Here is a 115,343-nt window from a genome sequence, read left to right as displayed (position 1 = left end):
CCACCTCCCCGTTCCACCCACCCTCGTTCCCCCGAAGGGACAGCCGATGTGCGGCATCATCGCGGCCCGCGTGTCTGACGACGCGACCCCCTACCTGCTCGACGGACTCGAACGACTCGAGTACCGCGGGTACGACTCCGCCGGCATCGCCGTCCGGACGGCCGCCGGCCGCACCGAGACGATCCGCTCGGTCTCCCGCGTCGGCGACCTGCGCACCCTCGTCGCTGCATGCTCCGGTGACGCGCTCACCGGCGTCGGCATCGGCCACACCCGCTGGGCCACGCACGGTGCCGTGCGCGAGGCGAACGCGCACCCGCACGCCGACTGCACCGGCCGGATCTCGATCGTGCACAACGGCATCATCGAGAACGCGGACCGGCTGCGGCAGACGCTCGAGGCGCAGGGCCACCGCTTCCGGTCCGACGTCGACTCCGAGGTCATCGCGCACCTGGTCGAGCGGGCCCTGGCGGTCGACCCGGACCTGATGCTCGCAATGCAGATCGCGACGGCGCAGCTCGAGGGCTCCTGGGCGATCGTGGTCCTGGACGCCCGGGACGGCCGCATGGTCGTGGCGGCGGACCGTTCGCCGCTCGTCGTCGCCCGCTCCGGCCGTGGTGACTTCGTGGCGAGCGACATCGGCGCGATCGCCGAGTGGTGTGAGACGTTCGTGGCGCTGCGCGACGGCGACGTCGTCGAGCTCGGTGAGGCCTGGACGTGGTCGTCCGACGGCATCACGGTGCCCGTGCCGTTCCCCACGCCGTCCCCGTTCGCCGCCGCTGCGCTCGACCTCGGCGACCACACCGACCACATGGCGAAGGAGATCGACGAGCAGGCCGACGTCGTCGCCACGATCCTGGACCGGGTGGCCCGGCGCACCGCCGACGGCAGCATGTGGGTGGGTCTCGGCCTGGCTGGCTTCCACCGGCTGGCGATCGTCGCCTGCGGCACGTCGTTGAACGCCGGTCAGGTGATCGCGACCGCACTGCGCGGGATCGGCGGGGTGCCGACCGACATCGTCGTCGCGAGCGAGGCCGAACAGGCCGTGCTCGGTCCGGGCACCCTGGTCGTCGCGATCAGCCAGTCCGGTGAGACCGCGGACGTGCTCCGCGCCCTGGACCGGTTCGAGGACCGCCACCCGGTGCTCGCACTGACGAACAACATGCACTCCTCGCTCGCCCGACGGGCCGACGCCGTGCTCGACTGCCACGCCGGCCCGGAGATCGGGGTCGCCGCCACGAAGACGTTCACGGCGCAGGTCGTCGTCGGCGTCGCGGCGATGATCTCCGCGATGGTGGCCTCCGGCCGCATCGAACCGTCACGCGCGCAGGTGCTCGTCGACGAGCTGCTCGACCTGCCGGCCCGGATCGAGCACGCTGCGCGGGTGTCCGCCGAACGGATGCCGCTGCTGGTGTCGAGCGTCAAGGAGGCGACGGGCTTCCTGTTCCTCGGCCGCGGCGCCGGGTTGCCGTACGCCGCCGAGGGCGCCCTGAAGCTCAAGGAGCTCAGCTACCGTTGGGCCGAGGCGTACCCCGCCGGCGAACTCAAGCACGGGCCGCTCGCGCTGGTGGACGACGGCACCCCGGTGGTCGTCATCGACCACGGCGAGCCGAAGATCCAGTCGGCGATCGCCGAGGTCCGGGCCCGCGGTGGCTTCGTCATCACGATCGGCGGCGAGACCGCGGACATCCCCGCGCTCGGCCGCCGTGGCACCGGCGACCTGGCCTGGGGCGCGATGACCGCGCCCTGGGGGCCGCTCGAGGCCGTCGTGCCGCTGCAGATGCTCGCGCGGGAACTGGCCCTGCAGCTCGGGTGCGACGTCGACAAACCCCGGAACCTCGCGAAGTCGGTGACGGTCGAATAGCCGGGCGCCGACGCGTGAACCGTCTGACGGTGTTCCTCGCCGTCCTCACCGCCCTGGCGATCACCGGCACCGTGGTCCTGGTCACGGTGGTGCTGACGACGCCCGTGCTCCCCTGACGCCGGTCCCGCAGGGTCTTCCTGGGCGGGGCTGCGATGCTGGTCACTTGACCACCGCAGCCCCGCCCCTCGTCTTCGTCGCGCTCCTCGTCGGCGCCGTCCTGCCGTTCGTGCCGTTCGTCGGCCGGGTGGCCCGCATCGCCGCGACCATCGCGCACGAGGTCGGGCACGCGATCGTCGTCGTGCCGTTCGGCGGGCGGATCCAGCGGATCGAGCTGCACCCGGACGGGTCCGGCGAGGCCTGGGTCCAGCTCAGCCGGGTGCCCGGCGGCATCCGGTGGCTCGTCCGGATCCTGAACCTGTACGCCGGGTACAGCGCACCCCTCTGGGCGGGGGTGCTCCTGGTGACCGGGGTGCTGCACGGCTCCCGCTGGCTGCCCGTGGTGGTGCTCGCGGTCATCGGGCTCGTCGCGCTGGCGTTCGTCCGGAACTGGTTCGGCCTGCTCGTCGTGCTCGGCTTCGACGCGCTCGCCCTCTGGGTGGCCGTGCGCCCGTCCGAGACGACCGTCCTGGTGGTCGCCGCCGTCGGGGCCTTCTTCGTCGTCGACGGCCTGCGCTCGGTGGTGCAGGTCGGGCGCTGGCTGGTCACCGGCGCCAGGGTGCAGACCGACTTCCACATCGCCGCGGCCGAGATGCGGGTGCCGGCGTCCCTGTGGTTCGTGCTGTTCGTCGCCGTGAACGCCGTCGCGGTGTGGCTGGCGCGCGAGCCGCTGCTCCAGGTCTGGGACACCGTCGTCACCGGGGTCCGCGCGCTCGTCTGAGGCTGCGCTCGCGTAACCGGGGGCCGCAATCGCCTGTCCGCGCCGAGGGGCTGCGAGGCTACCGCCAGACAACCCCCGGAGGTGTCCCATGGCGACCGACGACCACGGCTTCGCGACCGAGCAGGTACACGGCGGCTTCGTGCCCGACGCCGGGCACGGCGCCCGGGTCCCCGCGATCCACATGTCCTCCGGGTTCCTGTTCGACGACTTCGACCAGGCCCGCGACCGCTTCGCCGACACCGACGACGGCTACACCTACACGCGCCTCGGCAACCCCACGAACGCCGACGTCGAGCGTCGCGTGGCGCTGCTCGAACGCGGTGTCCAGGCGATCCTGGTCGGCAGCGGTCAGGCGGCGGCGACCGTGGCGTTCCTCGGCCTGCTGCAGGCCGGCGACCACGTCGTCAGCGCCCGGAGCATCTACGAGGGCACCCGCGGCCTGCTGCTGCAGAACCTCGGCCGACTCGGCATCGAGGTCGACTTCGTCACCGACGCCCGCGACCTCGACGCCTGGGCCGGCGCGGTCCGACCGAACACGAAGGCGTTCTTCGCCGAGACGATCCCGAACCCGAAGAACGACGTCCTCGACATCACCGGCGTCGCCGAGACCGCGCACCGCGCCGGCGTCCCGCTGATCGTCGACAACACCCTCGCCACGCCGTACCTGGTGCGCCCGGTCGAGCACGGTGCGGACATCGTCGTGCACTCGGCGTCGAAGTTCCTGTCCGGCCACGGAGCCGGACTCGGCGGTGTGGTCGTGGACGGCGGCCGGTTCGACTGGACCGTCGCCCCCGAGCGCTGGACCCACCTGACCACTCCCGAGCGGTCCCTCGGCGGCGAGAGCTACGTCGAGCGGTACGGCAACCGGGCGTTCGCCGTGTTCGCCCGCGACGTCGTCGCCGCACGCATCGGCCCGGCGCCGTCCCCGTTCAACGCGTTCCTGCTCCGCCAGGGCATCGAGACGCTGTCGCTGCGGGTGGAACGCCACTGCGCGAACGCGCTGGCCGTCGCGTCCTGGCTGGACCAGCAGCCGGAGGTGACGAGCGTCGATCACGCTGGCCTGGCCTCCAGTCCGTTCCACGACCTCGCCCAGCGCTACCTGCCCCGCGGGGCCGGCTCCGTCTTCGCCTTCACGCTCGCCGGTGGCGAAGCCGCCGCGCGGGCGTTCATCGACGCCGTGCAGCTGTTCAGCCGGATGACCCACCTGGGCGACGTGCGCTCGCTGATCCTGCACCCGGCCACCACCACGCACGCCGGCCGCACGGCGGAAGAGCGAGCCGAGCAGGGCATCAGCGACGGCCTGATCCGCCTGTCGGTCGGCATCGAGGACGTCGCGGACCTGCTCCGCGACCTGGGACGCGGGTTCGCCGCGGTGCGGTCCGCAGACGCCGCCGCCGGCCTGGAGGCACGTGGAGCGTCGGACGCGCAACGCACGGCCGCCGGTGGGTCGGCACTCGACCGGCAGGAGCGCTGAATGGCCGAGCTGCAGCACTTCGGGTACTTCTTCTCGCGCGGCTTCGGCCCGCAGGCGTGGGGACGGTCCGACTGGGACTGGGGCCACGACTGGACGAAGCCGGAGCTGTACCAGCAGTCCGTCCGGACGCTCGAGCAGGCCGGCATGGACCTGGTCATCGCCGAGGACGCCGTCTCGCTCGGCTCCCCCGCGACCCTCGACCTGCGCATCCGGCAGGCGTACGGCGGCCCGAAGCACGACCCGCTGCTGCTCGCCCCGTACCTGTTCGCCGCCACCTCGCACATCGGCATCGCACCGACCGTCAACGCCGGCATCACTCCGCCGTACCTGGCGGCACGGCAGTTCGCGACCCTGGCGCACCTGTCCTCGGACCGCCTGGGCATCAACGTCGTCACCGACGTCGGCAGCGCACGCCACGCCGGCCTGCCGCCGCTGCCGCACGACCAGGCGTACGACCGCGCCGAGGAGTGGATCACCCTGCTCCGCCGGCTCTGGCACTCGTGGGGCGACGCGTACGTCGGCGCACCCGACTCGTGGCACTTCGCGGACGGGGACGCCCTCGACGCGTTCCACCACGAGGGCGCCCACTTCACCGCCGACGGTCCGCTCAACGCCCTGCCGCTGGCGTCGGACCCCGTGGTCGTCTCCCCCGGTGGCTCGGGCCGCGGGCTCGCGTTCGCCGGCACCCACTCGGACGTCCAACTCGCCCTCGCGCCGCTGTCCGCCGCCGCCGTGACGGACTACCGCGCCCGGGTGATCGCGGCAGCCGAGGCCGCAGGGAGGTCCACCGCGGACCTGCGGATCCTGTTCGTGCTCAAGCCCGTGATCGTGTCCTCGCCGGAGGAGGCCGACCGCATCGTCGCGGCGTCCGAACACCCCACCGACGAGGCCCTGCGTACGGCGGCGATCGCCTGGTCGAGCGACTCCGAGACCGACCTGCTCGCGCTCGACCTGGACGCCCCGGTGCCCGACGGCACCTTCGGCGAGCACGTCTCGGCCGGCACGATCCGCGGGCTGCTCGGGGACACCCCGGACGCGCCGCTGCGGGAGCTGCTCACCCGCAAGGCACGGCAGGGGCGGATCGCATCGGGCTCGGGGTCCGGATCGCGGTCCGGGTTCGTCGGGACCGCGGACGAGTTCGCGGACTTCATCGAGGAACTCGGCAGCGACGCCGACAACGACGGGATCATCTTCTCGGGTGACCTGCACCCGGTGCAGATCCACCGGATGTTCGGCGACCTGGTGCCCGTGCTGCGGCGCCGCGGGCTGCTGCGACGGGAGTACGGCGCCGGAGGGATCCGGGGAAACCTGTTCGACTTCTAGCGGGAGCGGCTGCGAGCTACTTCTTCTTCTTGGACTTCTTCTTGTCGTCGTCCTTCTTCTTGGACTTCTTCTTGTCGTCGTCCTTCTTCTTGGACTTCTTCTTGTCGTCGTCCTTCTTCTTGGACTTCTTCTTGTCGTCGTCCTTCTTCTTGGACTTCTCCTTCTTCCCGTCGCCGTCCTGCTTCGACGTCGCCTTGCTCGCACCCGCCGGCAGCGGCAGGACGGCCGACACAGCCTCCGGCTCCGCCTGCGCGGCGTCGGCGTCAGCGTCAGCGTCAGCGTCAGCGTCAGCGGACGCAGGCTCGTTCTCGGGCGACTCCACCCCGTCGATCGGCTCGACGACCACGGCCGACCCGGTGTCCAGCTCGACGTCGACCGCGTGCTCCTCGAGCACCGGCGCCAGGGCGTCGGCGACCCGTTCGACCGTCAGCACCGCGTCCGCCTCGGCGAGCCGGAGCAGGGCCTGCGCGGCCCGCACCCGGGTGGTCGCCTTGCGCGCGAGGACGTCCGACCGCGCCCCCTCGAGGAACGTGCGCAGCTCGCGTTCCACGGCGGAGCGTCCGCGCGGGGCAGCGCGGTCGAGCCGATCGAGTTCCCCGGCGACCCCGGAGACGTCGTCGGCGACGTGCTCGTGGCGGACCGACTCGACGAGCGCGGCGATGGCGGACGCGGCACGTTCGACCCCGGCCGAACGCTGGTCGAGCACGACGAGCATCTCGACCACCGAGCCGTACGTGACGGTCTCGAGCCGCACCGGTTCGGCACCGCGACCGCGCACGACCAGGCGGGCGTCGGGGTTCGGCAGCCAGGCCGCGAGGGCCGCGACCGTGGCGACGGAGCCCACGATCCGCTCGTACTCGCTGAGCACCACTCGTTCCTGCTCCCGCAGACGGACACGGATCGCGATCTCCTGCACCACGTGCTGACCTCTCGTTCGGGTTCGACGCGAGCGTGTTCTGCGCGCCTGCTCCGGAGCGTAGTCCTCGGACGTGGCGGAACAGCGAACGCCCCGGCACTGTCCAGGGACGGTGCCGGGGCGTTCAGGTGGCGCAGCGTGACAGCGGTTCGTCGTTCGGCGAATGGTGGAGATGGGGGGAATCGAACCCCCGTCCATCGCTGCAATTCGACGTCTTCTACGGGCGTATCCGGATAGTTCGTTCTGCTCGGCCCCGTCCTTTGCTACCGGCTTCTAGGACGACGGGCCCAGTCTCAGTGCAAGTCCCGCACGGCCCTGAGGCGCAACCGTGCAGCAAGTCCTCTGGATGACGCCGGTATCAGGTTAGAAGACGATCACCTGGCCGACGGACTTCATGTGCTGGGCTGCTTACGCAGCGAGAGCGAAGTCAGTGCGCTTGGAATTGGCACTTGTTGTTTTCCACGGATCGTTAACGAGATAACCGTGGGTCCTCGGCCCGCTTCCCGTCGGCACACAGGCAATGTCGAAACCGATCATCCCCATGCGGGCCGGACGTGCGAGCCGCTGTCACGCTGTTGAGTTGCCAATGCCCCTGTCGGAGCAGTCCCTCAGTCTAGCCGAGGAGATACGTCGGCGCTACTCGCTGACGCGGTTCCGGGTGCGCATGGCCCGCTCGGCCTCACGCTTGTCGGTCTTCTCGCGCAGCGCCTGGCGCTTGTCGAACTCGCGCTTGCCCTTCGCGACGGCGATCTCGATCTTGGCCCGACCGTCGTGGAAGTAGATCTGCAGCGGCACGAGGGTGTAGCCGCCCTGGGCCGTCTTGTGCGAGATCTTCACGATCTGCTGCTTGTGCAGGAGCAGCTTGCGCTTCCGCCGGGGCGAGTGGTTGTTCCACGTGCCCTCGGTGTACTCCGGGATGTGCACGGCGTCGATCCACGCTTCGCCACCGTCGATGTAGGCGTACCCGTCCACCAGGGACGCCCGCCCCATGCGCAGGGACTTCACCTCGGTGCCGGACAGGACCATGCCCGCTTCGTACGTGTCCTCGATGAGGTAGTCGTGCCGGGCGCGACGGTTCGTCGCGACGATCTTCTCCCCGCGTTCCTTCGCCATGACGACTCCTCTCGATGGTGACCGGTGCAGTGTGCTGCGTGGGTCTTCCCGCGCAGCCCTACAGACTACTCAACACGAAGCGGGCGGCGCACCTTCCCGGCGCGCCGCCCGTTCGCGGATGCTGTGCTGGGTCAGACCTTCAGGTACCGGCGGATGGCGATCGACGCCGACGCCGCGGCGAGGAGCACGCCGATCACGATCACCGCCGGGACCACGATGGCCGCGTCCCCCATGCCGATGAACGCCGTGCCGGTGAAGCGCTCCGCCAGGAAGTTCCGGACGAAGAACCAGACCACGGCGGTGATCGCGCCACCGGCCAGGACGGCTCCGATGGCGGCGGCGATCACCCCCTCGAGCACGAACGGTGTCTGGATGAACCGGTTCGACGCGCCGACGAGCCGCATGATGCCGAGCTCTCGCCGTCGGCTGAACGCCGACAGGCGGATCGTCGTCGCGATGAGCAGCACCGCCGCCACGAGCATGAGCGCCGCGATGCCGATCGCCGTGTACGACGAGGCGTTGAGCAGGTTGAAGATCGGCTGCAGGTACCCGCGTTGGTCGACGACGCTCTGCACACCGGCGACCTTCGACAGGCTCTCCACCAGGACATCGGCCTGCGAAGGGTTCTTCAGGTTCACCCAGAAGGTCTCGTTCAGGTACTCCGGCTTGACGAACTCCGTCGCGGCCGAGTCCTTGAACTGCTCCTTGAACCGGGTGAAGGCCTGGTCCTGGTTCTCGTAGTAGGTCTTCTCGATGTACGGCTTGAGCGTCGACGAGTCGAGCTGCGCCTGGACCTGCTCACGCTGGTCCGCGGTGGCCTTCGCGCCGGTGCAGTTGCCCGTGGTGTCGGTGTCGGTGCACAGGTAGACGGCGACCTGCGCCCGGTCGTACCAGTACCCCTTCATCTGGTTGATCTGCATCTGGAGCAGGATCGCCGTGCCGACGAAGGTCAGGGAGATGAAGGTCACGAGGACGACGGAGACGACCATCGACGCATTGCGTCGCAGGCCCGAGCCGACCTCGGACATGACGAGCCCGAGCCTCATCGGATGAGCCCCGGGATCGTCTGGATGCCGGTGGTGTTGGACACGGTGCCTCGCTGGATCGGGACGGCCTGGGTCTGGTAGCCGCCGGACTGCTCGTCGCGCAGGACGGTGCCGTTCGAGAGCTCGATGACCCGACGCTGCATCTGGTTCACGATGCTGGCGTCGTGCGTCGCCATCAGCACGGTGGTGCCTCCCTGGTTGATGCGTTCGAGGAGCGCCATGATGCCGGCGGACGTGGTGGGGTCCAGGTTCCCGGTGGGCTCGTCGGCCAGCAGGATCGCCGGCTTGTTCACGACGGCGCGGGCGATGGCCACGCGCTGCTGCTCACCACCGGAGAGTTCGTGCGGCATGCGGGTGGCCTTGCCGGCGAGCCCGACGAGCTTCAGCACGTCGGTCACGGCCTCGCTGATGAAGCCCTTGCTCTTGCCGATGACCTGCAGCGAGAACGCCACGTTGTCGAACACGTTCTTGTTCGGCAGCAGACGGAAGTCCTGGAAGACCACACCGAGGTTGCGGCGGAAGTACGGGACCTTCCGCGATGCCAGGGACCCGAGGCGCTGCCCGAGCACGTGGATCTGCCCACTGGTGGGCTTCTCCTCCTTGAGCACGAGGCGCAGGAAGCTGGACTTGCCGGAACCGGACGCGCCCACGAGGAACACGAACTCGCCCTTGAGGATCTCGAGGGTGAGGTTGTCGAGCGCCGGACTCGGGTTGCCCGAGTAGACCTTGGTGACCTGGTCGAATTTGATCATGACCGGATCAGGGTAGGTCGCCCCGCTTGGAAAGCAAGCGAGGCGCGCGGCTCACGAACCCCTACTCGGCGGCGGATTGCTTGCGCCAGCGGATGCCCGCGTTGATGAAGCCGTCCAGATCACCGTCGAAAACGGCTGAGGGGTTGTTCACCTCGTGCTCCGTCCGGAGGTCCTTGACCATCTGGTACGGCGCCAGCACGTAGGAGCGGATCTGGTCGCCCCAGCTCGCCGTGATGTTGCCGGCGAGTTCCTTCTTCTTCGCGTTCTCCTCTTCCTTCTTCAGGAGGAGCAGGCGCGACTGCAGCACGCGCATGGCGGCAGCACGGTTCTGGATCTGCGACTTCTCGTTCTGCATCGAGACGACGGTGCCGGTCGGGATGTGCGTCAGGCGCACCGCGGAGTCGGTCGTGTTGACGGACTGCCCACCGGGGCCCGACGAGCGGAACACGTCGACGCGGATGTCGTTCTCGGGGATGTCGATGACGGCGGTCTCCGGCATGAGCGGGATGACCTCGACCGCGGCGAAGGACGTCTGGCGCTTGCCTGCGGCACCGAACGGCGACATCCGCACCAGGCGGTGGGTGCCGGCCTCGACCGACAGCGTGCCGAACGCGTGCGGGGCGTCGATCTCGAACGTCGCGGACTTGATGCCCGCTTCTTCGGCGTACGAGGTGTCCATCACGGTGGTCTTGAAGTTGTGCTGCTCGGCGTACCGCAGGTACATGCGGAGGAGCATCTCGGCGAAGTCCGCCGCGTCGACACCGCCCGCGCCGGCACGGATCGTGATGACCGCGGGCCGGTCGTCGTACTCGCCGTCCAGGAGCGTCTGCACCTCGAAGTCGCCGATCATCTTCTGGATCGCCTTGAGCTCGGCGAGGGCTTCGTCGGCGGACTCCTGGTCGTCGCCCTCGTTCGCCATCTCGACCAGCACCTCGAGGTCGTCGATGCGCTGCTCGGTGTCGGTGATCTTCTTCAGCTCCGACTGGCGGTGCGAGAGCGCGCTCGTCACCTGCTGCGCGTGGTCGACGTCGTCCCAGAGGTCCTGGGCCCCGGCCTGCTCGCTGAGGTCGGCGATCTCACGCTGCAGGCGGTCGACGTCGACCACCGAGCGGATGTTGCCGAAGGTCTCGCGAAGGGCGGAGAGCTGCTCGGTGAAGTCCAGTTCGACCATGGTCATCGATCCTACCGGCGCGAGTCCGACTCGGCCGACCGGGAGGCCCGGTGTCGGTCCGTCCCGCCGGTCGCGGTCTTCCTCCACGCGCCCTGCACCCCCGCCCCGGCCCCGCAGCACCGGGTGACCGGCGCTTGGTCATCCGGGCCTCCGGTGCGACCTGGCGATGGCGTACCGTCGCAGCCGCACGCCCCCGCGGCGCTCGGTCGACAGCAGGACGGCGTCGTAGTGCTCCAACACCCCGATGGAGCCGTCGTTGTCATCGCGGCAGACGGCGATCACCGGGTCGATCCCGACGCGCGATGCGTGCGCGAGCACCTGGCCCAGCGCCCACGTCGCCACGCCTCGGCCCCTCGCCGACGGGCGGATCCCGTACCCGACGTGGCCGAACCGCTGCACGCCGTCCGCGTCTCCCGGAGCCCGGAGTGCGATCCCGCCCAGGACGCGGCCGTCCTCGACGATCCACCAGAGCGCTCCGGGTCTGGCGTGCAGTCGTCCGACCCAGGTGCGGAACCCGTCCTCGTCGCCGACGTCGTCGTGGGCGGTGATCCCGAAACCGTCCTCGTGCACGCCCGGCCCCCACTCGGCATGCGCTTCGGCCCACGCCTCGTACAACGCCGTCTGCGGTCTCACCAACTCGAGCATGTCCAAGTATCACAACGAAGCGGGTCGGTGGCGATCCCCTCGTGCGGGTCCGACGGCAGTCGCTTCCGGAGTCGCCCACGCGACCCGAGCCGACTGCGGCCCGTAGACCCGAGAGACCCTCGACGTCAGGACCAGAACCATGACCAGCCCCGCAACCGACCCAGCCGGAGCCGATCGATGGGCAGCCGCCGCCCGGCTCGCCGACGGCCAGAGCGACGACGGGTTCCACCGTCGCCGGACGCGCGTGTTCGTGTGGGTGGGGGCACTCGTCCTGGTCTCGTGGGCGGTCGGGGTGGTCCTGGCGCTGGTGCTGGTGCCGGCCACCGGGAGCAACCACGCGAGTGGCGGCGGTGGCGTGCAGCTGCTCCTCCAGCTCCTGCTGTTGCTGCTCGGGCTGGTCGTCGGCATCGTCGGTTTCGTGTGGGCGTACCGCTCCGGTCACTACGTCACTCGCTGGCGATCGGTGAGCAGCCCGCTCTCGCGCGCTGAGCAGCGGTCGGTGCGGCGTCAGATCGCCGGCAAGGAGCCGGTCGACGACGAGCACGCGGACATCGTCACCGCGGTCGCCGTGCAGAACCGTCGAGCCACGCTCGGCATCCTGCCGATCTTCGGGGCCCTGATGCTGTTCGCCGCGTCGACAGCGGTGAGCACGGACAGCGTGGCCATAAAGCTGCTCGAGCTCGTCGCGTCGCTCGCGTTCGTGGTCGGGCTCGTGCAACTCGCCTTCCAGTACCGGCGTGCCGGTCGCTTTCTCTCGGAGCGGCCGCTCAGCTGACGCCGCCCGCAACGCTCGGCCGTCGGCGGCGTCGGCGCCTCAGGGCCAGCAGGAGAATGACCAACGACGCGGCTCCCCCGAGGAAGACCCCCGCTCCGACCCACGTCGTGACGAACGTGCCGTGCCCGAAGAGCGCGTTGATGAGCATGCCGAGCCCCACTGCCACAGCCGTGAGCAAGCCCGCGCAGGTCGGTTCGAGCCACGGAGGCGACAGGAGCGACCGTCGGTCGACCGGCAGGCCGCGGTCCAGTCGAGCGCGCGCAGCTTTCTCGCGGTCCTGGATCGCGATCCCGATCGTCGGTCCCCAGAACGCCACCGTCGCCTGGCTGCCGTCGGGATCGACCAGGATCAGGATCGCCATCGTCGCCACCGCGCCGCTGAGGTACCACCAGGGGAAGACCCGACGGATCGGGACGGCCCAGCGGCTGTCCGGCCGGGTGCCGTTCCGAGGGTGGCGCTCACCGCTGTTGGTGGCCATGGTCAGCGCTCCCGGCGCAGCCCTCGGATGAGCAGAGCGGTGCACACCAGCATCGTGCCGGAGAGGAGCACCGCGGCCCCGAGGACGGCAGTCGGTGTGCTTCCTGCGGACACGAGCAGCACGATCCCGATGAGCGCGAACGGAGCACCGACGAGCAGGCCCACCAGGTCGGCGCTGCCCTCTGGTCTCGGAGTCGTCACGAGATCAAGCTACTGGCGCGCACGTGCGAGCTTCGCTTCGAACGCCGCAGCGATCTCGTCGTTCCACTCGGTCGAGCGGTACAAGTTGTCGTCCCGCGGCGGTCTGACGCGCGCTGGACGGCGGACGTCCCCTGCGTCGTGTACGTCGTCCTGCCCCAGCACCACGAGCAGCAGTATGCCCTGGAAGGGGACCGGCGTCAGCGCCGCAGCCGAGATCGCCGGTGTCCCACCCAGGCACTCGCCAGGACGACGACCGCGCAGACGAGGGTGACGAACCCGAAGGGCCGGGATCCCGCCTGGGCGAACAGCGCGACCGAGACCCCGAAGAACACGATGCCGAGCAGGGCGAAGACGACCCACACGGCGGACGAGCGAAGCATGCCCGGAGTCAACCACTACCGCCCGAGCAGCGGCTCCCTCGACGCCATCCCCGCGGCACCGGCCCGTGCGACGGCATCCGGCAGCGCCGCCAGGAACGCGTCGACGTCGGCATCGGTGGTCGTGTGGCCGAGCGTGATCCGGAGCGCACCACGGGCGTCCTGCTCCGACAGCCCCATCGCGAGCAGCACGTGCGACGCCTCGGGCACACCGGCCTGGCACGCCGATCCGGTCGAGACCGCGACCCCGGCGGCGTCGAGCAGGAACAGGAGCGAGTCGCCCTCGCACCCGGGGAACGTGAAGTGCGCGTTGCCCGGCAGCCGGTCGACGGGGTCCCCCATCAGCACCGCTGACGGCACGGCTGCACGGACCCCGGCGATCAGCCGGTCCCGCAGGGCGACGAGCGACGGGTGCGGCATCGGCTCGGCGACGACCGCGCTGGCCGCCACGCCGAAGGCCGCAGCCGCCGGGGCGTCCTGCGTGCCGCTCCGCACCTGCCGCTGCTGCCCACCACCGTGGATGAGGGGCTCGACGGTGGCCTTCCGTCCGAGCACGAGCGCACCGATCCCGACGGGCCCACCGACCTTGTGCGCGGAGACGCTGAGCGCGTCGAGGCCGGACCCGGCGAACGACACCGGCACCTGCCCGTAGGCGGCGACCGCGTCGCTGTGCACGGGCACGCCGGAGGCGTGCGCGAGCTCGACGATCCGTGACACGGGCTGGATGGTGCCCACCTCGTTGTTCGCCCACAGGAACGTGACCAGGGCGACGTCTGAGGCGTCGGCGAGCCGCGCCTCCAGTCCGGCGAGGTCGACGCGACCCTGCGCGTCCAACGGGACCACGTCGATGACGGCGCCCTCGTGCGTCTCCAGCCAGGTCAAGGTGTCGACGGTGGCGTGGTGCTCGCCACCCGGGACGACGATGCGGGGCCGCCGGCGGTCGCGCTGGCGAGCCCAGAACAGGCCCTTCACGGCGAGGTTGATGCTCTCGGTGCCGCCGGAGGTGAACACGACCTCCACCGGGTCGGCGTCGAGCGAGCGGGCGACGGCGGCGCGGCCGTCCTCGAGCAGCATCTTGGCGCGCTGACCGGCGCTGTGGATGGACGACGGGTTGCCGACGGTGCCCAGGGCATCGGTGAAGGCGGCGAGCGCCTCCGGCAGGATCGGCGTCGTCGCGGCGTGGTCGAGGTAGACCGACAAATGCACCCCCTGGATCGAGCAGTGTCCAGGATACGCGCCGGTCCTCGTACCCTTGTCGCGTGCACGAGACAGCGATCGACCTCACACCGGGGTTCTCCCTGGGCGGGACCGTCCCCCGGTTCACCCTGCGGTCCGCGACGGCGACGGGCGTCGTCCTGGTCGTGGCGAGCGCGGGAAGCGCCGACGGCGCGGACGGTGCCGACCGCACCGACGGCGGGCCGACCCGGCACCCGCTCGAGCGGGTGCCGGACACGGACGTGTGGACCGGCGAGGTCCCTGGGATCATGCCCGGCGACCGCTACCACCTGCTCGTCGACGGGCCGGTCGGGCCGCGACACGAGTTCGACCCGACGCGTCCGCTGCTCGACCCGTACGCGCGGGGCATCCTGCCGACCGGCGACGAAGAAGCGGCCGGTCCCCGCTGGACCAGCGTGGTCGTCGACGACGCCTTCGACTGGGGCGGCGTCGTGAAGCCGCAGGTCCCGCTCGACCGCGCTGTCGTGTACGAGGCGAACGTCCGCACCCTGACGGCAGCGAACCCGCACCTGCCGCAGCACCTGCGCGGCACGTACGCCGGGGTCGCCCACGAGACCACGATCGCGCACCTGCACCGCATCGGCGTCACCACGCTCGAGCTGCTGCCCGTGCAGGCGTTCGACACCGAGCGGTGGCTCCGCGACGCCGGTCGTCAGAACGCCTGGGGCTACAACACGCTCGGTTTCTTCGCCCCGCACGCCGCGCACGCCTCGGCGCCTGCGCAGCAGGAGGGCGCCGACGCCGTCCTGCGCGAGTTCAAGGGCATGGTCCGGCTGCTGCACGAGGCCGGCATCCAGGTCGTCCTGGACGTCGTCTACAACCACACCGCGGAAGAGGGCCTGGGTGGTCCGACGACGAGCCTGCGTGGCATCGACGGTGCGAACCGCTACCGCTGGGCGCAGACCGACCCGCCCCGCCGGGACACGTACTACGACACCACCGGGTGCGGGAACACGCTCGACACCTCGGTCGAGGCGACGGCGGACCTCGTCGTCGACAGCCTGGTGTACTGGGCGCGCGAGGTGCAGGTCGACGGGTTCCGCTTCGACCTGATGGCCGCCCTCGCCCGCGACGGCGAGCACCGTTTCGACCCGTCGCACCCACTGCTCGAGCGCATCCGGAACCACCCCGACCTGCAGGACACCCTGATGATCGCCGAGCCGTGGGACGTCGGCCCGGACGGCTGGAAGACCGGGGCGTTCGGCGCGGCCGGCCAGCGCACGAGCGAGTGGAACGACGGGTTCCGCAACACGGTCCGCCAGTTCTGGCTCACCGACATCGCCGAGGAGCGCCGCACCGGCCTGCCGCAGACCGGGATCGGCGCGCTCGCCGGAGCCCTGACCGGCTCGCGTCACGTCTTCGGCGCCGACCGCGGCCCGCTGGCGAGCGTCAACTTCGTCACCGCGCACGACGGCTTCACCCTGCTCGACCTGGTTTCGTACGACGGCAAGCACAACGAGGCCAACGGCGAGGACAACCGTGACGGCTCGAACGACAACCGCTCGTTCAACCACGGCATCGAGGGTGACACCGCCGACCGCGGGGTCCGCGCCGCGCGTGGTCGGTCGATGCGCAACCTGGTGGCGACCCTGATGCTGTCCGCCGGGGTGCCGATGCTCACCGCCGGTGACGAGCGGAGCCGCACGCAGCACGGCAACAACAACGCCTACGTGGTGTCCGACGACCTGACCCCGGTGGACTGGTCCGACGACGAGGACGCCGAGGCGATGACCGAGGCCGTCGCCGCGCTGGCCCGGTTCCGGCAGGCGCACCCGTCGCTCCGACCCACCCGCTTCGGCGTCGAGGGGCAGGAGACCCCGGGGGCCTCGCGGATGTCCTGGTACGGACCCGACGGGCACCCGATGACGATCGAGGGCTGGGACCAGCCGGTGCACCGCGCCCTGCAGTACTTCGTCGAGTCGACGCCCGAACACGAGCCCTTCGACCGCGTCCTGGTGGTGGTGCACGGCAGCGGCCGCACCCGCGACCTGACCCTGCCGGTGCGCGAGGACGTCCTCGGGTACCGGCTGGCCTGGTCGAGCGAGAAGCACCGCGACCACGAGCGCCTCCGACCTGCCGGGCAGGTCTTCACCGCCTACGGCCCCGGCATCCACCTGTTCGAGGTGGCGTAGCGCCGAGCAGTCGGGTGCGGCCCGGCGTCGCGACCGGCCGCGGGACGCCAGGCCCGTGGCGGCTCCGCCACGGGCCCGGCGTCCGGTCCTCCACAGGCTCCACGGCGCGCCCGGCCCGCCACAGCGGGCCGATTCCGGGGAACGCGGAGCCGCCCGCCGGGTAGCGTCGCTTCCGTGGCCACCGCAGACCGACCCCGCCGCCCGAAGATCGGGCGCATCCCGATCACCGAGCTCGCCCCGAGGACGCCGAACGGCTTCCCCGGCAAGGCATTCGACGGCGAGGTGATCACGTTCGGTGCAACCGTCTTCCGAGAAGGACACGGCATCATCGGCGCAGACCTCGTCCTCGAACGCCCAGACGGTGGAACCCGCACCGTCCCCATGACCCTCGGTGCCCCCGGCACCGACCGCTACGAAGCCACGGTGCAGGTCGACCACGTCGGCGTCTGGACCTGGCACGTCGAGTCGTACTCCGACGACTGGGCGAGCTGGCTGCACGGCGCACGCCTGAAGATCGCGGCCGGCGTCGACACTGAGGCGACCCTGCTCGACGGCGCCGTGCTGCTCGACCGGCTGGCCGAGGAGACCGACTCCCCCGCCGCCACCCGTGCCGCCGCGCGCGTCCGTGACACCGACCTCGACCCGGCCGAACGCCTGGCCGCCGTCGACGACCCGCGCATCGTCGCCGAGGTCGAGGAAGCACCGCTCACCTCGCTCCGCACGCACTCCGCCACCCAGCTGCTCGACGTCGAACGCACCCGCGCCGGCGTCGGTGCCTGGTACGAGTTCTTCCCCCGCTCCGAAGGCGCGAAGAAGAACCCCGACGGCTCCTGGAAGAGCGGCGACTTCCGCACCGCGGCCCGCCGTCTGCCCGCCGTCGCCCGGATGGGCTTCGACGTCATCTACCTGCCGCCGATCCACCCCATCGGCACCACCGCCCGCAAGGGGCCGAACAACACCCTCACGCCCGGGCCGAACGACCCCGGCAGTCCCTGGGCGATCGGCTCTCCCGAGGGCGGGCACGACGCGATCCACCCCGACCTCGGCACCGAGGACGACTTCCGCGGCTTCGTCGAGACGGCGAAGAACACCGGCATGGAAGTGGCGCTCGACTTCGCACTGCAGTGCTCCCCCGACCACCCCTGGGTCACCCAGCACCCGGAGTGGTTCACACAGCGTGCCGACGGCTCCATCGCGACCGCCGAGAACCCGCCGAAGCGCTACCAGGACATCTACCCGATCCAGTTCGACACCGACCCCGAGGGCCTGGTCACCGAGGTCGAGCGCGTGCTGCGCCACTGGATCGACTTCGGCATCCGGATCTTCCGCGTCGACAACCCGCACACCAAGCCGCTCTGGTTCTGGGAGCGGGTCATCCGTGAGATCCGCGACGAGCACCCCGACACCGTGTTCCTCGCCGAGGCGTTCACCCGCCCGGCGATGATGCGCGCGCTCGCCGAAGCCGGGTTCCAGCAGTCGTACTCGTACTTCACCTGGCGCAACACCAAGGACGAGATCGAGGACTACTTCACGGAGCTCTCCCACGAGACGAGCGACTACCTGCGCCCGAACCTCTTCGTGAACACCCCCGACATCCTCACCGAGTACCTGCAGTTCGGCGGCCGTGCCGGCTACAAGGTGCGCGCGGCGCTCGCCGCCACCGGTGCACCGACGTGGGGCATGTACGCCGGCTACGAGCTCTTCGAGGACGTCGCCCGACCGGGCTCCGAAGAGAACATCGACAACGAGAAGTACGAGTACAAGCCGCGTGACTTCGCCCTGGCCGAGGCCGAAGGTGCGTCGCTCGCGCCGTACGTCACGATGCTCAACCGCTTCCGGCAGGCGCACCCCGCACTCCGACAGCTGCGGAACCTGCACGTGCACGCCGCCGAGGACCCGGCGATCGTCGTCTACTCGAAGCACCTGTCGGGCGAGTACATCCGGTCAGGACGCCCCGACACCGTGATCGTGGTCGCCAACGTCGACCCGCACTCCGCCCGTGAGACCACCGTGCACCTGGACCTCGCCGCACTCGGTCTGCCGACCGAGGGCCTGTTCGACGTCCGTGACGTCGTGACCGGTCAGCGCTGGACCTGGGGCGCGTCGAACTACGTCCGCCTGGATGCGTTCCAGGAGCCCGTGCACCTGCTCGTCGTGGAAGGACCCCACCGATGACCAACGACCCGACCGACCCCACGAAGCGCGGACCGGCCGTCCCGCCGGTGCCGCCTCCGCCGCCGGCCGTGCCGCGGTACGAACCGAAGGTGTCCGCGCCCGACGAGGACCTGCCCGGCGCCCCGCCGGCGCAGCGCGAGGCGCCCGACCGCGGGGTGGCGGAGTCCGCCACGCTCGCCGGGCACCCCGCCGATCCGACGCACCCGCGGCAGCCGTCCGTCGCAGCCGCCTCGGCGTCCGACACCCCGACGGCCCCGACCGGGGGCGCCGCGCCCGTCGTCCGGCCGGCCTCCGTCGAGGCTCCGGTCGCCCCCACCGCTGCTGCCTCGGCTCCGGCCGCCGCCGGTACGTCCACGGATCCGCGTCCGGCTCCGATCGAGGACTGGCTGCGTCTGCAGGTGGCCGAGGGCCGCTGGTCCCAGCCGCACGACGTGCTCGGCCCGCACCCGGTCGACGGCGGCACCAGCGTCCGCGTCGTCCGGCACCTGGCCCGTGCGGTACGGATCGTCCGCCCCGACGGCGACGACATCGAGCTCACGCACGAGGGTGACGGGCTCTGGGCCGGCGCCACCGCCGGCCCGCTCGGTCGCTACCGCGTCGAGTCGGAGTACGACTACGACGAGTCCACGGACGAGGACGACGCCACGTGGACCACCGACGACGCGTACCGGTTCGCCCCGACGCTCGGCGAGCTCGACCTGCACCTGTTCGGCGAGGGCCGTGACGAGCAGCTCTGGCACCACCTCGGCGCACACGCCCGCACCGTCGACGGGGTCGACGGCGTCGCGTTCGCCGTCTGGGCACCTCGGGCGACCGCCGTCCGCGTGATCGGCGACTTCGAGGGCTGGGAAGGCCGCACCACCGCGATGCGCCGTCTGAGCGACCTCGGCGTCTGGGAGCTGTTCTGGCCCGGCGCCGTCGTCGGCCAGCGCTACAAGTTCCAGATCCTCACCGACTCCGGGTGGGTGGAACGCGCCGACCCGTTCGCCCGCGAAGCCGAGATCGCCCCGGCGACGGCTTCGGTCGTCACCGAGTCCACGTACACGTGGTCCGAGGGCGACGCCGCCTGGATGGAGCGCCGCGCCCAGACCACCACGCACGACGCTCCGATGAGCGTCTACGAGGTGCACCTCGGCTCCTGGCGCCCCGGCCTGTCGTACCGCGAGGTCGCCGACCAGCTCATCGGCCACATGGAGTACACCGGCTTCACCCACGTGGAGTTCCTGCCGCTCGCCGAGCACCCGTTCGGCGGCTCGTGGGGCTACCAGGTCACCGGGTACTACGCACCGACCGCGCGCTTCGGTTCGCCGGACGACCTGCGCTACCTGATCGACCGTCTGCACTCCGCGGGCATCGGCGTGATCATGGACTGGGTCCCCGGACACTTCCCGAAGGACGAGTGGGCCCTCGGGCGCTTCGACGGCTACGCGCTGTTCGAGCACCCGGACCCCCGCCGCGGCGAGCAGCTCGACTGGGGCACCTACGTGTTCGACTTCGGACAGCCGCAGGTGCGCAACTTCCTGGTCGCGAACGCGCTGTACTGGTTCGAGGAGTTCCACATCGACGGCCTGCGGGTCGACGCGGTGGCCTCGATGCTGTACCTCGACTACTCCCGCACCGACTGGCTGCCGAACATCCACGGCGGCCGCGAGAACCTCGACGCGATCTCGTTCCTGCAGGAGACGAACGCGACGGCGTACAAGCGCTACCCCGGCATCGTGATGATCGCGGAGGAGAGCACCTCGTGGCCGGGCGTGACGCAGCCGACGAGCGCCGGCGGGCTCGGCTTCGGGCAGAAGTGGAACATGGGCTGGATGCACGACTCGCTCGAGTACGTGCAGCGCGACCCCGCGTACCGCAGCTACCACCACGACGAGATCACGTTCTCGTTCGTCTACGCCTTCAGCGAGCAGTTCACCCTGCCGATCAGCCACGACGAGGTCGTGCACGGCAAGGGTTCCCTGTACGGCAAGATGCCCGGCGACGAGTGGCAGAAGCTCGCCAACGTGCGCGCCTACCTGGCGTTCATGTGGGCGCACCCCGGCAAGCAGCTGCTCTTCATGGGCCAGGAGTTCGCGCAGCCCTCCGAGTGGTCCGAGGCGAAGGGCCTCGACTGGTGGCTCCTCGACCAGCCCGGCCACCGCGGTGTGCAGGACCTCGTCGCGGAGCTCAACCGCGTGTACAAGGACTCCCCGGCGCTCTGGACGCACGACTCGACGGCCGACGGCTTCGAGTGGCTCGAGGGCGGCGACGCACCGCACTCGACCCTCGGGTTCCTGCGGAAGGACGGCGACGACCGGGTCGCGGTGTTCGTGAACTTCTCCGGCGTGCCGGTGGAGCGCCGCTTCGGGCTGCCGACCGCTGGCGAGTGGCACGAGGTGCTCAACACCGACGCGGGCGAGTACGGCGGCTCCGGGGTCGGCAACCTCGGCGTCGTCACGGCGGAGGACACCCCGTGGGCGGGCCGCCCGGCCTCAGCGCACCTCGTGGTCCCGCCGCTCGGCGCCGTCTGGCTGAAGCTGGCCCAGTAGCCCGGCCAGCGTCCGCGACGCGACCGACCGACGGACGGGAGGCCCGGTGCCAGCTGGCACCGGGCCTCCCGTCTGTCCGTTGCCGCGTCCGCCGCGATGCGCGAGACGCCGTCGTGTCCTCGAGATGCCCCGGACACACCGAGACGCCGCCGGATCCGGCGGCGTCTCGGTGTGACGACGGCGTCTTCTCCGCCGCGAGGACCCTACGGGTCTAGTACAGGGCGTTCGCCAGGCGACGACGCGCCGCGACGACGCGCGGGTCCTCGCTACCGATGAGCTCGAAGTACTCGACGAGCCGGACACGCAGGGCCTCGCGGTCATCGCCGAACACCGTCGGCACGAGGTCGAGCAGACGCCCGAAGGCGTCGTCGACGTGCCCGCCCGAGATGTCGAGGTCGGCGACCGCCAGCTGCGCCTGGACGTCCTGCGGGCCGGCGGCCGCTGCCGCACGGATCTCGTCGGCCGTCCGGCCGTTGAGCCGATCGAGCAGCGACACCTGTGCGAGGCCGGCGACGGCCATCTGGTCGTGCGGGTCCTGCAGGATCGCGGTCTTGTACTCCTCGATCGCGGTGGCGAAGTCGCCCCGCTCGATCGCGTCGTACGCGGCCTGGTGGTGCGGCGGGAGCGGCTCCGGCTCCGGCTCGCCCTGCTCGGCGTCGGTGGGGGCCGCTCCGCCGTCGACGGTGACGCGACCGGTCACGCCGTTCTGCTCGGCCGCCTGGAGCACCTGCTCGTAGACGTCGCGGACCTGCGCCTCGGGCAGTGCCCCGACGAAGAGCCCGAGCGGGCGTCCGCCGATCACGGCGGCCACGGTCGGGATCGACTGCGCCTGGAACGCCTGCACGAGCTGCGGGTTCGTGTCGGCATCCACCTTGGCGAGCACCACGCGGCCGTCGTACTCCGCGGTGAGCTGCTCGAGGATCGGCGAGAGCTGCTTGCACGGCCCACACCACTCGGCCCAGATGTCCACGATGACCGGGACGATGGTCGACAGCTGCAGGACGTCCTGGAACGTCGCATCGGTGACGTCGATCACGAGCGACGGCACCGTCAGGTCGGCGCCGTTCGCGGTGTCGGCTTCGGTACCGGGCACGGCACCGCCAGTGGAACCCGCCGGGGCCGGAGCACCGGACGGCTGGGGCGGCCGCTGTGCGCGGTCGACGAGGGACGACAGGTCCACGGCTCCGCGGAGCCCGGACGGGGTCGGGGGGATGTTGCTCATTGCACCTCACTCGCTGCGGTCAGGCCCTGTGTGAACCCGAGCAGGACCACTTTGCCATCCGAGGCGACCGGCGGCACGTAGAAGAGCAGCTGGACGCTGTAGGTCGCGCTGATGCCCTTCTTGCTCGTGTCCACGCCGGACAGTGCCTTGACGGCACCCTCGGTGTTCACCTCGGCGCCCGAGGCGGTCGGGGTCACCTTCTCGACCTCGTCCAGGTCGGCGGAGACCAGGGCACCGGCGTCGTCGGTCGCGATGGCGACGGCGGAGTCGGCCGGGACCTCGGACGAGTACTCGATCTTCGCCGTGTCCGGCAGGGCCTTGGCCTTCTTGTCCTTGTACGCCTTGCCGATGGTGGTGCGGAGCGCATCACCCTCGCTCGCGAACAGGTCGGCGTACTCGCTGGCGGTGTCCTTCGACAGGATGTCGCCGTACGCGGTCGCGACCTGGTCGGGCTGGATCGTCAGGAGCTTCGACTCCGGCGCGAGCAGTGCGGCACCGATCGTCGTCGGCGCGAGGCTCGGGATCTTCGCGTCGGCCTCGAGCGAGACGTCGTACGCCACCTTGTACGGATCGCGAGCGGTGTCCTGCACCAGGGTCAGGGCCTGCGGGGCCGACTTGGCGTCGCAGTCCTCGGCGACGATCGTGAAGACCGTGCGCGGCCAGCTGTCGGTCTGCTGCGGCAGCGCGACGCACACCTGCGCGGCCGAGATCGCCGGCGGCGCCTTGACGTCCGTGTCCTTCGCGCGGATCGCGTAGTTCGCCTCGCGCAGCTCGAGCGCGGCGCCCGTGAAACGGGTCCCGGCGAGCCTGCTGTCGCGGGTCTCGTCGGCCTGCTTCGCCACGGCGGCGGTGCGCTGCACGACGCGGGTGATCTGCTGCTTGGTCGCAGCCGTCGGCTCGGTCGTCTCCGCAGCCCCCGTGGCAGTGGCCGTCGGGGTCGGCGTGGCGAGCGACGGGTCGCCGCCCTGCGGCCAGTAGTCCGAGGAACAGCCGGCCAGGGTCAGGGCACCGACGAGCAGCACCGGCACGCCGACGAAGGCGCGCGTGCCGCGGCGACCAGGACGCGGCACCTGCGCACCGGCTGCGGCAGCACGGCGCGAGGCGCGCACCCGCGGCGGCCGGCTGCCCCCACTACGGCGACGGGGACCGCGGCCGCGGCGCTGGTGCAGGAACGCGAGGACGAGCAGCACGAGGCCTCCGACGACGAACACGCCACCGGCCACGAGCAGCGGACCGACCGCCGGGGTCGCGGTGTCCTGCGGCCAGGTGACGGACACGTCGCTCGGGGCCGCGGCCTTGCCGTCGCTGACGACCAGCACCGAGACGTCCTGCGGCAGACGCACGGTGAACTGCCCGGCGCCGTCGTACTCCTGGTACCAGAGGTCGCTGCCCCCGGGCGAGGGGACGCTGGTCTCGCTGCCCGTGGTCGACCCGACGAGCGAACCCTTCTCGGCGTCGAAGCGGAGCGTGGTGTGCTCGGCGTCACCGATCCAGGCGTCGACGTCGGCGGTCTTGCCGTAGGCCGCGAAGACCTTGCCGGAGCCGGACACGTTGATGCGCTGGTAGCCGGGGTTGGCGTTGAGGGTCGTCCCCGGGATCACCGTCACCGGGGCGGAACTGGTCGTCGAGCTCTCGGCCACGAGCGAGGACGGCGGCGCGAACACGGTCCGCTGTCCCACCGCCAGCGCCACGAGCAGCAGACCGATGACGAAACTGACGATCGCCAGGACGAATCGCACGAACTCTCTCCCTACCGCGCCGGGGTGGGGATGTCGGCGCGCGAATCAGCGACTCAGGATAGCGAGCAACGCTGGACAGTGCATCAATCCGCGCTGTCGCCGGACTCAGACGCCCCGCTCCGGCCCCCACTACAATCGGCAGCGGGCCGAACCTGGCCCGCTGCCGACCCCAGGAGCGACACGTGGCGAACGACGAGGCCGAGTTCGGAACCGAGCTGCGCGGGTACCGCCGCGACGAGGTGGAACGCGCACTGAACGACCTGCGCCGCGAGCTCATCAAGTCGAACAACGACCGCGCCGACGCCGCGAAGGAGATCCGTCTCCTGCAGGCCCGGGTCTCCGAGCTGCAGGGCGAGCTCGACGAAGCCGGCACCCCCACGTACAGCGGACTCGGCACCCGCCTCGAGTCCACCCTGCGCGTGGCCGAGGAGCAGTCGACCCGGCTCATCAGCCAGGCGGACATCGACGCCCAGCGGCTCCGTGCCTCGAGCCGCACCGAAGCCGAGCGCACCGTCCGCGAAGCACAGGAAGAAGCGCGCGACACCCTCGAGGACGCCCGTACCCGCGCCACCAACGAGCTCACCCGCGCCCGCGCCGAGGCAGCCGACACCGTCGAGCGCGCCCGCGCCGAGGCCGGCCTGCTCACGCAGGACGCCCGGAACGAAGCGGCCGCGATCCGCGGTGCCGCCGTGACCGAGGCCGCCGAGGTCCGCTCCATCGCCATCCGCGAGACGAACGCCCTGCGCGCCCAGGTCGAGCACGAGGTCGCAGAACTGCGCGAGATCGCCCAGCGGGAGTCCGCCGAGGCCCGCACCGCCGCCGCCGAGCTCGACCGCGAGACCGAGCACCGCCGGACGGTCTTCGAAGCCGACCACACCCGCCGTACCGAGGACCTCGACCGTGAGGAGACGACCCGGCGCGAGGCCCTCGAGCGCGAGGTCACCGAGGGTCGTGCCGCCTGGCACCGTGAGCGTGACGAGGAGCAGCAGGCACACGCGCTGGCACTCGAGACCGGTCGCGCCGAACTCGAGTCCGAGGTCACCCGCCGTCGCGCCGAACTCGACAGCGAGGTCGCCGACCGCCGCCGCGAGCTCGACGAGGAACTCGCCGCCGCCCGCGCCCAGTGGGACCGCGAACTCGCCGCCGCCCGCACCGCACTGGAGCAGGAGGTCGAAGCGGCCCGCGCGCAGCTCCGCGTCGACGAGGAACAGACGCGCGTCGAGAACGCGCGCCTGGTGCAGGAGACCGCCGACCGGATCGCCCGTGAGCTCGAGGAGCACGACGCCCGGATCGCGCAGGAGCGCGCGGAGGCCGTTGCGGCAGCCGAGCGCGCGCTCCGTGAGCACGAGAACGCCATCGCCGCCCGACGCGAGCGCGAGCACGCCGAGGTCGACACCGAGATCGCCGACCGCCGCACCGCCGAGCTCGGGGTGCTCGAGGCCGAGCGCACCGCCCTGCGGCAGGAGATCGACACCGCCCGCGCCGCCCTGGTGAAGGAGCGCGACGAGGTCCGCGCCGAGATCGCCCGGGAGCGCGACGAAGCCCGCACGACGCTCGAGTCGGAGCTCGCTTCCCGACGTGACGACGCCGAGCAGGACTACCTGCGGAAGCACCACGAGACGGTGACCGAGACGCAGAAGTACCTGGACGAGGCGAACCTGCAGCTCGCCGAGGCCACGCGTCGCGCGACCGAGGCCCGGGAGCGCGCCGAGCGCCTGCAGCAGGAGGCCGACGACCTCGAGCGCACGAGCACGGCCGAGGCCCAGGAGCACGCGCGCACCATCGTCGCCGACGCGCAGGACCGCGTGCACCGGATGGTCGCCGACGCCGAGGAGCGCACCGCCGGCGTCATCGCCGAGGCCGAGGACCGCCTGGCGGCGATCCGGACCGAACGCGAAGCCGTCGCGGGGTACCTCGAGAACCTCCGCGGCGTCCTCACGAACGCCACGGGCCTGCTCGGCACGGCGCCGGCCGCAGCGTCGGATGCGGACGCTGACGACGACGTGGACGCGACCGAACGCTGACGGTCCACTGCCCGGAGGCGCGACCCGCGCCTCCAGGCAGTCCCACCTGGTGCAGGTGGCGGGCCGCAGGGCGCCTTCCGGGCGTCGTCAGACGGGCCAGCGGGTCGGCAGCGGCGCGCTGCCCGGCACGACGAGGTCGGCGATCGCGTCGAGGACGATCCGCACGTACCGCTCCCCCACCCACAGGTGCTTCGCGCCCGCGACCGCCACGACCCGGACGTTCGGGGCGAGCGCGAACCGTGCCGCCGCGGCCTCGGGCTGCAGGAAGTCGTCGTGCTCCGGGACGAGCGCCACGACCGGGACCCCGACGGCAGCCCAGCGGACGAGTTCCTCGTCCGAGGTGCGGTGCAGCGGCGGGGACAGCAGGACGACCCCGGCGACCGTGCCTGCCTCGACGTGTTCGAGCGCGTGCTTGAGGATCACCTCGGTGCCGAACGACCAGCCGACCAGCCACGGGGTCGGCAGGCCGCGGTCGATGACCTCGGCGACGGCGGCTCGCAGGTCGAAGCCCTCGGACACACCCTCGCCGAAGACGCCCTCGGAGGTGCCGCGCGGCGACGTGACGGACCGGAAGTTGAACCGCAGCACCGCGATGTCGGCGAGGGCGGGCAACCGTGCGGCAGCCTTCTTGAGCACGTGCGAGTCCATGAACCCGTGCGCGGTCGGCAGGGGATGGAGCGTGACGATGGTTCCGCGAGCCGAGGTGTCGGCAGGCTCGGCGAGCTCACCGACGAGCGTCAGGTGGTCGTCCGTGACGAGCTCGACCTCGGTGCGACGGGCCGGCAACTCGGTGGCGGATCGGATCTCGGTGTCGTGCTCGATCATGCGATGCTCCAGCAGTGGTTGTGCCAGTGCCGGCGCGACGCCAGGTCGGCGGCGTCACCGAGCACGCCGTCCGCGCGCCAGACGACCACGTGGGCGGTGCCGGGCAGGACCGTTCCGCCGCACCCCGGGCAGATGTACTCCTTCTGCGCCGACGCGGCCGAGATCGGCTGCACCTGGTACTCGCGACCGTGACGGACCTCGGTGCGCTTCCACGAGCTCATCAGCCGGTCGAGGGTGGTCTCCTCGTCAGGCTCGACGTCGCGACCACGGGGACGCCGCGGTCGGTTGCTGCGCGGCACCCGAGCAGCCGATCAGTACCAGTTGTTGGCCTGGCTGTGACCCCAGGCACCACAGGGGGTGCCGTAGACGCCGGCGATGTAGTTGAGACCCCAGGTGATCTGCGTCGCCGGGTTGGTCTGCCAGTCGGCGCCGGCCGTGGCCATCTTGCTGCCGGGGAGGGCCTGCGGGATGCCGTACGCACCGCTCGGGTTGTAGGCGTTCACCCGCCAGCCGGACTCCTTGTTCCACAGCGAGACCAGGCAGTTGTACTGGTCGGTCCCCCAGCCACGAGCCGTGACCTGCTGCAGGGCGATCGCCTGCGCGCTGCCCGGGTCGGGCGTCGCGGCGGTGGCGGCGAGCGTGTTGGCGGCCGAGACCGGCTGGGTCTCGGTGGCCGCGGTGTCGTCGGTGGTCTCGGCGTCGGCCTCGTCCTCTTCGACGACGGGCTTGACGACCTTCGGGGCCGGGACGGTGACGTCGTAGCCGTCACGGTCGGCGGCGGCCACGGCGTAGGTGCCGTGCGCGGTGTACTGCTGCGGTGCCGGCGGCGTCTTCACGAGCACCGGGGTGTCGACGGCGGCCTGTGCGACGTCGGCCTGCAGCGGGTTGAACAGCGAGCCGCCGACGAACAGGAACACGCCGACGAAGGACATCATCGGGGCGGTCGCGCGCTTGCGGGCCACGGCGTTCACCGACGATGCGGCGGGCTTGACGAGCTTCGGCGTCGCACGGCGCTGCACCGTCGCGGTGCGCTGCTTCGCGGGACGCTGGTCGGCGTCGACGAGGGCATCGTGGGCGAAGGACGCCACACGCTCGTCGGAGACGCGGTTCGCCGCCACCGACTTCGGCGTGGCGACCGGACCCGTCGTCGCGGGCGCTGCCTGCGGGGTCACCCCGAACGCCGACGTCTCCGTCGTGCGGGTTCGCTGCATTGCCGCGCGGCGCTCACCGGAAGCCTGGAGGCTGAGGTGCTCGCGGGTATCGCGGTCGGAGCTTGAGTCTGCCGTGTGCCTGCCCATGAGTAGGACCAGGGTAACGGAACGATCACGGAAAGCGAAGCACCTGGGGACAGCGCGTCGTCACCGGACAGCGAGCATCACTTCGACGACGGCGTCGAGCAGCGCGTCGACCTGCGCCTCGCGGTACCCGCCGTGCTTCGGGCGGAAGACGATCGAACGGACCTCGGTGAGGCTGAGCGGCTTGCCCTCGCGGAAGTACCCGGCGAGCCGGGCGGCGAACGCGTCGACGTCCTTCGGGTGGTAGCCGGTGCCGAGCACGCTGACCCGGCTGAACCGCTGACCGTCCGGCCGCTCGAGCCGCGCCACGACGTCGGATGCCTTCGTCCGTGCTTCTGCGTACCAGGCCTTCTTGCCGACCTCGCTCATCTCCCGCTCACGCTCACGGGCCGCGAAGGCGTCCTCGAGCCGCTCGAGCGCAGCGTCGACGTGCGACGTGGAGTACCCGCCCTTGCGCATCGAGAAGGCCGTGGCGCGGATCTTCGCGGCCTCGATGCCGGGGGCGCTGTCGTCGGCGGAGTACGCGCGCCGGGCGTCCTCGAGGAAACGCTCGACTTCGTCGACGTCGTAACCGAGAGCGGAACGGGCTGCGGTCGGGAAGGTGGTGGCCACGGCGTCATTCTGCCAGTCCGGACCCGTGGCACAACCTGGACGCGCTGAGTGCGGCGTTCAGCCGACCCGACCGCGGTCAGTGGTTGACGATGAGGTACAGCACGTAGGCGACCGCGGCGGACGGCAGGATGCTGTCGATGCGGTCGAGCAGGCCGCCGTGTCCGGGCAGGAACGACGAGATGTCCTTGATGCCGAGGTCGCGCTTGATCATCGACTCGGTCAGGTCACCCAGCGTGGCCGAACCGGAGATGAGCACACCGAGCAGGACACCCGTCCACCAGGGCAGCCCGAGCATGAACAGGGCCACCAGGATGCCGACGACGATGCTCGCCGCCACGGACCCGGCGAAACCCTCCCACGTCTTCTTGGGGCTGATGCGAGGTGCCATCGGGTGCTTGCCGAGGTTCAGCCCGGTGGCGTACGCGCCGGTGTCGACCGCGACGACGACGAGGATGAAACCGATCACCCAGAGGTTGCCGTCGAGCTGAGCGGAGAGCAGCACGACGCAGGCGCCGAGCAGCGAGATGTAGGCCTGGACGAACAACCCGTTGGTGAGGTCACGGGCGACGTTGCCGGCCGGGGGCTTCTGCCGCGCGACGGCGACCTCGACCAGTCGCCAGACGCTGATCAGGACGATGCCGCCGAGCAGGGTGAACAGCGCCGCCACCTGCCCGAGCAGGAACGCCGCCGGAACGATCGCGACCGCGACCGCGACGCTCGGGATCCGCGGGACGTCGCGACCGGCGAACCGCATCGCGCTCGTCAACTCGTAGACGCCGACGCCCAGCAGGAACGCCGCGACCACCATGAAGGACGGCGGCCAGAGGAGCAGCGTGCCGAGCATCACGACCGCGAACGCGAGCGCGATCCCGATCGCCGCCGGCAGATTGCGCCCGGTCCGCGCGGTCAGCGCTTCGTTGCGCGCGCCGAATTCGGCCTTGCGCTGGCGGAGCTGCGCCTCGAAGTCGGAGCGCGCCGCTCGTGCACGCGCATCGAAGTCCTGACGGAGCCCCTTCTTCACGGGCCCGCTCGACGCGGGCCCGTGCTCTGCTGTGGGGCGGTCATCGCCCTGGTCGGAGCGACGCATCAGACCTCGAGGAGTTCGGCTTCCTTCTTCTTCAGCGCGTCGTCGATCTGGTCGACGTGCTTCTTCGTCAGGGCCTCGAGGTCCTTGTCGCCACGCGAGATCTCGTCGTCGGAGATCTCACCCTTGAGCGCGTCGAGGTCGTCCTTGGCCTTGCGGCGGATGTTGCGGATGACGACCTTGTGGTCCTCGCCCTTGCCGCGGACGAGCTTGACGAACTCCTTGCGGCGGTCCTGCGTGAGCTCCGGGATCGTCACGCGGACGATCTCGCCGTCGTTCGACGGGCTGGCGCCGAGGTTCGGGAACGTCGCGATGGAGCGTTCGATCTCCTTGAGCGCCGACTTGTCGTACGGCGTGACGATGAGCGTGCGGGCCTCGGGCGTCTGCAGGGACGCGAGCTGCGCGAGCGGCGTCGGCGTGCCGTAGTAGTCGACCGGGATCTTCTGGAAGAGCGCGGCGTTGATCCGGCCGGTACGGACGGTCGAGAAGTCGTCCTTGGCGACCTCCACGGCCTTCGCCATCTTCTCGGTGGCTTCGGTCAGGACATCACTGATCACGGTGTTACTCCTTCGGTACTGGCGTCGAGTCTAGTCAGCGCGGGGGTCAGTTGCTGACGACGGTGCCGATGCGCTCGCCACGGATCGCGGCCTGGACGTTGCCCTCGCCCTCCATGCCGAAGACGTGCATCGGCATGCCGTTGTCCATGCAGAGCGAGAACGCGGTGGCATCGACGACCTTGAGGCCCTTCAGCAGCGCGTCCTGGTAGGTCACGTGGTGCAGCTTCTCGGCCGTCGCGTCCTTCTTCGGGTCGGCGGTGTACACGCCGTCGACGCCGTTCTTGGCGACGAGGACCTCGTCCGCCTTGATCTCGAGCGCACGCTGCGCCGCGACCGTGTCGGTCGAGAAGTACGGCAGCCCGGCACCGGCGCCGAAGATGACAACCCGGCCCTTCTCGAGGTGCCGCTCGGCGCGCCGCGGGATGTACGGCTCGGCGACCTGGGTCATCGCGATGGCGGACTGCACGCGCGTTGCAGCTCCCGCCTGCTCGAGGAAGTCCTGCAGCGCGAGTGCGTTCATCACCGTGCCGAGCATGCCCATGTAGTCGGCGCGGCCGCGGTCCATGCCGCGCTGCGAGAGCTCGGCACCCCGGAAGAAGTTGCCCCCGCCGACGACGATCGCGATCTCGACCTCGCGCGCGGCGACGGCGATCTCCTTGGCGATGGTGCCGATCACGTCGGGGTTCACCCCGAGGGAGCCGGCGCCGAACGCCTCTCCCGACAGCTTCAGCAGAACGCGGCGTCGTCCGGTCTTCTCGTCGGTCATCTGGTCCGCACCCTTCGTCGTGGTCTCGTGGAAATGTACTCGCGGATGTGTCGCGCGCGTGCCGTGCCCGTGCGCGCGAAAAACGGGGCCAGGAACCTGGTTGGTTCCTGACCCCGTCACGGGTTCGTTACGCGCCGACCTTGACGCGGGCGAAGCCCTGGATCGTGATGCCGGCGTTCTCGGCGGCCTTCGCGACGGAGATCTTGTTGTCCTTCGCGTAGTCCTGGTCGAGGAGCGACACCTGCTTGATGTAGGCGTTCACCCGGCCCTCGACGATCTTCGGGAGCGCAGCCTCGGGCTTGCCCTCTTCGCGCGTGATCGCCTCGACGGTCGCACGCTCCTTCTCGATGGCCTCGGCCGGGACCTCGTCGCGGGTCAGGTACGTCGGGTTCGCGAACGCGACGTGCTGCGCGATCGAACGTGCCTCGGCGGCGTTGTCACCCTCGTACGCGATGACGACGGCGATCTGCGGCGGCAGGTCCTGGCTGGTCTTGTGCAGGTAGATCTCGAAGGCCGAACCCTCGACACGGCGGACCGTGCGGACCTCGAGCTTCTCGCCCAGCGCGGCAGCGGCCTCGTTGACGACCTCGAGGACGGTCTTGCCGTCCAGCGGCGCGGCGTTGGCGGCAGCGACGTCGGCGGCACCGGCAGCGGCGACCGCGCCCAGCACCTTGTCTGCGAGGGTGGTGAACTTCTCGTTCTTCGCGACGAAGTCGGTCTCGCTCGCGAGCTCGACGACCGTGGCGGCGCCGTTCTCGGAGGTCGCGACGACGACGCCTTCGGAGGTGGCACGGTCGTCGCGCTTGGCGACGGCCTTGGCACCCTTGATGCGGAGCAGCTCGACGGCCTTGTCGTAGTCGCCGTCGGCCTCGACGAGCGCGTTCTTCGCGTCCATCATGCCGGCGCCGAGGTCCTCGCGGAGCTTCTTCACGTCAGCAGCGGTGAAGTTTGCCATTGACTGGAGTCCTTTCTGGACTGTACGTGTGTGGAGAGTGGAGTGCAGTCGGGGCGCCGGACCCGGTGGGTCCGGCGCCCCGGCGACTCACTCGGCGGGGGTGGTCTCCGCGGCTGCCTCGGCCTCGGCCGTCGGCTCCGCGTTCTTCGCCTCGTCGGCGATCGGCTCGCCGATCTCCTTCGCGGCGACCTGCGCGTCAGCGTCGTTCTCCTCGACGGGGGCGGCGGGCGCCTCGGTCGTGGCGGCGGTCTCGCCACCGAGGAGCTCCTGCTCCCACTCGGCGAGGGGCTCGCTGGCCTCGTCCTCGTCGCCACCGTTGTGGCGGGTCTTCAGGCCCTCGGCCGCGGCGTCGGCGACGATGCGGGTCAGGAGACCGACGGAGCGGATCGCGTCGTCGTTGCCCGGGATCGGGTACGTGATCTCGTCGGGGTCGCAGTTGGTGTCGAGGATGCCGATGATCGGGATACCGAGCTTCTGCGCCTCGTCGACGGCGAGGTGCTCCTTCTTGGTGTCGACGATCCAGAGCGCGCTCGGGGTCCGCGTGAGGTTGCGGATACCACCGAGGGTCTTGTGGAGCTTGTCCAGCTCGCGCTTCTTGATGAGGAGCTCCTTCTTGGTGAAGCCCTTCGTCGTGTCGTCGAAGTCGATCTCCTCGAGCTCCTTCATGCGCGCGAGGCGCTTGGAGACCGTCTGGAAGTTCGTGAGCAGACCGCCGAGCCAACGCTGGTTGACGTACGGCTGGCCGACGCGGGTCGCCTGCTCGGCGATGGAGCCCTGGGCCTGCTTCTTGGTGCCCACGAAGAGGATCGTGCCACCGTGCGCGACCGTCTCCTTGACGAAGTCGTACGCGCGGTCGATGAAGGCCAGCGACTGCTGCAGGTCGATGATGTGGATGCCCGAGCGCTCGGCGAGGATGAAGCGCTTCACCTTCGGGTTCCACCGACGGGTCTGGTGTCCGAAGTGGACGCCGCTGTCGAGCAGCTGGCGGATGGTGACGACGGCCATGTGCCGTCCTCCTTCTGTGTTCTCGGCGCGCAGCCGTGCTCTCGCACGTCCCTGCGGACCTGTTGCGGTTGTGTCGATCACGACCGTCGGTCGTGGTCCCTGGTGTCCTGGCACGCGACCGCCCGCTCGTGGGAGCGGGACCGGTGGTCGGGTACCGAGCCGGTGAGGGCCTGGTGGACACGCGAAGTCAGCGCGCATCAGCACGCTGCTGGATAGATGCTAACAGAAGGGAGGCCCGGATCACGCGCGCCTCGCGGCTGACGTGATCCGGGCCTCCCTTCCGGCGATCCGTGCGGAACTGACGCGGTGCGCGACCGGCCGATCAGGCCTTGGCGTCCACCGTTTCGCCGTCGGCGGAGATGCCCATCTCCTCGAGCGAGCGGCCCTTGGTCTCCGGGATCTTGGCGATGACGAAGAACAGCGACAGCAGTGCGAACAGCGCGTAGATGCCGTAGGTGACCGTCAGGTTGAAGCCCGAGAGCACCGGGAACGAGATCGTCACGATGAAGTTCGCGATCCAGTTGGCGGCCGAGCCGATGCCCAGCGCCGTGGCCCGGATGCGGTTCGGGAACATCTCGCCGAGCAGCACCCACATGAGCGGGCCCCACGTGGCGCCGAAGGACACCACGAAGAGGTTCGCGAAGATCAGCGCGATGACGCCCCACGAGCCGGGGAGGCTCGGGCTGCCGTCGACGATCGTCGCCTGCGAGAACGCGATGGCGACCATGGTCAGCGAGACGAACATGCCCGCCGAACCGGCGACGAGCAGCGGCTTACGACCGACCTTGTCGACCAGGAAGATCGCCACGAAGGTGACGGCGACGTTGACCACCGAGGTGATCGTGGAGATGAGGAACGAGTCCTCCTCCTTGAAGCCGACGGCCTGCCAGAGCGTCGTCGAGTAGTAGAAGATCACGTTGATGCCGACGAACTGCTGCAGCACGGCGAGGATGATGCCCACCCAGACGATCGGCTGGAGCCCGAAGCGGTTGCCCCGGATGGAGCCCTTCTTCTCGTTCGCTTCCTTCTTGATGCCGTCCTGGATCTCCTCCAGGCTCGTGTTCACGGTGTCGCGCGGGACGATCTTGCCCATCACCACGCGCGCGTCGTCAGCACGACCCTTGGTGAGGAGGTAGCGCGGGGACTCCGGCAGCGTGATCGCCAGGACGCCGTAGACGACCGAGGGGATCACCCCGACCAGGAACATCCAGCGCCAGGCCGCCAGGCCCCAGACCTCGGCCGAGGCGCTGCCCGCGGTGACGGCGAAGAGCTGGTCGGACAGGAGCGCGGCGAAGATACCGAGCGTGATCGCCAGCTGCTGGAACGAGGCCAGCCGCCCGCGGATCGCCTTCGGGGACACCTCGGAGATGTACGCCGGTGCGATGACCGAGGCAGTACCGATGCCGAGACCGCCGACCAGACGCCAGATCACGAGGTCCCACGTCGCGAACGCGAACGCCGACCCGATCGACGAGACGAAGAACAGCACGGCGGCCCAGAACATGATCCGGGTGCGGCCGTAGCGGTCGGCGAGGCGGCCTGCGAAGTAGGCGCCGAACGCGCAGCCGATCAGGGCCGAGGCGACCGCGAACCCGCTCGCCGCGTCGGAGAGGTCGAACTCGCCCTTGATCGCGTCGACGGCGCCGTTGATGACGGACGAGTCGAAGCCGAACAGGAAGCCACCGACCGCCGCCGCGATGGCGAACAGGGTGACCTTCCCCTTGAACGCACGGTCTTCGCCGTGCCCGGTGGTCGTGGTGGACACGATGCTCCTGGGTTCTGCCGCCGTGCCGGTGTGCAGCACGGTGCCCCGGCGGTCGGCTGGTTCGCCGTCCGAGCGGCGTTGCGTGTTCCGGAGCGGCCCCGACTGTACTCCTCGCTCGGGATCTGGTCATAACCGGGGCGTGATCGACACGACTCGCTCCCGTGCGGAGGCGGATCGACGGTGTCGTTGTCGTACGACGTCGGTTCCGTCGCGCCCGTCGCGCCCGTCGCGCCCGTCGCTGCATGGTTCCTCCCCAGGGCCTGGAGGCGGGACTCACCCTCCACGGATCACCTCGGCTCCGCCCCGGGGCCGGTTCCACGGCCGAGGCTGGGAACATGCGATCGACTGCACGTTCCGTCTTGCTGTCCGTGGTGTGCGCGGCGGTGCTGAGCGGGACGGCGGTGCTCGGTGCATCGCCGTCGACGGGCGCCGGGGCGTTGGCGGGTGCTGCGACCGACTCGGGCCGGGTCGAGGCCCGCTGGGTCTGGCCCACCGGATCGCGGGTCGTCGAGCGCGCGTGGGAACCAGCGTCCTCGGACTACGCCGCCGGCCACCGGGGCCTCGACGTCCCGGCCGTCCTCGGGAGCACCGCCTCGGCGGTGGACGACGGCACCGTGGCGTTCGCCGGCGCGGTGGGCGGCCGCTCCGTCGTGACCATCGACCACGGCGACGGGCTGGTCAGCACGCTCGACTCGGTGACGCCCCTGGTCGCCGCGGGAGACGACGTCGTGCGGGGTGCGGCGGTCGGACGCGTCTCGGTCGGACACTGTCCGGCGTCGGCGCCGTGCCTGCACCTCGGTGCTCGCGTCGACGGTCGCTACGTCGACCCGATGGCGTACCTGCCACCGGCCGAGTGGCCGGTGCTGCTGCCCGAGTCGGCCTGGCCCGGGTGAGCGGAACCGACCGGGACGCACGTCGGCGCAGCGTCAGGCGCGCGGGTGCGCTGTCCGGTAGACCTCGCGCAGCCGGGCCGACGACACGTGCGTGTAGATCTGCGTCGTCCCGAGGCTGGCGTGACCGAGGAGTTCCTGCACCGCACGCAGGTCCGCTCCCCCGTCGAGCAGGTGCGTCGCCGCGGTGTGCCGGAAGGTGTGCGGGCCACTCGGGCCCTCGCCCGGCAGGTCACCGAGCAGCCGCGCCACCACGCGGTAGGCACTTCGGACGCCGAGTCGGGTGCCTCGGTCGCCGAGGAACAGCGCCGTGCCGGCCGGTCCCTCCGCCCGTGCCGCGAGGGCGGGCCGTCCGCGCTCGAGCCACGCCTCGAGTGCGTCCCGCGCCGGCACCCCGAACGGCACCACGCGTTCCTTGCCGCCCTTGCCGAGCACCCGCACGGTCAAGCGTCCGCGATCGACGTCGGTCACGTTCGTCCCGACGAGTTCGCTGACCCGGATGGCCGCCGCGTACAGGAGCTCGACGAGGGCCAGGTCCCGCAGCGCCGTCGGGTCCTCCGTCGCCGCACGGGCACCGAGTCCGTCGAGCAGGGCGCGCACCTGGTCGGCCGACACCACGCGAGGCAGGTGCGACCCACCCTTCGGCGCGCGGAGCCGGACCCCGGCGTCGGTCGTCGTCACCCCGGTCTCGCTCGCCCAACGCGTGAACGCCCGCACGGACGAAGACCGCCGGGCGATGGTCGACCGGGCGAGCCCGCGGTGATCGGCGTCCCACAGCCAGTCACGCAGGAGCTCGAGCTCGACGTCGGCGACGCGGTCGATGCCGCGACCGTCCGCGAACGCGACGAGCTGCTCGAGGTCGTTGGCGTACGCGCGGAGGGTCTGCTCGCTGAGGCCACGCGCGTGCCGGGCGTGCCCGAGGAAGGCGTCCACCGCCACCACGAGTCGACTGTCCGTCCGCGCAACCACGACGCCAGCGTACGGCGACCGGACGTCATGCCCGACCCCACCCGCCGCCGCTGGCGACGACGAGTCCCTGCAGCTGTGCGAGCGCGAGCGCGTCGGCGACGTCGGCCGTCGACATCCCGGCCCGGCGGGCGATCTCGGCCTCGGGCAGGGCGCGACGGCCGAGCGCGTCGAGCACCCGGAGCACCTCGGGATCCTGCCTGCCGGACAGGAGCGGTTCGTCGCGCACCGCTCCCCCGCTCGTCCCGGTCGCGGGCCTCACCGCCGCGACCGGATCCCCGGGGTGCACGACGATCTGTGCCCGCCCCTGTGCGATGAGTCGATGGCACCCGACCGACGCCGAGGACGCGAACGCTCCCGGCACCGCGAACACGGGCCGGCCGAGCTGTGCGGCGTGGTGGGCGGTGTTGAGGGCCCCGGACCGGGCGCCTGCTTCGACCACGACCGTGACGTCGGCCAGCGCGGCGATCAGTCGGTTCCGGGCGAGGAAGCGCCACCGCGTCGGTCGCGTCCCCGGTGCCGACTCGGCGAGCAACGCCCCTTGCCGGGCCACGTTGTGGAGCAACTGCGCGTTCCCCACCGGGTAGAGCTGGTCGATGCCACCGGCCAGGACCGCGATCGTGGGCGTCCCGGCGGCGACTGCGACACGGTGCGCCACCGCGTCGATGCCGTAGGCACCCCCGCTCACGATGCGGCACCCGGCGTCCGCCGCCGTCGACGTGATCTCCGCCGCGGCCTCGGCCCCGGCCACCGTGTTCGCCCGGGACCCCACGACGCCGAGCGCCGGCCTCCCGTCGCCGAGGCACACGCCCGAGCTGCGCGTCCAGAGGACCACCGGGGCGTGCGGACCGAGGTCGTCCATCGCCGACGGCCACCCGTCGCTCGCGGGGACCAGCAGACCGGCTCCGACCGCTCCCGCCGCCGCCAGCACGTCGCCCACCTCGACGGCGGCCAGCCGGGGCCGCCAGCGTTCCACCGCGGTCTGCAGCACACCGAGCAGCACCGCGGGGTCCTCGGCGCCCGGTACCTCGGCGTCGACGCAACATCCCAGCAGCGGATCGAAGTCCTTGTCAGCGGCGAGCAGCACCGCACCGAGCGCGCGCTCCGGTCCGAGTCCGGCGAGGAGCTCTCCGGCGACGGAGTCCCCCGGCTCGACGATGGCCGACCACGCGACGCGGGCCGCGGCCTGCACCGGGTCGACCGCCGCACCGCTCGGCCCGAGCAGGCGCGCCACCGTGTCGAGGAGCTCGGTGCCCGCCGCGATCACAGGGCGCTCCGCAGCGCGAGGGCTCCGCGGACGTGCGCACCCGTGGGCCGCTCCACCGCGTCGAGGTCGGCCAGCGTCCACGCCAGTCGCATCACGCGGTCCCAGCCGCGCATCGTCAGGGTGCCGAGGTCGAGTGCGCGGTCGAGGTCTGCCGTCGACCCGGGTTCGATGCGCCCCTCGGCCCGGAGCCACGTCCCGGTGACCTCGGCGTTGCGGGACCATCCCGTCCCGTGCAGTCGCTCCGCCATCCGGGCGCGGGCTGCCGCGACCGCGGCACGCGCGACCGCCGTCGTCGGGGTGCTGCCGTCCGCGTCCCGCATCCGACCCGTCGTCACCCGGGGCACCAGCACCCGGATGTCCATCCGGTCGAGCAGTGGCCCCGACATCCGGCCGAGGTACCGGCGGACGGTGCTCGGCGAGCACTCGCACGGCTGCCCGTGCGCACCACCGGCGTTGCCGCACGGGCAGGGGTTCGCCGCCAGGACGACCTGGCAGCGTGCGGGGAACTCGGCCGCGCCCGCCGCACGGTGGATCGTGATCCGACCGGACTCGAGCGGCTGCCGGAGCGCGTCGAGCACGGCCCGCGGGAACTCCGGCGCCTCGTCGAGGAACAGGATGCCCCCGGTGGCGCGCGACACGGCGCCGGGGCGCAGGACCCCCGAGCCGCCGCCGATGAGCGAGACCGCCGACGCGGAGTGGTGCGGGGCTTCCCACGGCGGCTTCGTGCTCCACGAGGCGGGACCCAGCCCGGCGACGGACCGGACCGCGGCGACCTCGAGCGCGGTCTCGTCGTCGAGGTCGGGCAGCAGCCCGGGCAGCCGCTCGGCGAGCATGGTCTTGCCCGCGCCCGGTGGCCCGAGCAGCAGTGCGTGGTGTCCCCCGGCCGCCGCGGCGATGAGTGCTCGGACGCCGACCGGGTTCCCCACGACGTCCGACAGTTCGGCCACGGGACGCGGCACCGACGTGACCGGGACCGGCAGCACCGGATCGACCTCGACCGCCGGCAGGAGCGCCCCGGCGTCGATCGCCGCCGCCCGTAACGAGTCCACGCCCCGGATCCGCACCCCGCCGACCACGCGGGCCTCGGTCAGGTTGCCGACGGGCAGCACGACGCGGTCCGCACCGGCGTCGCGCGCGGCGACCAGCATCGGGATCACCCCGGGGACCGGACGCACCCGCCCGTCGAGGCCGAGCTCGCCGATGTAGACGATGCGCTCCGAGACGTCCGGCGCGAGACCGGCACCCGCGAGCACGGCCATCGCGATGGCGAGGTCGAACCCCGAACCGCGCTTCGGGATCGCCGCCGGGGTCAGGTTCACGGTGATCCGACGTGCGGGCAGCGGGCACCCCGCGTTCGCCGCCGCGGATCGCACGCGTTCCCGTGCCTCACCCAGCGAGGTGTCGGGCAGACCGATGATGCTGAACGCCGGGAGCTGACTGGTCAGGTGCGCTTCGACCTCGATGCGACGACCGGTGACCCCGAGGAGCGCGACCGCGGCAGCGCGCCCGATGCCGGTCACAACACACCCGCCAGATGCTCGACGACGGTGCGGGGACCGTCGACGTGGACCGCGACGACGTCCACCCGGACCGCGCGCGCCGAGACCTCGGGATGCGCGTCGAACCACTCGGGCACGAGTCGCCGCATCCGGGTGAGCTTCGCGGCGGTGATCGCCTCGAACGGGTGGCCGGTCGCGGCCCCGGAACGGGTCTTCACCTCGATGAACGCGAGCGTGCAGGAATCCCACGCGACGATGTCGATCTCGCCGCGGGCACATCGCCAGTTCCGCTCGAGCACGCGGAATCCCCGCGCTTCGAGCCAGACCACCGCTCGTTCTTCACCGAATCGTCCGAGTCGACCATTCCGGAGCGACCGCCCCGGTGGACGTTGCACGTCTTGTTCCATGTCGTTGCCTCCACGACAACGATCTCCGGAACGAACACCCCGATCGGCGGAGTCGGAGAGTCTGTGGAATCAGCGCCCGCGAATTGCCCCTGTGGAGGAAAGAAGAAGGACCCGGGCGATCGAGATCACCCGGGTCCTGCTGCGACGAGCGTCAGTGCGCTGCTGCGTAGGCTTCCTGCACCTGCGTCGAGATGCGGCCGCGGGACGAGACTTCGTACCCGTTCTCCTTGGCCCACTCGCGGATCTTGCCGAGCTCTTCCGAGTTGCCGCGCTTCGGCGCGGACTTCGGGGCGGAACCGCCGCCGGTTCGGCGACCGGACACCTTGCGCGCTGCGGCGATGTAGTCGGAGATCGCCTCGCGGAACTTGTCGACGTTGTCGTTCGACAGGTCGATCTCGTACGACGAGCCGTCGAACGCGAATTCGACCGTCCGACCTTCACCGGTGGTGATAGGGGAATCGTCGAGGTCGTCGACGAGCTGGACGGTGACCTTCTGTGCCATGGGGTGCTCCTGTTCGTGGGGCGGTTGAATCCCCATCAGAATAGCGCGAACAATTCACCGCCGGTTCGGATCAGCGGCGATTCACCGAGAAAGAAGCAGGGGAAAGCAAATTGACGATCACTCGTCGAGTGCGAGTTCCTTCGGCAGTTCGAGTTCCCGCGTCGTGAGTTCCTCGACATTCACGTCCTTGAACGTGAGTACCCGGACACCCTTGACGAACCGGTCGGAACGGTAGACGTCCCAGACCCAGACGTCGTTCATCGTCAGTTCGAAGTAGAAGTCGTGCTCCGTGTCACGGCGCACGAGTTCGACCTCGTTCGCCAGGTAGAAACGGCGCTCCGTCTCGACCACGTAACGGAACTGCGACACCACGTCTCGGTACTCGCGGTACAGGGCCAGCTCGACCTCGCGGTCGTAGTCGTCGAATTCGTCCTCATCCATTGCGCCCACAGTCTACGGCGACGGAGGGCCGAGCGGACGACGGGCTCAACCCGCGACGGCGTCGAGTTCGTCGAACCCGTCCAGTGCGACGCTCGAGGCCTGGTGCAGCCAGGACTTCCGGTGCAGTGCGTGCGCACCGATCGTCCGGATCGCGTCGTAGTGCGCCGTCGACCCGTAGCCCTTGTTCGACACCCACCCGTAGTGCGGAGCCTCGTCGTGCGCCGAGATCATGAGCGCGTCACGAGCGACCTTCGCCACCACCGACGCAGCAGCCACCGAGGCACAGTCGCGGTCGGCCTTGACCCGGACGACGACCTCGAGCGGATCGGCGGCCGGACGGAGCGCCTCGGGCAGGGCGCGGCTCAACCAGTCGAACGAGCCGTCGAGCACCACCACCGCGCCGTCGAGCGACACCCCGTCGGCGACCAGGGAGCCGAGCGCCTGCGCACCGGCCGCGCCGAGGGCCGGGACGATGCCCTGCTGGTCGACGAACTCCGCCGATGCCATGCCGACCGCCGTGCGTGCCCAGCGCTGCACGACGGGCACGAGGTCGGTCCGGCGCGCTTCGGAGAGCAGCTTGGAATCGGCGAGTCCCTGGGGCACACGACCGATGTCGAGCGTCACCGCGGCCACACCGACGCCGACCGGACCGGCGATGGCGCCACGGCCGACCTCGTCCATGCCGATGACCGTCACGCGGCCCTCGGCGAGCAGACGCTTCTCGACCCGGAGCGACGGACGGACGGCGGTCACTCGTCGCGCTCCTCCACGCCGGCGAACACCTCGGGGTGGTCGTCGAGCCACGTCCAGCGGCTCGCCGGCCAGGAGATGACGAACGCGCGGCCCGTGACGTCGGACATCGGGACGAAGCCCTTCGACGGGGTGTCGCCGTTGTACCGGGAGTCCTTCGAGTCGTTCCGGTTGTCGCCCATCACCCAGATGGTGCCCTTTGGTACGGTGACCGAGAAGTCGGTGGCCGAGGCCGGGGCGCCGGCGGGGAGCTTCAGGTACGGCTCCTTGATCGGCACACCGTTGACCGACATCTGTCCGAGGTCGTTGCAGCAGGACACCTTGTCGCCCGGCAGCCCGATGACGCGCTTGATCAGGTGGTCGTCGCTGTCACCGGTGCCGAGCCCGACCTGCGTGAGGAGCCAGTCGATGGCCTTGGCGGGCTGGGTGTCCGGCGTGACGCTCGGCACCTCGGACCCGGTGAGCCAGCCGCCCGGGTCCTTGAAGACGACGACGTCCCCCCGCTTCAGGGCCACGGCGCCGGGGACGAGCTCGTTGACGATCACCCGGTCGTTGATCTGCAGCGTGTTCTCCATCGACGCCGACGGGATGTAGAACGACCGGATCAGGAACGTCTTGACCAGGAACGACACGAGCAGTGCCGCGATGAAGATGATGACGAGGTCGCGGAGGAATGTGAGGACTCCGTTCCGTTGCTTCTCAGCACGTGGCCTGCGCCCGGAATCCTCTGTCGTGTCCGTCATTTCCGCTCTCGTTCGAACCACTGACTCCCCGCAATGGGAAGAGCCCCCCGTCGATGCACAACCGTACATGGACGAGGGGCTCGCAGCGCCGTCCGGCTCGCGGACGTTCACTGTGAAGGCGATCAGGCGTCGCGCTTCTCCTTGATCTTGCGGCGGGCCGCCTTGCCGCGGAGCTCGCGCAGGTAGTAGAGCTTCGCACGACGGACGTCACCCTTCGTGACGATCTCGATGTGGTCGATGATCGGCGAGTGCACGGGGAACCAGCGCTCGACGCCGACCTGGAAGCTCACCTTGCGGACCTTGAAGGTCTCGCCGATGCCGTGGCCCTGACGGCCGATGACGACTCCCTGGAAGACCTGGATACGCGAGCGCGTGCCTTCGATGATGTTGACGTGCACCTTGATGGTGTCGCCGGGGCGGAAGTCCGGGACGTCGGTACGCAGCGATGCTGCGTCGACGTTGTCGAGGAGCTGGCTCATGGTGGGTTTCACTCTCTGCGGACGCGCACGGGTCGCCGCGGATCGAAGGTTCGGAAAGTGGTGGTGCGTGCCCGGTGTCGGCGACTCCCCCGTGGCAGAGTCCAGCCAGGGCACAGCGTTCAATACTGCCACAGAGAGCGCGGGAGACAAAACGACGAGGATGGACCCATGATCGAACTCCGCACCCCCGCCGAGCTGGACGGACTGCGCGTCGCCGGCCGGTTCGTGGCCGACGTCCTCGACGAGCTGCTCGAGACCGTCGACGTCGGCGTCAACCTGCTCGACCTCGACCGCGTCGCGGCCAGGATGATCGCCGAACGCGGGGCGGAGAGCTGCTACGTCGACTACCACCCGTCGTTCGGCATGTCGCCGTTCGGCAAGAACCTCTGCACCTCGGTGAACGACGCCGCCCTGCACGGGCTGCCGCACGACCACACCCTGCAGGACGGCGACCTGGTGAGCCTGGACTTCGCCGCGAGCGTCGGCGGCTGGGTCGCGGACTCCGCCGTGAGCGTCCAGGTCGGCACGCCGCGCGACGAGGACCAGGCCCTGATCGCCACGGTCGAGCGAGCGCTGGCCGCCGGCATCGCCCAGGCGGCTCCCGGCAACAGGCTCGGCGACGTCTCGCACGCCATCGGTCACGTCGCGCACGAGGCCGGTCACGACGTGAACCTGCAGTTCGGCGGGCACGGCGTCGGTCGCACGATGCACGGGGATCCGCACGTGCCGAACGACGGCCGTCCGGGTCGCGGCCTGAAGCTCCGACCGGGGCTGGTCGTCGCGATCGAGCCGTGGCTCATGCAGACGACCGACGAGCTCTACCAGGACGATGACGGCTGGACCCTGCGCAGCGTCGACGGCTCACGTGCCGCGCACGTCGAACACACGGTCGCGGTCACCGAGGCCGGCCCCGAGGTCCTGACCCTGCGTCGCGCTCAGCGCGCCGACCCGACCGTCTGACGGACGGGAGGCACGGTGCGGGCCCGCCCCGTGCCTCCAGGCAGACCCGGCGGGGCCGGGTTTCGTGCTCAGCGACAGTTCACGCGGAACGAACCGCGAGGAGTGTCGCTCAGCCCGAAACGCGTTCAGCAGGCAGACGCGCCAGCCGATCACGCAGGCGGCAGCAGGTCCGGACGGACGCGCCGCGTCCGCTCCAGCTGCTGCTCGTGCCGCCAGGCACCGACGCGGGCGTGGTGCCCGCTGAGCAGGACGTCGGGGACGTCCAGGCCGCGCCACGACGCGGGCTTGGTGTACGAGGGGTACTCGAGCAGGCCGTCCTCGTGGGACTCCTCGACCAGCGACTCGGGGTTGCCGACGACCCCGGGGACGAGTCGACCGACGGCCTCGATCATCGCCATCGCGGCGACCTCGCCGCCGTTCAGCACGTAGTCCCCGAGCGAGAGCTCCACGACGGTGGCGTGCGTCGACGCCCACTCGAAGACGCGGGCGTCGATGCCCTCGTACCGCCCGCAGGCGAACACGAGGTGCTCCGACGTCGACGCGAGCGACCGCGCGATGGACTGCGTGAAGGGCGTGCCGGCCGGCGTCGGGACCACCAGGGTCGACGAGCCGTCGGGCCGGAAGAGCGCCTCGAGCGCCTGCGCCCACGGCTCCGGCTTCATCACCATGCCGGCACCACCGCCGTACGGGGTGTCGTCGACGGTGCGGTGCCGGTCGGTGGTCCACGACCGCAGGTCGTGCACGTGCAGGTCGAGCAGACCGCCGGAGCGGGCCTTGCCCAGCAGGGACACGTCGAGCACGGAGAAGAACTCCGGGAAGATCGTGACGATGTCGATCCGCACGGGGACTAGTCCGTGACCGTCTCGGGGCGCGAGGTGTCCTCGGGGTCCTCGAACAGCCCCTGCGGCGGCGTGACCGTGACGGTGCCGGCCGCGATGTCGACCGCCGGCACGATGGCCGAGACGAACGGCACGAGGACCTCGCCGCGGGACGGCGTGTCGATCGCGAGCAGGTCCTGGGCGGGCATGTGGTCCACACGGGCGACCGTGCCGACCTCGACGCCGTCACGCAGGACCTTGAGCCCGACGAGCTGGTGGTCGTACCAGGCGTCGTCCTCACCGGTCTCGGCGTCGGCGTCCTGCTCGACCCAGAGGATGATGCGCGCCAGGGACTCGGCCGCGGTGCGGTCGTCGATCCCGGCGAAGAACGCGACGGGGTGACCGTTGTACCAGCGCAGTTCGTCCAGCTCGAGGGTCTTGCCCGACCACGGTGAGTCGTCGGGGACCTGGAGCGTGAACGTGGCGCCCGGGGTGAACCGACGATCCGGGTCGTCCGTGTAGAGCTCGAGCTTGATGCCGCCCTTGAGCCCGTGCGCCTTCGTGATTCGACCCACCCGGAGCTGGGTCGTCTCCCTAGGAATCGGTGTCCACCACGTCGACCCGCACGCGCTTGCCGTCGGCCAGGGCCGTGACGAGGGTGCGGAGCGCCTTGGCGGTGCGCCCGGCGCGACCGATCACGCGGCCGAGGTCCTCGGGGTGCACGCGCACCTCGAGGACCTCGCCGCGTGGGGAGGTGGAGCTGGCGACGCGCACGTCGTCAGGGTGATCGACGATCCCCTTGACGAGGTGCGTCAGCGCGGATTCGAGCAAGGACTACGCCTCGGTCGTCTCGTCGGCGGTCTCGGCGTCGTCGGCCTTGGCGGCGGGAGCCGTCTTCTCCGACTTCGGCTTGAGCACGGCCTTCTTCGAGGAGTCGACCTGGAAGGCCGGCTTCGGCTCGGCGACCTTGACCTTGGACTCGGTGTCCTTCTCGCCCTTGAACTTGGCCCAGTCGCCGGTCAGCTTGAGGAGGGCCGCGACCTGCTCGGTCGGCTGCGCGCCGACGCCGAGCCAGTAGAGCGCACGCTCGGACTCGATCTTGATGACCGAGGGCTCCTCGGTCGGGTGGTACTGACCGATCTCCTCGAGGACACGACCATCGCGCTTGGTGCGCGAGTCGGCGACGACGATGCGGTAGTAGGGCGCACGGATCTTACCGAGACGCTTCAGACGGATCTTGACAGCCACAATTGCTCCTGTTTGCTTTCGTTGTGGTTGAACTGGAACCGCGGGCGTGGGGGCACACACGGCGAAAGCTCGAGAGAGATCGCTCACAGCTGGATAGAGGGTCGAGCTGCGGCGATTCGACCGTTCATTCTTGCAGATTCCCGGCCGTGATGCGAGCCGACTCGCTACGGCGCGAGGCGCCGCACCGCTTCGAGGGCCTCGGACGTCGCCCGGACCGCGTCCACGCTCCGTGCGTCCCGCGCGCCGCCGACGACGGCGTACGGCACGCCGGCGGCCTGGAGGCCCGTGGCGAGTCCGTCAGGCGCGTCGCCCTCGGCGTCGGTCGCGCGCTCCTGCCCGGCGCAGACCACGACGGTGTCCGCCGGTACGCCGACCTCGTCCCCGTGCTCGTCGCGGATCCAGAGCACCCCGGGTTCGATGCGCAGGTACTCCTGCACGCCGCCGACCATCCGAACCCCGGCGTCCCGCAGCCGACCGATCGCGACCCAGCGCGAGGTGATGCCGATCCCCTGGCCGAACTTGCCCGAACGCCGGAGCACCGTCACCTGCGACCCCGGCCTCGTGGTGCGCTGTGCCGCGGGGAGCCGCTGCGGCACGTCGCCGACGAGCTCCTCGGACACGTCGAGGTCCCAGCGGGCCGCGAACTCGGCGGCCCGGACGACCTCGTCGGGCGACTCGGTCAGGAACGCCGCGGTGTCCACGCCGATGCCGCCGCCACCGATGATCGCGACGGTGCCCTCGCCGACCCCCTCGCGGAGTGCCTGCTCGTAGGACAGCACGTGCGGCAGGTCGCTGCCGGGGACGTCGATGCTCCGCGGGACCACCCCGGCCGCGAGCACGACGGCGTCGCTGTCGACGAGGTCCCGAGCCGTGGCCGGGCGTCCGAGGTGGATCGTGGCGCCCCGCTCGGCGAGCTCGGCACGGGCGGACCGCACCGTGGCGGCGTAGTCCTCCTTCCCCGGGACGAGTGCGGCGAGGCCGAACTGGCCGCCGAGGCGGTCGGACGCCTCCCAGACGGTGACGTCGTGGCCCCGGCGAGCGGCGTCCACCGCGGCGGCGAGCCCTGCCGGTCCGCCACCGACGACGTCGACGCGCTTCGGGTCCGCGGTCGGCCGTGCGGGGAAGGCCACTTCGCGGGCCGCCCGCGGGTTCACGAGGCACGACACCGGTGCGCCGATGATCGAACGGTCGAGGCATGCCTGGTTGCAGCCGATGCAGGTGTTCACCAGTGCGAACCCGCCCGCGAGCGAGCGCGACACGATTGCGGGATCGGCGAGGAACGGCCGGGCGAGGGCGACGGCGTCGATCAGGCCGTCGCTGAGCACGGCCTCGCCGTCGCGCAGGTCCGTCATCCGGTTCGAGGCGATCACACGGACGTCCGGGTACGCGGACGAGCGCACCACCGCGGCGATCCGTGCCGCGTACGCCAGCCAGGCCCCGTGCGGCACCGAGGCCTGCACGGTCGGGGTGCGGGACTCGTGCCAGCCGATGCCGACCGAGATGCCGTCGAGCCCGAGCGGCAGCAGGTCGTGCACGAGCGCGTCGACCTCGTCATCGGTCGACGAGCCGGGCATCAGGTCCGCGCCGGACAGCCGGATCGTCACGGCGAGCTCGGGCACCGCGGCGCGCACGGCCCGGACGACCTCGATCGCGAAGCGCCGACGCCGTTCCGCATCGCCGCCCCACTCGTCGTCGCGCAGGTTCGTCAGCGGCGACTGGAACTGGTTGATCAGGTACCCCTCGGACGCCATGATCTCGACGCCGTCGAACCCGATCGCGCGGGCGGTGCGGGCAGCGGCGGCGAAGTCCTCGATGGTCCGCTCGACCTCGGCCGACGTCAGCTCGGTCGGAACCACGCCGCGGGCGGCCGCCCACGGCAGGGCCGAGGGTGCCACGACGCGCTGCGGGTCGCCGTGCCGGTCGACCATGCCCGACGCGAGCGCGTACCGCCCGGCGTGGAACAGCTGCGCCAGGATAGTCCCGCCCTCGTCGTGCACGGCGTCGGCCGCCACCCGGAACCGCTCGTCGGCTCCCCCGACGCCGAACACCGCGAAGTCCGGACCGCCGCGCGCCTCGTCGTTCACCGCGATGCCGCCGGTGATGATGCACGCCGCCCCGCCTGCCGCCCGTTCGCGGTAGAAGGCGGCCATGCCGGCTCCGCCGTCGTCGTGCACCTCGAGCCCGGTGTGCATCGACCCCATCACCACCCGGTTCGCCAGGTGCAGGGGGCCGAGGGTCCATGGTGACGCGACGGTCCGGAGGGACTCCGGCACGACGGGGGCGGAAGCGACGCTGCTCATGCGCCTATTCTGCGGTGTCCGCGCCCGGAGCGTCGGCCGGCAGCACCGCGTCGCGGAGGGGCGACGTGGTGTCCGACCAGTACGGCGGGGCGATGACCGTCAGACCGCCGTCCACCGAGAGCACCTGCCCGGTGATGTACCCGGCCTTGTCCGACAGCAGGAAGTCGACGGCGTCGGCCATGTCGTCGGCCGTCCCGGGGCGCTGCAGCGGGAGCTTCTCGAGCACGGTGTCCATCGGCGCCTGGCCGGGGACCTTCGTGTAGAAGTACTCGAGCGAGTCGGTGTCGATGAGGCCGCCGTTCACCGCGTTGACGGTGATCTGGCGCGGACCGAACTCCACCGCCATGTACTTCATGTACGCCTCGCTCATGGCCTTGGCGGCACCGAGTGCGGCGTAGGTCGGGAACGCCCGGAGCGATCCGTACGACGTCACGACGACGATGCGGCCGCCGCGGTCCATGAGTTCAGCGGCGCGCTGGGCCCCGAGCACGAACGAGCGGGCGTTCGTGGCGTAGCTGCGGTCGAGGTGGTGCAGCTTGAGGTCGGCGACGGGCTTGAACGCGCTGGCGGCGGCGTTCGCCACGAACATGTCGAGGCGTCCGTAGGTGTCGCGCACCAGGTCGAACAGGGCGTCGATCGACTCCGGCTGCTCGATGTCGACCTGCGCCGTGATGCCGTCGCCGCCGGCCGCCTTGACGTCGGCCAGGGACTCCTCGGCCAGGTCGGCGTTGCCCTTGTACGTCACGACGACGGTGACGCCGCGCTGGCCCAGCTTCTGGGCGAGCAGGCGGCCGATGCCGCGCGAGGCACCCGTGATGAGTGCGATGGGAGCGTTGGTGGAGTCGGTCACTGCAGTCCTTTGCTGACGGTGGTGGGTGACGGACGGGAGGCGCGGGGCGGGCCCGCACCGCGCCTCCCGTCCGGTACTGGGTTGCGGTCTAGAACCCGGCCTGGCCGGTCACGACGGCGCGGCCGACGATCAGTTTCTGGATCTCGTTGGTGCCCTCTTCGAAGCGCTGCGCGCGTGCGTCGCGGTAGACACGCTCGATGGCGTTGCGCTTCCAGTAGCCCTGACCGCCGTGCACCTGCAGGGCCTTGTCGGTGACGCGGGCGAGCATGTCGACGGCGATCATCTTCGACGCGCTGGAGAGGGTGCCGGCGTCGGGACGGTCCTCCTCGTACGCGCGCGCGGCCTCGAGCACCAGGGCGCGTGCCGCGGCGATGTCGGCGTAGTTCTCGGCCAGGTAGAACTGGATCGCCTGGCGGCTGGAGAGGCGCTTGCCGAACGTCTCGCGCTTGTTCGCGTACTCGACGGCGAGCTCGTTCGCCCGCTCGGCGAGACCGACGGCGCTCATCGCGACGGACACCCGGCTCGGCAGCAGGAAGCCGCCGAGCGCGACCTCGAGGCCCTGGCCTTCGGCGCCCAGGCGGGCACTGGCGGGGATCGGGGTCTCGGTGAACCGCAGGATCGCGTGGTCGGTGCCACGGATGCCCATGGTGTCCGAGTCGTCGATCACCTCGGCACCCGGCAGCCCGCTGTTCGGCATCAGGAACGCGACCGTGCCGTCCTGGCCGGTGGTGCCCTCCAGCCGAGCGGCGATGAGCCAGTGGTCGGCCTTGACCCCGAAGGTGATGAGGTGCTTCTCGCCGTTCATCACGTAGGTGTCGCCCTCGCGTCGGACCGTCGTGCGGATGTCCGCTCCGGTGCCCGCGGTGGCCTCGGTCAGGGTGAACGCGACGAGCGTGTCACCGGCGACGGAAGGCTTGACGACCTGCTCGATCTGCTCCGGCGTCGCGTAGGGGGCCATCGCGCGCCAGGTGCCGTTGATGACGTGCACGAGCATGCGGATGGAAGCGTGCGAGCGGGAGATGACCTCCATGATCTCGAGGTACCGCGAGAAGGGGATCGCCCGTCCGCCGAGCTCCGTCGGGGCGGCGAGGCTGAGCCACCCGTTCTCCTTGAGCTCCTGGAACAGCTCCGGGGCGACCCGGCCGGTGCGCTCGATCTCGTCCGCCCACTCCTCGCCGGGGCCGCGGACCCACTCGGTGACCTCGGCCTTGAGCTGCTGGAAGGCGGCTTCGTCGAAGCCCGTGCTCGTCTGCTCGACGGTCGTCATCGTGTCTCGTTCTCCTTCGTCGCGACGAGCGCGGCCGCCTGCTCGCGCAGGATGTTCTTCTGGACCTTGCCGACCGCGTTGCGCGGCAGCTCGGTGGTGTACTCGAGTCGTTCCGGCCAGTAGTACTTGCTCACGCCGGCCGTGTCGAGGTACTGCTGCATCCCGGCGAAGTCGAGCGGCTCGTCCGCGCGGGCGTTCACGACCCAGGCGCAGGCACGCTCACCGAGCCGCTCGTCCGGCATCGCCACGATCGCGACGTCCGTGACCAGCGGGTGCTGGTACAGCAGGTTCTCGATCTCGACGACGGGGATCTTCTCGCCGCCGCGGTTGATGACGTCCTTCACGCGTCCGGTGATCGACAGGAAGCCCTTCTCGTCGACCTTCGCCAGGTCGCCGGTGCGGTACCAGCCGTCCGCGGTGAACACGTCGTCGGTCAGGTCCGGGCGGTCGAGGTAGCCCGCGAACATCGTCGGCGAGTGCAGCTCGAAGTTGCCCTCGGTACCGGCGGGCAGCTCGATCCCCGCGTCGTCGACGATGCGGATCGCGATGCCCGGCAGCGCCTGGCCGTCGTGGCCGTACGCGTCGGCGGGATCGTCGCTCGGGCTGGACAGGGCCCCGAGACACGTCTCGCTCGTGCCGAAGGCGCCGAGGATCGCACTGCCGAGCACCGTGCTCGCTCGCTGGGCCAGTGCACGGGGCACCGCGGCGCCCGTCGGCACGAAGATCCGGAGCGACTCGGGCTGCGGAGCACCGGCCTCGACCAGGTCGACGAGGTCGGTCAGGAACGGCGTCGCGCACTGCGCGAAGGACGCCCGGGCGACGCCGAACGCCTGCTCGAGTGCGACCCGGCCGTCCCACACCGGCTGGATGACCTGCGGCGCACCGAGCCGGAACGCCAGCAGCATGCCGTACAGGAACCCGGTCTGGTGGGCGAGCGGGGACGGGATGTAGATGCGGTCGGCGCTGGTCAGACCGGACTGCGCCACGTGCATGGCGGTCGCGAGCCCGAGCGTGCGGTGCGGGTGCTGCACGCCCTTCGGCTCCCCCGTGGTGCCGGAGGTGAAGAGCAGCTGGCAGACGTCGTCCGGCCCGGGAGCGTGCGACGCGATCTCGTCGACGTCGACGTGCACGGCAGCGAGGGCGTTCTCGAAGTAGCGCCAGTGCCAGTCGCTCGCCACGACCCGCTCCAGGGCGTCGGCGGGCAGCGGCGGCTGGTTCGTCGGGGTGTCCCCCTGCCCGCGGGCCTCGGCGCGGAGCACGATGACGTGCTCGAGCGCCAGGCGGCGGTCCTGCGCGGCGGCCTCGTCGATCACGTCGAGGAGTTCGAGCGCGGGACGGCGCTTCCGGAACACGTTCGGCAGGAACACCACGCGGGCCTTCGAACGAGCCAGCGTCATCGTGGTCTCGCGGGGACCGAACACCGGCATGATCGGGGTCGCGACGGCACCGATCTGGATCGCACCGAGGGTGATCGACACGAACTCACGCCAGTTCGGCAACTGCATGGCGACGGATTCACCGGTGCGCACGCCGAGTTCGAGCAACAGGGCGGAGACCCGGTCGGCCTCGTCCTGCAGCTCCTTCCACGTGGTGTTCGCGGGGGTCGCACCGCCGACCTCGATCACGGCCAGGCCGTCGGGGTCGGTCTGCGACAGCGCGCGGACCCGCTCGCTCAGGACGAGCGGGTCGGCGTCGACGCCGGCGAGCTCGGGCACGGCGACGGCGGGCCGCGGGGCGGTGGGCTGCGCGGCGGCAGGCTGCGCGGTGCCCTGGGCAACCGGCTGGCCGACCGGCTGGCCGCCCAGTCGGTCGGCGGGCTCCGGCACGGCCGACGTCTCGACGTCCGCGGTGGCCGTGCCGACCGGAGGCGTGCCCAGGTGCGTGCGGACCCCGTCGGCCTCGGCAGCGTCGATCCGGTCGTCGTGCGCCACCTGGGCTGCGAGCCGGTCGCCGACGGACATGTCGAGCCCGACGGAGTTCATCGCCTCGAGGAACGTCGGGTAGGAGATCCGGTAGGCACGCGGGTAGGTCAGGCCGGACACCCCGTCGGCACCCGACGCCGCGACCGCGAGGGACATCAGCACGCGGTGGTCGTTGAACGAGGACATCGGCGCACCGTGCAACCCGGCCGCGCCGACGCCGGTGACCCGCAGCTCGTCCGCGCCCTGCTCGGCGCGGCCGCCCATCCGGTTCAGCTGGAGCATCGCCGCGACCCGGTCGGATTCCTTCAGCCGGATGTGGGCCACGTTCCACAGTCGGCTGGTCCCCTCGGCGAAGGTGGCCATCGTCGACAGCACGGGCAGCAGGTCCGGGATCGGACGGCAGTCGACGTCGAGCGGCCGGAGCGGGGACCCGTCGTGCTCGATCCGGACGAAGCCGGTCTCCTCGTCGATCCGCATCGGGACACCCATCGCGGTCGCGAGGTCCAGGAACTCGCTCTCCGGGTGGTCCGTCTCGGCCGTCGTCGTGGCCGTCATGCCGCGCAGCAGCACGTTCGACTGGCGGGTGACGGCCGCCGCGATGCCGAACGCTGCGGAGCCGATGTCGGGCGGGATCACGTAGTCGTGCGGGGTGGCCTGCTGGCCCGCCGGGATCCGGTACTCGAGCCAGTCGTCGGAGACCTCCACCGTCAGGCCGAACTGCCGCATCATCCGCACGGTGAGCTCGACGTAGGGCTGCTCGTTGAGCCGCCCGCCGGTGATGTGGATCCGGGTCTCGTGCTCGGCGAACGGTGCCACCAGCAGCAGCCCGGACACCCACTGCGACAGGGTGCCGGCGATCGTCACGTCGCCGCCACGCGGACGCCTCGGCTGCACCGTGACGGGCGGGCAGTCGTTCGTCGCCTCGAGTTCCACCCCCATCTGCGTCAGCGAGGTGAGCAGCGCCTTGATCGGGCGGCGCTGGAAGTACTTCATGCCGGACAGGGTCATCGGGCGGTCGGCCAGCGAGGCGAGCCCGGTCATGAAGTAGAGCGTGGTGCCCGAGGAACCCATGTTGAGCAGTCCGTCGGCACCCCGTGACCCGTGGTCCACGACGTCGGTCGCCTGGTACCGGCCGCCCAGTCCGGTCACGTGGTACGCGTTCCCACGACGCTTGACGTCGACGCCGAGCGCGCGGAGCGTGCCCACGGTCCACTCCACCTGTCGCGTCGCGCTGACCCCGGAGACGACACTCGTCCCCTTCGCGAGCGACGCGAGCACCAGCGCGCGGTGCGCGTGGTACTTCGAGACCGGGATGTCGAGTTCTCCGACGAGCGGGGCGTTCGTCCCGCGCACCACCAACTGCATGCGTACCTCTTCCCTCTAGGAACATTTCAACGGTACGCCCGGAGTGGAACTAGTTGCAGGACGATCCGCACGATCGGGACACCGCTTCGTTGTGCGTGTCCGACAAGGACCCGGGCAGGATGGACGGCATGGACATCCGCTTCACCGAGTCCCGCCCGTCGACCATCGGCGTCGAGTGGGAACTCCCCCTGGTCGACCGGGCGACCGGCGACCTCGCGCCCCGTGCCCCCGCCGTCATCGCCGCCGTGCACGAGCGGCTCGGTGACCACGACCGCGTCACCGAGGAGCTGCTGACCAACACGGTCGAGGTCGTCTCGAGCGTCCACGACCGCGTGGGGGCTGCGACGAGCGAGCTGTCCGGCATCATCGGCGAGGTCATCGACGCCGCCGAACCGCTCGACGCCCAGGTGATGTGCTCGGGAACGCACCCGTTCGCGGTGTGGGACCAGCAGGAGATCACCCCGGACAGCGAGCACTACACGACCCTGATCGACCGCACCCGCTGGTGGGGACGCCAGATGCTCATCTGGGGCGTGCACGTGCACGTCGGCATCGAGGACCGCGACAAGGCGGTCCCGATCATGAACGCGATGCTCGCCTACGTCCCGCACCTGCAGGCGTTCACCGCGTCGAGCCCGTTCTGGGGTGGCACCGACACCGGGTACGCCTCGAACCGCGCCCTCATGTTCCAGCAGCTCCCGACCGGCGGACTCCCGCCGCAGCTCGGCGCCTGGGCGAACTTCGAAGAGGTCGTCGGCGACCTCACGCACACCGGCGTCATCGACGGCGTGAAGGACCTGCGCTGGGACATCCGACCGTCACCGGGCTGGGGCACCCTCGAGAACCGGGTGTCCGACGGCATCTCGACCCTGCACGAGGTCGGCGCCGTCACCGCGCTCGTGCAGTGCCTGGTCACCGCCTGCTCGGACCGGCTCGACGCCGGTGAGACCCTGCCCACCATGCAGCCGTGGTTCATCCGCGAGAACAAGTGGCGCGCGGCCCGCTACGGCATGGAGGCCGAGATCATCACGAACGTCGCCGGCGACGAGCGGCTCGTGACCGACGAGGTGCACGACCTGGTGCAGCGGCTCGACCCGATCGCCGAACGGCTCGGCTGCCTCGACGAGCTCCACCACCTCGACACGATGATCGAGCGCGGCGCCTCGTACCAGCGGCAGCTGCGGGTCGCGCAGGAGAACGGCGGCGACCTGCGCGCCGTGGTCCGCCACCTGGTCACCGAGTTCCGCGACGCGCTCTAGCCGCGACCGGCCCGGATCGGGCGTACCCGGCCGAATCGGGCGTACCCGGCCGAATCGGGCGTACCGGGTCGAATCGGGCGTACCTCGTCGTTTCTTTCGACCAGGTACGCCCGATTTCACTTTCCATCGCGCGTGCGATGGGAAGGAACGTCGCGACGCGACCGGACGACGGACGGGAGGCCCGGTGCCAGCTGGCACCGGGCCTCCCGTCCTGGGGGCACCGGCAGTCCACGGCGAACGCTACAGTTCCCCTGTGGCGGGGGAGGCAGCACAGCGCGGACCGGCGACGGTGATCCGTGCCGGCGCGCTCGTCGACGCCGGCCGGCCGGAACAGGCACTCGCCGAGGTCACGGCGGCGGAACACGACGAAGGCGAATCGATCGCCGGACAGCGCGTGCGTGCCCTGGCGCTGCTCGCGCTCGACCAGCCGGACGCGGCGTGCGACGCTGCTCGACGAGCGGTCGCTCTCGCGCCGGGTGACAGCACCTCCCTCCGTGTGCTGTCGACCGCCCTGCTCCGCTCTGGGGACCGGATCGGAGCCGTCGAGGCCGCCCGCCGTTCGGTCGCCGCCGACCCGGACTCGTGGCAGGCGCACGCTGCGCGAGTCGATGCCCTCTGGCTCGGCGAGCAGAACCGCCTGGAGGCGATGCGGGCGAGCTTCGAGGCCGTCCGCTTGGCTCCCACCGAACCGTTCGTGCACCGCCAGCACGGCGACCTCCTGCTCGCCGTCGGCCGGCAACGGGAAGCGCAGGACGCGTACCGCCGGGGGCTCGCGCTCGCTCCGGAGGACCGAGGGGCACGGCACAACCTGGCGGTGTCACGGCTCCGGCGTGGCCACGAGAGCGAGTCCGCGCTGGTCTTCGCGGGCATCCTGTCGACGAACCCGACGGACGCCACAGCACTGCGGAACCTCATGGTCGGCGTCGTCAACCCACTCGGCCGGATCGGGGTGGCCCTCGGCGGCGCCGCAGTGTTCACCGGCTTCGAGTTCCTGGCGACGATCGACAGCGGGGATCCGGCGATGGAGCGCTGGGCGACCACCTTCCCGCCGGTGATCGCCCTCGCCGTGATCGCCTTCATCGCCCTCCGGTTCACCTCCGAGGCACGGCCTCGCCTCGCCTTCCTCCTCTCGGTCGCTCGACGAGCGGTACCGGGTTGGGGACTCGTGGCGCTGGTGCTCGGTGTCGCGACCGCGATCTCCGTGACCGGGCTGTTCCTCCCACCGGTCGTCGCCCTCGTCGCACAGGGTCTCGTGCTCGTCGGGGTCGTCATCGCCTCCGTGCTGATCAAGCGCATCCTGCGCGCCTTCCCGAGGACCCGCCCACCGGTGCACGAGGACGACGATGACGACGGGTGACGGGCTCGCCGTGGCGACCGAACTGCGCCCGGCCGGACGTCCGCGCGACGCGCTCACCTCCACGACCGAACCGCACCACCGCCGCGTCGCGCGACACCACCGAACCGACCGCTGCGAGAGGACTCCCGATGAACGATGACCCGGTTCACGACGACCCGGTGATCGACGCGCTCCGACGCGCGGTCGACAGCGCGCCCCACGACGTCGCACTGCGTGTCCACCTCGGTCGTCTGCTCCTCGAAGCCGGACGTCCGGCCGAGGCGACCGCCGAAGCGGCGGCCGCACTCGCCATCGCACCGACCGACGATGCGGCGGGCGCCCTCATGCTCGCGGTGCTGCGCCCGCGCGCCGGCACGGCACTCCCCGCGGACGCACCGACCGACGCTCCCACCGCTGGTGTGCCGTCCGACTTCGACTGGCACGCGGCGGAACAGCAGGTCGAGCACATCGTAGAACCGTCCTTCGTCGAGGACTCGACTCCCGACCCGGACCTGCCGTCGGCGTTCTCGGTCGAGCCGTCGGAGGTCCGGTTCGGGGACGTGGGCGGGATGGAGGCCGTGAAGCAGCGGCTCACCGTCGCGTTCCTCGCCCCACTCGCGAACCCCGAGCTCCGAGCGTTGTACGGCAAGAGCCTCCGTGGCGGTCTGCTGTTGTACGGCCCTCCGGGGTGCGGGAAGACGTTCATCGCCCGTGCCGTCGCCGGCGAGCTCGGCGCACGCTTCATGAGCGTCTCCATCACCGACGTCCTCGACCCCTACCTCGGCGCGAGCGAGCAGAACATCAGGGCTGTCTTCGAGGCCGCACGCGCTGCGGCACCGTGCGTGGTGTTCTTCGACGAGATCGACGCGCTCGGCCAGCGACGGAGCCAGACCCGCAGCTCGCACGTGCGCGGGATGGTGAACCAGCTGCTCACCGAACTCGACGGCGTCGACGGCGGGAACGAGGGCGTGTTCGTGCTGGCTGCGACGAACCAGCCGTGGGACGTCGACCCCGCGCTCCGTCGTCCGGGTCGGCTGGACCGGACGGTGCTCGTCCTGCCGCCGGACACCCCGGCACGTGAAGCGATCTTCCGCGGGCACCTCCGCGACCGACCGGTCGAGGGCATCGACCCCGCAGCGCTCGCGAAGCGGACCGAGGGATTCTCCGGTGCGGACATCGCCTACGTGTGCGAGGTCGCCGCCGAGCACGCGCTCATGGACAGCATCACGACGGGCACTGCACGGCTCATCGGGATGCCGGATCTGCTCGCCGCCCTGAGTGAGGTCCGGCCCTCCACGAGCGCCTGGCTCGAGACGGCTCGGAGCGTCGTCCTGTTCGGCGAGGACGACGGGACGTACGCCGACCTGCGGGCGTACCTCAAGAAGTCCAAGCGCTGAGTGGCGGACGGGAGGCCCGGTGCCAGCTGGCACCGGGCCTCCCGTCCGTCAGGTGGTCGCGTTCGCGAGCCGCGTCAGCGACCCAGGAACTTCTGCAGCGACGCGAGCTCTTCCTCGGTCGGTGCCTTGCCGCCCTTGGCGCCCCCGAGGCCGAGGCCGGACCCCTGCGGGGCCTGCTGCGGCGCAGCCGCCGCGCCGGCAGCCAAGGCCGCGCGCTTCGCCGGGTTGCCCACCTTCGACTTCTTCTTGCCGCCCTGCTGCTGCTTCTTGCCGCCGTGCATGCCCGGGATCGGACCCATGCCCGGCATCTGCGGCACGCCACCGCGGGCGACGGTCTTCATCATCTTGGCGGCCTGCTCGAAGCGGTTGACCAGGGCGTTGACCTCGGTGACCGTCGATCCGGCACCGCGCGCGATGCGCAGACGACGCGAACCGTTCAGGAGCTTCGGGAGCTCGCGCTCCTGGGGCGTCATCGACTGGATGATCGCCTCGGTACGGACGATCTCGCGCTCGTCGAAGTTGTCGAGCGCCTCGCGCATGCCCTTGGCTCCCGGGAGCATGCCGAGCATGCCCTTGATGGAGCCGGCCTTGCGGAGCTGCTGCATCTGCTGCAGGAAGTCGTTCAGCGTGAAGTTGTCGGTCGCGATCTTGTCCGCGACCTTGCGTGCCTCTTCCTCGTCGAAGGCGCCCTGCGCCTGCTCGATGAGCGACAGGATGTCACCGAGGTCGAGGATGCGGCTCGCCATGCGGTCCGGGTGGAACGGCTCGAAGTCGTCGAGCGACTCACCCGTCGACGCGAACATGATCGGGCGGCCGGTCACGCTGGCCACCGACAGGGCAGCACCACCACGGGCGTCACCGTCGAGCTTCGAGAGCACGACACCGGTGAAGTCGACGCCTTCCTGGAACGCACGGGCCGTGTTGACGGCGTCCTGACCGATCATCGCGTCGATGACGAACAGGACCTCGTCCGGGTCGACGGCCTTGCGGATGTTCGCGGCCTGCTTCATCAGCTCGGCGTCGACACCGAGTCGACCGGCGGTGTCGACGATGACGGTGTCGTACTGCTGGTCGATCGCGGCCTTGATGGCGTTCTTGGCGACCTTGACCGGGTCGCCGACACCGTTGCCGGGCTCGGGCGCGAAGACGTGCACGCCGGCCTGCTCGCCGACGACCTGCAGCTGCTGCACGGCGTTCGGACGCTGGAGGTCCGCCGCGACGAGCATCGGGGTGTGGCCGTCCTTCTTGAGCCACTTGCCGAGCTTGCCGGCCAGGGTCGTCTTACCGGCACCCTGCAGACCCGCGAGCATGATGACCGTCGGCGGCTTCTTCGCGAACTCGAGCCGCCGCTGCTGCCCGCCCAGGATGCCGACGAGTTCCTCGTTGACGATCTGGACGACCTGCTGCGCCGGGTTGAGCGCCTTGTTGACCTCGTCGGAGAGGGCACGCTCGCGCACCGATGCGGTGAACGCCTTGACGACCTCGAGCGCGACGTCGGCGTCGAGGAGCGCCCGCCGGATCTCGCGGACGGTGCCGTCGACGTCGGACGGAGTCAGCCGACCCTTGCTCCGCAGATTGCGGAAGGTCTCGGTCAGCCGATCGGAGAGTGAACCGAATTGCGCCATGATCCGTCGATTCTACAAGGCTCCCGCCGCCACCACCGGTCCGTTCACCGCAGGAGGACGCCCTCGGTCAGTCAGACCGGTGCGCCGAGCCCCACCGTCGCAACCGTTGTGGAGGTCGAGCACAACGTTGTTGGACCCAGTCCAGAAACTGTCGTACGCTCGCCGCATGCCGGAACTCGCGATCGTCCGCCACCACGGCCTGCTCGACTACGCGGACGGCCTCGCCCTGCAGCGGGACCTGCACGCCGACGTCGTCGCCGGCCGTTTCCCAGGGGCCCTCGTGCTGTGCGAGCACCCGTCCGTGTACACCGCCGGCCGCCGCACCGAACGCTCCGACCTGCCGACGAACGGCGCCCCGGTCGTCGACACCGACCGCGGCGGACGCATCACCTGGCACGGCCCGGGGCAGCTGGTCGCCTACCCGATCGTCCGGCTCGCCGAACCACTCGACGTCGTCGCGTGGGTGCGCGACCTGGAGCAGGTGGTCATCGACGCCGCGGCCGCCGTCGGGGTGCACGCCGAACGGGTCGAGGGTCGCAGCGGCGCATGGGTGCCGGGCACGAACGGCTCGCCCGCCGCCAAGGTCGGGGCCATCGGGCTGCACGTCGCCGAGGGCGTGACGAGCCACGGCATCGCGATCAACTGCGACAACGCCCTCGACGCCTACGCCGCGATCGTCCCGTGCGGCATCGCGGACGCCGGGGTCACGACGCTGAGCGCCGCGGCGGCGCACGCGGGGCTCGCTCCCGTGACCGTCGACGTCCTCGCACCCGTGGTCGCGCACGGCGTCCAGCAGGCCGTCGACGGCATGCACAGCGGCCGCCGGATCAGCACGACGGCCCCCAGCACCAGCACGAGCACCAGCACCGCGACCGCCCGACAGGAGACCCTCGTATGACCCTCGCCCCCGAAGGCCGCCGCATGCTCCGGGTCGAGGCCCGGAACGCCGAGACCCCGATCGAGACGAAGCCCGCGTGGATCAAGACCCGTGCCACGCAGGGCCCGGAGTTCCGCGAGCTGTCCGGACTGGTGCGTGACAAGCAGCTGCACACCGTCTGTCAGGAGGCCGGCTGCCCGAACATCTTCGAGTGCTGGGAGGACCGCGAAGCCACCTTCCTGATCGGCGGCTCGCAGTGCACCCGACGCTGCGACTTCTGCCAGATCGACACCGGCAAGCCGGAGCCGCTCGACCGCGACGAGCCCCGCCGGGTCGCGGACTCCGTCGCGGAGATGGGCCTGAAGTACGCGACCGTGACCGGCGTCGCGCGCGACGACCTGCCCGACGGCGGATCGTGGCTCTACGCCGAGACCATCCGAGCGATCCACGAGCACTCCCCCGGCACCGGCGTCGAGATCCTGGTGCCGGACTTCAACGGTCGGCCCGACCAGCTCGGCCAGGTGTTCGACGCCCGCCCCGAGGTCTTCGCGCACAACGTCGAGACCGTTCCGCGGATCTTCAAGCGCATCCGCCCGGCCTTCACGTTCGAACGGTCCCTCGACGTCATCACCCAGGGCCGCGACGCCGGGCTCGTGACGAAGTCGAACCTGATCCTCGGCATGGGCGAGGAACGCATCGAGATCGAGGACGCCCTGCAGCGCCTGTTCGACGCGGGCACGGACATCATCACGCTGACGCAGTACCTCCGCCCGTCGCCGCGGCACCTGCCGGTCGCGCGATGGGTCAGCCCTGCGGAGTTCGTCGAGCTCCGCGAGGTCGCCGAGCAGATGGGCTTCGCCGGGGTGCTCGCCGGACCGCTGGTCCGGTCGTCCTACCGGGCGGGCCGACTGTGGGCGCGGGCGACGGTGGCTCGCGGCGGCTCGGTGCCCGAGCACCTGGCCCACCTGCTCGACGCGACCCCTGGTCGCCAGGCCGTCTGACCCGCGCCGCGCGCGCCGCGCGCGCGGCGCGGCCGGCGCGGCCGGCGTTTCGCGCTGGGCGACAGTTCACGGGCTGCGGAGCACGTGAACTGTCGCTCAGGCCGAAACTCCGTGCGTCCGGCCGACACGGAGACAGACGGGAGGCGCGGTGCCAGCTGGCACCGCGCCTCCGGTCCGTCAGGTGGTGACGGCTACTTCGCGTCGGCCTCGACCGACTCCTTCGGCTGACCGGTCGGGGTGAGCCCGCGCTCCTGGCGGCGCTTCGAGACCACCAGCGACGCGGTCGTGGCGACCGCGATCGTCAGCGCGATGAAGCCCAGCGAGAACCAGATCGGGATCTCCGGCGCCCACTCGATGTGCTCGCCACCGTTGATGAAGGGCAGCTCGTTGACGTGCATGGCGTGGAAGACGAGCTTCACACCGATGAACGCCAGGATGACGGCCAGGCCCTGACCCAGGTAGATGAGGCGCTCGAGCAGACCGGCGATCAGGAAGTACAGCTGCCGGAGGCCGAGCAGCGAGAACGCGTTCGCCGTGAACACGATGAAGGCGTCCTGCGTCAGCCCGAAGATCGCGGGGATCGAGTCGAGCGCGAAGAGCACGTCGGTCAGGCCGATGGCGACCATGACGAGCAGCATCGGGGTGAACAGGCGCTTGCCGTCGACACGGGTGGTCAGGCGGTCGCCGTCGTAGTGGTCCGAGGTCGGGATGATGCGCTTGAGGATCCGGATGAGCCGGGATTCGCCCTCGCTGCCGTGGTCGTTGCCGCTGCGGGCCTGCGACCAGGCGAGCCAGAACAGCAGCGCACCGAACAGGTAGAAGACCCACGAGAAGTTCTCGATGATGGTGACGCCGAGGGCGATGAAGACACCGCGGGCGACGAGCGCGATCGCGACGCCGACCAGCAGGACCTTCTGCTGGAACTCCTTCGGCACGGCGAAGCTCGACATGATGATGAGGAAGACGAAGAGGTTGTCGACCGACAACGCCTTCTCGGTCAGCCAGCCGGCGAAGTACTCACCACCGGCCTGTCCGCCGCCGAAGACCAGGATCCCGATGCCGAACAGGATCGCCAGCCCGATGTAGAAGGCCGACCAGAACGCGGATTCGCGGATGTGGGGCACGTGCGGGGTGCGCACGTGCGAGTAGAAGTCGAACACCAGCAGCGCGAGGATGCCGGCGATGGTGATGAGCCAGACGAAGAGTGGGACGTCCACGGTTTCCTTCAGGTAGGGCGCGCCGCTGATGTGCGGGTACGCCGAGGCCTGAAGGTCTCTTCCGTCGCACCGCACCGGAACCGGTGTCGCACGACCGGCGCCCCGGGGCCGGATCGTTCCGGACCGTACTGACGGGGTCACCGAGAGGGAATACTCCCCTTCGTGTTCCCGAGCATACCGGGCACAGCGGACATGCGCCGCGCTCTAAGCTGGGAGCATGGCGAGTTCCTGGTCACTGTCCTCACGGCTGCGCGGCCTCTTCCAGCGCAAGACGATCGACGAGACCACGTGGGAGGACCTCGAGACCGCCCTCATCGGGGCCGACTTCGGGCCCGACATCTCCGAGGAGATCATCGAGGACCTGCACGCCCGCGTCGACCGGTACGGCACGACCGACCCCGCCGACCTGCAGCGCATGCTCCGCGAGGTCCTCGAGGAACGGCTCTCGAAGCTCGACACCACCCTGAAGCTCAGCGCGCGGCCCGCCGTCGTGCTCGTCGTCGGGGTGAACGGCGTCGGCAAGACCACGACGATCGGCAAGTTCGCCAAGTTCCTGAAGACCTACGACCGCACGGTGCTCGTCGGCGCGGCGGACACGTTCCGCGCCGCGGCGGTCGAGCAGGTCGCCACCTGGGCCCAGCGTGCCGGGGTCGACGTCGTCCGTCCGTCGCAGCCCGGGCAGGACCCGGCGTCGGTGGCGTACCAGACCGTCGAGAAGGCGATCCGCGACCAGACCGAGATCGTCGTCATCGACACCGCCGGGCGCCTGCACACCAAGGCCGGGCTGATGGACGAGCTCACCAAGATCAAGCGCGTGGTCGAGAAGCAGACCGAGATCAGCGAGGTCCTGCTCGTCCTCGACGCGACGACGGGCCAGAACGGCCTCGCACAGGCCCAAGCCTTCATCGAGGGCGCCGGCGTGACCGGCCTCGTCATCACGAAGCTCGACGGCTCGGCCAAGGCCGGCTTCGTGCTGAGCGTGCAGGAGAAGACCGGCATCCCGATCAAGCTCATCGGGCAGGGCGAGGGCATCAACGACCTCACCGGCTTCACGCCGCACGTGTTCGTGCAGAACCTCGTCGGCTGAGCGAACGCGTCGGCACGCCGAGGAGTAGCGTCCCTGACGGTCCGGGCATCTGCTCGGTCTCGTTCCAGGGATAGGAGACCCTCATGCCCGCACTGCTGATCATCGCGATCATCGTCGGCCTCGTCCTGCTCTTCAGCGGCATCTTCGTCGGTGCGCTGAAGTTCCTGCTCTGGGTGGGCATCGTGCTCATCCTGCTGGCGGTCATCGGCTGGCTGCTCCGGACGATCCGCGGTCGCGCGTAGCGACCCGGCGTCCTGTCCGGACGCACCTGACACAACGGGAGGCGCGGTGCCAGCTGGCACCGCGCCTCCCGTCTGTACTCAGGTCGTGACCAGGACGCCTACGCGACCGCGTCCGCCGGCTCGCGCTTCTGCACCCGCTGGCCGACGACTGCGGAGACGCCGTCCTGCCGCATCGACACGCCGTACAGGGCGTCGGCGATCTCCATCGTCCGCTTCTGGTGCGTGATGACGATGAGCTGAGACGACTCGCGCAGACGCTCGAACACGGTCAGCAGGCGGCCCAGGTTGGCGTCGTCGAGTGCCGCCTCGACCTCGTCCATGATGTAGAACGGCGACGGCCGGGCGGTGAAGATCGCGACGAGGAGCGCCACCGCCGCCAGGGACCGCTCGCCGCCGGACAGCAGGGTCAGGCGGTCGATCTTCTTGCCGGCGGGCTTCACCTGCACGTCGATCCCGGTGCCGAGCAGGTCGGTCGGGTCGGTCAGGTTGATGGACCCCGAGCCGCCCGGGAACAGGATCGGGAAGATGACGTCGAACGCTTCCTTCGTGTCGTTGAACGCGGACTCGAAGATCGTCTGCATCTTCGTGTCGAGCTCGTCGATGATCGTCAGCAGGTCCGTCCGCGTCTTCTGCAGGTCCTCGAGCTGCTCGGCGAGGAACGCGTGCCGCTGCTCGAGCGCCTGGAACTCCTCGAGCGCGAGCGGGTTGACCTTGCCGAGCTGTCCGAGGTCGCGCTCGGCAGCCTTGAGCCGGCGCTCCTGCTCGGCGCGGACGTAGGGCACGGTCTCGACGTCGGCGGGGTCGACCTCGTCGGTCGTGTCGAACTCGGGCAGCGCGGGGCCGCCGGGCAGGGTGGACTCGGCGTCGACGAGGGCCTCGTCGTCGGTGTCGGTACCCGCTTCTGCCGCTGCGTCCTCCGGCTCGGTCGCGCCCGCGGCCTCGGCGGCGGCGGCTGCCGCCGCGCGCTCCGCCTCGCGGTGCTTCCGCGCGCGCACCCGCGGGTCCACGAGCACGTCGACCGGCACCGGCACGTGCGGCCCGTACTCGGCCACCAGGACGGCCTCGGTCAGCCCGAGCTCGCTCTGCGCCCGGTCGAGGACGCCGGACACGTGCAGCTTCTTCTCGTAGATCTCCATCTCGAGCGAGTGCACGCCGTCGGTGATGGTCTGCAGGCGGTCCCGGAGCTCGCGCTCCTCGTTGCGGATCGTCTGCAGCTCGGTGTTGCGCTTCGACCGCTCGGCTTCTTCCGTCGCCAGCTGCACGCGGGCTTCGGCCAGCGAACGATCGACCGCACCGAGCACCCCGGGCAGATCGGCGAGGACGGCTTCGGCGGTCCGGATCTGGCCGCGTCGGACGACGGCGAGCCGTGCGGCTTCCTCGGCAGCGGCGCGCTCGGCCTCGAGCTGGCGGTCGAGCTGGTCGGCGCGGTCCCGTTCGGCGCGCACCCGCTCGCGCACGGTCTCGACCTGGATCCGCTGCTCGACCTCGGCGGCGCGTGCGGACTCGAGCGCGTCCTGCAGCGCGGGACGCTCGGAGGCGTCGACCACGGGACGCTCCTGCTCGGTGAAGGCACGGTGCGCCGACTCGGCCTCGGCCAGCACCGCCTCGGCGGTCTCGACGGCGCCGTCGGTCTCGGCCAGCGCGGCACGCAGCCGTTCGACCTCGGCCGCGGCGTTCTCCGCCTTCGCCCGCGTCGATGCGCTCGTGCGGTCGTACTCGGCCTTCGCCCGCGTGTAGGCGCGGGATGCTGCGTCGGCCTCGTCCGCACGGCGGCGTGCGTCCTCGACGGCGCTGCGCGCGGCCTGGAGGCCCGTGGCCGCGTCCTCGGCGTCGGTCGCGATCGCGTCGCGTCGCGTCACGGCGTCGTCGCGCTCCGCGACGAGCTCGATGCGCGAGGTCACGCGCTCCCCGCCGCCGGTCACGCGGACCGCACGGACGAGGTCGCCGGACCGCGTGACCACCGTGGCGTGCGGGGCGGCCGTGAGCACGGCCTCCAGGTCGAGGTCGTCGGTCTCCGCGACCAGGGTGTCCCGCAGGATCGACGCGAGCGCCGGCGGTCCCTGCACCAGGTCCGTGGCACGGCGGACGCCGGCGGGCAGGGTCTCGGGCAGGGCCGCGGGGACGGACGCGGCGTCCGCGACGACGACGTCGATCCGGCCGAGGTCAGCAACGCGGGCGTGGTCGACGGCGTCGAGCGCGGCACCGCGGTCATCGGCGAGGACGGCGTCGGCGAGTCCCTCGAGGGCGGTGGCGATCGCGGCCTCGAACCCGGGCGACACCGTCAGGCTGTCGGCCAGGCGACCGACGACGCCCGCGCGACCGGCGTCGATCAGTGCCTGCGAACCGTCGCGGACCTCGATCGACATGCCGAGCGCGGTGACCCGGGCGTCGAGGGCGTCCCGCTCGCGTTCGAGGGCGTGGAGGCGGTCGCGCTGCTCGTCGCGCGTGGTCTGGGCCCGTTCCAGCTCGGCGCGCGCCTGCTCCAGTGTCTGCGCGAGCGCGGTCTCGTCGACCCCCTCGGACGGGTCGACACCGAGTTCGGCGAGGGCCGCCGCGGCACGCTCGGCACGCTCCCCGGCCTCGGCCAGTGCCCGCTCCCGCCGCTCGCGGTCGGCGACGGCGGAACCGCGCTTCGACCGGGCGACGTCGACGGCGCTGGCGAGCCGCTGCGCCTCGAGGTCGTGCTGCGAGACCCGGGCTGCCTGGGCGGCGATGCGTTCGTTCAGGGCGTCCAGCGCGGCGCGGGCGTCCTGCACCGCGCGGGCGGTCGTCGCCGAGCCGCCCTGCATCTCGTCGGCGCGAGCGGCGAGGCGGTCGGCCTCGGCTCGGACCCCGGCGACCTGCTCCTGGGTGACGGTCGGGCCCTGCTGTGGAGCGTCGGCCTGCTGCGCGAGGAACATCAGGCGCTGGTTCGCCAGGCTCGACAGGCCGCGGAGGCGCTCCTGCACGCTCTCGAGCCGGTGCACGACGGTGCGGGCGCGGTCGACGTCGTCGCCGACCATGCTCTGCTCGACGTGCTGCTGGCGCACCCGGGTCTGGTCGAGCCGCTCGGTCAGGACGATGCGCTCGGACTTGCGGCCGGCCTCGACCTCCTGGTGCTCGTGCAGCTCGCGGCGCAGGCGCACCACGTCGTCGGCGAGGATGCGGGCCTTGGCGTCGCGGAAGACCGCGGCGACCGACTGGGCCTTGCGTGCGACCTCGGCCTGACGTCCGAGGGGTTTCAGCTGCCGTCGGATCTCACCGGCCAGGTCGGACAGGCGGGTCAGGTTCGTCTGCATCGCGTCGAGCTTGCGGAGGGTCTTCTCCTTGCGGCGACGGTGCTTCAGGATCCCCGCGGCCTCCTCGATGAAGCCGCGGCGGTCCTCCGGGGTGGCGTGCAGCACCTTGTCGAGCTGCCCCTGCCCGACGATCACGTGCATCTCACGGCCGAGGCCGGTGTCGCTCAGCAGTTCCTGCACGTCGAGCAGCCGGCAGTTCTCGCCGTTGATGGCGTACTCGCTGCCACCGTTGCGGAACAGCGTGCGAGCGATCGTCACCTCGGAGTACTCGATCGGCAGCAGGCCGTCGGTGTTGTCGATGGTCAACAGCACCTGGGCGCGACCGAGCGGACCGCGGGTCGAGGTGCCGGCGAAGATGACGTCCTCCATCTTGCCGCCGCGCAGGGTCTTCGCCCCCTGCTCCCCCATCACCCAGGCCAGGGCGTCCACCACGTTCGACTTGCCGGAGCCGTTCGGGCCGACGATGCACGTCACGCCCGGCTCGAACGCGAACGTCGTCGGCTGCGCGAAGGACTTGAACCCCTTGATGGTCAGGCTCTTCAAGTACATGCGGTCTCCGGATGCTCTGGTTGGCGTCAGGCTAACGCGTGCGGGCGCGGGGACGGGGTTGGCACACGGGGCAGATGTGGCTCGACCGGTTCATGAAGGCCTCGCGCACGATCGTCGTGCCGCAGCGCGGACACGGCTTCCCCTGCTGCCCGTAGACGTTCAGGCGCTGCGAGAAGTACCCGGACTGCCCGTTCACGTTGACGTACTGGGCGTCGAAGCTCGTGCCGCCGTCCTCGAGCGCCCGGCGCAGGATGGCGCGCACCTCGTCGAGCAACCGTCGCAGGTCGGCACGGGTGAGGCGGTCGGCGGCGCGGTCGTAGTGCAGCTTCGCGGCCCAGAGCGACTCGTCGGCGTAGATGTTGCCGATGCCGCTCACGACGCCCTGGTCGAGCAGCACCCGCTTGATGCCGCTCGAACGCTTCCGCGCCATCGCGGCGAACCGGTCGTCGTCGAACGCGGGGTCGAGCGGGTCACGGGCGATGTGCGACACCTGCCCGGGCACCCACCGGCGCCACACGGCGTCGGGGTCGATCGCGTCGACCTGCCCGCCGAACCCGGCGGGAGCACCGTCGATCGTCGGCACCATCGCGTCGATCGCCATCGAGCCGAACGTGCGCTGGTCGACGAACTCGAGTTCCACGGCGGGCTCCGCGGCACCAGAGCGGTCGGTGCCCGCGGGCTGCACGTCGATGAGGATCCGCCGGTGCTTGGCCGCCGGTCGACCACGGCCGAGCAGGATCTGCCCGCTCATGCCGAGGTGAGCGACGAGTGCCTCGGGGCGATCCCCGTCGTGCTCGGGCTGCAGCGGCATCCAGAGGAACTTGCCCCGGCGGACGGCAGCGGCGATCGTGCGACCGGTCAGTCGGTCGGCGAAGTCCTCCGAGGGGCCGTCGTGCCGGGTGAGCGCACGGTCGTCGACCACGTCGACGTGCAGGACCCGCGCACCGCTGACGGCGGGTTCGAGGCCGGCGCGGACGACCTCGACCTCGGGGAGTTCGGGCACGCGGTCAGGCCGCTCGACCGGACAGCCGGGTCCAGGCGTCGAGCGCGGCGGCCATCTCGGCGGCCTTCTTGCTCGACCCGGTGCCGGTGGCGATGTCCTCGCCCTGCAGGACGACCGTCGCCATGAAGGTCTTGTCGTGGTCCGGGCCGGTCTCGGTGACGCGGTAGGCCGGGTTGCCGAGCGAACGACTCGAGGCGAGCTCCTGCAGGCTCGTCTTCGGGTCCATCGCGGCGCCGAAGCGGTCCGGGTCGATCATGAGCGGCTCGACCAGGCGGAGCACGAGCTCGGTGGCCGGGTCGGGGCCGGCGGACAGGTACGTCGCGCCGATGACGGCTTCGACGGTGTCGGCCAGGATCGACGACTTGTCGCGCCCGCCGGTCTGTTCCTCGCCCTTGCCGAGGCGCAGGTAGCGGCCGAGCCCGATCATCCGGGCGATCTCGGCCAGCGCCACGGTCGACACCAGGCTCGCCCGACGCTTGGCGAGGTCACCCTCGTCGAGGTCGGGGAACGACCGGTAGAGCTTTACGGTCACGGCCTGGCCGAGGATCGAGTCCCCGAGGAACTCGAGGCGCTCGTTGTGCTTGATACCCCCGTGCTCGTAGGCGTAGGAGCGGTGCGTCAGGGCGAGCTGGAGCAGCTCGAGGTCGATGTCGGCCCCGAGGATGCCCTGCAGACGAACGACGTCCGGCCCCGCGGGGCGAGACCCCGCAGCGCCGGACGTTGTCGTCATGCGTTCGGTCCGATCAGACGTCGGCGACCTTGCGGCCCTTGTACTCCATGTACAGGGGCGTGCCGGCCGAGTCCTCGACGACCTTCGCGCGGTGCGGGAGGCTGTAGGTGACCTGACCGTTCTCGATCGTCTTCACGAGCTGGATCGGCGTGGCCTTCCACTGCGAACGACGGGCGTGCGTGTTCGCACGGGACTGCTTGCGCTTGGGAACGGCCATGGTGAATCTCTTTCGGTTGGTCGGTGGTCGGTACGGGGGCTGGCGGTGTCGGGACCTACTCGGTCTCGGACCGCTCCTCGCCCTCGGTGGTCTTCGGTGCGGTGGTGTCACCGTCGGTGCTGTCGTCGAGCTCGATCGCGCTGAGCGCTGCCCAACGAGGATCCAGCACTTGACGAGCGGGCTGCTCGCCGAGGTCGGCCAGACGCTCGCCCGTCACCGGGTCGAGTCCTGGGCAGTCCGGTCGGCAGACCGGCTGGAACGGCAGCGACAGCACCACCGCATCTCGAACGACCTGTTCGGTGTCCACGTGGTCATCGCGAACGAAGAAGTCGAAATCCTCCGAGGCATCATACGCGAACAGCTCGGCGAAATCGACCTCGATCGGTTCGCTGATGTCGATGAGGCAGCGCGAGCACTCCCCCGTGGCGTCGGCCGAAGCGTGTCCGGACACGAGGACACCCTCGTGCAGGCCTTCGAGTTTGACGTCGATGTGCAGTTCGGCACCCTGTCGGACGCCGATCAGACCGGCCCCCATCGCGTCGGGCACCTCGATGTCGAGCGAGTGCTCGCGCATCTCACCCGGCCGGTGCGCGAGGTCGCGCACGCGCAGGGCGTAGGGGCTGTTCACGGGGGAAGACACGATCGACAAGCCTAGCGCGATCGGGGCCGAGAGTCGAGGTGGCGACAGGCGTGTCCGGACGCGGTGGGTTCAGTGAGCGTGCTGGGTGTGCTGGGCGGGCGTGCTCAGCGGGCCGCGAGCGCGTCGGCAACCGCCTTCGGCACGTACGGCGTGACGTCACCGCCGAGGGACGACACCTGGCGGATCAGCGAGCTCGACACGTGCGCCCGTGACGCCTCCGGCAGCAGGAACACCGTCTCGACGTCGGCCAGGTGGCGGTTCATGATGGCCATGGGGGTCTCGTACGCGACGTCCTCGCCGGACCGCACGCCCTTCACCAGGACCTTCGCCCCGACCTGCCGGCAGTAGTCCACCAGCAGACCGGACGTCCACTCGCCCACCGTGACCGTGTCCGGCGCGCCGACCTCGACCAGCGACTCGCGGATGAGCCGCACCCGGTCGACCGCCTCGAACATCGCCGGCTTCTTGTCGGGGTTGTGCACCACGAGGACGTGCACCTCGTCGAAGAGCCCGGCCGCGCGGCCGATGACGTCGAGGTGCCCGAGGGTGACGGGGTCGAAGGAACCGGGGACCACCGCGATCTGCGCCATGGCAGCGACGATACCGCGCGGGCCGTCGTGCTCCGGGGTCAGTTCTTGCCGAGGAACGCCGCGTCGGACTCGTCCAGGCGCCGGGCGAGGGCGTCACGGAGGGCCGGGGACCCCTCGAGTTCGGGATCGGGTTCGAGCACGCGCTCCGCTTCTTCGCGCGCGTCGACGATGAGGTCGGCGTGCTCGACCACCCGGAGCAGGTTGAGCGAGGACCGCCCACCGGACTGCCGTTCGCCCAGGACGTCGCCCTCGCGCCGGAGCTCGAGGTCGACCCGCGCGAGCTCGAACCCGTCGTCCGAGGCGGCCACCGCGTCGACGCGCTCGCGCGAGGTGGTCTCGAGCTCGGCCGAGGTGACCAGCAGACAGACGCCGGCCCACTGCCCACGACCGATGCGGCCGCGGAGCTGATGGAGCTGCGAGACCCCGAACCGGTCGGCGTCGAGGACGGCCATCATCGCCGCGTTCGGGACGTCGACGCCGACCTCGATCACGGTCGTCGCGACGACCACGTCGAGGTCGCCGGCGGCGAAGGACGTCATCACGCGGTCCTTCTCGTCGGCGGTCATCCGACCGTGCAGGACCGCGATCGAGCGCCCTTCGAGCACGGGCATGGTGCGCATCCGCTCGGCCGTGGCGAGCACGGTCGCCGGGGCGCGCTTCGGGGCGTCGTCCTGGCCCTCGGCCGGCTCCGGCTCGCCGTCGTCCTCGGTGTGGGCGTCGTCGATGGCCGGGCAGACGACGAACGCCTGGCGGCCCTTGGCCAGTTCTTCGGCCATGCGGGACCAGATCCGGGGTTCCCACCCGGGGTGCTCCGCCAACGGGACCGTGAAGGTCTCGACGCCGGCGCGCCCCGACGGCATGCCCGTGATGGTCGAGACGTCGAGGTCGCCGAACACCGTCATCGCGACGGTGCGCGGGATCGGCGTCGCCGTGAGCACGAGCACGTGCGGCGGGGTCGTGCCCTTGGTGCGGAGGGCCTCGCGCTGCTCGACACCGAAGCGGTGCTGCTCGTCGACCACCACGAGCCCCAGCTCGGCGAAGTCCACCCGGTCGCCCAGGAGCGCGTGGGTGCCGACGACCAACCGAGAGCTGCCCGACGCCGCGGCGAGCAGGGCACGGCGACGTTCGTCGGTGGACTGCGACCCGGTCAGGATCACGGGTCGGAGCTCGGCGGCCAGGTCCGGCCCGAGGAACTTCACGATGGAGCGCAGGTGCTGGGCCGCCAGCACCTCGGTCGGGGCGATGAGCGCGGACTGGCCACCGGACTCGGCCACCGTGAGCATCGCCCGGATCGCCACGAGGGTCTTGCCGGACCCGACCTCGCCCTGGATCAGCCGGTGCATGGGCCAGGTGCGGGCGAGGTCGTGGTCGATGTCGGCACCGACGGCCCGCTGGTCGTCCGTCAACGTGAAGGGCAGGGTGGCGTCGAAGCGCTCGAGGATGCCACCGGGGGCGGCCACGCGCGGGGTGGCCGCGGTGCGACGGGCCGCGATCCGGCGCTGCACCAGGGCGGTCTGCAGCACGAACGCCTCGCGGTAGCGCAGGGCGTCCTGCGCGCGCTTGAAGTCCGCGACCTTCTCGGGGCGGTGCAGCAGCTCGAGGGCACGGCGGAACGGCACGAGGTCGAGCCGGGACCGCGCGGACGCCGGCACCGGGTCGGGCAGGTCCGGCAGGGTGTCGAGGACGATCCCGATGGACTTCGCGATCTGCCACGACGTGAGTGAGGCCGTCGCCGGGTAGATCGGGATCGGCTGGCGCGACCACCGGATCGCTTCGTCGGAACCGGGCTCCGCCGTGGCGCGGGGGTCGTCGGGGTCGAACAGCTCGTAGTCGGGGTGGGCGAGCTGCCGGGCACCCCGGTAGTCGCTGACCTTGCCGGAGAAGATGCCCCGGGCACCGGGTACGAGGTCCTTCGTGCGCCACCCCTGGTTGAAGAACGTGAGGGTGAGCAGGCCCTTGCCGTCGCCGATCTTCGCTTCGAGGATCGAGCCACGGCGCGCGCGCATGGTGCGTTCACGGACGTCGACCACCTCGGCCACGATGGTGACGGGTTCGCCGATCGCGAGCGAGTCGAGGGCCGTCAGTGCACCACGCTCGGCGTAGCGGCGGGGCGCGTGCTCGAGGAACTCCCCCACCGTGCGGTAGCCGAAGGCCTTCTCGATCGCGGTCGCCGTCCGACCGCCGAGCACGTTCGCGAGCCGCGCGTCGAGCGGCGCCGGACCGAGGTCGGGCGCGGCCGGCGCAGCGGGGGTTCCGGAGGTGACCACGTTCCAACGGTACCGGGCACGACCGACCCCACCCGCGCCTCCCGAGCGGCCAGTGGAGAACATCGGACCGGACCCGCCGGGCCGATACGGTGGCTGCATGACCCGCATCATCGCCGGCGCCGCCGGCTCCCTGACGCTCCGGGTGCCGAAGTCCGGCACCCGCCCGACGAGCGACCGCGTGCGCGAGGCGCTGTTCTCGTCGCTCGAGGCACGGGGGCTCGTCGAGGCCACGTCGGTGGCCGACCTGTACGCGGGCACGGGCGCGCTCGGGCTCGAGGCGGCGTCCCGCGGTGCGGCCGAGGTGGTCCTGGTCGACCGGGCATCCGCCGCCGCGCAGGCCTGCCGGGCGAACGCGAAGGCCGTGCAGCAGCGGGTGCCGGGCGTCCGGATCGACGTGCAGCCACAGCCGGTGCTCGGGTACCTGCGCGGGACCGTCCGCACCTTCGACCTGGTGTTCATCGACCCGCCCTACGACGTCACCGAGCACGAGCTCGCCGAGGTGCTCGAGGCCCTGGCGCCGAAGCTGACGCCGGATGCCGTCGTGGTGGTCGAGCGGAGCAAGCGCTCCCCCGAGCCCACCTGGCCGGCGGGGCTGGAGCCGTTCAGCAAGCGCAGCTACGGCGAGACCGTCGCGTGGGAGGCCGTCGCCGCCGGCTGAGGCGTTCTGGCGCGTGTGCACGCGCTCTGCGACAGTGCACCTGTCGAACGACGCGTGTTCTGTCGCAACACGGTCGTGCACCGACAGGGCCGGGTCAGCCGGCGGCGCCGTCCCAGTCGGCGTAGGGGTCCCAGCCGGTCGTCGGCACCGCGGCACCGGCGCGCAGCAGGTCCGCGTCGCCACGCTCCCGCACGACACCGATGCGCCGGAAGCCCCCGGGCAGGATCACGTCGGCCGGGAACGTGGCCAGCAGTCCGTGGTCTTCGCCACCGTGCAGCGCCACCTCGTCGAGGTCGGTGGCGGCATCGAGTTCGAGCGTCACCCGGCTGGCACGGGCGAGCCGACCGGCGTCGATCGTCAGGCCGTCGGACAGGTCGAGCATCGCGGTGGCCCCGGCTCCGGCCGCGAGCGGCCCGTCGGCGATCGGGGGCACCGGGCGGCGCTGGCGTCCGACGTCGGGGTCGACGTCCGCGCCGCTCGCGACCGTCGCGGCACGGTCCGGCTCGCCCCGGCCGTCGACGCCGTCGCGGAACAGCCGGGACAGCCCGCGGGCGGCACGCCCGAGCTCGCCGGACACCGCGAGCACGTCACCGACGCTCGCGCCCGACCGCAGCACGGGCGCCCGGCCCAGCAGGTCACCGAAGGCGGTGACGGCCACCGTGAACGTCGCCGAGGTGGAGAGGTCTCCCCCGACGACCCCGCACCCCGGCGCGAGTGCGTCGACGGCGAGCCGGAAGCCGTCGGCGATGCCCTCGAGGACGGACACGGGGGTGTCCTGCGGTGCGGCGAGGGCGATCACGAGGCCACTCGGCACGGCACCCATCGCGGCGACGTCGGACAGGTTCGTGGCGGCCGCCTTCCAGCCGATGTCCGACGGCGACGACCACGCCCACCGGAAGTCCGGACCGTGGACCATCATGTCCGTCGTCACGACGAACCGGCCGTCGGGGGCGGCCACGACCGCGCAGTCGTCTCCGGGGCCGAGGATCGGCGTCCCTGCGGGCAGACGGCTCGTGATCCGGTCGAGGACGACGAGTTCGCCGAGCTCCCCCACCGTCGGTCCGGCCCAGGCGTCGTCCGTCGCATCCACACGAGAACGGTAGCCTGGACGGCGATGGACACCGCGCGCCGCACCCCTCGCACCCTCGCGATCCTGGGGGCCGTGATCACCCTCGCCGCCGGGCTGACCGGGTGCACGAACGCCGTGTCGATGTCCGCCGCGCCGTCGGCGAACGCAGCGGCGTGCGCCGCCGTGCAGGTCCGGTTGCCCGCGACCGTGGACTCGAAGTTCGACCTGCGGAACACGAACGCGCAGGCGACCGCTGCCTGGGGCGACCCCGAGGTGGCGATCTACCACTGCGGTGTCGCCGTCCCCACCGTGTCCGACCTGCCGTGCTTCTCGCAGGGCGGCGTGGACTGGATCCGCGACGACCGGGGCGACCAGGTCGTCTTCACGACGTTCGGTCGGTCACCGGCAGCGCAGGTCGTGGTCGACTCGACGAAGACCACGTCGACGGTCGTGCAGGAGCTGTCCGACGCCGTGTCGTCGCTGCCGAAGGACGGTCACGAGTGCCTCGACCCCGACGACGTGCAGGGTTGACCCAGCGGACGGAGCAGCGCCAGCTCAACCAGCGCCTCGACCCCGACGACGTGCAGGGCTGAACCCCGCCTGACGCTCGCGCGCCGACCGGGCCAGCACGGCCTGGTCAGCGGACGGCCGCGCGACCCAGCTCGATGAGCTCGGTGATCAGCTCGCCGTAGGACACCCCCGACGCCGCCCAGCAGCGCGGGTACATCGACAGCGGCGTGAAGCCCGGCATCGTGTTGACCTCGTTCACGACGAAGCCGTCGTCGGTCAGGAAGCAGTCGACACGGGCCAACCCGGAACCACCGATGGCCTCGAACGCGCGGGCACCGATGGAGCGGATCTCGTCGGTCTGGTCGTCGGTCAGCGGGGCCGGGCAGAGCAGCGACTCGTCGCCGCCCAGGTACTTCGAGGCGAAGTCGTAGAAGCCGTCCTCGGCCACCACGATCTCACCCGGCAGGCTCGTGCGCGGCACACCGTCACGCCCCTCGAGCACGGCGACCTCCACCTCGCGGCCGACCACACGGGGCTCGACGATCACCTTGGAGTCGTGCTCGAACGCCAGGTCCATGGCGGCACCCAGCTGCGAGGGCTCGTCGACGCGAGAGACACCCATGCTCGACCCGGCGCGAGCCGGCTTGACGAACAGCGGCCAGCCGTGCGCGGCGATCGTCTCGGCGACGTCCACCGGGTCGGCCGCCCACTGCCGGCGGAGCACGGTGGTCCACGGTGCGACCCGCAGCCCGGCGTGCTCGAGCACGGCCTTGGCGACGTGCTTGTCCATCGCCAGGGCGCTCGCGAGCACGCCGTCGCCGACGTACGGCAGCCCGGCGATCTCGAGCAGGCCCTGGATCGTGCCGTCCTCGCCGAAGGGGCCGTGCAGGATCGGGAACACCACGTCGACCGGGATCGCCGTGACCGTGCCGTCGGGGTGGGACACGACGAGTTCGTTGGTGGCCGGCGAGGTCGGGAACGCGATCCGCGTGCCGTTGTCGGGCACGGTGGGCAGCGCGCCGTCGCGGATGGTCCACTGCGCCGGGTCGTCGGACTGCAGCGTGAAGGCACCGTCCTGGGTGATCCCGATCGGCACGAGGTCGTACTCGGCCCGGTCGACGACGTCCATGATGCCGCCGGCGGTCACGCAGCTGATCTCGTGCTCGCTCGAGCGACCGCCGAAGAGCACGGCGACGGTGGTCCTGGGCATGGGGGTTCCCTCGGGGATCGTGGGCACGGGAGTCCCTTCGTGACTCGGTGCGGGACCGGTCACTCGCCCTGCGGCTCGTCGGTCTCGGTGAGGTGCGGCGCGATGTTGCGCGGATCGAGCCTACCGGCGAGGACCTCGCCGACCTGGCTGACGATGGGCATGTCGACGCCGTTCGCCGCGGCCAGCTCGAGGATCGGGGCGACCGAGGCCAGCCCCTCCGCCGTCTGGTTCATCTGGCGGACGACCTCGTCGAACCGGTAGCCCTGGCCGAGCAACCGCCCGGCGGTGTTGTTCCGCGACAGCGGTGACTGGCACGTGGCGATGAGGTCGCCGAGGCCCGCGAGCCCGGACAGCGTGGACGACTGCGCGCCGAGCGACACCGCGAAGTCGGTCATCTCGGCGAGGCCGCGCGTGATGATCGAGGCCTTGGTGTTCTCGCCGTAGCCGACCCCGTCGACGATGCCGATCGCGACGGCGATGAGGTTCTTCAGCACGCCGCCGAACTCGGTGCCGATGACGTCGGTGTTGATGAACGACCGGAAGTACGGGTTCGTCGCGACTGCGGCGACCTCGGTGGCGGTCTCCAGCGAGGACGACGACACCACGGCAGCTGTCGGCTGCCGTCGGGCGATCTCGAGCGCCAGGTTCGGGCCACTGGCCACCGCGATGCGGTCCTGGTCGATGCCGAGGCCCTGCAGCAGGACCTCGCTCATCCGCAGTCCCGTGCTCTTCTCGACGCCCTTCATCAGGCTGACGACCGGCACGTCCGCGGGCAGCAGCTCGCGGATCGCCGCGAGGTTCGAGCGCAGGGTCTGCGAGGGCACCGAGACGTACACCTGCGAGGCGCCGTCGAGCACGCGCTCGAGGGACGTCGACGCGGTCAGGGTGCGGGGCAGGTTGATGCCGGGCAGGTAGTCCGAGTTGCGCTTGGTCTCGGTGATCTCGCGAGCGACCTCGGGGCGGCGGGCCCACACCACGGTGGACGCACCGCCCTCGGCCAGCACCTTCGCGAACGTGGTGCCCCAGCTGCCGGCACCGATCACGGCCACCCGGGGCTTGTCGGTCGACTGCATGACCACCCGGATCGCGGCGGTGTCGAAGGCCCCCGGAGCCGCGGCGGCGGGGTCGGGTCGGTCGTCGTGGGGTCGGAGGTCACTCAAACCGGCCGGTCTCCTTCTGGTTGTTCGCCGCCGGGTCCCAGCGGGTCGCGGGTGCCCGCTCGCCACGGAGCACCTCGAGCAGCGCGGTGATCTCGCGCATGACGAGTTCGGTGGCCGCGCCGAGCATCTGCTGGTCGATCTGCCGACCGCGGTACGCCGACAGGTCGACCGGGTCACCGATGATCACGTCGACGCGGGACGGCGGGAACAGCCGGAGCTTCTTGCCGTACCGCGCCATGATGTTCTGCGTGCCCCAGTGGGCCATCGGGATGAGCGGCACGTCGTTCTCGAGCGCGATCCGCACCGCACCCGTCTTGCCGCGCATCGGCCACAGGTCGGGGTCGCGGGTGAGCGTGCCCTCGGGGTAGACGATGATCGCCCCGCCCTGCTCGACCAACGAGCGTCCGCCACCGAGCGGGTCGCTCAGGCGCGTCCGGCCGGAGCGTTCGACCGGGATCTGTCCCATGCCGGACATGAGCTTGCCGACCACGGGGACCTTGAACAGCGACGCCTTCGCGAGGAACCGCGGCGCCCGCTTCGAGATGTACACGGCGGTGCCCACGACCAGGGGGTCGATGTTCGTGAAGTGGTTCGGCGCGAGCACGAACGCACCCTCGGCCGGCAGGCGGTTCGGGCCGTGCCAGTGGTAGCGCGCCGAGAACCGGAACGTCGGGATGACGATCGAGGCGACGATCCGGAACGCGGTGTTCAGCTCACCGCGGCGCCACCGGCGCCCACGCACGGGGAGGCCGGTCGTGACCTGCGCGTCGGAGCCGCCACGGGCCTCCAGACCGTCGCCCTTTCCTGCAGCCCGCACTGCGCCTATCCAGCGAAGTCGAAGTCGGCGCCGAGCTTGCGCAGCTTCGGGATGAAGTGCTCGTAGCCGCGACTGATGATGCCGACGTTGGTGATGTGCGACTCGCCGTCGGCGGTCAGCGCCGCGATGAGGTGGCTGAACCCGCCGCGCAGGTCGGGGACACGGACGTTGGCGGCGTGCAGCTTCGTCGGACCGGTGATGACGGCGGCCTGCTCGAACGGGCGGCGGGCGACACGACGGTCGTGGCCGGGCAGCCCCTCCTTGTGCACGACGATGTCGGCACCCATCTCGTTCAGGGCGTCCGTGAAGCCGAAGCGGTTCTCGTAGACGGTCTCGTGCACGATGCTCCGGCCGTCGGCCTGCGTCAGCGCGACGACGAGCGGCTGCTGCCAGTCCGTCATGAAGCCGGGGTGCACGTCGGTCTCGATGACCACGGGCTTCAGGGTGTCCAGCTCGCGGTAGAACCGGATGCCGTCCTCCTGGATGTCGAACCCGCCGCCGACCTTGCGGAAGACGTTGAGGAACGTCATGAGCTCCTGCTGGTTCGCACCCTCGACGAAGATGTCGCCGTTCGTGGCGAGCGCGGCGGAGGCCCAGCTCGCGGCCTCGTTGCGGTCGTTGATCGCGCGGTGCGTGTAGCCGCGGAGCGACTCGACGCCCTCGATGAAGATGACGCGGTTCGGCTCGACCGAGACGATGGCGCCCATCTTCTGCAGGATCGCGATGAGGTCCATGATCTCGGGCTCGATCGCGGCGTTCCGCAGCTCGGTGACGCCCTTGGCGAGGGTCGCCGAGAGCAGGACCTGCTCGGTCGCGCCGACGCTCGGGTACGGCAGCTCGATCGACGCGCCCTTCAGGCCGTCCGGGGCCGTCAGGTGGATGCCGTTGACCTGCTTGTCGACGACCGCACCCATGGCGCGGAGGGCGTCGAGGTGGAAGTCGATCGGGCGGTCGCCGATGCGGCAGCCGCCGAGGTCGGGGATGAACGCCTCGCCGAGCTTGTGCAGCAGCGGACCGCAGAACAGGATCGGGATGCGGCTCGAACCGGCGTGTGCGTCGATCTCGGCGAAGTGCGCCGACTCGACCCGCGACGGGTCGAGGATGAGTTCGCCTCGTGCAGGATCGGTGATGCGCACGCCGTGCACCTCGAGCAGCCCGCGGACCACCTTGACGTCGGAGATGTCCGGCACGTCACGGAGGATCGACGGGGTGTCACCGAGCAGCGACGCCACCATGGCCTTGGTCGCGAGGTTCTTCGCCCCACGGACCTCGATGCGTCCCACGAGCGGCTTGCCCCCGCGGATGACGATCTCGTCCGACTTGAGGCCCACGCGCGCCCCTGCGGCCGCTGCGTCCTGTACGAGAGAGTTCACTACTTCACCGGCAATGTCTTCGGCCGCCAACTGGAGCGGCGGGATTCGAACTCCGTGATCGAGGTCTCGTCACGGAGGGTGAGCCCGATGTCGTCGAGCCCTTCCATCAACCGCCAACGAGTGTAAGCGTCGATCTCGAAGGGGACGTCCACATCCCCCAGCGACACGCGCTGCGTCACGAGGTCGACCGTCGCCTCGATGCCCGGGTTCGCCTCGATGGCGGCCCACAGACGCTCGACCTCCGGTTCGGTCACGATCGCCGTGACCAGGCCCTGCTTGCCGGCGTTGCCCTTGAAGATGTCCGCGAAACGGGGTGAGACGACCACCGTGAAGCCGAAGTCGCGGAGCGCCCAGACGGCGTGCTCGCGGGACGATCCGGTACCGAAGTCCGGCCCGGCGACGAGCACACGGGCACCCTGGTAGCGCTCCTGGTTCAACACGAAGTCGGGGTCCTGCCGCCACCCGGCGAACAGGGCGTCCTCGAAGCCGGTCTTGGTGACGCGCTTCAGGTAGACCGCGGGGATGATCTGGTCGGTGTCGACGTTGGACCGCTTGAGCGGCGCGGCGATGCCGGAGACGGTGGTGATCTTGTCCATCAGAAGGTCCCCTCGGTGGCGGTGGCGGACGTCGCCGCCGCGATCTCGTCGTCGGTCTCCAGGTCCCACGGGCTGGACAGCGTGCCGCGCACCGCGGTGGCCGCGGCGACGAGCGGCGACACCAGGTGCGTGCGGCCGCCCTTGCCCTGGCGACCCTCGAAGTTGCGGTTCGAGGTGCTCGCGCAGCGCTCCCCCGGTGCCAGCTGGTCCGGGTTCATCCCCAGGCACATCGAGCAGCCGGCGAACCGCCACTCGGCACCGAACTCGGTGAACACCTGGTCGAGCCCCTCGGCCTCGGCCTCGAGCCGGACCCGCGCGGAGCCGGGCACGACCATCACCCGGACGCCGTCGGCCTTGGTGCGGCCCTTGATGATCGACGCGAAGGCCCGCAGGTCCTCGATGCGCGAGTTCGTGCAGGACCCCATGAACACCGCGTCGACGGCGATGTCCTTCATCGGGGTGCCGGCGGTGATGTCCATGTACTCCAGCGCGCGGCGAGCAGCGGCCTGGTCGTTGGGGTCGCTGTAGGCGGCCGGGTCCGGCACGCTCTCGGACAGCGAGACGCCCTGGCCGGGGTTCGTGCCCCAGGTGACGAAGGGCTCGAGCTCGTCCGCGTCGATGAACACCTCGGCGTCGAACACGGCGTCGTCGTCGGTGGCGAGGGTCTCCCAGTACGCGACGGCGTCGTCCCAGTCCTGACCGGTGGGCGCGTGGTCGCGGCCCTGCACGTAGTCGTAGGTGGTCTCGTCGGGGGCGACCATGCCGGCGCGGGCACCGGCCTCGATCGACATGTTGCAGATCGTCATGCGGCCCTCCATCGAGAGCGCGCGGATCGCGGAGCCGCGGTACTCCAGCACGTAACCCTGTCCACCGCCGGTGCCGATCTTCGCGATCACGGCCAGGATGATGTCCTTCGCCGTCACCCCCGGGCGCAGCGTGCCCTCGACCGTGATCGCCATCGTCTTGAAGGGCTTGAGCGGCAGGGTCTGCGTCGCGAGGACGTGCTCGACCTCGGACGTGCCGATGCCGAACGCCATCGCGCCGAAGGCCCCGTGGGTGCTGGTGTGCGAGTCGCCGCAGACCACGGTGATGCCGGGCATGGTCAGGCCGAGCTGCGGACCGACCACGTGGACGATGCCCTGCTCCTTGTCGCCCAGGGAGTGCAGCCGGACGCCGAACTCCTCGCAGTTGCGACGGAGGGTCTCGATCTGGATCCGGCTCGTCGGGTCCGCGATGGGGCGGTCGATGGCGAGCGTCGGGGTGTTGTGGTCCTCGGTCGCGATCGTCAGGTCGAGGCGACGCACCGGACGCCCGGCCTGCCGCAGGCCGTCGAACGCCTGCGGACTCGTCACCTCGTGCACGAGGTGGAGGTCGATGTAGAGGAGGTCGGGGTTGCCGTCCTCGCCCTTGACCACGACGTGGTCGTCCCACACCTTCTCGGCGAGCGTCTTTCCCATGAGCTCAGCCCTCCTCGTCCTCGTCGTTGCGCCGCGACCGCGGCCCGATCAGGCGACTCTACCATTGGTATACCAACGCGGGACACCCGGCCCGCCGCAGGCCCGGCACCCCGCCACGGCGTGGCCTGGAGGCCCGTGGCGACTCCCCGAGACGCGTCGCGGTGGGAGGATGGTGACGACATGACGACACCTGCGCACTCGACCCGGACCATCAACCTCGAGGGCGCGGCACGCGCCGCGATCGCCGGTGGCTCGCCGCTCGCGCTGCTCATCGCCCTCGACATGCCGGGGTACGCCGCCTTCGCCATGTTCGCCGGCTTCACCGCCATCTTCGGTGCGACCGAGCCCTACCGGCAGCGTGCCGTCACCACCGGTGTCGCGGGTGCACTGCAGGCGCTGTGCATGTTCGCCGGCATCGGGGTCGGGCTCGTCGGGTCGCCGCTCTGGCTGCAGGCCGTGGGTCTCGTCGTCGTCCTGGTGGTCGCGGTCTGCACCCTCTCCACGCTCCGGGCGATCCCCGCGCAGCCGATCTTCCCGGTGTTCGCGTTCGTCGTGTCCGCACTCGTGCCGATGCGCCCGGCGGACGTCCCGCTCGTCACGACGATCATCGTCTGCTCGGTGGTCTGGGCCTGGCTCGTCGCGATGTCCGGTGCGGTGCTCCGCCGGGTGTTCCACCCGCACGCCCCGCACCGGTTCCGCCCGCTGGCCGACCGCAAGCACCGGTCGCTCGCGGTCCTGCGGACACCGGCGCTGTGGGAGACCGTCGCGCTCAACGTCGTCGGGTCACTCGTCGCCGGTGCCGTCGCGGAGTCGATCCCCGGGCTCGGGCACCCCTATTGGGCGGTCATCGCGGTGGTCTCGACCCTGCCGGCGATCCGCCAGCGGCACACCGTGGTCCGCGCCGGGCAGCGTGTGGTCGGCACGATCGGCGGCACGGTCATCGCGGTCGGCATCCTGCTGCTCGAGCCGTCGGCGTGGTGGATCGTCGTGCTGGCCGTCGTCGGGCAGTTCTTCGCCGAGATCTTCGTCGCCCGGAACTACGCCGTGTGCCTGCTGTTCCTCACCCCGCTCGCCCTGGCGGTGTCGTGGTTGAGCCTGCCCGAGGCACCCCAGCTGTTGGCGCTCGACCGCATCGCGCAGACCGTGCTCGGTGCCGTGGTCAGCGTGGGGCTGCTGCTCGTCGGGCGTGCGATCGAGCGCCGGCGTGGCCGTGCCCTGGGTGCGACGAGCGCGATCCGGACCGTCTGACGCGCCCGGTCGTCCCGGGCGTACCGGGTCGAACCGGGCGTACCTGATCGAACCGGGCGTACCTGATCGTCCCGGGCGTACCGGGTCGAATCGGGCGTACCTGGTCGTTCCTTTCGACCAGGGACGCCCGATTCCGCCTGCCATCGCGCGTGACAGGGGAAGGAACGGGCGCAGACGGCGGACGGGAGGCCCGTGGCGGCGCCGCCACGGGCCTCCCGTTCGTCCGTGGTCGCGATCACCGCGTCCGTCGCGGTCGCGAGCCCGTCCGGCCCACCACGGCGTCAGTCGCGCGGCTGGATGTTCCAGGCGTCGATGACGGGGCGGCCGTGCTCGTAGCCGAGGATGCTGACCGAGGCGGTGCCGAGCTTCAGCACGGCGCCGTCCTGCGGCGCGAGCCGGATCCACGCGGCACCGAGCGCCCGCAGCACGTGGCCGTGGGCGATGAACACGGCGTCGTGGCCCTCGGCGAGCACCGGACGGGCACGGTTCAGGATGCGCTCGACGCGGACCCGCACCTCGGCGGCGTTCTCACCGGGGGTGTCACCGGCGGGGACCCCGTCGGTCCAGAGGTCCCACGGCCCGTGGCGCAGCACCTTGATCTGCGGGGTGGTGAGGCCCTCGTACGCGCCGTAGTCCCACTCGTACAGGTCCTCGTCGAGCTCCGGCTCGACGCCGATCAGGTGCGCGGTGTCGCGGGCGCGCTGCAGCGGGCTCGACAGCGCCAGCGCGAACGACCGGTCCCCGAGGTACCGGCCCGCGCGCTTCGCCTGCTCGACACCGTTGTCGGTGAGCGGGATGTCGGTGCGGCCGGTGTGCTGCCCGCTCTTCGACCACTCCGTCTCTCCGTGACGGACGAGGACGAGTTCGCCGGGGCGTTCCGAGGTCATGAGTTCCTTCCGATCCAGAGGCCGAGCGCAGCTGCGCCGACCGAGACGACGAGCATCCCGAGGCCGTTCAGGACGGCGAGCCGGGTCTTGCCGGATCGGAGGAGCTGTACGGTCTCGACGCTCGCCGTCGAGAACGTCGTGTACCCGCCCATCATGCCCGTCCCGAGCACAGCGACCGTCGAGGCGGGGATGGTGCCGGCCTGCCCGAGGCCCGTCAGGACCCCGAGCACGAGCGATCCGGACACGTTGATGAGCAGGGTCCCGACCGGGAACCCGGCGAACCGCGAACCGGCGACGCGGCCCTTCACGACGCCGTCGAGCACGAAGCGCAGGGCGGCGCCGGCTCCCCCGCCGACGGCGACCAGGACCAGTTCGGCCGGGCTCATCGGGCGTCCTGCAGCGGTTCGGGGCGGGTGCGGGGCCGGGTGGCCGCGGCGACCCACAGACCGAGGACGACAGCGACGAGTCCGAGCACGACCGACAGCAGGGCGAACCCGCTGCCGGCCGTCCAGTGGCCGAGGTCGAGCAGCTGCGCGGTGTCGTCCGCGAGCGTGCTGTAGGTCGTGAAACCGCCGAGGACGCCGGTGCCGACGAACAGCCGGACCGCGCGACGACGACTGACGTCCGGGCCGCGGCGCGCGAGCGCGTCGAGCAGGAACCCGAGGCAGAACGCCCCGACGACGTTGATCACGAGGATGGTCCAGCTGATCCCGTCGTGCGCGGGGAACGCCGTGGCGAGGAGTGCGCGGACGGCCGTCCCGATCGCGCCGCCGAGGGCGACGAGGGCGACGAGCCTCCAGCGCAGGTGCGGTGGGCGTTCGGCGTGCATCGTGCTCCCGTCGCGAGGCGATCGTCCCCCGGACGACGGGGTCGATCCAGGCTAGTCGAGACGACGAAACCCCCGCCGAGCCGGAGCTGGACGGGGGTTTGCGTACTGGTGACCCCAGCGGGATTCGAACCCGCGTTACCGCCGTGAGAGGGCAGCGTACTAGGCCGCTATACGATGGGGCCGCGGCTGTTGTCGGACTCGGAGCATGTCACCTGTGGTGACCCCAGCGGGATTCGAACCCGCGTTACCGCCGTGAGAGGGCAGCGTACTAGGCCGCTATACGATGGGGCCGTTCCGACAACTCGACAAGTATTGCACAAGGCTCGCATCCGCACCAAAACGGGGCGTGTCGCCCGGGTGTGCCGCCGTGTCGGAGCTGGCATACGGTGGATCGATGACGGCCGACCACGACGCGATCGCAGCGCCACGACACGTCGGCGGCAGCCCCTCGGCGACGGTCCGGATCGGCCTGTCCGGGTGGCAGTACGACGGCTGGCGTGGGGACTTCTACCCCGAGGGCCTCGCGAAGCGGCGGTGGCTCGAGCACGTGGCGTCGCGGTTCCCGACGGTGGAGCTGAACGGATCCTTCTACTCGCTGCAGCGTCCGGCACGCTACCGGGCGTGGCGTGCGGCCTCGGGCGGGCAGCCGTTCCGGTTCGCGGTCAAGGGCGGGCGGTACGTCACGCACATGCTGCGGCTGCGGAACGTCGAGACCGCGCTGGCGAACTTCTTCGCCTCGGGTCCGCTGGAGCTCGGGGACACCCTCGGACCGGTGCTCTGGCAGCTGCCCGAGCGCCTGCTGCCGACGCCGGAGGTGCTCGACGCGTTCCTCGGGGTGCTCCCCCGGACGCACGGTGCGGCCGCTGAACTCGCACGCCACCACGACGACAAGGTCACCGAGGAGCCGGACGGTCTCGTGGAGCCCGAGGAACCGGCGTGTCCGATCCACCACGCGCTCGAGGTCCGGGCAGCCGGCTTCGGCGACGAGCACCTCGACGTGCTGCGCCGACACCGCGTCGCCCTCGTCGACTCGCACGCCGGCGACTTCCCCCGCTTCCGGGCGGACACCGGGGCACCGCTCGCGTACCTCCGGCTGCACGGTGCACCCCGGACCTACCACGACGGGTACTCGCCCCGGGCACTCGGCGGGTGGGCGACGACGGTCCTCGAGCACGCCGAGGCCGGCCGTGACGTCTACGTGTACTTCGACAACGACGCCGAGCGGCACGCTCCGTGGGACGCCCTGACGCTCGACCGCCTGGTCGCGGCGCGACTGCGCCGGCGGGCGCCCGACCAGTGAGCAGAAGAAGCCGGGTGCGTGGACGCGACCCGTCGCGTTCTGCTCACTCGGTGACGGACGGGAGGCCCGCGGCGGCGCCGCCACGGGCCTCCAGGCCGCGCAGCGCAGCCCTAGAGCGTGAGCGACTCCCCCGGGCGCAGCACGACGAGCGACCCGGCGGGCTCGACGGCCTCGCGGAGCCGCCCCGTGTGCATGCCGAAGCCGACCTCGGACAGGGTGGCCTCGTGGATCGGGTACGCGCGGGACGGCGCGATCGCGGCGACGTAGTCCATCATCTCGGCGACCTTGAGCCACGGCGCCCCGACGGGTGCCGCGAGGACCTCGACCGGAACGCCCGGGTCCGTGTAGGAGTCGCCCGGGTGGAACAGCCGGCCGTTCACGAGCACGCCGGTGTTGTCGACGATCGGCACCGAGGCGTGGATCAGCTGGTGCCGCGTGCCGTGGAAGGTGAGCGCGAAGGGGCCGACCGTCCGGTGGTCGCCGTCCGTGACGACGTCGACGGTGATGTCCACCTCGGCGAGCGCCGCGCGGACCCCCTCCGGTCCGATGACGACGGCACCGGGGTTCGCGTCGAGGATCCGGCGGACCTGTTCGGGGGTGACGTGGTCCGGGTGCTCGTGCGTGACGACGACGGCGACGACCCCGGACGCGTCGACCGGTCGGGTGAAGTTCCCCGGGTCGAGGACCAGGCGGGCGTCACTCTCGGCGATGACCTGGCAGGCGTGTTCGAGTTTGGTGACCTCCATGCGGGCGACCCTACGCGGCACCGTGCGGGCAGGGCCCCGTGGTCGCGCGGACGACCAGGTGCGCGGGTGCCGCCGCGATCGGGCCGGCGACACCGCCGTCGACCTCGGCGAGCACCGCCCGTGCAGCGGTCCGTCCCTGCGCCACCGGGTCCTGCGCGACGGTGGTGAGTCCGACGGTGGCGCCGTACTCGTGGCCGTCGATCCCCATCACGGACACGTCCTCCGGTACCGCGAGACCGGCTCGGCGCGCGGCCAGCAGGACACCGAGGGCCATCTCGTCCGAGGCGCAGAGCACCGCCGTCGGTCGCTCCGGCGCCGGCTCGGCGAACAGCACGGCCCCGGCGGCGGCACCGCCGGCGAACGAGAAGCGGCCGTCGAGGGACCACCGTTCCGGCACGGCCTGTCCGCCCGACCGCACGGCGTCGAGGAACCCGTCCCGCCGCAGGTGCGGCACTGCGACGTTCATGCCGGCCTCGTCCTGCCCGCCGACGTAGGCGATGCGCCGGTGGCCGAGTCCGTGCAGGTGCTCGACCGCGATCCGGGTGACCTCGCGGTCGTCGACGCCCACGTTGCGCAGACCCGGTGCGGGGCCGCCGATGACGACCATGGGGTGCCGACTGAGTTCGAGCTCGGCCCGTTCGGTGGCGTCGAGTACCAGGGAGAGCAGCACGAGGCCGTCGACCCGGTGCCGCAGCATCGAGCGTCGGAACGCCCGGTCGCGGTCGCCGCCCGGGCCGCCGAGGTTGTAGAGGACCAGGTCGTACCCGGCCTGGCGGAGTTCCGCGTCGACGCCGCCGAGCGCCTTGACGTAGAACCAGCGATCGATGACGGGCACGACCACCCCGACGGCGCGCTGACGACCGGTGGCGAGGCCGGCCGCTGCCGAGCTCGGGACGTACCCGAGTTCGTCGGCGACCCGCTGCACCTGCTCGATCGTGGTGTCGGCCACGTTCGACATGCCGCGGAGCGCCCGCGACACCGTGGACTTCGACAGCCCCGTGACGGTCGCGATCTCCTGGATCCCCATCGGTGCGACCCGGGAGGCCCGTCAGCCGTCCGTGCCGTGCGTCACGTCCGCCGGTGCGTCGGGTCCACCCCGTCGGGCCGCCACCGCGGGCACGCCGCGGTCCGCCCTGCGTTCCGGCACCTCTGCGATGCGCGCCGGCTGTCGTGCAGCCGGTGCGACCTCGTCCCAGCCGGCGTGCTGGTGCACCCGTCCGTCCGCGCCGGGTCGGGGTCGGCGACCGGTGGGGTCGGTGACCGACGTGTGCACCGGGGCCACCGCGGGCGCAGCACCGACACCCCGGGACACGGATCCACCCGTGCCGTCCTGCGCCGTGGTCCGGCGGAGGACGGCGACCCGCCACCGGTCCAGGGCGACGACTCCGAGCACGCACACGAGCAGGGTGAGCGCCCAGCCGAGGGCCGGTCGCCCGGTGAGCTCGCAGAACACCGTGACGCCGAGGAAGAGGACGCCGAACATCCCGACGAAGCCGATGGACTCCTCGATGTGGGCGGTGGGACGGGTGGGTCCGCGCTGGGCCATGGTCGTCAGCCCTTCACGCCGCCGGCGGTGAGCCCCGCCACGATGCGCCGCTGGAAGATCAGGACGAGGACCACGAGCGGGATCGTGACGATCGTGCCGGCGGCCATCACCGCCGTGTAGGGCTCCTGGTGCGGCTGCGACCCGGCGAACGAGGCGATCGCCACGGTCACCGGCTGTGTCGCGTCGCTCGACAGCTGCGACGAGATGAGGTACTCGTTCCAGCTCGAGATGAACGCCAGGATCGCCGTGGTGAACACCGCGGGCGCCGCGAGCGGCAGGATGATCCGCCGGAACGCCTGCACCCGGGTGCACCCGTCGATGCGGGCTGCTTCTTCCAGGTCCCACGGCATCTCGCGGAAGAACGACGCGAGCGTGTACACGGTCAGCGGCAGCACGAACGAGATGCTCGGCAGGATGAGCGCCTGGTACGACCCCATCCACCCGATGTCGGTGAACAGCTGGAACAGCGGCGAGATGAGGGCGACGCCGGGGAACATCGACGCGGCCAGGATCGCGCCGGCGATGAGGGACTTGCCGCGGAACTCGAGCCGGGCGAGCGCGTACGCCGCCGTGGTGCCGACGAGCAGGGCGATGATCGTCACGACCCCACCGATGAGCAGGCTGTTGAGCAGTGCCCGTCCGAGGTGGTTGCCGAGCGAGGTGGAGAACGCCGTCGCGTAGTTGTCGAGCGTCACGTGGGTCGGCCACGGGGTGGCGTCGAACGTGAAGCCGACGTCACGGAAGCTCGTGACCACCATCCAGTAGAACGGCAGGAGGCACCACACGGCGATGACGACGGCCTGCAGGGCGGTGCGGATCCGCGGCCCGGTGTCCCGGCGCACGCGCACCTCGGTGCGGTCGACGGCGCGGTCGCGGCGCACGGCCCCGGACCGCGGACGGTTTGCTGCGAGCGTCACTTGAGTTCACCCTTCTGCTGGGCGGCCTGCGTCTGGACGACGTTGGCGCCGAGGAACCGCACGAACAGGAACGCGACGACGAAGATCACCAGGAAGGTGAGTGTCGACAGCGCCGACGCGGAGTTGAAGCCCTGCCGGATCTGTTCGACGACCAGGATCGACAGGGTCGTGGTGGCGTTGCCGGAACCACCGCCGCCGCCGGTGAGGATCGCTGGCAGGTCGTACATGCGCAGCGCGTCGAGCACGCGGAACAGGATCGCGACCATGAGCGCGGGCTTGATGAGCGGCAGGGTGATGAGCACGAACCGTTGGAAGGTCGAGGCGCCGTCCATCTTCCCGGCTTCGTAGACCTCCTCCGGGATCAGCTGGAGCCCGGCCAGGATGAGCAGCGCCATGAACGGCGTGGTCTTCCAGGTGTCGGCGATGATGACCGCCCACCGGGATGCCCACTCGCCGCTGGTCCAGAGGATCTGGTGGCCGATCACCTGGTTCAGCACGCCGTTCGCGTCGAAGATGAAGTACCAGAGCTTCGCGGTGACGGCCGTCGGGATCGCCCACGGCACCAGGATCGCGGCACGGACGAGGGCGCGGCCCTTGAAGTTGCGGTTCATGATGATGGCCATCCACACGCCGATCACCGTCTCGGCGAGCACGGTGACGACGGTGAAGAAGAACGTGTTGCCCATCGACACCCAGAACTGCGAGCCGAGGCTGCCGGGCGGGCAGGTGACCTCACCGCACCGCTGGCCGAGCCAGTGCACGTAGTTCGTCACGCCGGCGAAGCCGCCCTCGACGAACAGGCCGGTCGCCTTGTCGAGTCCCTGGTCGAGCTGGAACGACTGGATGATCGCGCTGACCACCGGGTACCCGATGACGACCGCCAGGAGCGCGATCGTCGGGCCGATGAGGTAGACGGCCCAGCGGCCGTGCTCGGCGTTGAGCCCGCCCTTGCGCCGCTGGCGCTTCGGTTCGAGCCCGGTCGGGTTCGGGATGGCTGCGGGGATCTCGGTTGCTGCTGACACGTGTCGGCCTCCTTGCCGGGGGTGTCGGAACACAGGTGGGAACGGAGGGGAGGCCCGTGGCGGACCCGCCACGGGCCTCCCCTCCGACGCGGCGTGAGCCGCTGTGTGTCAACTGCTGGTCGCGGCCGTGAGGGCGTCCTGCATGTCCTTCATGGCTTCGTCGACCGACTTCGATCCCTTGAGCGCCGCGTAGGTGTTGTCCTGGATCGCCTTCGTCGCCGCCGGGTAGAACGGCGTGACCGGGCGCGGCTCGGCCGACTCGATCGACTTGAGCAGCGTCGGCAGGTAGGGCAGCTCCTTCGTCAGCTCGGGGTCGGTGTACAGGTCACCGACGACCGGGGCGAGCGAGCCCTGGGTCGCGAAGAACTTCTGCGTCTCGTCCGAGGTCAGGAACTCGAGGAAGTCGTGCGCCGTGGCCTTGTGCTTCGAGTACACGCTGATCGCCGCGTTGTGCCCACCGAGCGTGGAGGCACCGACGCCGTCGGCACCGGGGATCGGCGCGATGCCGAAGGTGTCCTTGACCTTCGACGAGCCGTCGGTCTTGGCGAGGCTGTAGACGTACGGCCAGTTGCGCAGGAACAGGAGCTTGCCGTCCTCGAACGCGGTGCGGCCCTGCTCCTCCTGGTAGGTGATCGCCTCGGCCGGGATGTTCCCGTCCTCGAACGCGTCCACCAGGTTCTGCAGGCCGGCCTTCGCCTTGTCGGTGTCGACGTCGGGTGCACCGTCGTTGCTGAGCACCGAACCGCCGGAGCCGTTGATCGCCTCGGAGGCGTTGACGGTGAGTCCCTCGTACTTCGCGAACTGCCCCGCGTAGCAACCGATGCCGGCGTCCTTCGCGATCTTGCAGTCGTCCATCATCTCCTTCCACGTGGTGGGAGGCGTCTTGACGAGGTCCTTGCGGTAGTAGAGCAGGGCACCGTCCGAGGTCTGCGGTGCGGCGTAGAGGGTGTCGTTGTAGGTGGCGGTCTTCACCGTCGACGGCAGGAGCTTCGAGGTGTCGAGCTTCATGTCGCCGGTGAGCGGGGTGAGCCACTTCTTCGCGGCGAACTCGGCGGTCCAGACGACGTCCACGTCGACGACGTCGTAGTTCTCGTCCTTCGCCTGGAAGTGCTGCACGAGGTCGTCGTGCTGCTGGTCGGCCTGGTCGGACTGTTCCTTGAAGGTGACCTTCTCGTCCGGGTGGGCCTTGTTCCACTTCGCGATGAGCGGACGGACGACGTTCGAGTTGTCCTTGCCCTGAACGTAGGTGATGGGTCCGCGGCTGTCCTGGCCGCTCTTGGCGTCGTCGTCCGCCGAACTGCCGCTCGAGCAGCCGGTCAGCACGAGCCCGATGACCGCGACCCCCGCAACGGACGCGAACCGCACCCTGGCGCGTGTTGTCTTCACAGCGTTGTCTCCTCGTTGAGATCACCAGGACGGCTCGGTCGGATCACGACACCGCTGGCCTGGAGCAGGCGACACTGCCTGCTGGAGGAGGAAGCTACGCCCGGTCCAGCGGGAGCGCAACCGGTTGCATCGGTTCCGTGACCTGAGCGTGACGCATGAGGTTCCCGTGGCTTCCTGGGTGAGCGCTCACCCCCGTCGGGGGCACACGCACCGCACTGCGGAACCCCGCACGAACCCCGCCACTGCTGGTCCGGTCCGTTGTCCGGACACCGCGGGCGGTCGTAGCGTCCCGACCATGACCCTGCAATCCTCCGTCACCGTGCCCGGCCCCCGTCGGGTCGTCAGCGTCGACCTCGACGCACCGCTGCCGCGCCTGGTCGCCGACGAGTCGGGTTCCTCCGCGCTCGTCGTCGGCTACCGCGACGGCTTCCCCGTCACCACCCTCGACGTGCTGCTCACCGCTGACCCGGCCGACGCCGCCCGCGCGATGGAACCCCTGGTGGACGGCCTCGCACGGACCTCCGGTGCGACGGAGACCCCGATCCCCGACCTCGACCTCCCGCTCATCTCGATCGTCGTGTCGACCATCGTCACCCGGGTCGAGGACATCCGGAAGCTGCTCGACTTCCTCGAGCACCTCGACTACCCGCGGTACGAGGTCATCCTCGTCGACAACCGCGTGAAGCTGCCCGAGGTCGACGCCCTGCCGGGGCTGCTCGAGGGCCGCGACGTCCGGCTGGTCACCGAACGCCGTCCGGGCTGCTCCGCCGGTCGCAACGCCGGGGTCGCCGCGGCGCACGGCGAGATCATCGCGTTCACCGACGACGACGTCCGGGTCGACGCACAGTGGCTCCGGTCCATCGGCACGCGCTTCGTCCGCGAGCCCGAGGTCGCCGCGGTCACCGGGATGATCCTGCCCGTCGAGCTCGAGACCCCCGCGCAGATCTGGTACGAGGCGTACTACGGCGGCTTCAGCGGCGAGCGCACCTTCCAGCCGGTGACGATCGTGCCGGACGACGTCCCCGGGGTCATGCGTCACGCGCAGGCCCGGGCCGTCCGCCCCGACGGCTCGGTGCAGAAGCACTTCGCCGTGTACGGCATCGGCGGCTACGGTGCCGGCGCGAACTGGGCGGTCCGACGTTCGGCGTTCGACGCCGTCGGCGGGTTCGACCCCGTGCTGGGTGCCGGTGTGCCCGCCCGCGGTGGCGAGGACCTGGCGATCTTCATCGACATCCTGTGGAGCGGTGGCCGGATCGGCTTCGAACCCCGCGCGGTCGTGCACCACCGGCACCGGCAGGACCTCGCCGGGCTGCACGGGCAGCTCCACTCGAACGGCGTCGGGTTCACGGCGCTGATGTGCGAGCTCATCGCGAAGGACCGCCGGCACGCGCTCGTGCTCGCGCGGCTGATGCCCCGGGCAGGCAAGATCAAGCTGAAGCAGCTGGTGTCACGACTGGCCGGCCGGCGCGACGCCGCGGCCGAGAGCATCACCGAGGCCTCCACGACCCGGATCCCGCGCTCGCTGGCGTACCACGAGTTCCGCGGCTTCCCGGCGGGTCCGGCGGCGTACTTCCGCAGCCGTCGGTTCTGGCGTGAGGTCGAGGAGGGCCGTTTCCGCCCCTAGGCGGCGCGCAGGAGACGTCCGCACCGGGACGGACGGGAGGCCCGTGGCAGCGTCGCCACGGGCCTCCCGTCCGTCTCGGTGCGTGCGGTACGCGCGGTGCGATCGGTGCACGCGAAGTGCGGTCGCCCGCACCGCGGTCACCCGCGCCGCGACCGCCCGACGACGTACCGCCACGGTCCGCCCAGCGCCGCCACGAGCTCGACGCGCTTGAGGCCGGCCGTCGCCTCGCGGAACGCGTCGTCGACCGGCCACCCGCCGACGGCGTCCACCGCGGCGGACACCTCATCGGCGCCGCCGCCGCCCTGTCCGAGCGCCCCGAGCTGCCGCAGCGCCCCGACCGCCCGACGGAGCACGGCCAGTGCGGTGCGCGGTCGCAGCATGAGCTTGGTGACCCACGCACCGAGGCCGGTGCCGTAGCCGAGCGCCTGCGAGCGCAGCGCCGCACGGTCCGGCCGGTGCTTGTGCCAGACGACGGCCGAGGGCTCCACCGCGAGCGCGCCGCCGGAGAACAGCACCCGGGTGAACAGGTCGGGGTCCTCGCCGGCGCGGGCCAGGGTGCCCGGGCCGAGCGCGACGTCGAACCCGCCCAGGGCGAGCGCGGCCGAACGACGGAGCGACATGTTGGCACCGGTGCCGAACGCGCCGACGGAGAACGGGAACAGCGGCAGGTCCGCCGGCGGCGCCGACGTGCGGAACACCCGGCGGTCGGTGTTGCGCGCCCAGGTCACGCGCTCGTCGAAGTACCGCTGCGTGGGGGTCCGGAGTTCGCCGCTGGGCACGAGGCCGGTCACGCAGACGACGTCCGCGTCGCGTGCGTACGCGTCGGCGAGCGCTGCGAGCCAGTGCCGGTCGACGACCACGTCGTCGTCGACGAAGGCGACCACGACCCCGGACGCGAGGGCGAGTCCGGCGTTCCGTGCGCGCGAGACGCCGGGTCGGGCCTCCAGGACGTACCGCAGGCGCGGGTCCGCGAGCGACGTGACCACGTCGCGGGTCGCGGTGGTGGTGGGCGCGTTGTCGACGACCAGCACCTCGAAGTCGTCGTGCTCGGACGCGAGCACCGAGCGCACGCAGCGACGCAGGTCCTCGGGCCGGTCGCGGGTGCCGATGACGACGGAGATGCGTCCGACCGGCGTCCCCGCGGGGGCGGCCGGGAGGCCCGTGGTGCGCAGGGCGCGCAGGGCCGGTCCCAGCTCGGCCGGGTCCACGCCGCCTTCCGCGTCGACGCTGACGTCGACGAACCCTGCGATCTCGCGTCCGTCGCGGACGAGCAGGCGGGCGCGGCGGAAGCCGGTGGCGCCGGCGAGTTCGACGGCGGACGCGGCGAGCGCCTCCTGCCGGTCGACGGCGCCGACCCAGGCCGCGCCGGCCCAGGCGGGCACGTCCGGGGACGGCATCGCGGGCGTGAGCGTGAGCACGCGGGTGGTGGTGGCCTGCTGGTCGGTCATGGTCCGATGCTCCGGTGGGGCTGCTGCAGGGTCAACGGCGGCCGCCCGCGGTTGCGGCGACGGTCGTCCGACTTGCGGTTTGCCGCCAGCACACGCCCCTGGACGGTAGGATCGTGAGGACGACTCGGCGGCAGCACGCCGGGCACGAGGAGGACGCATGTCGATGGGCCCCACCGACGAGCTCGGCGCCGTGCTCCCCTCGGAACAGAGCGTCTTCGTGGTCGACTCCGTGACCTGCGTCTGCGGCCACGTGCAGGACGCCCACGAGCACTACCGTCCGGGCACGGACTGCGCCCTCTGCGACTGCCAGAAGTTCCGCAAGAAGCGCTGATCAGGCGCTCCGAGCACTGATCGATCAGGGGGCGGTGCGGGAAACCGCCGCTTCCCCGCAGACGGGCACGGGTCGCCTTGTCGGCCCCGGAACGCCGCGGTTAGCGTCGCGTCCATGGCCATCTCCCCCGCGGTCCCCGCGTGCATCGTCCTCGCCCACGAGGACCCGGCACACGTGCGCCGACTCGTCGAGGCGCTCGACCCGTTCCCGGTGTTCCTGCACTGCGACGCGCGCACCCCCGAGACGGTGTTCCGCGCCATGACCGACGGACTGCCGGAGCGTGTCCGGCTGCTCCCCCGCATCCGGACCGGCTGGGCGCGCTGGGAGAACGTCGCCGCCGAGGTGTCCGGCTACCGGGCAGCCCTGGCCGAGACCGACGCCTCGCACGTGGCCGTGCTGACCGGCAGCGACTACCCGCTCGCGAACCCCGCCGAGATCACGACCCTGCTCGAGGCGCACCGCGAGGAGTCGTTCATCTCGGTCAACCCGCTGCCGTTCGCGCCGTGGGGCCGTGACGGCGGCATCTCCCGCATCCGGTTCCGGCACTGGGCGTGGCGGAAGCACATGCTCCGGCTGCCGGTCCCCCGCCGCGTGCCGGCGAACGTCTCCTTCGCCGGGGGCTCGCAGCTCAAGGTCCTCGCCCGCCGGCACGCCGCCGCCGTCGTGGACACCGTCGACCAGCGCCCCGACCTGGTCCGGTTCTGGCAGCGCACCTGGGTCGCCGACGAGACCTTCGTGCCGTCGGTGCTCAACTCGCCGTCGCTGACGCCGGGGTTCGCCGACGAGCACGTCTCCCAGCCGCTCTGGTGGATCGGGTGGGACGGCACCGCGCGGAAGAGCCCGCCGTGGTTGACCGTCGCCGACGCGGGGCAGCTGCTCGAGCGTCGGACGGACGCGGACGTCGAGGTGCAGCACCTGTTCGCGCGGAAGTTCTCGACCGACCGGAGCGGTGACCTGCTCGACGTCGTGGACGCCGCCTTCGGGCTGCGCCAGGGCGAGGCGACGGTGACGGCGCGGCAGGGCGCGGCAGGGGTGGTCGCGCCGTGAGCTTCCCCCCGCAGACCCGCCGCGAGGCCCGCGCAGCGCGCGAGGCCGAGGCACCCGAGGCCATCGCGCCGGAGCCCATCGCACCCGTGCCCGAGTCGCTCGACACCGGGTCGGTCGCGGTGCGGAAGGGCGCCTCCGTCCTGTTCGGCCGCGGCCTGCTGTACGTCGTCGTCTGGTCGATGCAGCTCGTCGTCTCGTCGCTCATCTCCCCGGTGCTCGCACACCTCATGCCGCCGGCCGAGTTCGGCGTCCTCGCCTCGGCCATCGCCCTGTACCAGGCGCTCGTCGTCCTGGCCGTCCTCGGCATCGACCAGGCGTCGGTGCTGCAGCGGGCCGAGGACGGCGACGACCGCCGGGCGCGCGGCCTGCTCGCCGTCGGCATGGTCACCGCGATCGTCGTCACCGTCGCGGCGCTCACCACGATCCCGGTCTGGGCCGACGCCGCCGGCTTCGTCGGCAACCACCCGCTGCTCCTCGTCGCGGTGCTCTGGACCGGCCCCGCCGCCATCGTGCAGATCTCCCTGGCGCTGCTCGTCGCCCAGGACCGCATCCGGGTCTTCGCGGTCACGAGCCTGCTGTCCTCGATCGGCGGCTCGGTCATCGGCCTCGGGCTCCTCACCTGGGTGCAGGCCGACGCGACCACCTACGCGTGGGGCGGCGTCGTCGCACAGGGCGTGGCGATGGTCATCGGCGTCGCGGCGACCCGCCCGCGTCTCGCCGGCCTGTTCGACCGCAAGACCACGGCACGGGCGTTCCGCCTCGGCGTGCCGATCGCCCTCGGCAACCTGTCGTACTTCGTGCTGAACGCCGGCGACCGGATCGTCGTCCAGCGGCTGCTCGGCCCGGACGAGGTGGCCCGCTACCAGATCGCCTACGTCGTCGGCTCGGCCGTCATCCTGCTCCTGACCTTCACCAACCAGGCGTGGGCGCCGCACTTCGCCGCCCTCCGCGACCCGGTCGCCCGTCGGCAGCTCGCGATGCACTCCCGCGACGAGCTGTACAAGATGCTCGGACCGGTCCTGCTCGCCGTGACCCTGGTGTCACCCGTCGCGCTGCCGATCCTCGCCCCGGCGTCGTACCGCGTGCAGGAGCTCTCGGTCGTCGTCTTCGTCGTCGCGATCACCGCGTTCCCCGTCGTCGCCAGCGGCGCGACCGGACGCCTGCTCCTGGTCGAACGCCGCGGTGTCGCCGTCGGGGTGATCGCCGCGATCGCGGGCGCCGTGAACATCGGCGCGAACCTCGTGCTCGTGCCCGTGCTCGGCATCGCCGGCGCGGGCCTCGCCACCGTGGTCGCCTACGCGATCCTGGCCGCCATGCAGCTGCTGGCCCTGCCCGACCGCCGTGAGTGGCGCGGGCCCGGGCCCCGGATCGTCCTGACGACCCTCGCCGCGCTCGTCGTGGCCGCCGCGTCCCTGCTCCTGCCGCAGGACGTCCTCTGGAACTGGGTCCGCATCGCCGGGGTGGTCGCCTGCCTCCCCTGGTTCCTCCGCCGACTGAAGACCGCAAGGGGTGGTGTCTCGTGAGACCGCGACAGGCTGCACACGACGGCTCCCGCCGACTCCGCGTCGGCGTCCTGGTGACCGGACTCGCCATCACCGGCGGACTCGAACGCTGTGTGCTCGAGGACACCCGTGAGCTCGTCGCCGCCGGCCACGAGGTCGAGGTCTGGCACCGGAACGCCCAGTCCCCGCGCGCCGCCGAGGGCCCGCCGCCCTACGAGGCGATGGGCGTGAAGCTGGTGGAGGCCACCGACTACCGGTTCGGGATCACGACCGCGCTCCGCGACGCCTGGCGCTTCGCCCGCGAGGGGCTGCGGATCCGACGATCGCACCTCGACGTCCTCTGGTTGAACCGGCCCGAGTACCTGCCGTTCGGCCGGGTCGCATCGCTCGTCTCCGGAGTCCCGCTCGCGGTGCACCTGCACCACGCGCCGAACTACCGGCGGCTCGGACCGATCGCCGGTGGCCGCACCCGCTACTTCGCCGTCTCGCACGCGATGGCGCGCGCCTGGGCGGAGTCCGGCGTGCCGACGGACCGCATCACGATCGTGCCGAACGGCGTCGACACCGACGCGTTCCCGGCCGCGACCCCGGCGTCGGTGCGCGACGCCCGCGCGGCACTCGGCATCGCCGAGGACACCCCGACGGTGCTCTACTACGGTCGGCTCACCCGGTCGAAGGGCGTGCTCGCCCTCCTGGAGGCGTGGGGTCGCGTCCGCACGGCCGCTGCGGCACGCGTACCGGTCACCACTCCCCCCGTGGCCGGTCCCGCGGCGCCCGCGCCGCTCCTCGTGCTGGCCGGTGCGCTCTACGCGGAGGAGGCGGACGCCGTGCACGCCGCGATCGACGCGCTCCCCGCCGGTTCCGTGCTCGTGCTCCCCGAGCGGGACGACGTCGTCCCGCTCCTGCACGCCGCCGACGTCGTGGTGGCGCCGTCCATCGAGCCCGAGGGGTTCGGGCGGGTCGTGGTCGAGGCGATGTCCGCCGGCCGTCCCGTCGTCGCGGCCGCATCGGGCGGCACCGGGGAGATCCTGTCGGGTGACTGGGCGCGGTACACCGTCGACCCGGCGGACCCCGACGCACTGGCGGAGAAGCTGCTCGACACCCTCGACGAAGCCGAACTCGACCCGTCCCTCGCCGCACGGTGCCGCGCGTGGGTTCGTGACCGCTACGGGCGCGAGCCGCACGTGCGAGCGCTGCTGCTGGCACTGCTGGCACACGCCCGGCGCTGACCGGGTCGGCCCGGCGCCGTCCGTGCGCGCCGGGCTCGATGGCGCCGGCGCGCGCCGGTGTGCGCCGAGGCGCTGCGGGCTCGACGGGGTCGGTCCGCGCCGGGCTCGGCGCCGTCAGCCGGCGGTGGGTTCCGTGGACGGCAGCGTGGCCTGGGGGCTCTCGCCGTCCGCGGGCACGTCGATCGTCATCCAGTCGACCAGGAGCGACCCGGCGGCGTCCCGGGGCGGCAGGCCCTCGAGGGACCCCGTCTGCACGACCAGGTGCATGCGTTCCACGGGGATGTCCTGCGTGGTGCTCCCGACGACCTCGTCGTCGACCAGGAACGACATCCGCGAGGGCGTCCACTCGATCGTGTACGTGTGCCAGTCAGCCAGCGACGCGTCGGTCTCGTGGTGGATGCACTTCTCGGCCGGGTCGACCAGGCAGTGCACGTTGAGCCAGGCGGGCGCACCGAGCGCACCCTCGGGGAAGTCGATCTCGCCGTGCGCCCAGACGTTCTCGTCGCTCCAGAGCAGCACCGCCACCCCGTACCCGTCGACCTCGTCGCTCTTCATCCGGATGCTGTAGCGCCCGGAGGTCTGACCGCCCCATCGTCCGTCGACGAGCGGGACGACCCCGCCGGCGAGCGGGGTGCCCGCCTTCGTCGTGCGCAGGTGCATGTCGAGCATCCCGTCGTGGGCGCTCAGCGTGGACGCCTGGTACCGACCGGTCCCCGCGGTGTCCGCGAAGCCGTGGTAGACGGTGAACCGGTCATCGTAGGCCGCCTCGAACCCGCCCGACGGGGTGGTGTCGTCGAAGTCCTCGGAGAACACCCGCTTCCAGCCGTCACCGTCGCCGGTCGGCATCGCGACCCCGCTGGGTCCGGGACCGACGGACGTCGTGCCGGTGGTCGCCGCTGCGACGGCACCGACCGCGACCACCAGGGCCGCGGCCACGATCGCGACCCGTCGTCCTCGTGTCCGGAGCGGGGTGCGGTGGCGGGAGGCGCCGAGGCCGTGCGCGGGTGCGGCACCGTGCGCGGCGGCCGACTGCTCGGCGACCGGGCGGGGGCCGTCCTCGTCCGGGGTCACCCAGCTGCCCATGCGCGGACCTCCGAGAGACCGACGTTGATCGTGCTGTTCGACACCCCGGTCGTGGTGAACCGCACCCAGGTGACGTTCCGGGCGGTGAAGTCGACCGTCCGGGCACTGCCGTCGTTCGGGAGCTCGCCCACGGCGACCTGGCTGCCGTCCGAGAACGTCAGCGTGCCGCTCGTGATCTGGTCGTCGCTGTTCGGACGGTCGTGCAGGACGATGCGCTGGAGCGCGACCGGGGCGGCCCAGTCGAGCTGGATCCAGATGCCGGTCCGTCCCCAGGGCACGGCCCACTCGGCGGTGTGGTCGACCGGGTGGCCGGACACCACGCCGTCGACGGCCTTCGCGACGGTCTGGCCGTCGGCCGGGTTGTCGGCGATCGCCGTCGGGGTCGCCGAGCCGGTGACGTCCCGCAGGCCCGGAGCGGGCGTGGGGGTGGGCGTCGGCGTCGGGGTCGGCGTCGGCGTCGGGGTCGGCGTCGGCGTCGTGTCGGCCGGGGCCAACGCGCGGATCTCGGCGAGGCCCACGTTCTGCGTCCCGCCACTGACCGACGTCACCGTGAACCGCACCCACGTGACACTGCGCGCCGCGAACGTGACCCGCTGCACCGCACCACCGTTGCTCAACGCCGGCACCTGCACACTCGAGCCATCCGAGAACGTCAACGTCCCGCCCAGCACCTGGTCCACCGCGTTCGGCCGATCAGCGAGGTCCACCGCGTCCAACGCCGTCGCCTTCGCCCAACCGAGCTGGATCCACGTCCCCGCACGACCGGACGGCGCGACCCACTCCGCCGTCGGCGCATCCGGGTACCCGCTCACCACACCGTCGACCGCCTTCACGGCCGTCTGACCATCAGCCGGGTTCTCCGCACTCGCCGTCACCGACGCCGAACCCGTCACGTCCGTCCGCGTCGGGGTCGGCGTCGGCGTCGTGTCGGCCGGGGCCAACGCGCGGATCTCGGCGAGGCCCACGTTCTGCGTCCCGCCACTGACCGACGTCACCGTGAACCGCACCCACGTGACACTGCGCGCCGCGAACGTGACCCGCTGCACCGCACCACCGTTGCTCAACGCCGGCACCTGCACACTCGAGCCATCCGAGAACGTCAACGTCCCGCCCAGCACCTGGTCCACCGCGTTCGGCCGATCAGCGAGGTCCACCGCGTCCAACGCCGTCGCCTTCGCCCAACCGAGCTGGATCCACGTCCCCGCACGACCGGACGGCGCGACCCACTCCGCCGTCGGCGCATCCGGGTACCCGCTCACCACACCGTCGACCGCCTTCACGGCCGTCTGACCATCAGCCGGGTTCTCCGCACTCGCCGTCACCGACGCCGAACCCGTCACGTCCGTGTGGGTGGGGGTCGGGTCCGTGGGGTCGGTGGGGTTCGTCGGCACCGGCGAGCCGGCGGTGTACTGCCGGCTGAGCCACGAGGTCTCCGGCCGCGCCGAGCAGGCCTGCCACGACGCGCACGTCTCACCGTCGTGGGCGGCGTAGGTGAAGAACGCGTCGGCCTTCGCCTGCGTCTGGGCCGTCGTCAGGTTCGCCGGACGGTCGGCGATCGGGTATCCCATGTACCCGGTGAAGTCGTGCGCGCCGGTGTACTGCCGCTGCACCTGGTCGGTCAGGTACGCGACCGTGTGGTGGTCGCTGTGGTCCCCGTCGCCGTACTCGCCCTCGTGGTCGAGGGTGTGGATGTCCGTCGGTGCGAAGTCCTGCACGATCCCCTGCAGCGTCGCCCGGAGCTGCGCGAGCGTGTACGTGGCGCTGTGCGGGGCGTCGGCGACGGTCTGCAGGGTGTCCATGTCGCCCGTGTACAGGCGCTGGAGGCTCTCGTACCCGTTCGCCCAGAAGCCGTTGCCCTCGACGTTGCCGTCCGGCAGGTCCATGAAGACCAGGCTGATCCGCGGGTCGGCGGTCAGGGTCTCCGTGAGCAGGGTCCGTCCGGCGACCGTCGTGGAGCCGGTCGTCGACGCCGGGTCGACGCCGGCCATGCTCGCGTAGGCGGCCATCAGCCCGACCTGGCGTTCCTGCCAGTACCAGTCGGGCTTGCCGGCGTCACCGGCGGTGACGATCACGGAGCGCACGCAGCGCCCCGCGTCGATGTCCTTCCGCAGGTCCGTGCCCTGGAAGAGCAGATCGTCGTCGGGGTGGGCGACGACGTTGAGCACCCGCCCCGCGCTGCAGTCCGCGGCCGCAGCCACGGCGGGCTGGACCGCGAGGTTCGGCGCGACCAGCACGGCGAGCACCGTGGCGACCACACCCGCGACGGACGCGACGGTGGCCCGTCGCGTCCGTCGCGGTCTGTCGGAGGTCGGTTCAGTCGGTCGCATGGCGCAGGCCCTCCGTCGTCAGTTCGTACATCGCGGTGGTTCCCGATGACCAGACCCGCTCCCAGTAGGGCGAGGACGCCATGGCGGCGGCGAGCTCCTGGTAGTCGGCGTCGCTCTGGTAGCCGTACCGCTCGTCGTAGGCGCCGAAGGGCTCCGCGACCAGGGCGTAGTAGCCGGTGGCCGACCAGTTCACGACCAGTTCCCGCGTCACGTTCGACAGGTCGGCCTCGGCGTCGTAGCCGCCGGTCGGGTCCGGGTACGGGCCGAGAGCTTCGCGGGACAGGTAGCCCACGTCGAAGTACCGTGCGCCGGTGTTGCTCGGGACGGCGTTGGCCGAACCGGTGAGCAGCATCACGGAGCCCGCGGGGGCCGTGCGGTCGTAGTACTGCGTCGCCGCGGACTGGCTCCGGGTCATCACGCGGTTCCAGTCGAGCGAGGTCTGCCCGAACGCACCGATCGCGACGAGCGCCGCCACCGCTGCTCCGGCGACCGCGAACCGCACGGCGGACGGGCGCATCCCCCGCTGCAGGACCGTCCCGACCGGGGCGAACCGACCGGCGGGCATCGGGAGCGCCGCCGCCAGGATCGCGATCCACGGCGTCGCGAAGAGCACGACGCGGAAGACGCCCTCCTGGCCGTAGTTCGTGGCGACGAGCAGCGAGATCGGGCTCGCGGCGGTGGCGAGGAGCGCCCAGTGCGTCCGGTCGCGTCGCATCAGCACGGTCACCAGGGCGATGAGCCCGAGCACCACGAGCGCGGCTGCCGGGATGTCGAACGCCAGGCGCGTGACGAGCGGCTTCGGCAGGACGGTCATGTCGTGCGCGGGCGGCTGCACGTTGTCGAGCACGCGTCCGACCGCCGCGAGCGACAGGAACCGTCCGAGGATGTCGCCGTTCAGCGCGGCGAAGACCACCGCCGGCACGAGCACGACGACGGGCAACCACCAGGGGCGGAGCATCCGGAACACGATGAGCGTGACGAGTGCGGCGACCGTCAGGTACGGGGAGATCTGGTGCGTCACGGCGAGCACGATGCCGATGAGGGTGATCGCGATGATCCGCGAGAGCCCCACCCGCCGTGCCCGCGGCTTGGCGGCGACGGAGCCGTCGGCGGTGGTGACGGCGGCGTCGCGCAGCGGTCCGGTGGCGAGCACGAGGATCACGATCGACATCAGGATGCCGGTCGACTGCGGCGAGAAGTACGTGGTGTTGAGCGAACCGGTCATCGCGGTCAGCAGCGCTGCGATCCACGGCCGACGGGCGCCGGGCAGCCAGTGCGCCGCCAGGACCCCGACCGCGATGGTCGTGCTGAACGCGAGCAGGACCGGCACCCAGGCGGCGATGAGGATCGTGTTGACGATGCCCCCGACGTCGGCGACCCAGGCAGCGCCGGCGAACAGGCCGGACCAGGTCTGGAAGATGTCGGCCGACGGGTTGGTCCCACCGAACTGGCGGATGTACTCGACGACACCGATGTGCCGCGCGGCGGCGGTCACGGTGGGCACGCCGTACGTGATCGCCTGGGCGAGCTGCACGACACCGCCGAGCACGACGACGGGCACGGCGAGCCCGCGACCGCGCACCAGGGCGATGACCGCGGCGGCGACGACGAGCGCGAGGCCGACGACCAGGCCGGGGCCGAGCGAGCCGAACAGGCCGGCCGGCACCGGGTCGCCCATGTGGGTGAGCGCGGCGACGACCACGACGACGAGCCCGCCGAGCGAGAGCGCCGTCACGGTGGCGGTCGTGCTCCACCGGCGCCGGGCGGTCTCGCGCTGCACGAGGCCGGTGCGACGGAGCTCCACCAGGTCACGCGGTACCGAGACGGCGAGCGCCGCCGCGGTCAGCACGACGACCCCGACGAAGGGGACCGTCGGCGCCCAGACGTGGAAGGTCGCCATGGTGTACCCGATGCCGATCGTGCCGACGAGCGATCCGGTGACGGCGAGGACGGTGAACCTTGCGAGGGACATCGGACGGACGAGCAGCATCGGGGCCACCCCGAGCAGGGCGAACAGGAAGACCGCGACGGCGCTCGCCCGCAGAGTGGGCAGCTCGACGACGCTGCCGACGGCGGCCAGCACGAGCGTCAGCACGACGATCGCGGCGGCACCGAGTCGGGCCGCCGGCCCCATCGCGCCACCCGAGGTCGGTCGTGCCGGACCCGCGGTGTCGAGGCCGCGCTGCAGCTCGTGACGACCGTGCGCCGTGCGGTCGATCGTTCCCGCGCCGCCCATGCGTTCACGGAGCGCCAGGAGCGGAGCGGTGAGCACGGAGCGCCGCTCGACGCGACGCAATCGACGCTTCGTCGCCGCGAACTCCGCGTCGACCGCGTCGACGGCGTCCGCGCCGCGCGCGGCGTCCGTCCCGTGGCCGTTCGCCGGAGCAGCGGCGTCAGCGTCGTCGACCTGCTCGAGGCCGAGGCGAGCGAAGGCGCTGATGGCCTCCGGCGCCGCGTCCACCGAGGCGGTCAGCGTGTCGCGGTCGAGTGCGTTCTTGGTCATCCAGGCTCCGAGTCCGTGGCCGTGCGCGGCAGCGGCGGCGCGGAGCGACGCGACGTCGTCCGCCGATCGCTGCCACGCGATCGCGGCCGGTTCGACGGCGATCGCGGATCCGGCGAACAGCAGTCGTGTGAAGAGGTCGAGGTCGTCGCCGCCGCCGACGCGGGTGCCGGGCCCGAAGGCGGTGTCGAACCCGCCGATCCGGAGCGCGGTCGCGCGGTGCACGGCGAGGTTCGCGCCGGTGCCGTAGGCCGAGGCCGCGAAGGGGTGCAGGGGGAGGTCGTCCACCGGGTCGTCGAGCCGGAACACCCGGCGGCGGACGGTCCGCCCGCCGGGTGTTCGGTCGTCGTGCCAGCGCTGCGCCGGTGTCCGGAGCTCGGCACTCGGCACGAGCCCGGTGACGCAGGCCACGTCCGGGTCGTTCGCGAAGGCACGGGCGATCGCGGCGATCCAGCCGCCGTCCACGACGGCGCCCTCGTCCACGAACGCGACGACGTCGCCGGTCGCGACGAGCAGGCCCGCGTTCCGCGCGGCGGCGAGGCCGCCGTCGGGCGCGGGGATGGTGGTGACGCGGCGTCCGCCGATGTCGACGGTCGCCACACCGCCGTCGTCGGCGCCGTGCGAGACGACGACGACGTCGAAGTCGGGGTGCCCGTTCGCGAGCACCGACCGCATGGTCGTGCCGGCGGCACCGTCCGTGCAGAGCACCACGGTGACGGACGGCAGCACCAGACCTGCTGCCGGCCGACGCTCGGGTGCCGGCATGGGCCGGATCGCGCGCTGCAGCGCACGGACGTCGATGGTGCCGCCGATGCGGCGGCGTTCGGTGATCTCGGCCTCGACGAAGCCGAGCGGCTCGCCGTGGTCGCGGACGAGCAGTCGGGCACGCCCGTACCCGGTCGATCCCTGCAGGGCGATGACGTCCCGGTGGCTCGACGCGTGCACGTCGGCACGGTCGACCTCGCCGACCCAGAGCGCGCCGTCCCAGGTGGGGACGAGCGGCCCGGTCACGACCGGCGAGAGGACCATCGCCAGGGTCGCGCGGGTCACGGTGTGCCCACCGGCTGCGGGAGCGGTGCGGGTACGGGCGGGGTCCGCACGACGACGGTACCGAGGACCCGGCCGACGGCGTAGCCCGCGACCGTCGAGACGACGGAGAGCGCGATGGCGTACGCCCGCAGGCCTCCGCCACGACCGACGTGACGCAGTTCGCGCAGCACGGCGCCCGGGATCACCCGGGTCAGGTAGGTCGACTCGCTGGCGAGCGAGTCGCCGGTGCCGACCCGACGGCTCAGCACGGCCTTCGAGATGCCCTCGTAGTAGCTGCGGCGGCGCAGGTAGCGCATCGTCACACGGTCCGGGGAGACCCGGTGCGAGACGTTCGAGCGCGGTTCGTGCCGGATCCGCGCACCGGGGCGGGCCTGGGCGATGCGGATGCAGAGTTCGGTCTCCTCGCAGCCGAGCGGCTGGTTGCCGACGCGGCCGATGCCGGAGCGGAAGCCGCCGGCGAGCAGGATCGCGTCGCGGCGGAACGCCATGCTCGACCCGATGACGTTGCGGACGTCGCCCGGGGTCTCGGGCAGCCCGCGGTACGAGCACCCGACGATCCAGAGCAGTTCGTCGGCGTACGGGCCGGGGCCGGTCGCGGTCGGCCACGACGGTGTGGCACGACCGCCGACCCCGACGACGTCGGGGTCCTCGAGCGCGGTGAGCATGTGTCCGAGCCAGTCGGGGTCCGCTGTGGCGTCGTCGTCCAGGAACGCGACGACGTCGGCGTCGGTCAGGGCGACACCGGTGTTGCGGGCTCCGGAGAGTCCGCGGTCCTCGGTGTTCGGGACGACCCGGAGTTCCGGCCAGCGTGCGGCGGCGCGGGCCAGGAGCTCGGGCTCGTGGTCGATGACGACGACGACCTCGGGGCGCTCGGGCTGGCGCTTGGCCGACTCGACGCTGTCCTGCAGGTCGCCCCAGCGCTGCTGGGTGTAGGCGCAGATGACGACCGCGACGGTCGTCACGCGACGTCCTCCTCGAGGGCGACGACGGACGCCACGACGGCAGCCCCGGCGACGGCGGACGCAGCGACGGGGGTCGCGACGGACGCAACGACCGGCGTCGCAGCAACCGGCGCAGCAACGACGGGCGCAGCAGTCGGCGCGGCGAGCTGCTCGGCCGGCGGCACGACGCTCATCGCCGCGCGACGGACCTCGGCACGGCCGATGGCGGCGCGACGACGCTCGTGCATGATCGACTTCAGCACGCGGATGCCGTCGGTCACGGCGTTGAGGTTGCTGGAACCGTGCACCCGGAGCTTCTCGTGGCTCGGCACCTCGGTGATCGCGAGCTCGGCGGCCGACCAGCGGCAGGTCAGGACGGTCTCGATCTCGAACCCGTCGCCCCACAGCATCGAACCGTCGGCCGGCTTCGGCAGCTCGGACGACAGCAGACCGATCTCCGGCAGGACGTCCGCCCAGAAGGCGTTGTAGCCGTAGCAGAGGTCGCTGTAGCGGGTGCCGAGGATGATGTTGCAGAGCATGTTCAGGCCGCGGTTGCCCATGTTCCGGACGATCGTGATGTCGTCGCTGCCACCGCCGAGCGAGTACCGGGTGCCCTTCGCGACGTCGGCGCCGTCGACGAGCGCCTGGACGAACCGCGGGATCTCGTCGGGGTCCGCGGAGCAGTCGGCGTCGAACATGACGACGATGTCGCCGGTGACCGCCTCGAAGCCGCAGGCCAGGGCGTTGCCCTTGCCCTTGCGGGTCTGGTGCACGACGCGGATGTCGGGCATCACGCGCTGGGCGGCGGCGATGGTGTCGTCGACGGAGTTGCCGTCGACCAGGATCACCTCGTACACGGGCGGGAGCTTCGGGAGGATGATCTCGAGGTTGCGGGCCTCGTTCCGCGCCGGGATGACGACGGAGACCCTCGGGTCTGCAGGGCGAACGGTACGTACGGGCATGGCGCGGTCCTGTCGGGTCAGGGTTGCTGTCGGGTGGTGGCTCGTCGAGACGAGCGGCGCGTCCTCGGATGACGCATCGACGACGGTGACCGTCGTCGGTCGAGCAGCGGGACGCGGGTACGACGCCGCCTGCTTGCCGCGGGTGAGTGGGTACTCTCCCCCGCGGTTCCAACCATCGCCGTGGCCAGCGGGAGGGTCAATGCGCGGTGCGGTCCCTTGCGGACACCCGGGTGCGGATACGGAAACCCGCAACGGTCGTGCAGGTTGGCGGTCCGGCGCGGCGGCCGGAGGGTGGTGGACGCATGACGAGCGGACGGGAGGCGCGGTGCCAGCCGGCACCGCGCCTCCCGTCCGGTCGTGGGCCGGTCTCAGGCCTGCGGCACGTCCGCCGTCTCGAAGGCGGCCCGCAGCGCGACCGCCAGCTCGGCGACGTGCGGTTCCCGCAGCAGCGACGTGTGCTCGCTCGCGATCCGCACCATCTCGGTGGGCCCGCGAAGCAGGGCGGACCACCCGGCGGCGTCGGGGTTGGCGTCGGCGAGGACGTAGGTGGCGCGCCCGTGGAACGGCGTCGGGTGGTGACGCCTGGTGACGATCTCGGCCTGGTCGAAGAAGGCGTCGAAGTCCTTCTGCCCACCGTGCCGCAGCACGCCGGCGGTGTACGCACGGAGCCGCTTGGCGAACAACGCGCCGTACGGCACACCCGCGGGCAGGACCCGCCTGACCGCGCGGTCGAGCCCCCGCTGCACGGCCCGGACAGCGGTGTTCGGTTGGTCGCGCGGCTCCATCCGGCCGAAGTGCAGGCGGGCCTGTTCGGACTTCGTGCGGGGCAGGTAGGTGTCGAGCAGGACGACGTGCTCCACCTGCTCGCCGCTCTCGGTGAGGAGCCGGGCGATCTCGAGCGCGACGAGTCCGCCGAGCGAGTGCCCGACGAGCAGGTAGGGGCCGCGGGGCTGCACGATGCGCATCAGGGCGAGGTAGCGGCGGGCGCTCCGCTCGATGTTCCAGTCCGGCATCCCACGGCGCTCGAGCGCGTGCTGCTGGAACGCGTACAGGTCGTGCGCGGGCAGGTGCCGCGAGAGCGGCAGGAACGTCAGCGCCAGGGCACCGCCACCGGCGAAGCAGAACACCGGCGGACGGCCGCCCTCGCGCGCCTCGGACACCTTCACGACGTCGGGGTGGCTCGGCAGCGCGCTCGTCCCGCTCCGCACCCGTCGGGCAAAGGCGCGGAGCGTCGGGTGCTCGAGCACGTCCGAGGAGCGCAGGTCGACGCCGAGGCGGTCCTGCACGACGGCGAGCATCTCCTCGGCGGACAGCGAGTCGCCGCCGAGCGCGGAGAAGTCCTCGTCCAGGTGCACGCCCCGGAGCCCGAGCACCTCGGCCCAGATCTGCCCCACGACGAGCTCCCACTGGTCGTACTCGCCCTCGACCATCTCGGTCTCGACACTCGGCGCCCCGGGGAGTTCGGCCCGGTCGACCTTGCCCCGCTCGTTCCGCGGCAGTTCGGTCATCGGCACGATCGACGCCGGCACCATGTACTCGGGCAGCCGGTCGCGGAGCGCCCGTCGGAGCGCACCCGGTGCCGGGGTGCGGTGTCCGGGGCGACCGACCACGTAGGCGACCAGCCGGGTGACGGAGCCGGGGTCGACCTGAGCAGTCACGACCGCGTCGTGCACCTCGGGGACCGCGCGGAGCGCCGCCTCGACCTCACTCGGCTCGACCAGGTAGCCACGGACCTTCACGGCGTCGTCGGAGCGGCCGAGCAGCACGAGCCGGCCGTCGGGGTCGACGCGTGCCAGGTCGCCCTGCCGCCAGCTCGGGGTCCCGACGGGGATGCCGGCGCCGGCCTCGGCCTCGCCGGTGCGTCCGGCCCGTTCGGCGGTCTTCTCCGGCGCGCCCCAGTAGCCCGCGGTCAGGGCGTCGGAGACCACGACGAGCTCGCCGGTCTCCCCCGGGTCGGCGGGGCTGCCGTCCTCACGGAGCACGAGCACCGTCTTGCCGGGCAACGGCCACCCGGCCGGCACGACGCCCACGGGCACCGGCTCGCCCGGGGTCACCGGGCAGTACGCGACGCAGGCGGTCTCGCTCGAGCCGAAGGCGTTCAGGAGCAGCGTGTCCGGGTCCAGGTGGGGTCGAGCCGCGGCGAGGTCGGCGCCGGTGACGGACTCGCCCGTGGTCATCAGGAAACGCAGTCCGCCGAGCACGGGTGCGGTCCCTGCGGCGGTCCCGTGCGACCCGGGGGCGTTCTGCGACCCGATGATCGAGCGCAGCAGGTGCGGGGTGCAGACGAGCACGTTCACGTCGTCGTCCCGGAACCGCCCCAGCAGCCGCTCGACACCCAGTTCACGCGGCTCGAGCAGCACGATGGTGCCGCCGCAGAGCAACGTGTCGAACGAGAACAGGAGCCCGGCCGCGAACGACAGCGGCAGGACGACCCCGAGCCGGTCGCCGGGGCCCAGGCCGAGGGCGACCGCGTCCTGCTCGGCGTCGGCGATCTGCTGCCGGTGCGTCAGGACGACGCCCTTCGGCATGCCGGTCGAGCCGGAGGTGAAGACGATGGCGAAGGGGTCCCGCCCGCCGGGGCGCACGCCGACGGAGTCCGTCGACGGGGCCGCGCCCGGTTCGCCCGCGTCCAGCAGTTCGCCGAGTGCGTGCACCCGGCCGTCCCGCTCCGCGACCACGTCGGCGGCCAGCGCCGCACGTTCGGTGTCGGCGACGATCTCGTCGACGCCGGCGAGCCGGGCCACGTGTGCCAGGCGTGCTGCGGGCAGGTGGTCGTCGAGCACCACCACGGTCCGTCCGGCACGCACCAGCGCGAGGACACCGATCACGGCCTCGGTCGACTGCCCCGCCATCAGCCCGACAGGCTTCGACGCCCCGCCCGGGGTGTCGCCGACGCCGGCGCCGCTGTGGTCGTCGGGTCGGAGCGTCACGGCCAGGGCTGCGGCCAGCGCGCGCGAGGCCCGGTCCGCTTCGGCGTAGGTGTACGGACGGCCGTCCCCCGCGAGCGCGGCGGCGTCGCCCCGGAGTGCCACCACGCGGTCCCAGCGGTCCAGCACGGAGTGGTCGGCCGCCGCGGGCACGGCTGCGGGGTGGTTCCAGGGATCGACGGTCGTCAGCGGGTCGACGGAGGTCACGATGACACCTCGGGTGCTCAGCAGCGGACCGCCACGACTCCCGCGACGGTCTTCTGACCGTAGGTCCGCGCTCCCCCCGCCCGCGAGCAGGCGACGGCCCGGTGCGGGGAACCGCAACCGGCCTGGAGGCGCGGCCTGCGTCCGCCACGGACGGTACGACTCCGGAACGACCGGACCACCGCCGTGGGCGCCTTCCGCACGGCGGCTGCACCGGCTCGGGGATCGTGCGGTTCCGCGCAACCTCCGGATCAGCCGTGGCGTGACCGTGGATGAGCCGTGCATGGCCGATGAGGACGCTCGGACCCACCACGGCCGGGAACGCGAACGGCCCGGGAACGAGAACAGCCCCCGGGAGATCCCGGGGGCTGTTCATCGAGTGCTGGGGTACCTGGACTCGAACCAAGAACGACGGTACCAGAAACCGCTGTGTTGCCAATTACACCATACCCCAAAAGGCCTGTCGGCCTTCTGGCCCGGTCACCCGGGGCACGATCAACTACTGTACAGCATCCCGGAGGTCCGCAAGACCACCCACCAGGTCTCGGTGCACGGCGGCGGCGGTCGCGGCTCCGTGCCCGGCGGCGACGATGAGCTGTTCCGGCCCGGGAGGCGTGACGTCTCCCACGGCGTAGAGCCCCGGGACGGACGTCCGGCCCACCCGGTCGACCACGAGGAGTCCCTGCGTGTCGCGCTGGAGCCCCCCGAGTGCCTCGGGCGTGTCGCCGCCCGCCGCCGTGTTCCCGCTCGTTGCGCTCGTGCTCGTGTTCGTGTTCGTGGTGGCGCTCGTGGTGGCGCTCGTGCGCAGCCAGTCGAGGTCGGCGTGCCACACCGGTCGGACGAACCCACCGGTACGTGGCTCGACGTGGCCGTCGGCGAGCCGGACGCCGGTCATCCCGGAGCGATCGCCCTCGAGGTCCTCGACGACCCGCTCGTCCACGACGACCCCCGCCGACGCCAGCCGAGCGCGGCCCGCGTCGTCGAGCGGCGCCACCCCGTTCGTGTAGACGATCAGGTCGTCGGTCCAGGAGGCGATGAGCAGGGCGCGGTCGACCACGTCGTCGGTCTCGCAGATGAACGCGAGCGGCTGCCCGGCCTTGTCGTACGCATCGCACTCGACGCAGCTGTGCACCGCCGTGCCGTAGAACGCGCGGAGCATCGGCAGCGCCGGGAACTCCTCACGCAACCCCGTCGCCACGACGACCGTCCGGGCGCGGGCCTCGAGCTCGGTGCCGCGCCACGAACCGTGCACCCGCCAGGTGTCCGTGTCGGGGTCCGGGGCCACCAGGTCGACGACGGACTGCACGACCGTCGCTTCCGGGTACCCCTCGACCTCGGTCCGCCCGAGCTTGCGGAGCTCGAGCGGCGAGATGCCGTCCCGCGTCAGGAACCCGTGCGACCGCAGGGTCGCAGCGTTCCGGGGGCGGTTCGCGTCGACGAGCAGCACGGTGCGCTTCGCCCGGACCAGGTTGAGCGCAGCGCTCAGCCCGGCCGGACCAGCGCCGATGATCGCGACGTCGTGCACGACCGGGACGGTGTGCGCCGTGCTGGTCACGGTCGGTCAGCGCGCCGCGAGGGCGCGGAGCCGGGTCAGGGTGGACTCCTTGCCCAGGATCTCCATCGACTCGAACAGCGGCGGGCTGATCCGGCGTCCGGACACCGCCACGCGCAGCGGGCCGAAGGCGACGCGGGGCTTCAGGCCGAGCTCGTCGATGAGGGCCGCACGGAGCGCGCCCTCGACGGCCTCGGTGGTCCAGTCCTGGACGCCCTCGAGTGCCGCGGTGCTCGCCGTCAGGACCGTCGCCGTGTCGCCCTTGAGCGATGCCAGTGCGTCGTCCTCGACCACCAGGTCGGCGTCGGAGGTGAACAGGAACCCGAGCATCGCCGGTGCCTCGCCGAGCAGCTGCATGCGCTCCTGCACGAGCGGAGCCGCCTTGGTCAGGACCGCGAGCTGCTCCGGGGTCGCCGGGTCGCTGATGAACTCCGACAGGTACGGCAGCAGGCGCGACCGGAAGTCCTCCGGCGCCAGCAGACGGATGTGGTCCCCGTTGATCGCCTCGGCCTTCTTGTGGTCGAAGCGGGCCGGGTTCGGGTTCACGTCGGTGACGTCGAACGCCGCGACCATCTCGTCGATCGAGAACACGTCGCGGTCGGGGCCGATCGACCAGCCGAGCAGCGCCAGGTAGTTGACGAGCCCCTCCGGGATCATGCCGGCGGCACGGTGGTGGAACAGGTTCGACTCGGGGTCACGCTTCGAGAGCTTCTTGTTGCCCTCACCCATCACGTACGGCAGGTGCCCGAACACGGGGATGGAGGGCGCGAGGCCGATCTCGTACAGCGCCTCGTACAGGGCGATCTGCCGCGGGGTCGACGACAGCAAGTCCTCGCCCCGGAGCACGTGGGTGATGCCCATCAGGGCGTCGTCCACCGGGTTCGTGAACGTGTACAGCGGCTTGCCGTTCGGACGGACCACCACGAAGTCGGGGAACGTGCCCTGCTTGAAGGTGATCTCGCCGCGCACGAGGTCGTCGAAGCTCAGGTCACGGTCGGGCACTCGCAGGCGGAGTGCCGGCTCGCGGCCCTCGTCGCGGAAGGCCTGGCGTTCGGCGTCGGTCAGGTCACGCTCGTGGTTGTCGTACCCCTGCTTCGGGTCACGACCGGCGGCCTTGTTGCGGGCCTCCATCTCGTCCGGCGTGACGAAGGACTCGTAGACGTGGCCCGATTCCTTGAGCTTCGCGATCACGTCGTCGTAGATCGCCGTGCGCTCGGACTGCCGGTACGGTCCGTGCTCGCCGCCGGCGTCCACCCCTTCGTCCCAGTCGAGCCGGAGCCACCGGAGTGCGTCGAGGATCTGCGCGTACGACTCCTCGCTGTCGCGGGCGGCGTCGGTGTCCTCGATGCGGAACACGAGCTTGCCGCCGGTGTGTCGGGCGTACGCCCAGTTGAAGAGCGCGGTACGGATGAGCCCGACGTGCGGGGTCCCCGTCGGGCTCGGGCAGAAGCGGACGCGGATGTCGGAGCCGGAGGCGGTGGTGAATGGCGCAGTCATGACCCGTCAACCCTACCGCGGCGCCTGTCCCTCCCCCTGCCCTGCGGACGGGCCGCAAATGCAGAAAACCCCTGACCAGTACTGGTCAGGGGTTCCCTGGTGTTTCTACGTTAAGTCCGGCGGCGTCCTACTCTCCCACAAGGTCCCCCTTGCAGTACCATCGGCGCTGAGAGGCTTAGCTTCCGGGTTCGGAATGTGACCGGGCGTTTCCCTCTCGCTATGACCACCGGAACACTCTCGACCAGATCATACTGTTGGCCTCAAAGCTGTCCCAGCTGCTGCCCCCAGTGAAGAGGGCAGAGCGGTGTATTCAGTTTCGATTCCCGATCGTCTGTCGGGAACCACAAAGTGGACGCGAGCCCGTGCAACACGTGCACGGAAATCAGTGTGTTATCAAGTCTTCGGCTTATTAGTACCGGTCAGCTCCACGGGTCGTTAGTCCCCGCTTCCACATCCGGCCTATCAACCCAGTAGTCTGCTGGGAGCCTCTCACACTCAAGGTGCATGGAAATCTCATCTCGAAGACGGCTTCCCGCTTAGATGCTTTCAGCGGTTATCCGGTCCGAACGTAGCTAATCAGCGGTGCCCTTGGCAGAACAACTGACACACCAGAGGTTCGTCCATCCCGGTCCTCTCGTACTAGGGATAGATCTTCTCAAATTTCCAACGCGCGCAGCGGATAGGGACCGAACTGTCTCACGACGTTCTAAACCCAGCTCGCGTACCGCTTTAATGGGCGAACAGCCCAACCCTTGGGACCTACTCCAGCCCCAGGATGCGACGAGCCGACATCGAGGTGCCAAACCATGCCGTCGATATGGACTCTTGGGCAAGATCAGCCTGTTATCCCCGAGGTACCTTTTATCCGTTGAGCGACAGCGCTTCCACAAGCCACTGCCGGATCACTAGTCCCGACTTTCGTCCCTGCTCGACCTGTCAGTCTCACAGTCAAGCTCCCTTGTGCACTTACACTCGCCACCTGATTGCCAACCAGGTTGAGGGAACCTTTGGGCGCCTCCGTTACTCTTTGGGAGGCAACCGCCCCAGTTAAACTACCCATCAGGCACTGTCCATGAACCCGATCAGGGTCCTACGTTAGACATCCAAAGTGACCAGAGTGGTATTTCAACAATGACTCCACGAACACTAGCGTGCCCGCTTCACAGTCTCCCACCTATCCTACACAAGCCACTCCGAACACCAATACCAAACTGTAGTAAAGGTCACGGGGTCTTTCCGTCCTGCTGCGCGTAACGAGCATCTTTACTCGTAGTGCAATTTCGCCGAGTTCGCGGTTGAGACAGCTGGGAAGTCGTTACGCCATTCGTGCAGGTCGGAACTTACCCGACAAGGAATTTCGCTACCTTAGGATGGTTATAGTTACCACCGCCGTTTACTGGGGCTTAAATTCAGAGCTTCGCCCAAAGGCTAACCCTTCCTCTTAACCTTCCAGCACCGGGCAGGCGTC

100 protein-coding genes, 3 tRNA genes, 2 rRNA genes and 1 other RNA gene (1 of these 106 cut by a window edge) are annotated in these 115,343 nt (G+C 71.2%); 27 read left to right on the top strand and 79 right to left on the bottom strand.

Features of this window, described 5'->3' with window-relative positions:
* Positions 1–46: 46 nt before the first annotated feature.
* The 4 genes from glmS (at position 47) to DEI85_RS06730 (ending at position 5,535) form a co-directional block, all read left to right on the top strand.
* Positions 47–1,861 carry a glutamine--fructose-6-phosphate transaminase (isomerizing) gene (gene glmS / locus DEI85_RS06745; RefSeq protein WP_111123454.1) on the top strand — a complete coding sequence of 605 codons (1,815 nt, stop codon included), beginning with the start codon at positions 47–49 and terminating at the stop codon, positions 1,859–1,861.
* 163 nt (positions 1,862–2,024) lie between these two features.
* Complete coding sequence (locus tag DEI85_RS06740) at positions 2,025–2,738, top strand: M50 family metallopeptidase (RefSeq protein ID WP_181435507.1); 714 nt, start codon at positions 2,025–2,027, stop codon at positions 2,736–2,738.
* 88 nt (positions 2,739–2,826) lie between these two features.
* Positions 2,827–4,212 (top strand): O-acetylhomoserine aminocarboxypropyltransferase/cysteine synthase family protein, encoded by a 1,386-nt coding sequence (locus tag DEI85_RS06735; protein ID WP_111123456.1) that lies wholly within the window; start codon positions 2,827–2,829, stop codon positions 4,210–4,212.
* Positions 4,213–5,535 (top strand): LLM class flavin-dependent oxidoreductase, encoded by a 1,323-nt coding sequence (locus DEI85_RS06730; protein ID WP_111123457.1) that lies wholly within the window; start codon positions 4,213–4,215, stop codon positions 5,533–5,535.
* A gap of 16 nt (positions 5,536–5,551) precedes the next feature.
* On the opposite strand, the gene DEI85_RS06725 is transcribed toward DEI85_RS06730, so the two are convergent.
* From DEI85_RS06725 to DEI85_RS06695, 7 genes are all read right to left on the bottom strand, one after another.
* The gene (locus DEI85_RS06725) at positions 5,552–6,454 is read right to left on the bottom strand and encodes a hypothetical protein (RefSeq protein ID WP_111123458.1); all 903 of its coding nucleotides are present in this window, start codon (positions 6,452–6,454) and stop codon (positions 5,552–5,554) included.
* Between the two features lie 161 nt (positions 6,455–6,615).
* Positions 6,616–6,992: a transfer-messenger RNA gene (gene ssrA / locus DEI85_RS06720) on the bottom strand.
* Positions 6,993–7,087: 95 nt separating this feature from the next.
* A complete protein-coding gene (smpB, locus tag DEI85_RS06715; protein WP_111123459.1) occupies positions 7,088–7,564 on the bottom strand; it encodes an SsrA-binding protein SmpB in 477 nt (158 codons plus the stop codon).
* A gap of 131 nt (positions 7,565–7,695) precedes the next feature.
* Positions 7,696–8,610 (bottom strand): permease-like cell division protein FtsX, encoded by a 915-nt coding sequence (gene ftsX, locus DEI85_RS06710; RefSeq protein WP_027465852.1) that lies wholly within the window; start codon positions 8,608–8,610, stop codon positions 7,696–7,698.
* Positions 8,607–9,362 carry a cell division ATP-binding protein FtsE gene (gene ftsE / locus DEI85_RS06705; RefSeq protein ID WP_017888215.1) on the bottom strand — a complete coding sequence of 252 codons (756 nt, stop codon included), beginning with the start codon at positions 9,360–9,362 and terminating at the stop codon, positions 8,607–8,609. The genes ftsX and ftsE overlap by 4 nt, the downstream gene beginning before the upstream one ends.
* Positions 9,363–9,423: 61 nt before the next feature.
* A complete protein-coding gene (gene prfB, locus DEI85_RS06700) occupies positions 9,424–10,533 on the bottom strand; it encodes a peptide chain release factor 2 (protein WP_071244840.1) in 1,110 nt (369 codons plus the stop codon).
* Between the two features lie 138 nt (positions 10,534–10,671).
* The gene (locus tag DEI85_RS06695) at positions 10,672–11,166 is read right to left on the bottom strand and encodes a GNAT family N-acetyltransferase (RefSeq protein ID WP_220032925.1); all 495 of its coding nucleotides are present in this window, start codon (positions 11,164–11,166) and stop codon (positions 10,672–10,674) included.
* Between the two features lie 151 nt (positions 11,167–11,317).
* Between DEI85_RS06695 and DEI85_RS06690 the strand changes: the two genes are divergently transcribed.
* Positions 11,318–11,953, top strand: coding sequence for a hypothetical protein (locus DEI85_RS06690; protein ID WP_110859074.1), 636 nt, complete (start codon positions 11,318–11,320; stop codon positions 11,951–11,953).
* Here DEI85_RS06690 and DEI85_RS06685 read toward each other — a convergent pair.
* The 4 genes from DEI85_RS06685 to DEI85_RS06670 all read right to left on the bottom strand — a co-directional run bounded on the left by DEI85_RS06685 (position 11,946) and on the right by DEI85_RS06670 (position 14,208).
* Positions 11,946–12,431 carry a hypothetical protein gene (locus tag DEI85_RS06685; protein ID WP_111123460.1) on the bottom strand — a complete coding sequence of 162 codons (486 nt, stop codon included), beginning with the start codon at positions 12,429–12,431 and terminating at the stop codon, positions 11,946–11,948. The two genes, DEI85_RS06690 and DEI85_RS06685, sit on opposite strands and share 8 nt — an antisense overlap.
* Positions 12,432–12,433: 2 nt before the next feature.
* Positions 12,434–12,631, bottom strand: a complete 198-nt coding sequence (locus tag DEI85_RS06680) for a hypothetical protein (protein WP_146248991.1) — start codon at positions 12,629–12,631, stop codon at positions 12,434–12,436.
* Between the two features lie 197 nt (positions 12,632–12,828).
* Complete coding sequence (locus tag DEI85_RS06675) at positions 12,829–13,011, bottom strand: hypothetical protein (protein WP_111123461.1); 183 nt, start codon at positions 13,009–13,011, stop codon at positions 12,829–12,831.
* A gap of 15 nt (positions 13,012–13,026) precedes the next feature.
* Entirely contained in the window at positions 13,027–14,208 is a 1,182-nt protein-coding gene (locus DEI85_RS06670; RefSeq protein WP_110859077.1) for a cysteine desulfurase family protein, read from the bottom strand.
* A 59-nt stretch (positions 14,209–14,267) separates the two neighbouring features.
* On the opposite strand from DEI85_RS06670, the gene DEI85_RS06665 reads away from it, so the two are divergent.
* From DEI85_RS06665 to glgB, 3 genes are all read left to right on the top strand, one after another.
* The gene (locus DEI85_RS06665) at positions 14,268–16,376 is read left to right on the top strand and encodes a glycogen debranching protein (RefSeq protein ID WP_111123462.1); all 2,109 of its coding nucleotides are present in this window, start codon (positions 14,268–14,270) and stop codon (positions 16,374–16,376) included.
* Between the two features lie 174 nt (positions 16,377–16,550).
* Positions 16,551–18,551, top strand: a complete 2,001-nt coding sequence (locus tag DEI85_RS06660) for an alpha-1,4-glucan--maltose-1-phosphate maltosyltransferase (protein ID WP_181436349.1) — start codon at positions 16,551–16,553, stop codon at positions 18,549–18,551.
* Positions 18,548–21,082 (top strand): 1,4-alpha-glucan branching protein GlgB, encoded by a 2,535-nt coding sequence (gene glgB, locus DEI85_RS06655; RefSeq protein ID WP_111123463.1) that lies wholly within the window; start codon positions 18,548–18,550, stop codon positions 21,080–21,082. The genes DEI85_RS06660 and glgB overlap by 4 nt, the downstream gene beginning before the upstream one ends.
* 211 nt (positions 21,083–21,293) lie before the next feature.
* On the opposite strand, the gene DEI85_RS06650 is transcribed toward glgB, so the two are convergent.
* Together DEI85_RS06650 and DEI85_RS06645 are read right to left on the bottom strand one after the other, a co-directional pair.
* Complete coding sequence (locus DEI85_RS06650; RefSeq protein WP_110859080.1) at positions 21,294–22,304, bottom strand: tetratricopeptide repeat protein; 1,011 nt, start codon at positions 22,302–22,304, stop codon at positions 21,294–21,296.
* Complete coding sequence (locus DEI85_RS06645; RefSeq protein ID WP_111123464.1) at positions 22,301–24,043, bottom strand: DUF8094 domain-containing protein; 1,743 nt, start codon at positions 24,041–24,043, stop codon at positions 22,301–22,303. Before DEI85_RS06645 ends, DEI85_RS06650 begins: the two co-directional genes overlap by 4 nt.
* A 182-nt stretch (positions 24,044–24,225) precedes the next feature.
* Between DEI85_RS06645 and DEI85_RS06640 the strand changes: the two genes are divergently transcribed.
* Positions 24,226–26,067 carry a coiled-coil domain-containing protein gene (locus DEI85_RS06640; RefSeq protein ID WP_181436351.1) on the top strand — a complete coding sequence of 614 codons (1,842 nt, stop codon included), beginning with the start codon at positions 24,226–24,228 and terminating at the stop codon, positions 26,065–26,067.
* 87 nt (positions 26,068–26,154) lie between these two features.
* Here the strand turns inward: DEI85_RS06640 and DEI85_RS06635 are convergent, their stop codons facing one another.
* The 10 genes from DEI85_RS06635 to DEI85_RS06590 all read right to left on the bottom strand — a co-directional run bounded on the left by DEI85_RS06635 (position 26,155) and on the right by DEI85_RS06590 (position 34,931).
* Positions 26,155–26,892: an alpha/beta hydrolase gene (locus DEI85_RS06635; RefSeq protein WP_111123465.1), complete on the bottom strand. Its 738-nt coding sequence runs from the start codon at positions 26,890–26,892 to the stop codon at positions 26,155–26,157.
* Complete coding sequence (locus DEI85_RS06630) at positions 26,889–27,191, bottom strand: Rv1322 family protein (protein ID WP_111103455.1); 303 nt, start codon at positions 27,189–27,191, stop codon at positions 26,889–26,891. Before DEI85_RS06630 ends, DEI85_RS06635 begins: the two co-directional genes overlap by 4 nt.
* Positions 27,192–27,203: 12 nt before the next feature.
* Positions 27,204–28,103, bottom strand: a complete 900-nt coding sequence (locus tag DEI85_RS06625) for an aggregation-promoting factor C-terminal-like domain-containing protein (protein WP_258369801.1) — start codon at positions 28,101–28,103, stop codon at positions 27,204–27,206.
* A gap of 147 nt (positions 28,104–28,250) precedes the next feature.
* Positions 28,251–28,799 (bottom strand): DivIVA domain-containing protein, encoded by a 549-nt coding sequence (locus tag DEI85_RS06620; protein WP_071406375.1) that lies wholly within the window; start codon positions 28,797–28,799, stop codon positions 28,251–28,253.
* A gap of 76 nt (positions 28,800–28,875) precedes the next feature.
* Positions 28,876–29,820 (bottom strand): phosphatidate cytidylyltransferase, encoded by a 945-nt coding sequence (locus DEI85_RS06615; RefSeq protein WP_111123493.1) that lies wholly within the window; start codon positions 29,818–29,820, stop codon positions 28,876–28,878.
* A gap of 65 nt (positions 29,821–29,885) precedes the next feature.
* Complete coding sequence (frr, locus tag DEI85_RS06610; RefSeq protein ID WP_110859084.1) at positions 29,886–30,440, bottom strand: ribosome recycling factor; 555 nt, start codon at positions 30,438–30,440, stop codon at positions 29,886–29,888.
* Positions 30,441–30,486: 46 nt separating this feature from the next.
* Positions 30,487–31,206, bottom strand: a complete 720-nt coding sequence (gene pyrH, locus DEI85_RS06605) for a UMP kinase (protein WP_110859085.1) — start codon at positions 31,204–31,206, stop codon at positions 30,487–30,489.
* Between the two features lie 127 nt (positions 31,207–31,333).
* Positions 31,334–32,161 carry a translation elongation factor Ts gene (gene tsf, locus DEI85_RS06600; RefSeq protein WP_111090475.1) on the bottom strand — a complete coding sequence of 276 codons (828 nt, stop codon included), beginning with the start codon at positions 32,159–32,161 and terminating at the stop codon, positions 31,334–31,336.
* Between the two features lie 87 nt (positions 32,162–32,248).
* The gene (gene rpsB, locus DEI85_RS06595) at positions 32,249–33,166 is read right to left on the bottom strand and encodes a 30S ribosomal protein S2 (RefSeq protein WP_027465874.1); all 918 of its coding nucleotides are present in this window, start codon (positions 33,164–33,166) and stop codon (positions 32,249–32,251) included.
* A gap of 322 nt (positions 33,167–33,488) precedes the next feature.
* Positions 33,489–34,931: a sugar porter family MFS transporter gene (locus tag DEI85_RS06590; RefSeq protein WP_258369802.1), complete on the bottom strand. Its 1,443-nt coding sequence runs from the start codon at positions 34,929–34,931 to the stop codon at positions 33,489–33,491.
* A 335-nt stretch (positions 34,932–35,266) separates the two neighbouring features.
* On the opposite strand from DEI85_RS06590, the gene DEI85_RS06585 reads away from it, so the two are divergent.
* Complete coding sequence (locus DEI85_RS06585) at positions 35,267–35,824, top strand: murein hydrolase activator EnvC family protein (RefSeq protein ID WP_181436352.1); 558 nt, start codon at positions 35,267–35,269, stop codon at positions 35,822–35,824.
* Positions 35,825–35,857: 33 nt separating this feature from the next.
* Here the strand turns inward: DEI85_RS06585 and DEI85_RS06580 are convergent, their stop codons facing one another.
* From DEI85_RS06580 to rplS, 9 genes are all read right to left on the bottom strand, one after another.
* Positions 35,858–36,790 carry a tyrosine recombinase XerC gene (locus tag DEI85_RS06580; protein WP_258369803.1) on the bottom strand — a complete coding sequence of 311 codons (933 nt, stop codon included), beginning with the start codon at positions 36,788–36,790 and terminating at the stop codon, positions 35,858–35,860.
* A 25-nt stretch (positions 36,791–36,815) separates the two neighbouring features.
* A complete protein-coding gene (gene dprA, locus DEI85_RS06575; RefSeq protein WP_111090478.1) occupies positions 36,816–38,054 on the bottom strand; it encodes a DNA-processing protein DprA in 1,239 nt (412 codons plus the stop codon).
* Positions 38,051–39,574 carry a YifB family Mg chelatase-like AAA ATPase gene (locus DEI85_RS06570; RefSeq protein ID WP_111090479.1) on the bottom strand — a complete coding sequence of 508 codons (1,524 nt, stop codon included), beginning with the start codon at positions 39,572–39,574 and terminating at the stop codon, positions 38,051–38,053. The genes dprA and DEI85_RS06570 overlap by 4 nt, the downstream gene beginning before the upstream one ends.
* A complete protein-coding gene (locus tag DEI85_RS06565) occupies positions 39,571–39,960 on the bottom strand; it encodes a YraN family protein (RefSeq protein WP_051596761.1) in 390 nt (129 codons plus the stop codon). The genes DEI85_RS06570 and DEI85_RS06565 overlap by 4 nt, the downstream gene beginning before the upstream one ends.
* A gap of 151 nt (positions 39,961–40,111) precedes the next feature.
* The gene (locus tag DEI85_RS06560) at positions 40,112–40,462 is read right to left on the bottom strand and encodes a histone-like nucleoid-structuring protein Lsr2 (protein ID WP_017888250.1); all 351 of its coding nucleotides are present in this window, start codon (positions 40,460–40,462) and stop codon (positions 40,112–40,114) included.
* Between the two features lie 117 nt (positions 40,463–40,579).
* Positions 40,580–40,903, bottom strand: a complete 324-nt coding sequence (locus tag DEI85_RS06555; protein WP_017888251.1) for a DUF2469 family protein — start codon at positions 40,901–40,903, stop codon at positions 40,580–40,582.
* Positions 40,904–40,948: 45 nt separating this feature from the next.
* Positions 40,949–41,656, bottom strand: coding sequence for a ribonuclease HII (rnhB, locus tag DEI85_RS06550; RefSeq protein WP_110859093.1), 708 nt, complete (start codon positions 41,654–41,656; stop codon positions 40,949–40,951).
* Positions 41,653–42,396, bottom strand: a complete 744-nt coding sequence (gene lepB / locus DEI85_RS06545) for a signal peptidase I (RefSeq protein WP_110859094.1) — start codon at positions 42,394–42,396, stop codon at positions 41,653–41,655. The genes rnhB and lepB overlap by 4 nt, the downstream gene beginning before the upstream one ends.
* 122 nt (positions 42,397–42,518) lie before the next feature.
* Positions 42,519–42,875 (bottom strand): 50S ribosomal protein L19, encoded by a 357-nt coding sequence (rplS, locus tag DEI85_RS06540; protein WP_017888254.1) that lies wholly within the window; start codon positions 42,873–42,875, stop codon positions 42,519–42,521.
* 168 nt (positions 42,876–43,043) lie between these two features.
* Here rplS and map point away from each other — a divergent pair, with 168 nt between their 5' ends.
* The gene (gene map, locus DEI85_RS06535) at positions 43,044–43,835 is read left to right on the top strand and encodes a type I methionyl aminopeptidase (protein WP_111123467.1); all 792 of its coding nucleotides are present in this window, start codon (positions 43,044–43,046) and stop codon (positions 43,833–43,835) included.
* Between the two features lie 149 nt (positions 43,836–43,984).
* On the opposite strand, the gene trmD is transcribed toward map, so the two are convergent.
* The 8 genes from trmD to aroA all read right to left on the bottom strand — a co-directional run bounded on the left by trmD (position 43,985) and on the right by aroA (position 53,605).
* Positions 43,985–44,677 (bottom strand): tRNA (guanosine(37)-N1)-methyltransferase TrmD, encoded by a 693-nt coding sequence (gene trmD, locus DEI85_RS06530; RefSeq protein WP_111090481.1) that lies wholly within the window; start codon positions 44,675–44,677, stop codon positions 43,985–43,987.
* A gap of 5 nt (positions 44,678–44,682) precedes the next feature.
* Positions 44,683–45,228: a ribosome maturation factor RimM gene (rimM, locus tag DEI85_RS06525; RefSeq protein WP_171907871.1), complete on the bottom strand. Its 546-nt coding sequence runs from the start codon at positions 45,226–45,228 to the stop codon at positions 44,683–44,685.
* A 19-nt stretch (positions 45,229–45,247) separates the two neighbouring features.
* Positions 45,248–45,484, bottom strand: coding sequence for an RNA-binding protein (locus tag DEI85_RS06520; protein WP_017888258.1), 237 nt, complete (start codon positions 45,482–45,484; stop codon positions 45,248–45,250).
* Positions 45,485–45,487: 3 nt separating this feature from the next.
* On the bottom strand, positions 45,488–45,901 hold the full coding sequence (gene rpsP, locus DEI85_RS06515; protein WP_027465884.1) for a 30S ribosomal protein S16: 414 nt from the start codon (positions 45,899–45,901) through the stop codon (positions 45,488–45,490).
* Between the two features lie 164 nt (positions 45,902–46,065).
* Positions 46,066–48,201, bottom strand: coding sequence for an oxidoreductase (locus DEI85_RS06510; RefSeq protein ID WP_111090482.1), 2,136 nt, complete (start codon positions 48,199–48,201; stop codon positions 46,066–46,068).
* 4 nt (positions 48,202–48,205) lie between these two features.
* On the bottom strand, positions 48,206–49,051 hold the full coding sequence (locus DEI85_RS06505) for an SDR family oxidoreductase (RefSeq protein ID WP_110859098.1): 846 nt from the start codon (positions 49,049–49,051) through the stop codon (positions 48,206–48,208).
* Between the two features lie 88 nt (positions 49,052–49,139).
* Positions 49,140–50,318 (bottom strand): acyl-CoA dehydrogenase family protein, encoded by a 1,179-nt coding sequence (locus DEI85_RS06500; RefSeq protein WP_111123468.1) that lies wholly within the window; start codon positions 50,316–50,318, stop codon positions 49,140–49,142.
* On the bottom strand, positions 50,315–53,605 hold the full coding sequence (aroA, locus tag DEI85_RS06495; protein ID WP_111123469.1) for a 3-phosphoshikimate 1-carboxyvinyltransferase: 3,291 nt from the start codon (positions 53,603–53,605) through the stop codon (positions 50,315–50,317). The genes DEI85_RS06500 and aroA overlap by 4 nt, the downstream gene beginning before the upstream one ends.
* 119 nt (positions 53,606–53,724) lie before the next feature.
* Here aroA and DEI85_RS06490 point away from each other — a divergent pair, with 119 nt between their 5' ends.
* The 3 genes from DEI85_RS06490 (at position 53,725) to DEI85_RS06480 (ending at position 57,597) form a co-directional block, all read left to right on the top strand.
* Positions 53,725–54,864 (top strand): glutamate--cysteine ligase, encoded by a 1,140-nt coding sequence (locus DEI85_RS06490; protein WP_181435509.1) that lies wholly within the window; start codon positions 53,725–53,727, stop codon positions 54,862–54,864.
* 253 nt (positions 54,865–55,117) lie between these two features.
* A complete protein-coding gene (locus tag DEI85_RS06485) occupies positions 55,118–56,221 on the top strand; it encodes a tetratricopeptide repeat protein (RefSeq protein WP_146248992.1) in 1,104 nt (367 codons plus the stop codon).
* A gap of 128 nt (positions 56,222–56,349) precedes the next feature.
* Positions 56,350–57,597, top strand: a complete 1,248-nt coding sequence (locus DEI85_RS06480; protein WP_111123471.1) for an ATP-binding protein — start codon at positions 56,350–56,352, stop codon at positions 57,595–57,597.
* Positions 57,598–57,671: 74 nt separating this feature from the next.
* Here DEI85_RS06480 and ffh read toward each other — a convergent pair whose 3' ends face one another.
* Positions 57,672–59,222, bottom strand: coding sequence for a signal recognition particle protein (gene ffh, locus DEI85_RS06475; protein WP_110859103.1), 1,551 nt, complete (start codon positions 59,220–59,222; stop codon positions 57,672–57,674).
* Between the two features lie 166 nt (positions 59,223–59,388).
* Here ffh and lipB point away from each other — a divergent pair, with 166 nt between their 5' ends.
* Complete coding sequence (gene lipB, locus DEI85_RS06470; RefSeq protein ID WP_111123472.1) at positions 59,389–60,120, top strand: lipoyl(octanoyl) transferase LipB; 732 nt, start codon at positions 59,389–59,391, stop codon at positions 60,118–60,120.
* Positions 60,117–61,100: a lipoyl synthase gene (gene lipA / locus DEI85_RS06465; RefSeq protein ID WP_110859105.1), complete on the top strand. Its 984-nt coding sequence runs from the start codon at positions 60,117–60,119 to the stop codon at positions 61,098–61,100. Before lipB ends, lipA begins: the two co-directional genes overlap by 4 nt.
* 191 nt (positions 61,101–61,291) lie before the next feature.
* Here the strand turns inward: lipA and DEI85_RS06460 are convergent, their stop codons facing one another.
* Entirely contained in the window at positions 61,292–62,317 is a 1,026-nt protein-coding gene (locus DEI85_RS06460; protein ID WP_110859106.1) for a TerC family protein, read from the bottom strand.
* Between the two features lie 217 nt (positions 62,318–62,534).
* Between DEI85_RS06460 and ftsY the strand changes: the two genes are divergently transcribed.
* Together ftsY and DEI85_RS06450 are read left to right on the top strand one after the other, a co-directional pair.
* Positions 62,535–63,404, top strand: coding sequence for a signal recognition particle-docking protein FtsY (gene ftsY / locus DEI85_RS06455; RefSeq protein WP_027465892.1), 870 nt, complete (start codon positions 62,535–62,537; stop codon positions 63,402–63,404).
* An 83-nt stretch (positions 63,405–63,487) separates the two neighbouring features.
* On the top strand, positions 63,488–63,646 hold the full coding sequence (locus DEI85_RS06450) for a hypothetical protein (RefSeq protein WP_171907827.1): 159 nt from the start codon (positions 63,488–63,490) through the stop codon (positions 63,644–63,646).
* 98 nt (positions 63,647–63,744) lie between these two features.
* On the opposite strand, the gene DEI85_RS06445 is transcribed toward DEI85_RS06450, so the two are convergent.
* From DEI85_RS06445 to DEI85_RS06415, 7 genes are all read right to left on the bottom strand, one after another.
* Entirely contained in the window at positions 63,745–67,473 is a 3,729-nt protein-coding gene (locus DEI85_RS06445) for an AAA family ATPase (RefSeq protein WP_111123473.1), read from the bottom strand.
* 31 nt (positions 67,474–67,504) lie between these two features.
* Positions 67,505–68,476, bottom strand: coding sequence for a bifunctional DNA-formamidopyrimidine glycosylase/DNA-(apurinic or apyrimidinic site) lyase (gene mutM / locus DEI85_RS06440; protein WP_111123474.1), 972 nt, complete (start codon positions 68,474–68,476; stop codon positions 67,505–67,507).
* Between the two features lie 4 nt (positions 68,477–68,480).
* Positions 68,481–69,206: a ribonuclease III gene (gene rnc, locus DEI85_RS06435; RefSeq protein ID WP_173034235.1), complete on the bottom strand. Its 726-nt coding sequence runs from the start codon at positions 69,204–69,206 to the stop codon at positions 68,481–68,483.
* A 13-nt stretch (positions 69,207–69,219) separates the two neighbouring features.
* The gene (gene rpmF / locus DEI85_RS06430) at positions 69,220–69,423 is read right to left on the bottom strand and encodes a 50S ribosomal protein L32 (RefSeq protein WP_017888273.1); all 204 of its coding nucleotides are present in this window, start codon (positions 69,421–69,423) and stop codon (positions 69,220–69,222) included.
* Positions 69,424–69,478: 55 nt separating this feature from the next.
* Positions 69,479–70,051, bottom strand: coding sequence for a YceD family protein (locus tag DEI85_RS06425; protein WP_111123475.1), 573 nt, complete (start codon positions 70,049–70,051; stop codon positions 69,479–69,481).
* A 116-nt stretch (positions 70,052–70,167) separates the two neighbouring features.
* Complete coding sequence (gene coaD, locus DEI85_RS06420; RefSeq protein WP_110859111.1) at positions 70,168–70,653, bottom strand: pantetheine-phosphate adenylyltransferase; 486 nt, start codon at positions 70,651–70,653, stop codon at positions 70,168–70,170.
* Between the two features lie 38 nt (positions 70,654–70,691).
* Positions 70,692–72,920: an ATP-dependent DNA helicase RecG gene (locus tag DEI85_RS06415; protein ID WP_258376337.1), complete on the bottom strand. Its 2,229-nt coding sequence runs from the start codon at positions 72,918–72,920 to the stop codon at positions 70,692–70,694.
* A 97-nt stretch (positions 72,921–73,017) separates the two neighbouring features.
* On the opposite strand from DEI85_RS06415, the gene DEI85_RS06410 reads away from it, so the two are divergent.
* Complete coding sequence (locus DEI85_RS06410) at positions 73,018–73,578, top strand: RsmD family RNA methyltransferase (RefSeq protein ID WP_110859112.1); 561 nt, start codon at positions 73,018–73,020, stop codon at positions 73,576–73,578.
* A 94-nt stretch (positions 73,579–73,672) separates the two neighbouring features.
* On the opposite strand, the gene thiL is transcribed toward DEI85_RS06410, so the two are convergent.
* Positions 73,673–74,668 carry a thiamine-phosphate kinase gene (thiL, locus tag DEI85_RS06405; RefSeq protein WP_111123477.1) on the bottom strand — a complete coding sequence of 332 codons (996 nt, stop codon included), beginning with the start codon at positions 74,666–74,668 and terminating at the stop codon, positions 73,673–73,675.
* 24 nt (positions 74,669–74,692) lie between these two features.
* On the opposite strand from thiL, the gene DEI85_RS06400 reads away from it, so the two are divergent.
* A complete protein-coding gene (locus tag DEI85_RS06400; protein WP_110859114.1) occupies positions 74,693–75,178 on the top strand; it encodes a DUF3515 family protein in 486 nt (161 codons plus the stop codon).
* 106 nt (positions 75,179–75,284) lie between these two features.
* Here DEI85_RS06400 and DEI85_RS06395 read toward each other — a convergent pair whose 3' ends face one another.
* The 6 genes from DEI85_RS06395 to leuC form a co-directional block, all read right to left on the bottom strand.
* Positions 75,285–76,367: a D-alanine--D-alanine ligase family protein gene (locus DEI85_RS06395; protein ID WP_071244873.1), complete on the bottom strand. Its 1,083-nt coding sequence runs from the start codon at positions 76,365–76,367 to the stop codon at positions 75,285–75,287.
* Between the two features lie 59 nt (positions 76,368–76,426).
* Positions 76,427–77,440 carry an NAD(P)H-dependent glycerol-3-phosphate dehydrogenase gene (locus DEI85_RS06390; protein WP_110859161.1) on the bottom strand — a complete coding sequence of 338 codons (1,014 nt, stop codon included), beginning with the start codon at positions 77,438–77,440 and terminating at the stop codon, positions 76,427–76,429.
* Between the two features lie 79 nt (positions 77,441–77,519).
* Positions 77,520–78,344, bottom strand: coding sequence for a lysophospholipid acyltransferase family protein (locus tag DEI85_RS06385; protein WP_110859115.1), 825 nt, complete (start codon positions 78,342–78,344; stop codon positions 77,520–77,522).
* Positions 78,345–78,349: 5 nt separating this feature from the next.
* Positions 78,350–79,717 carry a UDP-N-acetylglucosamine 1-carboxyvinyltransferase gene (gene murA / locus DEI85_RS06380; RefSeq protein WP_110859116.1) on the bottom strand — a complete coding sequence of 456 codons (1,368 nt, stop codon included), beginning with the start codon at positions 79,715–79,717 and terminating at the stop codon, positions 78,350–78,352.
* Positions 79,717–80,313 carry a 3-isopropylmalate dehydratase small subunit gene (leuD, locus tag DEI85_RS06375; protein WP_110859117.1) on the bottom strand — a complete coding sequence of 199 codons (597 nt, stop codon included), beginning with the start codon at positions 80,311–80,313 and terminating at the stop codon, positions 79,717–79,719. The genes murA and leuD overlap by 1 nt, the downstream gene beginning before the upstream one ends.
* Positions 80,313–81,770 (bottom strand): 3-isopropylmalate dehydratase large subunit, encoded by a 1,458-nt coding sequence (leuC, locus tag DEI85_RS06370; protein ID WP_111090488.1) that lies wholly within the window; start codon positions 81,768–81,770, stop codon positions 80,313–80,315. The genes leuD and leuC overlap by 1 nt, the downstream gene beginning before the upstream one ends.
* Positions 81,771–81,950: 180 nt before the next feature.
* On the opposite strand from leuC, the gene DEI85_RS06365 reads away from it, so the two are divergent.
* A complete protein-coding gene (locus tag DEI85_RS06365; protein WP_111123478.1) occupies positions 81,951–83,018 on the top strand; it encodes an FUSC family protein in 1,068 nt (355 codons plus the stop codon).
* A 281-nt stretch (positions 83,019–83,299) separates the two neighbouring features.
* Here the strand turns inward: DEI85_RS06365 and DEI85_RS06360 are convergent, their stop codons facing one another.
* The 5 genes from DEI85_RS06360 to DEI85_RS06340 all read right to left on the bottom strand — a co-directional run bounded on the left by DEI85_RS06360 (position 83,300) and on the right by DEI85_RS06340 (position 85,025).
* Positions 83,300–83,905 (bottom strand): histidine phosphatase family protein, encoded by a 606-nt coding sequence (locus DEI85_RS06360; protein ID WP_027465908.1) that lies wholly within the window; start codon positions 83,903–83,905, stop codon positions 83,300–83,302.
* Positions 83,902–84,291 (bottom strand): fluoride efflux transporter CrcB, encoded by a 390-nt coding sequence (gene crcB, locus DEI85_RS06355; RefSeq protein ID WP_110859120.1) that lies wholly within the window; start codon positions 84,289–84,291, stop codon positions 83,902–83,904. Before crcB ends, DEI85_RS06360 begins: the two co-directional genes overlap by 4 nt.
* A complete protein-coding gene (locus DEI85_RS06350; protein ID WP_110859121.1) occupies positions 84,288–84,734 on the bottom strand; it encodes a fluoride efflux transporter FluC in 447 nt (148 codons plus the stop codon). The genes crcB and DEI85_RS06350 overlap by 4 nt, the downstream gene beginning before the upstream one ends.
* A 106-nt stretch (positions 84,735–84,840) precedes the next feature.
* Positions 84,841–84,916 (bottom strand) — tRNA-Glu (locus DEI85_RS06345).
* A 33-nt stretch (positions 84,917–84,949) separates the two neighbouring features.
* A tRNA-Glu gene (locus DEI85_RS06340) sits at positions 84,950–85,025 on the bottom strand.
* A 103-nt stretch (positions 85,026–85,128) separates the two neighbouring features.
* Here DEI85_RS06340 and DEI85_RS06335 point away from each other — a divergent pair.
* Positions 85,129–86,034, top strand: coding sequence for a DUF72 domain-containing protein (locus DEI85_RS06335; RefSeq protein ID WP_111090490.1), 906 nt, complete (start codon positions 85,129–85,131; stop codon positions 86,032–86,034).
* A gap of 110 nt (positions 86,035–86,144) precedes the next feature.
* Here the strand turns inward: DEI85_RS06335 and DEI85_RS06330 are convergent, their stop codons facing one another.
* From DEI85_RS06330 to DEI85_RS06305, 6 genes are all read right to left on the bottom strand, one after another.
* Positions 86,145–86,780 (bottom strand): MBL fold metallo-hydrolase, encoded by a 636-nt coding sequence (locus DEI85_RS06330; RefSeq protein ID WP_111123479.1) that lies wholly within the window; start codon positions 86,778–86,780, stop codon positions 86,145–86,147.
* A 10-nt stretch (positions 86,781–86,790) separates the two neighbouring features.
* A complete protein-coding gene (locus DEI85_RS06325) occupies positions 86,791–87,807 on the bottom strand; it encodes a LacI family DNA-binding transcriptional regulator (RefSeq protein WP_111123480.1) in 1,017 nt (338 codons plus the stop codon).
* A gap of 21 nt (positions 87,808–87,828) precedes the next feature.
* Positions 87,829–88,326: a hypothetical protein gene (locus DEI85_RS06320; protein WP_181436354.1), complete on the bottom strand. Its 498-nt coding sequence runs from the start codon at positions 88,324–88,326 to the stop codon at positions 87,829–87,831.
* 5 nt (positions 88,327–88,331) lie between these two features.
* On the bottom strand, positions 88,332–89,174 hold the full coding sequence (locus tag DEI85_RS06315) for a carbohydrate ABC transporter permease (RefSeq protein WP_258369806.1): 843 nt from the start codon (positions 89,172–89,174) through the stop codon (positions 88,332–88,334).
* Positions 89,175–89,239: 65 nt separating this feature from the next.
* Complete coding sequence (locus DEI85_RS06310) at positions 89,240–90,265, bottom strand: carbohydrate ABC transporter permease (protein WP_111090492.1); 1,026 nt, start codon at positions 90,263–90,265, stop codon at positions 89,240–89,242.
* A gap of 108 nt (positions 90,266–90,373) precedes the next feature.
* Positions 90,374–91,651 carry an ABC transporter substrate-binding protein gene (locus tag DEI85_RS06305; RefSeq protein ID WP_111123482.1) on the bottom strand — a complete coding sequence of 426 codons (1,278 nt, stop codon included), beginning with the start codon at positions 91,649–91,651 and terminating at the stop codon, positions 90,374–90,376.
* 295 nt (positions 91,652–91,946) lie between these two features.
* Between DEI85_RS06305 and DEI85_RS06300 the strand changes: the two genes are divergently transcribed.
* The gene (locus tag DEI85_RS06300; protein WP_110859128.1) at positions 91,947–93,275 is read left to right on the top strand and encodes a glycosyltransferase; all 1,329 of its coding nucleotides are present in this window, start codon (positions 91,947–91,949) and stop codon (positions 93,273–93,275) included.
* A 137-nt stretch (positions 93,276–93,412) separates the two neighbouring features.
* Here the strand turns inward: DEI85_RS06300 and DEI85_RS06295 are convergent, their stop codons facing one another.
* Positions 93,413–94,723: a glycosyltransferase family 2 protein gene (locus DEI85_RS06295; protein ID WP_181436355.1), complete on the bottom strand. Its 1,311-nt coding sequence runs from the start codon at positions 94,721–94,723 to the stop codon at positions 93,413–93,415.
* A gap of 157 nt (positions 94,724–94,880) precedes the next feature.
* On the opposite strand from DEI85_RS06295, the gene DEI85_RS06290 reads away from it, so the two are divergent.
* The 4 genes from DEI85_RS06290 to DEI85_RS06275 all read left to right on the top strand — a co-directional run bounded on the left by DEI85_RS06290 (position 94,881) and on the right by DEI85_RS06275 (position 98,832).
* On the top strand, positions 94,881–95,054 hold the full coding sequence (locus DEI85_RS06290; protein ID WP_155896838.1) for a hypothetical protein: 174 nt from the start codon (positions 94,881–94,883) through the stop codon (positions 95,052–95,054).
* Between the two features lie 114 nt (positions 95,055–95,168).
* Positions 95,169–96,101 (top strand): beta-1,6-N-acetylglucosaminyltransferase, encoded by a 933-nt coding sequence (locus DEI85_RS06285; protein WP_111123484.1) that lies wholly within the window; start codon positions 95,169–95,171, stop codon positions 96,099–96,101.
* A complete protein-coding gene (locus DEI85_RS06280) occupies positions 96,098–97,624 on the top strand; it encodes a lipopolysaccharide biosynthesis protein (RefSeq protein WP_111123485.1) in 1,527 nt (508 codons plus the stop codon). The genes DEI85_RS06285 and DEI85_RS06280 overlap by 4 nt, the downstream gene beginning before the upstream one ends.
* Positions 97,621–98,832: a glycosyltransferase family 4 protein gene (locus DEI85_RS06275; RefSeq protein WP_181419992.1), complete on the top strand. Its 1,212-nt coding sequence runs from the start codon at positions 97,621–97,623 to the stop codon at positions 98,830–98,832. Before DEI85_RS06280 ends, DEI85_RS06275 begins: the two co-directional genes overlap by 4 nt.
* 114 nt (positions 98,833–98,946) lie before the next feature.
* Here DEI85_RS06275 and DEI85_RS06270 read toward each other — a convergent pair whose 3' ends face one another.
* From DEI85_RS06270 to DEI85_RS06220, 11 genes are all read right to left on the bottom strand, one after another.
* Positions 98,947–99,915 (bottom strand): glycoside hydrolase family 16 protein, encoded by a 969-nt coding sequence (locus DEI85_RS06270; protein ID WP_110859133.1) that lies wholly within the window; start codon positions 99,913–99,915, stop codon positions 98,947–98,949.
* A complete protein-coding gene (locus DEI85_RS06265) occupies positions 99,900–102,242 on the bottom strand; it encodes a PIG-L family deacetylase (RefSeq protein WP_111123486.1) in 2,343 nt (780 codons plus the stop codon). Before DEI85_RS06265 ends, DEI85_RS06270 begins: the two co-directional genes overlap by 16 nt.
* Positions 102,229–105,792, bottom strand: coding sequence for a glycosyltransferase (locus DEI85_RS06260; protein ID WP_110862948.1), 3,564 nt, complete (start codon positions 105,790–105,792; stop codon positions 102,229–102,231). The genes DEI85_RS06265 and DEI85_RS06260 overlap by 14 nt, the downstream gene beginning before the upstream one ends.
* Positions 105,789–106,754 (bottom strand): glycosyltransferase family 2 protein, encoded by a 966-nt coding sequence (locus tag DEI85_RS06255; RefSeq protein WP_111123487.1) that lies wholly within the window; start codon positions 106,752–106,754, stop codon positions 105,789–105,791. Before DEI85_RS06255 ends, DEI85_RS06260 begins: the two co-directional genes overlap by 4 nt.
* Positions 106,751–107,695 carry a glycosyltransferase family 2 protein gene (locus DEI85_RS06250; RefSeq protein WP_258376338.1) on the bottom strand — a complete coding sequence of 315 codons (945 nt, stop codon included), beginning with the start codon at positions 107,693–107,695 and terminating at the stop codon, positions 106,751–106,753. Before DEI85_RS06250 ends, DEI85_RS06255 begins: the two co-directional genes overlap by 4 nt.
* A gap of 368 nt (positions 107,696–108,063) precedes the next feature.
* The gene (locus DEI85_RS06245) at positions 108,064–110,829 is read right to left on the bottom strand and encodes an AMP-binding protein (RefSeq protein ID WP_181436359.1); all 2,766 of its coding nucleotides are present in this window, start codon (positions 110,827–110,829) and stop codon (positions 108,064–108,066) included.
* A gap of 379 nt (positions 110,830–111,208) precedes the next feature.
* A tRNA-Gln gene (locus DEI85_RS06240) sits at positions 111,209–111,280 on the bottom strand.
* A gap of 45 nt (positions 111,281–111,325) precedes the next feature.
* A complete protein-coding gene (locus DEI85_RS06235) occupies positions 111,326–112,381 on the bottom strand; it encodes an NAD(P)/FAD-dependent oxidoreductase (RefSeq protein WP_110862944.1) in 1,056 nt (351 codons plus the stop codon).
* 6 nt (positions 112,382–112,387) lie between these two features.
* Positions 112,388–113,875, bottom strand: coding sequence for a glutamate--tRNA ligase (gene gltX, locus DEI85_RS06230; protein WP_110862943.1), 1,488 nt, complete (start codon positions 113,873–113,875; stop codon positions 112,388–112,390).
* A gap of 114 nt (positions 113,876–113,989) precedes the next feature.
* Positions 113,990–114,106 (bottom strand): 5S ribosomal RNA (gene rrf / locus DEI85_RS06225).
* A gap of 158 nt (positions 114,107–114,264) precedes the next feature.
* A 23S ribosomal RNA gene (locus tag DEI85_RS06220) occupies positions 114,265–115,343 on the bottom strand (it continues 2,049 nt past the right edge of the window).

Origin of the sequence: Curtobacterium sp. MCBD17_026, from assembly GCF_003234895.2 — a bacterium.
In the GTDB taxonomy this organism is placed as follows: Bacteria; Actinomycetota; Actinomycetes; order Actinomycetales; family Microbacteriaceae; genus Curtobacterium; species Curtobacterium flaccumfaciens.
Note: the sequence above shows the minus strand (reverse complement) of the source record. Positions and strands in the feature narration are given on the sequence as shown.

What these genes read in the sequence shown, in the direction of transcription:
- DEI85_RS06410 (WP_110859112.1), top strand. Translation starts at nt 73,018, where the DNA reads ATGACCCGCATCATCGCCGGCGCCGCCGGCTCCCTGACGCTCCGGGTG.
- crcB (WP_110859120.1), bottom strand. Translation starts at nt 84,291, where the DNA reads ATGAGCCCGGCCGAACTGGTCCTGGTCGCCGTCGGCGGGGGAGCCGGC.
- DEI85_RS06320 (WP_181436354.1), bottom strand. Translation starts at nt 88,326, where the DNA reads ATGGCCCAGCGCGGACCCACCCGTCCCACCGCCCACATCGAGGAGTCC.
- DEI85_RS06285 (WP_111123484.1), top strand. Translation starts at nt 95,169, where the DNA reads ATGGCCATCTCCCCCGCGGTCCCCGCGTGCATCGTCCTCGCCCACGAG.
- DEI85_RS06295 (WP_181436355.1), bottom strand. Translation starts at nt 94,723, where the DNA reads ATGACCGACCAGCAGGCCACCACCACCCGCGTGCTCACGCTCACGCCC.
- DEI85_RS06650 (WP_110859080.1), bottom strand. Translation starts at nt 22,304, where the DNA reads ATGAGCAACATCCCCCCGACCCCGTCCGGGCTCCGCGGAGCCGTGGAC.
- rplS (WP_017888254.1), bottom strand. Translation starts at nt 42,875, where the DNA reads ATGAGCCAGCTCCTCGACAACGTCGACGCAGCATCGCTGCGTACCGAC.
- prfB (WP_071244840.1), bottom strand. Translation starts at nt 10,533, where the DNA reads ATGGTCGAACTGGACTTCACCGAGCAGCTCTCCGCCCTTCGCGAGACC.
- DEI85_RS06690 (WP_110859074.1), top strand. Translation starts at nt 11,318, where the DNA reads ATGACCAGCCCCGCAACCGACCCAGCCGGAGCCGATCGATGGGCAGCC.
- DEI85_RS06560 (WP_017888250.1), bottom strand. Translation starts at nt 40,462, where the DNA reads ATGGCACAGAAGGTCACCGTCCAGCTCGTCGACGACCTCGACGATTCC.
- DEI85_RS06555 (WP_017888251.1), bottom strand. Translation starts at nt 40,903, where the DNA reads ATGGATGAGGACGAATTCGACGACTACGACCGCGAGGTCGAGCTGGCC.
- map (WP_111123467.1), top strand. Translation starts at nt 43,044, where the DNA reads ATGATCGAACTCCGCACCCCCGCCGAGCTGGACGGACTGCGCGTCGCC.
- aroA (WP_111123469.1), bottom strand. Translation starts at nt 53,605, where the DNA reads ATGCAGTTGGTGGTGCGCGGGACGAACGCCCCGCTCGTCGGAGAACTC.
- DEI85_RS06685 (WP_111123460.1), bottom strand. Translation starts at nt 12,431, where the DNA reads ATGGCCACCAACAGCGGTGAGCGCCACCCTCGGAACGGCACCCGGCCG.
- DEI85_RS06450 (WP_171907827.1), top strand. Translation starts at nt 63,488, where the DNA reads ATGCCCGCACTGCTGATCATCGCGATCATCGTCGGCCTCGTCCTGCTC.
- lipB (WP_111123472.1), top strand. Translation starts at nt 59,389, where the DNA reads ATGCCGGAACTCGCGATCGTCCGCCACCACGGCCTGCTCGACTACGCG.
- rnc (WP_173034235.1), bottom strand. Translation starts at nt 69,206, where the DNA reads ATGACGACAACGTCCGGCGCTGCGGGGTCTCGCCCCGCGGGGCCGGAC.
- smpB (WP_111123459.1), bottom strand. Translation starts at nt 7,564, where the DNA reads ATGGCGAAGGAACGCGGGGAGAAGATCGTCGCGACGAACCGTCGCGCC.
- DEI85_RS06335 (WP_111090490.1), top strand. Translation starts at nt 85,129, where the DNA reads ATGACGGCCGACCACGACGCGATCGCAGCGCCACGACACGTCGGCGGC.
- DEI85_RS06395 (WP_071244873.1), bottom strand. Translation starts at nt 76,367, where the DNA reads ATGCCCAGGACCACCGTCGCCGTGCTCTTCGGCGGTCGCTCGAGCGAG.
- DEI85_RS06300 (WP_110859128.1), top strand. Translation starts at nt 91,947, where the DNA reads ATGACCCTGCAATCCTCCGTCACCGTGCCCGGCCCCCGTCGGGTCGTC.
- ffh (WP_110859103.1), bottom strand. Translation starts at nt 59,222, where the DNA reads ATGGCGCAATTCGGTTCACTCTCCGATCGGCTGACCGAGACCTTCCGC.
- DEI85_RS06330 (WP_111123479.1), bottom strand. Translation starts at nt 86,780, where the DNA reads ATGGAGGTCACCAAACTCGAACACGCCTGCCAGGTCATCGCCGAGAGT.
- DEI85_RS06490 (WP_181435509.1), top strand. Translation starts at nt 53,725, where the DNA reads ATGGACGGCATGGACATCCGCTTCACCGAGTCCCGCCCGTCGACCATC.
- lipA (WP_110859105.1), top strand. Translation starts at nt 60,117, where the DNA reads ATGACCCTCGCCCCCGAAGGCCGCCGCATGCTCCGGGTCGAGGCCCGG.
- DEI85_RS06480 (WP_111123471.1), top strand. Translation starts at nt 56,350, where the DNA reads ATGAACGATGACCCGGTTCACGACGACCCGGTGATCGACGCGCTCCGA.
- tsf (WP_111090475.1), bottom strand. Translation starts at nt 32,161, where the DNA reads ATGGCAAACTTCACCGCTGCTGACGTGAAGAAGCTCCGCGAGGACCTC.
- DEI85_RS06500 (WP_111123468.1), bottom strand. Translation starts at nt 50,318, where the DNA reads ATGACGACCGTCGAGCAGACGAGCACGGGCTTCGACGAAGCCGCCTTC.
- DEI85_RS06565 (WP_051596761.1), bottom strand. Translation starts at nt 39,960, where the DNA reads ATGGAACAAGACGTGCAACGTCCACCGGGGCGGTCGCTCCGGAATGGT.
- ftsX (WP_027465852.1), bottom strand. Translation starts at nt 8,610, where the DNA reads ATGAGGCTCGGGCTCGTCATGTCCGAGGTCGGCTCGGGCCTGCGACGC.
- DEI85_RS06510 (WP_111090482.1), bottom strand. Translation starts at nt 48,201, where the DNA reads ATGAGCAGCGTCGCTTCCGCCCCCGTCGTGCCGGAGTCCCTCCGGACC.
- DEI85_RS06735 (WP_111123456.1), top strand. Translation starts at nt 2,827, where the DNA reads ATGGCGACCGACGACCACGGCTTCGCGACCGAGCAGGTACACGGCGGC.
- DEI85_RS06625 (WP_258369801.1), bottom strand. Translation starts at nt 28,103, where the DNA reads ATGCAGCGAACCCGCACGACGGAGACGTCGGCGTTCGGGGTGACCCCG.
- pyrH (WP_110859085.1), bottom strand. Translation starts at nt 31,206, where the DNA reads ATGACCGACGAGAAGACCGGACGACGCCGCGTTCTGCTGAAGCTGTCG.
- glgB (WP_111123463.1), top strand. Translation starts at nt 18,548, where the DNA reads ATGACCAACGACCCGACCGACCCCACGAAGCGCGGACCGGCCGTCCCG.
- DEI85_RS06270 (WP_110859133.1), bottom strand. Translation starts at nt 99,915, where the DNA reads ATGGGCAGCTGGGTGACCCCGGACGAGGACGGCCCCCGCCCGGTCGCC.
- DEI85_RS06390 (WP_110859161.1), bottom strand. Translation starts at nt 77,440, where the DNA reads ATGCAGTCGACCGACAAGCCCCGGGTGGCCGTGATCGGTGCCGGCAGC.
- DEI85_RS06635 (WP_111123465.1), bottom strand. Translation starts at nt 26,892, where the DNA reads ATGATCGAGCACGACACCGAGATCCGATCCGCCACCGAGTTGCCGGCC.
- DEI85_RS06360 (WP_027465908.1), bottom strand. Translation starts at nt 83,905, where the DNA reads ATGACCTCGGAACGCCCCGGCGAACTCGTCCTCGTCCGTCACGGAGAG.
- DEI85_RS06290 (WP_155896838.1), top strand. Translation starts at nt 94,881, where the DNA reads ATGTCGATGGGCCCCACCGACGAGCTCGGCGCCGTGCTCCCCTCGGAA.
- glmS (WP_111123454.1), top strand. Translation starts at nt 47, where the DNA reads ATGTGCGGCATCATCGCGGCCCGCGTGTCTGACGACGCGACCCCCTAC.
- rpsB (WP_027465874.1), bottom strand. Translation starts at nt 33,166, where the DNA reads ATGGCCGTCGTCACCATCCGCCAGCTGCTCGACAGCGGCGTCCACTTC.
- DEI85_RS06675 (WP_111123461.1), bottom strand. Translation starts at nt 13,011, where the DNA reads ATGCTTCGCTCGTCCGCCGTGTGGGTCGTCTTCGCCCTGCTCGGCATC.
- DEI85_RS06350 (WP_110859121.1), bottom strand. Translation starts at nt 84,734, where the DNA reads ATGCACGCCGAACGCCCACCGCACCTGCGCTGGAGGCTCGTCGCCCTC.
- lepB (WP_110859094.1), bottom strand. Translation starts at nt 42,396, where the DNA reads ATGACGGACACGACAGAGGATTCCGGGCGCAGGCCACGTGCTGAGAAG.
- gltX (WP_110862943.1), bottom strand. Translation starts at nt 113,875, where the DNA reads ATGACTGCGCCATTCACCACCGCCTCCGGCTCCGACATCCGCGTCCGC.
- DEI85_RS06265 (WP_111123486.1), bottom strand. Translation starts at nt 102,242, where the DNA reads ATGCGACCGACTGAACCGACCTCCGACAGACCGCGACGGACGCGACGG.
- DEI85_RS06400 (WP_110859114.1), top strand. Translation starts at nt 74,693, where the DNA reads ATGGACACCGCGCGCCGCACCCCTCGCACCCTCGCGATCCTGGGGGCC.
- leuD (WP_110859117.1), bottom strand. Translation starts at nt 80,313, where the DNA reads ATGGACAAGATCACCACCGTCTCCGGCATCGCCGCGCCGCTCAAGCGG.
- coaD (WP_110859111.1), bottom strand. Translation starts at nt 70,653, where the DNA reads ATGGCGCAGATCGCGGTGGTCCCCGGTTCCTTCGACCCCGTCACCCTC.
- DEI85_RS06730 (WP_111123457.1), top strand. Translation starts at nt 4,213, where the DNA reads ATGGCCGAGCTGCAGCACTTCGGGTACTTCTTCTCGCGCGGCTTCGGC.
- rpmF (WP_017888273.1), bottom strand. Translation starts at nt 69,423, where the DNA reads ATGGCCGTTCCCAAGCGCAAGCAGTCCCGTGCGAACACGCACGCCCGT.
- ftsE (WP_017888215.1), bottom strand. Translation starts at nt 9,362, where the DNA reads ATGATCAAATTCGACCAGGTCACCAAGGTCTACTCGGGCAACCCGAGT.
- DEI85_RS06365 (WP_111123478.1), top strand. Translation starts at nt 81,951, where the DNA reads ATGACGACACCTGCGCACTCGACCCGGACCATCAACCTCGAGGGCGCG.
- DEI85_RS06585 (WP_181436352.1), top strand. Translation starts at nt 35,267, where the DNA reads ATGCGATCGACTGCACGTTCCGTCTTGCTGTCCGTGGTGTGCGCGGCG.
- DEI85_RS06325 (WP_111123480.1), bottom strand. Translation starts at nt 87,807, where the DNA reads ATGGGGATCCAGGAGATCGCGACCGTCACGGGGCTGTCGAAGTCCACG.
- ftsY (WP_027465892.1), top strand. Translation starts at nt 62,535, where the DNA reads ATGGCGAGTTCCTGGTCACTGTCCTCACGGCTGCGCGGCCTCTTCCAG.
- leuC (WP_111090488.1), bottom strand. Translation starts at nt 81,770, where the DNA reads ATGGGAAAGACGCTCGCCGAGAAGGTGTGGGACGACCACGTCGTGGTC.
- DEI85_RS06445 (WP_111123473.1), bottom strand. Translation starts at nt 67,473, where the DNA reads ATGTACTTGAAGAGCCTGACCATCAAGGGGTTCAAGTCCTTCGCGCAG.
- DEI85_RS06250 (WP_258376338.1), bottom strand. Translation starts at nt 107,695, where the DNA reads ATGCCCGTACGTACCGTTCGCCCTGCAGACCCGAGGGTCTCCGTCGTC.